The sequence below is a fragment of the Flavobacterium panici genome (assembly GCF_024499525.1).
Classification (GTDB): Bacteria; Bacteroidota; Bacteroidia; order Flavobacteriales; family Flavobacteriaceae; genus Flavobacterium; species Flavobacterium panici.
This window is the reverse complement of the sequence record NZ_CP100437.1, coordinates 3,863,989-3,979,331: the sequence shown is the minus strand read 5'-3', so window position 1 is coordinate 3,979,331 and position 115,343 is coordinate 3,863,989. Positions and strand designations below refer to the sequence as shown.

Below are 115,343 nucleotides of genomic sequence, written 5' to 3'. Positions count from 1 at the left end.
GTAAATGATATAAAACTGGATATTACCAAAAAAGAACTGGATTTACTCCTCTTTTTAATTGGCAACGAAAATAAGGTATTATCTAAATCGTCAATTGCAGAACATCTTTCTGGCGATATGGCAGACATGCTTGACAATCATGATTTTATATATGCACATATTAAAAACCTAAAAAAGAAACTCACACAGGCCGGCAGTGGCGATTATATCAAAACAGTATACGGTTTAGGTTATAAATGGGAAAATGAATAACAAAAAACTACTTCGCAAAACAACCAACAGCTTTCTTTTATATGCCGTTATCATATTATTGATAGCTGCACCGGTATTTTATTATATCTGTCAGTGGCTGTATGTTTATGAAACCGATGAAGTACTGCTTTTTCATAAAGGCGCTTTTGTAAACGAAAGCCACAACAATTACACTGCTAATGATATTGCCGCCTGGAACAAATACAATCCTAATATATCTATTGTTAAAGATATGGGTGTAACAAAAGATTCTATTGTAGGTAAAATGATCTTTGAAGCTTTAGCCAATGAAAAAGAACCGTTTAGAATATTGTATGCTCCGGTTGATATAAACGGAAAAAGATACACCTATATAGAAAAGCGAAATTTGGTTGAAATGGAAGGAATGGTTTTTAGTGTAGCCGTTATGTTTCTGTTTATCATCATCATTTTACTTACCGGAATAATCTGGATTTCAAAAAGATCAGCAAAAATAATCTGGAAACCTTTTTACAACACATTAAGTCAGATAGAAGATTTTGAAATTGATAAAAATAATCCGCCTCATTTTATTCCAACCGATATCGACGAATTTGCGCGATTAAATAAAAGTCTCGAAAGTTTAATCGAAAAAAATACGGCCATTTATAAAAGCCAGCGCGAATTTGTAGAAAATGCAGCGCATGAACTTCAAACGCCTTTAGCATTATTCCAAACCAAAATAGACATTCTGCAGCAATTAGAATTAAACGAAGAACAATCGACTTTAGTTGGTTCTTTAAATAAAGATGTATCAAGACTTAACAGACTGAATAAAAACCTTTTATTACTTTCTAAAATTGATAATGATAGTTATCTCGAAAAAAATACCATTAGTTTAAATGAGTATTTTGAGAAACATCTGGACTTTTTTACAGAACAGGCCAAAGCTAAAAACCTGACCATTCAAACTGAATTTAAAGATACTTTAAGCGTTCAGGGAAATGCAACATTAGCAGAAGTGTTATTAAATAATTTATTCCTAAATGCAATTCGTCATAATAAAAAAAATGGCATAATAAATATTCTAATAGAAAACAATACCCTTCGGTTTACAAACACAGGTCAGGAAACAGCCTTAGCAGCAGAAAATATTTTCAATCGTTTTTCTAAAGTAAACCCTTCTTCACAGGGAAACGGACTCGGATTGGCGATCATTAAAAAGATATGCGAAATCAATCACTGGGAAATTCAATATTATTTTAATGAGAATCTGCATATTTTCGAGGTGAAATTTTAAAAATTCAAACTTCCTACAGAATCGGTTATGAGCTTTGTACTATTCTTTTTTTAAATAGTACAAATGAAATCAAAAACAATATTACTGTTATCTTTTCTATTGATAATAGTACTGCAGTTATCCGCCCAAAAAAAATCGGTAACCATTTCCGGAATTGTAAAAGACAATAATTCTAAAATTGCAATACCTTATGCTAATGTGGTTTTAAAATCTTCAAAAGATTCTAAAATTTTCTTTGGCACCGTCAGCGGCGAAGACGGACGTTTTACTATTGCAGCTGTAAATTCAGGAAACTACATTTTAGAAGTAAGCGTTGTTGGTTTTAAAACCAAATCACAAACTTTATTTGTGGGCAGTCTTTCTGATTATTTAGATCTTGGAAACATTGAAATTCAAGAAGATATCAATACTTTATCAGAAGTTGTTGTGAGTTCAAAAACACAGCAAAATCCCGTAACATTAGATAAAAAAGTTTTTGCTGTTGCCGATAATATTACGCAAAGCGGAGGTTCTGTTTTACAATCCATGCAGAATTTACCCGGAGTTACCGTTCAAAACGGAAAAGTACAATTAAGAGGAAATGATAAAGTCACCATTTTAATTGATGGTAAACAAACTGCTTTAACAGGATTTGGAAATCAATCTGGGCTGGATAACATTCCCGCTTCTGCTATCGAAAAAATTGAAATTATAAACAATCCATCTTCTAAATATGATGCCAACGGAAATGCCGGAATCATCAATATTATTTACAAAAAAAACAAACAAGACGGCTTAAACGGAAAAATAGGAATTAGTTCGGGATACGGAGCTTTATGGGAGCGTCAGGCGAATTTGCCAACGATAAGACCTCAATATAAAGTGACGCCTAAAATTAATCCGAGCCTTTCGCTAAACTACAGAAAAGATAAAATAAATGCTTATTTACAAGCCGATTATCTCTATACAGAAACACTTAACAAAAATGAATTTGTTACCAGAACTTATGACGATGGCAGCATAATTAATCAACAGACAAAGCGAAATCGGGATACACATTTTACTACGCTTAAAACCGGAATTGACTGGAATTATAATGACCGAAATACTTTTTCTTTTTCTGGTCTTTATGGTCGTGAAAAAATTATGGATCACGGAGACGAACCCTTTTTTAATCAGGATAATTCAGAGCGTTTGCGTTTGTGGCAATTTTTAGAAGATGAGCTTAAAACAACCGTTATGGTAAGCGGTTCTTATCAGCATAAATTCAAACAGGCTGGGCGTAAATTAAATGCAGGAATTAATTATACGTATCATCAGGAAGATGAAAAATATTTCTTTGATAATATTCTGCCAGCATCTAGAGGACAAGATGCTTTTAAACTGCTTTCGGATGAAAAAGTAATCGACCTTAATTTAGATTATGTACAGCCATTAAAATACGGACGTTTTGAAACCGGAATTAAATTTAGAAACAGAGAGATTCCTACCAATATGCAGTTTTTTCCGGGAGAAAATTCTCCAATTGATGCAAATGCCGGAGGCTGGGCCACTTACAAAGAAATCATTCCAGCTGTTTATGGAAGTTACATTTATGAAAGTGAAAGAATTGAAGCAGAACTGGGGCTTCGTTACGAATATGTTGATCTTAAGTACGATGTAAATCCAAATCATCCTACTTATAAAAGCAACGGGTATAATTATACAGAACCTTTCCCAAGTGTTAAACTGGCTTATAAAATTGATGATAAAAACAAATTCACCGCTTTTTATAACCGCCGTGTAGACAGACCTAATGAAGTCGATATTCGAATTTTTCCAAAATATGATGATGCCGAAATTATTAAAGTAGGAAACCCAGCCCTGCGCCCTCAATATACAAGCGCGTTTGAAGTAGGTTATAAAACCGATTTTAACAAAGGGTATTTTTTAACCTCTTTGTACTACCGCGTTATCAATGGAACTATTACCCGAATCGCGACTACAGTTCCCGGCAGTTCTTTGATTTATAACGTATTTCAAAATGCATTGGAGAGTTCCTCTTTTGGTGCCGAGATTGTTTACGCAAAAGAAATCAATTCGTGGTATTCTTTTAATATCAATGGAAACATATATAAAAATACAATCGATGCCTTTACGGTCACCAATTTATATCCAGTTCCGTCAACTTATACGGGCAGTCTTCAGGAAATAACTTCGGGAAATGTAAAATGGAACAATACCTTTTTATTCAATAAAACACTTTCCGGGCAGGTTTCTATGGTATATCTCGCACCTGATATAATTCCGCAGGGAAAAATGGATTCGCGATTTTCTACAGATTTGGGTGTAAAAAAGATAGTGCAGAAAGGAAAAGGCGAAATATTTTTAAATTCCACAGATATCTTCAATACGCTGGTAATCAAAAAAGAAATTCAAGGCGAAGGATTCCGCTACACGAGCAAGGATTATTATGAAACACAAGTCGTTCGTTTTGGATACAGTTACAAGTTTTAACGGTATCCAAAATGAAATTCAAAATTAATTCAGAATTGCAATATAAAATTTGCACACGAATGTTAAATAATAATTATGAATAAATTATCTTCAAAGTTCGGCAGATATTCACTGTTGATGCATTTTATTTTTTGGTTTTTAATACTATCTCAATTTTTAAGAATTTCCTTTTTCCTTTGGCAGCATAGTGAAGTTTCGTGGAATATTATCGATGTTTTAAGAACCTTGCTAACAGGTCTTTTCTTTGATTTTGGTACTGTTGCATTCATTTCCATTTGCAGTGTATTGTATTATACTGTAATGCCAAATAAATGGGTTGGTTCTTTTTTAGATAAAATCTTAATTTACTTTTTTACATCCTTAACCGTTTTTATTCTTGTTTTTACTTTTTTTGCCGAATTGACATTTTGGGATGAATTTAAAACAAGATTTAATTTCATATCCGTTGATTATCTTATATATACGCATGAAGTTGTAGCTAACATTCAACAGTCGTATCCCCTGCCCGTTTTAATTGGCGGCGTATTACTGCTCACTTTTGTATTTCTGTTTATTTTTTATAAAATAGGTGCTTTTACAACTACGTTTACGTCTAAAGCAAATTTAAAAACGAGACTTTCAGTTCTGTTATCTACCATTGTCGTTGCTTTATTTTTTGGTTTCTTTATTACCAATAATCAGGCAGAATGGTCTCAAAACAGATACAATTCAGAAATATCAAAATCCGGTATTTATTCTTTTTTTGCAGCTTTTAGAAACAACCAAATGAAATATGTTGATTTCTATACTTCCATTCCTAATGATAAAGCTTTTGGACTTATTAAAAAGAAATTAGCCGATCCTAATTCCATTTATACCAGAAACGATTATTCTATTCATAGAAAAATTACAGACAGCATTCCATCTCTTGAAAATAAAAATGTTGTCTTTGTTTTGGTAGAAAGTCTGAGCGGAAGTTTTTTGAAAGAATTTGGAAATAAAGAAAATATCACTCCTTTTCTGGACAGTCTTGCCCAAAAGAGCATTTTCTTTGAAAATTTATATGCCACAGGAACCAGAACCGTGAGAGGAATGGAAGCCGTGACTTTGTGTATTCCGCCTACGCCGGGTCAAAGTATTGTAAAAAGACCTGATAATCAGAATTTGTATACGGTTTGCAGCGTTTTCAAATCCAGAAAATACGATTGTAATTTTTTCTACGGCGGCGACGGATATTTTGATAATATGAATGCGTATTTTGGAGGAAACGGTTTTAATATTTATGATCGCGGACGCGGAAGTGTATTAAGCGATGAGATCAAAACGGTTCGTAATAACATCAACGACAATGAAGTAACTTTTGAAAATGCGTGGGGAATTTGCGATGAAGACATTTTTAATAAAATGCTAAAAGTAGCCGATTCACAATACAAAACCGGAAAGCCATTTTTTAATTTTGTAATGACAACATCTAATCATAGGCCTTTTACTTATCCTTCGGGAAAAATTGATATTCCTTCTGGAACAAGTCGTGAAGGTGCTGTAAAATATACTGATTTTGCACTGAAAGAATTATTCAGAAAAGCCCAGACAAAACCTTGGTTTAAAAATACTGTTTTTGTAATAATTGCAGATCATTGTGCGAGCAGTGCCGGAAAAGATGAAATTGATGTAGCAAACTATCATATTCCTGCCTTCATTGTTAATTTACCCGAAAATCAAAATCAGAAAATAGCGCAGCAATGTTCTCAAATTGATTTATGGCCTACGCTTTTTTCATTATTTCATTGGAATTATGAATCTGATTTTTTTGGAAAAAATGTTTTGGATTCTCAATTTGAACAACGCGCCTTAATGGGAACCTATCGAAAATTAGTTTTAATGAAAAAAGATAAAGTAATGATTTTATCAGATCAGAAAAAGCAGGCGTTTTATTCCTGGAATAAAGAAGACAATAGTTTGAAATCACTTCCAATAGATCAGTCTTTTTTAGAAGAAACCATTTCGTGGTACCAAACCGCCGATTTCCTATTTACAAATAAACTTTTACAATAATGATTTACATTCATTTTATAATCAACCCAATTTCCGGAAGCGGCAAACATAATTTGTCTGCTTCTTATATCTTAAGCCAGTTTCCTAAAGATAAATATAAAATTGAGGTTGATTATACAAATCAAAAAAAGCATGCAATAGAACTCACAAAAACTGCCATTGCACAAAATCCAGATTATATAATTGCATGCGGCGGAGACGGAACGATAAATGAAGTAGCTTCTTCACTTATAGGAACTTCCATAAAATTAGGAATTGTTCCTGTAGGTTCAGGAAACGGATTAGCTTCTAATTTGAATATTCCAAGAGATTTTGATAAAGCAATTGCTATCATTAAAAAAGGTCATGCGACTGCAATGGATGTGGGACAAGTAAATGATAAATACTTTTTTAGTAATATGGGTATTGGCATCGATGCGCTTATTATTAAAAAATACGAACGAGCAGGAAAAAGAACACTTCCGGCTTATATTAAAGCGGCAATGTCTTCGAGTTTAGAATTTAAAACTCAAAAAACGATTGTGCATTTTGACAATCAAATGCTTGAAATAAATCCGCTGATGTTGTTTATATCCAATTCTAACGAAATGGGTTACAATATGAGCCTTACTCCAAAAGCAAGTCTTCAGGATGGATTATTGGATATGATTGTAATTCCGAAATTGTCTTTTTTAGAAAAAATAATGCTGGGATTTAATGTACTTCGAAATTCAATCGAAAAATTCAAAAAAGCACAGCACTTTTTAGTAAAAGAAATTCAAATTGAAATGCCGTCAAAAATCTTTATCGATTCTCAAATTGACGGAGAACAGCATAATTTAAAAACAAATAAATTAAACATAAAAATACTGCCCGGAGCACTCAACGTTTTAGTAGATTTATAAAAATATAATTCCATAGAAAGAACTTTTTTTAATTCTCTCTATGGAATATTTTTTTGTTTTAAAGTCTGATTTAAAATTGTCTCACAAAGCTGCAGCCCAATTCTTTTCCGTTATAAAAAGGCATAATCATCGATGTAGTTTTGTTTTCTTTTGAAGATTTAAAAACTTTATTCTGCAAATACGGATACATCCAGTATGCCGCTTTTGTACTTAAAATTCCAATTCCTGCACCTGCCACAACATCTGTAAGCCAGTGTCTATCATTGTACATTCTAAAAAGTCCCGTTCCTGTCGCGACCGCATATCCTGCAATACCATACCAAATCGATTGGTCTTTGTATTCCTGATACATAAATTCGGCTCCGGCAAAAGCAGTGGCAGTATGTCCTGAAGGAAAAGAATTGTTAGACGATCCGTCCGGTCTTTCTACTTTAGTAATATTTTTTAAAGCAAATACCGAAGCGCTCATCATTAAATAAGAACTTGCTAAAATAATAGAACGGTCTTTCAAATTATTTTTTCCTTTTATGCCCAAAGCGTTTAAGCCGTATACAGAAGCCGCTGGCGCCCATTGCGAGAAATCATCAATAGAGATTTTGTGATCAATATCTTCATTTACTTCTTCCTTAATTTGTGCATTATAAGTTTTAAGCTGGTCGCTTTCTAAGCCAATAAAACCATAACCAATAAGAACGCTTGGAATGATCAATTGTTTGTAGTTAAACTTTAAATTGTGTACAGTGTCTTGCACTGCAATTGTATCACTTACTGTGTTTTGGGCACAAATAGAAGTCATACCAAAAATAAATAAGAGGAACGATTTTCCCATTTTAAATAAAAATTAGAAATTAATAATTACGCTTGGTGATTAAAATAAACGTAGTTTTTCCTCATAGAAAACAATTAAATTATTAGGCAAAGTTGAAAACCAATTTTGAAGAAATTCTGTATTTTGAAAGTAATGGAGAAAATATTTAGAGAAAACAAAAAACGACCAGATATAAAACATATCTGATCGTTTTTAAAGAGGAAGAATTTGAACTGTAAAAGTTTAAACCTTTACATAAAATTCTAATTTATTACTTAATAATCAACTTTTTAGAAACATTAAAAGCATTAGAATTAATGGTAACCACATAAATTCCAGAAGCTAAATGATGATTGATTTTTGCAGAAGAATTGATTTTGTTTACCAAAACTTTTCTTCCGTTAATATCTGTAACCGTTACAGTTGCCGAATCACCTGATTCTAATTCTGGTAAAACAACATTAAATTCATTATTAATCGACGGATTTGGATAAATATTAACTACAGCATTTTCAACTTTTATTGCTGCTTCAACATTAGCTTTTTTTAATGTCGAAGTCGATTGAAACTGCCATTGTGCACTTTCCCAATTGTTTTGACCTCCGTTATATTGGGCAGAACCATTTAGGTTTTCAATATGAATCATAGCGCCTGTCTGCCATCTGTTTTTAATTCTCACGTAAGTTCCGTCTACATTTTCGCTTGACCATTGTGCACTCCACCAGCCAGTTGATCCTGCCGTACATTGCACCGCTCCGGTTAAGTTTTCAATGTTCATTATATCGCCAGTACCTACATTTTTTAAGATATAAAAAGTGGCGTCAACTGCAACTTTTTCCCATTTGTAATTGTTATTGGCAACAGTTGCTCCGTATCCAACATTGGCTCCGGCATCATATAAATAATTTCCAGTCCATCTGTTTTTAATCGTGAAATAATTTCCTGTTGCAGCATTAACCGTAATTGCTGCTGTACTTGTTTTATTTCCGTCTATAGTGGTTACTGTAATCGTAGCGGTTCCTGCTGCAACTGCTGAAACTAAACCTGAACCATTTACAGTTGCAACGCCCGTATTATTAGAACTATACGTTACGTTTTTATTTGTAGCATTTGATGGCAAAACTGTTGGCGTTAATTGCTGTGTTCCGCCTACAGATAATGTTGCAGATGTTGGGCTCAAACTCACACTTGTAACCGCAATATTTGATGAATTTACAGTAATTACAGCTGTAGCCGTTTTATTTCCATCTTGTGTTGTCACCGTAATAGTTGCCGTTCCCGAAGCAACTGCCGTAACTAAACCTGAACTATTTACAGTTGCAACGCCCGTATTATTAGAACTATACGTTACGTTTTTGTTTGTAGCATTTGCCGGAGCAACAGTTGGAGTTAATTGCTGTGTTGCGCCAACGCCTAAAGTAGCTGTTGTTGGCGAAATGGTAACGCCCGTAACCGGAACATTTATAGTAGAACAATTACTGCTTTGTGTCCATGAAAAAGAACCAATGGCACTAATTTCTTCATTTGCAGCAGCATTTCCACCTCTGTTAGAATAATTCATATTGCAATACGTACCATTTCCGCTAGGCGAACCTGCAATAAGTACGAAGTAACCTCTTCCCCAGTTTCTGTTCAATGCATTATTGTTTGGATATTCTTTACCCGTTCCGTTAACCGTTATGTCTTTAAACGAAAGATTATAAATTCCATCACCTGATCTTTTACTGATAGAAATCGCATCATTTCTTGAATCATTAATATCGATATTATAAAGCTGTACATTTTTAACCTGAGATCCGGCATTTGTAGCGCTAAAAATATCTACAGCCGCTACAGGATTATTGTACGTATCATTAAAAGTTCCGCAGGTTGATACCGTAATATCGTGAATTTCGTGCATTCCGTCATTGTTAAATGGAGCTCCCGGAAAATTATTACTCACTCTGATACCTGCTTCAAGGTTATCTTTGATAATCAAATTGTAGCCTTTGTTATTTTTTCCTCCGTAAATAGCAAGACCGCAAGCACGCCAGCAGTTTTCGGAAGTATTATATCGAAACGTATTATTGATACATTCCAATCCGTCAGCAGACCAAATCGCCTGATCATCATCACCATTGTTTCTGAAATTACAATGCTCTACAACTGAGTTTGCAGTTCCTTTACAAAGATTAATTCCATCCGCATAATTGTTTCTAAAACGACAATGTGATAATGTAAATCCATCTGCAATTGCAGGTCCTCCGGTATTGTATTGTGCAATCCAGGCGCCACATTCAAAATGTTCTGTCCAAATATTTTTTACGATTGAACCGCTTGTAAAGACTCCATTTATCCCTTTATAAGAGTTACTTCTTGAAGCCGAGTTTGTCGTCAAATAAAGATCGGTAAATGAAATATTACTGGCATTGGCACGCAATCCACCGTTTAAACTGCTTGTGTTGGTAAAATTAATTTGAGTATACCACATTCCGGCACCAATTAAGGAAGTGTTTGCGGAACCAAAATACAATTCGCGGTTTACATTATAAACACCAGTTGGAACAAAGATTTTTTTACCGCCGTTTGCGTCGATAAAAGTTTGAAGATCACTTCCGTTTCCGCTATACGTTACAGCGCCTGACGGAGCTGTTACCGCTGTTGGAATTGGTTCCATCTCTGCAAAATCCAAATGAATGTTACCTGATTCTCTCACAATTTTTAAAGTTCCCGAAACAGCAATTTTAGCAGGAAGTTTATAACGAACTTCATCAAAACGCATTCTTGGGTTTTGATTCGTGATTCCGTTATTATTCGGATTTCCGTTACTCCACAAATATTCCCAAGACCAGGTAGAAGTCAAAGTAAGCGTTGTAAGCTTTGTGTTTCCGTTATAAATACCTACAGTACCCGATTGTCCGTCAGGAACGCTGTAACGAATTACAAGTCCGTCGGCAGCTTCTGTAAGTGTCCATTGCACTGTAGCATTTGTAGCAGACAAGTTCACACATTGCTGATCTGAAGCTTCTGATTGAAGATCAGATTGTACATATGATTTTGAAGTAACAGAAGCGCCATTTGACAATTGGCCTAAATTAGCTTCGTATCTTTTATACGGCGCATCATAATAGCCTCTCTGCGCATAAGAAGTTGAAGTTAAGAGAACGAAAAAAATCCATAGTATAATATGGCAGTCTCTTTTAAAAAAAATAGCATGTAATTTGTTTCTCATAAGTTTTGGTTTTTAAATAGTTAGTGCCTTAAGATAAGGGCATAACGAAACTATACTTAAAAAAGAAATTAAAGAAAAGGTTGACAAAAAATCAAGACTTATATAACGATTTCGTTTGCATAAAAACCTAACAATCAATTATATATAATTTTTAAGAAAATAAAAAATCAAGAATAAATATAGATGCAAACTTGATAATTTAAGGCTCTGAAAATGAGAATATAAAAAAATTAGGTCTCATTTATAATGACATTCGCTTTTTATAATTATTTTTTTTCCAATTTGTAAATTCAATGAAATTGGCCTACTTTCATTTAATCAAAATTCATCTTAAAACTTTAGATAACTAAATGATCGAGAAACCTTTACATATAGAAACTCCGCAGCTTATTATTCGACATTTAACATTATCTGACTTATCAGACTTTATTATTTATCGTTCCAATCCAAAAGTTACAAAATATCAGGGTTTTGATGTTATGACATTGGAACAGGCAGAAGATTTTATTACAGATAATTCGAGTAAGTATTTTGGTAAAGCCGGAGAATGGGTTCAATACGGAATTGAAAATCGCACAACAGGAAAACTTATTGGTGACTGCGCCATAAAACTTGACGAATATGATCCAAGAATTGCCGAAATAGGAATCACGGTTTCACATCTGGAACAAAAAAAGGGTTACGCTAAAGAAGTTCTTTTGGGGATTTTATCATTTTTGTTTGATGAAATAAAAATACATCGCGTAGTCGAAATCGTTGATGCAGAAAATATTGCTTCAATTAATCTGCTAAAAAGTATTGGTTTTAGACAAGAAGGACATTTTATTGAAAATATATTTTTTAAAGGAAAATGGGGAAGCGAATTTCAATATGCAATGCTAAAAAAAGAATGGGACGATAAAAAGTAGTTCTTCAATGGTTTGAACAACAAACTATTACTAACGTCTTTTTTCGTATTTTTGTAAAAACTCAATATTCCATGAAACGTTCCGGTACAGCAGATCTTCCATTACATTATGGGCAAGTTCCTTTATGGCTATCTGAACGTATGGCTAAACTTGGCTTTGCAATTGTAGAAACAATTGCTATGGAATTTTCAACTTCCGAAGTTATAAGTAAACTCAGCAATCCTTTTTGGTTTCAAAGTTTTGGAGCTGTTATGGGAATGGACTGGCATTCGTCCGGAATTACAACTTCTGTTCTTGGAGCACTAAAAAAATCGGTAAATCCACATTCAAAAGAACTCGGAATTTATATTTGTGGCGGCAAAGGAAAACATTCGCTTTTAACACCACAGGAACTTTTATTTGTAGGCGAAAAAACAGGACTTGACGGAAGCAATCTCGCCAATTGCAGCAAACTTACGGCTAAAGTAGACAACACGGCTATTCAGGACGGATTTCAATTGTACCAGCATAATTTTATTGTCGATAATAAAGGACAATGGGCGGTTATTCAGCAGGGAATGAATCCTGATTCTAAAACAGCCAGAAGATACCATTGGCATTCACAGGATTTAAAATCATTTATAAATGAACCTCATACTTTTATTTATGGCGAAAATCAAGGTACTATTTTAAATCTTACGGCTCAGGCGGCCGAAAAATCAAGAGAAGGTATTTTAGAATTATCGAAAGAATCTCCGGCAAGAATCATGAAGGAAATGCAATATCTTTCTATGCCCGCGCATCATGATGTTAGAATGGAAGATGTGAATATGAAAAGACTTGGGGCAATGTTGTGGACAACTCACGAAAACAGACCCGAAGATTTTCAGGAATTATTGCTTTTAAAAGGCATGGGACCAAGAGCTTTGCAGTCGTTAGCTTTGGTTAGTGAAATTATTTACGGCACTCCTACCCGATTTGAAGATCCTGCACGTTTTTCATTTGCCCACGGCGGAAAAGACGGACATCCGTTTCCTGTTCCTGTAAAAATATACGATGAAACAATTGATACTTTACAAAGAGCCATCAATCGGGCTAAAATTGGGAACAGTGATAAAATAGACGCGATAAAAAAACTATCTGAAATCTCCAGAAAAGCCGAAGAAAGCTTTACGCCCAATGCTAATTTTGATGCTTTGATTCAAAAAGAACGTGATGAATCTTATAAATATGGCGGAAGAACTATTTTTGGCGATGCAAAACCTCCAAAAAATAAACCTTACAATCCCAATAATCAATTGGAATTATTTTAAAATATCTGATTCAAAAACAGCATAAAAAAAACTCCAAAATCAAATGACTTTGGAGTTTTTTAAGTTTTTTCAAACTTGTATGTTTATTACATTTCGTTCAAGTCGTTGAATTCGTGTAAAGACTTTAATGTGTTTTCGTAGAATAAAATTGCTGCGATAAGGTTTCCTTTATCAGAGTAAGGCATCATTTTTCTTTGAAATTCTACTGTAGTATCTAAGAAAGTAGAAGTACCAATTGCTTGGTTATCTAAGATTTTTTTGTGGTCTCCATCGTCTGGAATACCTAAATCTGCCATAGTAACTCCTGGTTTTGTAACCAAAGCGATGTAAGGAAGAGTTTTCACTAAAACTTTAATACGCTCGATGTACAATTCTAAAAGTTCACCTTTTTGCATACCGCTTAATTCTTTTTGATCGTGGTATTTACGAATTAAGGCTGTTGTACTGATAATACTTCTTGGGGCATTTTTTGCTTGTGCCATGATAGCGCCAGTCGTCAAGAAGAAAAGGGCACATAATAGTATAATTTTGCTCTTCATTTTGTAGATGTAAATTAGTTGTTGGTTGTGACAAAAATATATAAATTAACTTAAATCACAACTTATTTCATTTCTTTTTTTTAGAAAACTTTAACAATGAGTGTAATATCATTCAATTTCGTCATCATAAGTAAGAGTATCTTTAGGAATTTCGGCGATTTGATGACTGTTTCTTATATCGTCTGGTGACTTTATAATTCTAAATCTTCCCGGATATTTTATCCAAATACTCTTTTTATTGCCGTAATAATCCATAAATTCTTCGCAAACAAACACGGCATGTGCGTTTGACCAAGCCACAACACCGCAAAATTCATTTCCGGATTGTCGCTTTAATTTTTGAATTTGTTTGCCTTTTTCAAACCCCAGATATTTATAAATAGTTGGTGTATAAACTTCACCATCTTCTAAATCTTCCAGTGCTTTATCAAAAGTGGCATCTTTATCAATAATCTGTTTGTATTTTGCCATTACTGCATAAGCCAGTATTGCATAGTCTGTTATGGCTTCGGCCTCACAATTATCTTTAATCAAAACAAAACCGGCAGAAAATCTCGCTTTATCGAGTTCAGTACTTTTTAGAGTAAAGGAAGCATTATTTTTTAGTGTAATTTTTTGCTCGTTTTCGTTTATTTTCTGAGTTACAAAAAGATTGTCTAACCCGTAAATATTTAAAGCGGCCTTGATTAAAGCAATCGATGAGCAGTTGGTTCGTTCTCCTTGTTTAAAGCTTTCCCATATTTGATCTGAGCTCAATTGAGAGTAACAATTTGAATAACCGAATATTAAAAATAAAAATATTGAGGTAACGGATTTCATTGTCTTTGGCTTTTATAATTGTTTCCAAAAAACTAATTTTTGGAAATTATAGATTTGCAAATCTATAAAAATCAAACCATAGTTTTTTTTACTTCGCAAAATTTATTAACAAATATAAACTGCTCTCTGGTTGAATACTTAGCAAAGCATTGTCATTATTGTTAGTAAACAATTATTATGAAGTCAAAATAAAAACGTCTCAAACAGGAATTTGAGACGTTTTAAAATTATTTTTTTTCTTCGTTGTTCAACTTATCGTCAAAATCAGGTTCTTTACCTTTAAATTTATGAGTATCAACATCATACTTCTCGTCGTTTGTTAAAACTTCATCATGATCTTTATATTGATGTTTTCTCATGTCACTTCGATTATCAGAACCACTCTTTGGAGTGTTATTCGGATTTGGATTTTTTGCGTTCATAACTCTAAGTTTTAAATTTTATTAAAATTACTTAAACTCAAAATCAAACACTTATATAATCATTTTTAAAAGTTACAGGATCTTACTTTTTACCAAACAAGCTAAATCTTAATGTTTCTTCGGATCATATAACATTGCCGTACATAAACAGTTTTTTCTTTCTTTACTGCTTAATATCGGACAATTGACACAGGATTTACAGTTTTCCCAAAAAATTTCATCGGTAGTTAATTCTGAATAAGTAACGGGCTCAAAACCAAGTTCGTGATTCATTTTCATTACTGCCAAACCTGTGGTAAGGCTAAATATACTGGCTTCGGGATATTTTTGACGGCTTAATTCAAAAATTTTTCTTTTAATGTTTTTGGCAAGTCCGGTATGTCTGAATTCCGGAGCTACTATTAAACCTGAATTTGAAACAAACCGGCCATTATCCCACGAAGAAATAAAAGAAAAACCGGCCCATCTTCCGTCTAATGCAAAAGCAATAACCGCTTCACCTTTTTCAATTTTTTCCTTAAGAAGTTCCGGTGACCGTCCGGAAATACCACTTCCGCGCGCTAAAGCAGATGATAATGTCATGTCGCAAATTTCCTGAACCCAAAAAATATGGTCAGCATTAGCAGTTTCAACCCAAAATTCAATTGAATCTTCAGGGTTTTGATTGTGGGAAAATAAGTTGGTTTTATCTAAAATGGAGGCAGACAGAAAATCTTTGTCTGAAAAATCTACGGGCGGTTCTTGGGTTTTCATATTTGATTTATCGCATTTTAATTTAGTAATAAAGCGTAATTCTATAATTCAAACACGTCTTCCAAATTAGAGACCAATTGTAGTATTACAATTCAAAATCAAATATTATTATCTGTTTATAAGCATCTTACATTAAAAACACAAAATAGTGCCGTTTATAAAATACTTCTCAAAATGATACGTTTTTATCATTTTGATTTAATAGTATCCATAAACATCATAATCTAATTTTCTTCCTGATACAGACAGATTTAAGAATAAGCTGGCAAGTTTTATTTAATATTATTCTATTTTTGCATTTTACTTTTCATTAGAATGAGCAATCCCCAACAACCTCTACCCCACAACGAAACAGAACGTTTAGCAGCATTAAAACGTTATAATATATTGGACTCACTTCCTGACCATATCTTTGACGATGCTACCAAACTGGTCTCTTATATATGTGCCGTGCCTATTGCGCATATATCATTTATAGATGAGAGCAGACAATGGTTTAAATCTGAAATTGGAATTGGAGTATCAGAAGTTCCTCGTGAAATTAGTTTTTGCCGTTATACTATTTTAGATTCCGAAATGGTTGAAATTGGCGATACCCATTTAAACGAACGATTTAAAGACGATCCTAATGTAGTCGATGGTTTTAAAGTTAGGTTCTATGCCGGAATCCCGCTTACAACTCCAGATGGATATAATATTGGAACTATTTGCGCGATCGATCATATTTCGAAAGAACTGAATGAAAATCAAAAAAATGCACTTTCGATTGTAGCAAAGCATATTATCAATCAACTCGAATTAAGAACTAAAAATATTGAACTTGCTGCGCAGAAAAAAATTGCACAGCGCGCCGTTTTAGCAAAAGACAGTTTTCTGGCCAATATGAGCCACGAAATCAGAACGCCTTTAAATGCTATTATTGGTTTTACGGATCTTCTGGCTCAAACAAGGCTTGATGCCATTCAGCGCGATTATATTAATAGTGTCCAAATTGCAGAAGAAAACCTGCTTTTAATCGTGAATGATATTTTGGATTTATCCAAAATCGAATCGGGAAACCTGACTATCGATGCACATCCTTTCAACTTAAAAAATACCCTTAAACATATCTATGATTTATTAAAGGTAAAAGTTCCTGCCAATGTCGAATTTAATCTTTTCCTGGATGCTGATATGCCGGAAATGGTCATTGGCGATCAGGGAAGACTGAATCAAATACTGGTAAATCTTGCCGGAAACTCCCTTAAATTTACTGAAGAAGGCGAAGTTACCGTTTCTGTAAAAAAGACTGCTGAAACTGCTGATAATTACTCGCTTAGATTCTCTGTTAAAGATACCGGAATTGGAATAGCTGAAAAAAAGCTTAAAACTATTTTTGAACGTTTTACGCAAGCAGAAGAAAGCACGACACGAAAATTTGGCGGTACTGGACTTGGACTCAATATTGTAAAGCAATTAATTGAATTACAGCATTCTGAGATTCAGGTAAAAAGTAAACTGGGTCACGGTTCAGAATTTTTCTTCACTCTTACTTATAAAAAAGCTGATGATGTTGAAGAAATAAAAACAACTTTACCGGAACATAATCAGGATAAATATAAAATACTGCTTTGTGAGGATAATGTTTTAAACCAAAAATTGGTAAAAAGCGTTATTTACAACTTTGGTTATGAAGTGGATATTGCCGAAAATGGTGAAGCAGGAATCCAATTATTATCAAAAAACAAATATGATTTAATTCTAATGGATCTTCAGATGCCTGTTAAAGACGGGTATCAAACTACGCAGTACATTAGAAATGAAATGAAGCTAAATGTTCCTATTATAGCCATGACAGCGCACTCTTTGGTTGGCGAACAAGAACGCTGTTATCAGGAAGGAATGAACGGTTATGTGCCAAAACCGTTTAAACAGGCTGTACTTTTAGATGCAATAAAAACCGTAATGAACAAAGATATTCCGCTTACTCAAAAACGAAATATCGATTTGTCTTTTATAGATGAAGTTTCCTGCGGAGATCCTGATTTTCGACAAGACATGATTCATTTATTTTTAGAAAAAATCCCGAATGAAGTAACGCAATTGGAAGAAGCCATTCATAAAAATGATGTTGATACTGCCAAAAAAATTTCGCATACTATGAAATCCAGTTTGGATATTTTTTTGCTGAAGGATCTTAGCAATTATGTCTCTATTATTGAAAAAGAAGCCAATCTGGGAGAATTTAGTATCGAAACGGTTGGCAAAATAAATACCCTGCGCAGTGAAATTACCGAAATCATTGCGATTTTAAAGGATATTAAATAGCTGTAAAAAAATTAAAGATTAAAAATTAAAAGCTGTCATTCATAGATTAAATATTGAGTGGCAGCTTTTAATTTTTAATTGCCTATTTTATCGCATCCATCATTAATTTATCAAATGTTCTTGATCTACATCAATCCATTTCATATCAAATGTCAATGCTTTAAAATAAGATTTGTTTGAAATTTGCATAATAAAAGTGCATTACCCACAATACAAATTTTTAAAATCTTCTAAACATGGAAAATAAATCAGGACTTGCCTCCTTCTCTCTTTACAATATTGCCTTTACGGTTTCAAATATCGATCAGTCCATTAAATGGTATTCAGATATATTTAATTTCAAATTAGTCAGCCGTACTACATTTGCCATTCCGTCCGGATCTGCAGAAGCCGCTATTCTAAAAGCTGGCGGAATGCGTATCGAACTTTTGAATATTCCGAATCCCGAAAGAATCGAAGCTTTATTTGCCGATGCTCCGCTCCACTTAATTCCACTTGGCAATAAATCAATTGTTTTGCAAGTTGAAGATTTAGCTATTGCTACAAAAGAACTCGAAGAAAAAGGAGTCAATTTTGTATGGAAAGAACAATATCTGGCTGGAGACAAAATGTTATGTACTATGATTACAGATGTTGACGGAAATAAAATAAACATTTTCCAGACTAATACTCTTATCGGAAACTAACAATCATAACATCATCATTAAAGGCCGGAATTAGAGATTAATTCCGGCCTTTTTATTTCATTTAACCCTTTTATAAATACTATATCTTTGTAATATGTTTAGTGTATTTAAAAAATATATCGAGAGTAAAGCTGTTCTGTCTGATGACGAATGGGCGTTTATAGAATCTGTCAGCAATGTTAAAAAGTTCCGTAAACATCAGCTGGTTTTAAAAGAAGGCGATGTTTGGAATTTTCACGCTTTTATTTGCGACGGCTGCGTCAGACGTTATTCTGTAGACGCTGATAACGTCGAACATACAATTCAGTTTTCAATCGAAAATTGGTGGACAGGCGATCGTGAAAGTTTATTAAATGAAACACCTTCCAAACTAAATATCGAAGCCATCGAAAACACAACAGTTCTTTTAATACATAAAGACGACTTCGATAAAATCTGTGAAAAAATTCCAACCTTTAGTTCTATCATAAGCAGCATACTTCAAAAGAGTATGAATACCACGCAAAAAAGAATTCAGGCCGATATCAGTTATACCGCCGAAGAAAAATACCTTCATTTTCTTGAATTTTATCCACAGCTCGCCAATCGTGTTCCGAGGCATATGTTGGCCTCTTACTTAGGCGTTACCCCCGAAACCTTAAGCAGAATAAGGAAATTAGCTTATAAAAAATAAAACAATACGTCCCGTTCTTCCATTCTCTTGATAAATGTCAAGATTTTTTGTAATAAACATCAATGACTTAAAGAGTGTTCCTGGCGCAACTTTGTACTATAAATATTTCACTAATTAAAATATATACAAAATGTCAAAAACAATCTTTATTACAGGAACAAGTACAGGATTTGGTAAATTAACTGCAATCACACTTTCAAATGCTGGTCATACCGTTATTGCAGGTATGCGCGGAACAAACGGTAAAAACGAAGCCGTTGCAAAAGAATTGGCAGCTTTGCCAAATGTTGAAGTAGTTGATATTGATGTTACAAACGACGAGTCGGTAACAAAAGCATTCGAACAAACTTTAGCTAAACATGGCACAATCGATGTACTTATTAACAATGCCGGAGTTGCCGGATATGGTGTCTGGGAATCATGGACTTTAGACCAGATCAGAAACATGTTTGAAGTTAACTTCTACGGAGTTATTCGTACCTATCAAGCCGTTTTACCAAGTATGCGTAAAGCTAAAAATGGTTTGATTATCAACCTTACTTCTGGCGCAAGCGGACACACTTTACCTTTTATGGGACCTTATTTAGCTTCTAAATTTGGTGTAGAAAGTATTACAGAAGGAATTCAGGATGAGTTAAGCGAATTCGGAATTGAAAACGTAAGTATTCAGCCGGGCGTTTATCCAACAGAAATGAACAACGGTCAAAAATCAGGTCTTCAGGCTGATAAAGCAGATATTATTGCCGAATACGGTGAAGAAACTGCCGCTAAATTCAACACTCTTGGTGGTGCTTTTTATGGAAAAATGGCACAATACGATATGAATCCTCAAACTATTGCCAACGGTATTTTGTCTCTTGTAAACATGGAAAAAGGTACGCGCCCTTTGCGTTTACCACTTGACGCTATTGCACAAGGAACAGATCAGGAATTTATTACTGCAAGAGCTGAGATTAAAGCGAAATGGCTTTCTGCTTACAGCAACTAATTCAATTAAAATAAGGCTTTGCAAAACTCGTAAAGCCTTATTCACTCTTCAAAATAAACTACTATGAAATCTATTATAGAAGCACTGAACTGGCGTTATGCAACAAAAAAAATGACAGGCCAGAAAGTTCCTGACGAAATTGTGGAACGCATAATTGAGGCCGCTCATCTTGCACCTTCGGGAATTGGTTTACAGCCTTATGAAATCATCACGATCAGCAATCCTGAACTTAAACAGCAAATTCTGCCTATCGCCATGAATCAGCCGCAAGCCGTTGAATCTTCACATTTATTGGTATTTGCAGCCTGGGATAATTATACGCCGGAAAGAATTAATGGTGTTTTTAAACATCTTAACGAACAACGAAATCAGGAAGAAACCGTAACCGAACGTCAAAAGAATTTTGCCATCAGCCACTTTGGGAATTTCACTAAAGAAGAAAATTTCCATCACGCCGCAAAACAGGCACATATTGCACTTGGACTTTCTGTAGCTGCAGCCGCACTCGAAAAAATTGATGCAACACCAATGGAAGGTTTTAATCCTGCACAATTAGATCAATTATTAGGATTGCCCGAAAAAGGATTAAGAAGTTCCATGCTTTTGGCTTTAGGCTACAGAGACGAAACCAACGATTATAATTTAAAAGCAAAAAAGGTTAGAAAACCAATTTCAGAGTTTCTAACAGAAATAAAATGATAAAACAAATGAAAACAATTTATAAAACAATCTATATGTTAACGCTAACCACTATATTTTCGCAAAACACATCTGCTCAAACTCCTGTAGTTAAAGGCATTGAACACATTGGAATTACGGTTCCTGACATGAAAACGGCTTTACCTTTTTTTAAAGATATTTTAGGCTTTACGCCTGTAACAGAAATTGGCCCTTTTGAACTTAATGACGCGTGGAGAGAAAAATACAAAATTCACTCTGATGCTCAGGTTGAAAAAATCGTATCGCTGAGAGCCGGTGACGGAGCTAATATTGAATTATTTGAATACAAATCGCCAAAAGGAAATAAAGAAGTGCCTTACGGAGATGATCTTGGCTGGAATCATACTGCTTTTTATACTGATGATATTAATAACAGCGTAAAATATCTTAAATCAAAAGGGATAACCATTTTGAGTGATCCTAATGTAAGTACTGCGGGACCCACTGCTGGCGAATTTTGGGTTTATTTTTTAGCACCTTGGGGAGCGCAGTTTGAACTGGTTTCGTATCCTAACGGGAAAGCGTATGAAAAAGAAAATCCGCAGACTAAATTATGGTCGCCAAAATTGGCCGGAGAATCTTTTGCTATCACAAGTACAACCAAAATTACGCCGACAAATGAAGTAGAAAAATTACTTCAATTGCATTTGGCAACTTGGGGCGAAAAAAATGTAGAAAAAAGAACCAAAAACTTCAAACTGATTTATACCGAAGATGTGAATATTGTAGATCCGTTTTTTATTTTAAACGGAACTGCTAACTTGAATCCGTTTATTGATGATCTTCAGAAAAAACATCCGGGATTTAAATTCTCTTTGGCAAAACCAATTGAAACTCATAATAATATTGCACGCCTTTTTTGGCAGTTTGGTCCTGAAAGCAAACCCGATACCATTACTGGTCAGGATGTTTTTGCAATAGAAAACAACAAAATTAAATCGCTTTACATTTTTATCGACGGATTAAAAAAATAAATATCTAAGTCTTTTTAACTTGAAAATCCCGCTTTATGGCGGGATTTTTTTATTATATATCAAAAAATCGATAATTTTACTCAAACTCATTTTTATGTATCAGGATTTTCTCGATTATTTAAAAACAAAACTTCAAATTTCTGAAACTGAATTTGAATTAATACAGGAAACTCTTATTCATAAAAATATTAAAAGAAGAAAATTTCTGCTGCAGGAAGGTGAAATTTGGCGTTATTATGCTTTTGTTTTAAAAGGACTTTTACGCACGTATAGTGTAGACGATCGCGGAGTTGAACATATTATTGATTTTTCTTTGGAAAATTCATGGACGGGCGATATGGAAAGTTATTCTTCCGAAATTCCTTCAAATCTAAATATTGATGCTCTCGAAGATTCTGAAGTAATATTAATTTCGAAAGTAAATTTTGAAAAACTTTTAAACGAAATTCCTGATTTTGCAAAATTCATGAAAAAGCTGTTTGAGATTAGTTTTATAGAATCTCAAAATCGGGTTTTGTCGAATATCAGTTTAACATCGGAACAAAAATATACCAATTTCCTCGATAAATTTCAGGATGTACATCCCAGATTTCCACAGCACATGATTGCTTCTTATTTGGGAATTTCTGCAGAAACACTTAGTAGAATTAGAAATCAAAACACCAAAAAAATATAATCCTGTTGTGTGTAATTTTTTAAACACATAGGAACATAGTTTTTCTGTGTGTTTAAAAGGCGTTTCACTTGCATTAATTCACATATTTGTACGCGTAGAGCTTTGTCAAAGTTTAAAACTTTGACAAAGCTGCGTCATCGAAAAACACACAAAGCTATGTGTTAAAATCTAGATTTTTTTAATCTTCTTAATAAATCATTTTAAATCTATGTTTCTATGTGTTTAATAAAATTTTTATACCTAAAACACAATTGATATAAATATTATAATAACAAAACCAATTGTCCTAAATGATAATTTTGATGATTGGTTCGGCTGATTAAAACATTAAGTTTATTTCTAGTTGGGTCTTTCTTAAAATCATCTTCACTGACAGAAGCATGTTTTTCTAACCATTGTTCTGGTGACATATTTTCGATATGTTCTAACATAACTGCATTTATCTTTTCCCAATTCTGTTTTAAAACTTCAAAATCAGGAAAAATTTTACCGGATTTATCGGGAGCAGAAACAAAAATCGAATCCAGTTCAGGATATCTTTTTTTATCAAAACCCAATAACTCAATCATGGTATCGGTTGTAGAAATAAGATGCCCCAAAAGATATATTCCACGGTTTCTTTCGGGAGAAATTTCTTTGTAGATTTCTTCTTCAGAAAGTTTGATAATTAAATTGTGTAATCTTCTGTTAGATAAAAGCCACGCTTCTATATAAAGTTTGGTAGTTAACAAGAGCGCTTCATCGCTTTTAAAATGTGACATAATACAATGGTTTAATTATTATAAATGTTACAAAGTTCTTGTTTCTAACTTTGGAAAACATTGATATATAATATCAAACAAATTGACTTTAATCAAGGTTTTATATAAAATAAAAAAGGGTAGAAAACACCAGTTTTCTACCCTTTTCAATATTTAGTATTAACAATTAATAATTAACCATTAACAATTATAAACTCATTTCTTCAAAGTCTGCTTTCGTATGCGACTTAAAGTTTCAGGCGTTATTCCTAAATAGGAAGCGACCATGTGCTGTGGAACTCTCAAGGCAATATGAGCCTGTTTTTCCATAAAGTTTTTATACTTTTCTTCGGCAGAATGGCTGATATTGCTGTTAATTCGGTTTTGACTTGCTACAAAACTTCTTTCGATAATCAAGTTTACCAAATCCTGAAATTGAGGAATACTTTTGGTAAGCATTGCAAAATTATCTTTGCTGATTAACAATACTTCGCTGTCTTCAATCGCATCGATATTAAATCGCGAAGGCGTTCCGTTCAAAAGGCTTTCTCTGTCTCCTATCCACCAATTTTCAATAGCAAAATTAATAATGTGTTCGTTCGATTTATCATTTACACTATACGTTCGCAGACAGCCTTTTGTAATAAAAGCATTAAAACGCCAGATATCGCCTTCCTGCAGCAGATATTGATTTTTTCTCAATTTGCGTACAACGGTAACTTCCCGAATCATTTCTAATTCTTCATCACTTAATTGTATCTGATTCAGTAAATATTTGGCAAAAACTTCAAACATATCTTGGGTATAAAAACTTTAAAAAGCTATTTTTTCTAGCCTAACAAAGATACTACAATTGCTCGTTTTCTATTAAAATATATAATCTGTACTCAAGAAATTAGAGTCGTGATCTCTTACAATTGAGTTAAACAGTTTTTTATTGGCATCTGTAGCTTTAGTGGCAACAAGCGAACGAATTGAAAACGAACGCAATGCATCTGAAATGGATAAAGTTCCTTCTGCGCTGTCTTTTCTTCCGGTAAACGGGAAAACGTCCGGCCCGCGTTGTGACTGGCAGTTGATATTTACACGACTTACTAAATTCACAAACGGATCAATTAAACTTGCGACTTCTCTCGGATCTTCACTAAAAATACTCACTTGCATTCCGTGCGACGCATTGATTTGGTAATTAATTGGTTCATCGATAGAATCAAAAGGAACAACCGGAATAATTGGCCCAAATTGCTCTTCATGATACAATTTCATTTTATCGTTTACCGGATAAACTACAGATGGAAATACAAATGAATTATTGGTGTATCCTCCGTTTTCATTTATAATTTTTGCTCCATTTGCCAACGCATCATCCAGACAATTTTTAAGATAAGCTGGTTTATCAACTTCCGGAAGCGGTGTGATTTTTACATCTTTATCCCAAGGAAGTCCCGGTTTTAATGCTGCGACAGCTTCACTTAATTTTTGAACAAATTCATCGGCAACATCTTTCTGCACAAAAATTAATTTTAATGCCGTACAGCGTTGTCCGTTAAAAGATAAAGCGCCCAATAAACATTCATTTACAGCAACGTTTATGTCAGCGTGTTTCGTTACAATGGCAGCGTTTTTAGCATCAAGACTTAAAATAGAACGCAGTCTGTTGGCTTTTGGATGTAATTTCTTTAATCCATTTGCTACATTACTTGATCCAATGAAAGCCAATACATTTACTTTTCCGCTTTCCATTAATGGAGAAATAATTTCTGCGCCTCGTCCGTAAAGTGTATTGACCGTTCCCGGAGGAAATGCTTCTTTAAAGGCATTCAATAAAGGATAATGTGCTAAAACACCATGTTTTGGTAATTTAAACAAAATGGTATTTCCCATTATAAGTGCAGGAATCAGCGTGGTAAAAATTTCATTTAAAGGATAATTAAACGGTCCCATGCTCAAAACAACACCAAGAGAAGATCGTCTCACTTGTGCCAAAACTCCTTCTGCTTCTTCAAATCTTGATGATTGTCTGTCTAAATCTTTTAAGGCGTCAATTGTGGCATTGATATATTCTACGGTTCGGTCAAATTCTTTGGTTGAATCCGGAAGACTTTTTCCAATTTCCCACATTAATAATTTGATCACCAGTTCACGCTGCTGAATCATTAAATACACAAATTTCTGCATGCATTTAATTCTGTCTTCAACGCTCATTGTTGGCCAAACGCCTTGTCCGTCGTCGTAAGCTGCAACCGCTGCGTCAAGTGATTCTAATGCTTCTTTGGCAGAAGTATGCGGAATTGTTCCAACAAGTTTACGTTTAAGTCCGTCTGCTCCATTCACAAAAACGGGAGAAAAAACTTCTGTAACGTCTCCGTTCCATGGAACTAATTTTCCATTTAAGAGATATTCTCTTTGATGGATTTCTGAAATCTGATATTCTTGGGGGATTAGATTTTCTGCTGTAAAAAGCCTGTCAATAGCCGTTAGGGATGCTTTTAAATTTTCCATATACAAATGTTTAATTGGGAATTAATTTAATAAAATTCGTTTTTGGTTTTTAATTTATTTCCTTAACAAATTAAGGAATGTTAAGCAGAACTATGTTAAAATTCTGTTATCACTTTCAATTGATAAACAATCAATATACCTTTTTTGTAAAACCAAAGAATTCAACACCTTACAGCTATAGAAAAAATCTTATTTATTTTATTTCGCTAATTTGTTATTGAAAATTATTGATATTTAAAAAATAGAACCGCGATTGTACTTCAATAAAAATTGAATTTGTGTATATACTAATTTCGGTCTAAATTTGCCCATTCTAAATTTGGTACAAAAATTTAGTTTTAAACAAACGAATATGTGGACTACTTGCCCGGAATGCCAAGGTCGTGGTAAAAAAAGTCGAAGGCTTAGTAAAAAAGTACGGCTTAATTACCAAATAGCATTCGAAGAATTTGAAAAAACACAAGGCAATGGAACTCCTCCTGTTCGTCCTAAGGCTAACTTATACAAATGCCTTAACTGCAACGGATCTGGATTAATTGAATCTAACTTTTTTCCCGAACCGGATACAGAAAATTTCCCAAACGTTGCTATTATTGGTGCCGGAATTGGCGGAACTGCACTTGCTGTTGCCTGTTTACACCGCGGAATTCCTTTTACTATTTACGAACGCGATAACAACTTCGCAGCCCGTTCTCAGGGTTACGGACTTACTTTACAGCAAGCTAGTAAAGCGATCGAAGGTTTAGGTATTTTTTCCTTAAAAGACGGCATAGTTTCTACACGACATTTGGTTCATACTCCCGAAGGAAAAGTGGTTGGCGAATGGGGAATTAGAAAATGGCTGCAGACTGATGGTAAAGTAGCTGCAAAACGTTCTAATGTGCATATCGCCAGACAATCGCTTCGCTTAGAACTTCTCGAACAGCTTGGCGGAGATCATGTTGTACAATGGGGACATCAATTAGTTGATTTTAAAGAATGTGAGGATGAAAGTCTCTACATAAACTTTCTGGTAAATGGTGAAATAAAAAGCACAAAAGCCGATCTTATTGTGGGTGCCGATGGTATTCGCAGTTCGGTTCGAAAGCTTTTAATTGGCGATGATATTACACCTTTACGTTATTTAGATTGTATAGTAATATTGGGTATTTGCCCTTTAAGTGCACTTGAAGGTGTTCATAGTTCTTTGTTGGATTCAGCAACTGTATTTCAAACCGCAAATGGCAATGAACGAATTTATATCATGCCATATACTTCTGATTCTGTGATGTGGCAATTGAGTTTTCCAATGTCTGAAGAAGAAGCAAAATCTTTAAGTGCACAAGGTCCTTTAGCTTTAAAAGAAGAAGCTTGCCGAAGAACACAATGGCACAATCCAATTCCGCAGATTTTAGAGGCAACTTTAGCCACTCAGATTTCGGGATATCCTGTTTATGACCGTCAATTATTGGGTTCTGAATTATTAAACAAAGGAGGTTCATCAACATTGATTGGAGATGCAGCACACCCAATGAGTCCGTTTAAAGGACAAGGTGCAAATCAAGCTTTGCTGGATGCATTATCACTTGCCAGAGCAATTGCAAAAAGATGTAAACCTTTATCGCAATGGAGAAAATCCGGAATCAGGAAAAGTGTATTAACAGAGTTTGAAGCAGAAATGTTAGAACGCAGTGCGGCCAAAGTAAGAGATTCTGCCGATGCTGCCCAATTTTTACATTCTGATATTGTGCTGCATGAAGGTGATGAACCGAGAGGGCGATGTTTGAAGAAAAAAGAAACGTGACAAATTATAACTTACTGTATCATAATTAAATCCTACATTTTTTTGTTATATTTGAGAGTCTTTTTCTGTTAATTCAGTCGTTTCATTATTTCTAAAAAACAGCTAATCGTATGGATACAGGTATTCTCTATCAAACTGAAGCGTGGGTCATTGCGCTATTGCTTTTTGTATTAATGCTTATTTCAAGTTTTATTGGAAAAGTAGCCGGAAATCATATTCGGAAGAAAAACCCTGAAGAAGAAAAAACGACAGAAACATCTTCACTTATTGCCTTGCTTTTTTTCTTACTGGCGTTTACATTTAGCATGAGCAGCGATCGTTACGATTCCCGAAGAAAAATTGTGGTTGAAGAATCCAATATCATTGGTACCGCTATATTGAGGAGTGATTTATATCCTGATTCAACCCGGGCATTGTTCCGAAAAGATTTTAAGGATTACGTAGAAACAAGAATTTCGTACTATAAAGTTGGGCCCAATGTAAAAGGAATTTTAAAGGCCGATAGTTTATCTCAGGTTATTTCTTCGAAGTTATGGAAACGTGCAACTCATCTTTCTAAAGATCCGGCTAATCTTGCCGCAACACAGCAAATGATTCCTGCACTTAACGACTTGATTGATGTTACTACTTCCCGCCTATCTGGAGAAAAAGCAAAAGTTCCCGAAAGTATTTTAGTGATGCTATTTTTTCTGTCTATGATAATTGCATTCTACAGTGGCTATTCTGAAGGGCTTAAAGGCAAAATTGACTGGTTAGTTCAAATTGGTTTTTGTCTTTTGGTTTCGCTAGTAATTTTATTTACACTCGATTTAGACAGACCACGCAGAGGTTTTGTAAATCTTGATGTTCCAAATCAAACTATAATTGATTTGAGGAAAAATTTTGAGTAATTATTCTAACAATTATCATCATTTTTTTGTCTTTTTCTGGTTACTTGGCAAGATAATTTTATATATCTTGCCATGACAAATCATGTGTTTTTCGACGCCTTTAGTTTAATTTGACCGGATATAGATTAAAAATGAATACGAATACAATTACCGCATCAAACCTGCAAACGAAACAACATTTTGAAATTCTCGACGGACTAAGAGGCATTGCTGCCATTGCGGTTGTGATTTTTCATTTTATGGAATGGGTTTTTACAGATCCTGCCCAAAATTTTATCGGACATGGATTTTTAGCGGTTGATTTTTTCTTCTGTCTTTCCGGATTTGTAATTGGTTATGCTTATGATGATCGTATAGCAAAAATGGGGCTTCGTAAGTTTTTTATTTCGAGAATTATTAGGCTTCATCCACTTGTAATTATAGGTTCTGTGTTAGGTTTACTGGCGTTTTTGTTTGATCCTTTTGGTGGTCATCCAGAATTGTACAGTACAGGTAAAATTGTTCTAACTTTTATCTGTTCTTTATTTCTTATTCCGCTGCCTGTTATTGCTGATCGTGGTTTTAATTTGTTCAGCTTTAATGCTCCGGCCTGGTCGCTCTTTTGGGAATATATTGCGAATATTGTGTATGCTTTTGTACTATGTCGCATTAGCCGATTTTACCTTCAAATTCTAACAATTCTGGCTGCTTTGGCTATTTGTTATGTAGCTTATAATTCAGATAATTTACTGGGAGGCTGGAGCGGTCCGACATTTTGGGACGGCTGTGCCCGAATCTCTTATTCTTTTTTAGCGGGTTTGCTTATTTATCGCTGTAACTGGGTTATTAAAAACAAACTCGGATTTATCAGTCTTACTATATTTTTGCTTATGGCTTTTTTAATGCCTTCTTCAGAATGGAACTGGCTGTCTGAACCTTTGGTAGTTTTGTTTTATTTTCCTTTGTTAATTGCTTTGGGCGCGGGTGCAGAACTAACACCAAACCTTAAAAAAATCTGCGTATTTTCCGGAAAGATTTCTTATCCGTTATACATGACGCATTATGCCGCTTTGTGGATGTTTGGTAATTATTATACTTCGCATAAACCAGATACTTTACAGCTGACTATTATTACTATTTTGGGAACGATTTTGTTGGTTGCATTTGCTTATTTAGTAATGGTTTTTTATGATATTCCGCTTCGAAAATATTTGAGTGAGAAATGGAATGGAAAAGCGGTTAAATAAGTTATTTAAAATATTAAAACTCAATTCAAATACTTAAATATGTATAAAAATACGCTTATTTTTTTCTTATCTGTTTTACTTTTTTATGCCTGCAATAAAGTTGAAAAAAAGCTAATCAAAAAAACTGCAATTGTAAGCGATACTTTATCCAAAAAAGATACTTTAACCGTTGCACACCCGCCGGCAGAAGTATATTTTGATCCTGTTAATACTGTGATCAAAGAAGAATTTAAAGATTCTTTGTCTGCAAAATTCTCAGATTTGTCAACTGATGATAAATTTATTATTACTGTTCCAAAGGGAAATATAAATGAGACAACATCAGTATTTCAAATTTTTAACAGCATTGGTGAATTGATATATGAAAAATCTTTTAAAACAAGATACATAGCAAATGGTTATCATTTGATATATATTAAAAATGATGAAGAAATGGAAAAGTACATTTTAACTACAGCTAAAGAAATGGTTGATCCAGATTCTCTTACCGATATATCTGATAAAAATGAAATAGAAAAAGATGATATTTTTGGTCAGCCAAAAGGTGAGTTTATGAACTATGATACCTTTATAGAATGCCAAAATGATAAAAGACCTTTATTCTCCATTTCGCTTTCAGAAGAAGATACGACTTATATAGGTTATTCTAAAAAACTGAAAAAAGCAGTTGATATTATAGGCTGTTGTTAATTGTCTTTATACAAAAATTTGAAATCTATTTAAAATATCCAATGCAAAAAACAACTTTTATACTTTTTATAATTTCATTTTCTCTGTTCCTTTCTTGTCAGGAAAAAAAGAAAGAACACAAGAATATCCCGTTAAAAGAAATAGCAGAAGATAACTCAAAATTAGAATCAGAAATTAAAGAAGATAGCATTTATCCCGTTTATGATCTGGCAGATAATACAACAGCGATTGTTATTACCATGTTTGAATCTGACACCATATCCAAATACGAGAAAATTTACAGACAAATAAATGAAACAGATTCATTAGAAGCCGCTTTTTATGATCCTAAAGCTGTAAAAAATAAAAAAATTGAATTTTATGATACTTTAGGAATTGTAAAGCTTATAAAAAGTAAAAACTTAGAAAAGGAGATTAAAAAAATCATCGAACCAAAATATTATGTTTACGGAACTAAAGGTTTTGCAGAAATGAAGGTTGATGAAGTAATCTGTAGAATTGATGATTGCAGAGAAAATTTCATTGGCCTGACCATCAAGAATTTTGATACTGCTAAAAACGGCAAACCACTTTTATGTTCTAAAAAACCATTAAATCTAAATTACGGAAAAGGCTATTTTCCCATTCAAAGAAAAATTCAAAAAATGGATGACAGCATCGTTTATAGATACAGCGATGAAGACAAGACCAAAGTAAAAGTGTTTGCTAATATTGGTCCTGCCTATTTTGTTTATAATGATGATTTTTTATGGGGAAAAACTTCTGCTAAATCGAAAACCAAATTTCCCGAAAGAAGAATTCTTATCCAGCAAAAAAATGATAAGTTTAAAACAATTTATGTTGAAGGATTAGATTTGCATGGATATCGCTGTGACTAAAGCTATGGCAGAGATACATATTGTTTATATTCTATTTTATTATCGCTGTTTTTATAAAAAACATAAGTGTCTTCACCTCCTTGATAAAACAGGTTTATTTTTAATGTATCCTGCTCAACCCATGTGTAGGTAACGTCTGCATCCGGAGCTTTCCATTCCTTATTTTTCTGTGGTAATTTTTTCAATAAATTCTTTTGTTCGTAATCTGGTGACTCCTTATAAAATATTTCATAAGCGCCGTCAAATGTAGTTTCATTGCATACACAGGTTTTATTTAAAGGATCATCATATCTCGACATACCGTTGTCGTTTTCTTTGCATTTAAAAAGAAGTTCTGTAAGTTTTTCAGTCTCCTCAACCTGAATAATACTGTCAGTATCTTTATTCTTTTTTAAAAGATCTTCTGAATTGCTGCTATTCTCTTTTTTTACGTCTAAAGATTTATGCTCATCATTTTGATGTTTACAGCTTATTAATAACAGTGCAGTTATTAATAGAAATAGTGTTTTTTTAATCATTTTTATTTTCAGTTTTATCTTCTAAAGTTACTTTTCCAAAATTTATTATTTCCATCTCATACATAAAAGGCATATGAGAACCTGCTATCCATTCTCCATTTTTAAAAATAAAAGATAAATGTCTTCTAATAGAGCTTTCAGGAGTAAAAATTTGAAGATTATCTTTTTCATTAGGTTCATAATCGAAATCGAAACAATTTTTACTGTTAAGATCAACAAGCATTCTTTCATTTGTCAAATCTTCTGTTAAAGCTTTCTCCGGCATATACCCCATTCCATCCATTGTAGTTTTACTCCAGCCCAAACATTTTTCTAACGTCCAGGTAAAATCTACACGTCTTTTTTGTCTGTTTTTTCGGGAATTCTTGTGGTGAATAATGGTATCCATTCCATTGGGAACGCAGGTACAAAGTTTGATTTCTTTTCCGCTTTGGCACATATTTTTTGATATTAATTTATCTTTTTAAATGTTTTATCCTCTAAACCTAAATCTGATTTGAGTATTAATTCCTTAGGATTTTTAATTTCAAAAATTAACTCTCTGAAAATATCAATTTCTGTTATCTCCCATTTTTTATTCCCTTTTTCCAAAGCTTCTTTGGTTGATTTAATTGTAGGCAGAACAGGGTTTTCTAAAATATCCGAAGCAGTTGCCCGAACATTTATTTGCAATGAATTCTCTCCAGCAGGTTCAACTTGTACATTTGCAACAAAAAAACCAGGCCCATAACCTTCCCTCGCTTGATCAAATAAATCTGTATTACCGTAAAATAATCCAATTAATGTTTTCTCAACAATTTCTCCTTTTTCATTTGTTTCTTCCCATGCATAACCTTCAAAATCAGCAATACTTTTAATATCTGCTGTTTTCATAACCAAAAGAAGGTTTTCTTTTGGATTATCCGGATTTTTAAATTCATATTCTCCTATAAAATCACTTAACTGATTATTACTGACAGATTGAACTTTATCTATAATTACTTTTGGAGTTATTTCTTTTGTTTCTTTTATTTCTTTCTTTGCCTCTTTACAGGCACATAATGAAAGAATCAGAAAGCAAATCATTATTCTAACTTTTATCATTCTTTATCCATTTTTATCCAGTCATTAATAGTTCCTTCTCCGCCAATTCCTTTTATAAAAAAATTATCGTTTTCTCTTTTTATTAAATAGGTAGGATCTAATTTTAAACAGCGATCGTCTTCTCTATCATAATACAATTCTAAAATAGTACCATTCTGTATTCCTTTATACTCGCCTTCGCAAACAAAATCTCCTCTAAAAGCTTCATACTTTAAATCAATTTTATTTTTTATAATGGTAAAATAATAAGTCGTATGACCTTGTCCATCATTAGTATATTCTCCGTCGGCTTCGGCTTTAAATTTACCTTGAAATTCTTCTGCAATTGGTTTAATATCTTTTAATTTATGAGGTAATAATAATTCTGTAAAAAGCTCTATTCCTTCTTTTTGAATATCACTGGTAAAAAGTCTTTTCAAAAAAATCCATTTATTATTTTCATAAACATAAAAATAAGTATAGGCATCTTTTTTTGATTGAAGAAATCCGTCTTTGCTGCGGGTTAATGCTTCTTTAGGCGAAAATTCAACAACAAAGTAATAATCGTTTAAGCTCTTTTTTATAATATCATTTGCCTGTTTTTTCATTAGTTTTGGGTCTTCTTCAGCAGGATTTTCAGGTCTAAAGTGAGCAAAAAAACCATCTGAATTATCAGTATCCCAATAATAACGGATTAACCTTGACTTTCCGACATAGTTGAAATTAAACTGTCCTAAATTTTCATCATAAAAATGATAGGCAGGATAAGGTGGTGAAATACCTGGAAAGTCTAAACCATCAATTTTATATTTTTCATCCAAAAAATTGACAGGAGCTATTGTATAATCTTTATATACCGTTGCAGAAATTTTAACCTCATCGTTTTTTTGAGTTTTTACAGCTGTTTTATTACGAACTTCTTTTGTTTCGTTTTTACAACTATTCAATAAAAATAAAAGAGCAAATAACTTTATACAATATTTCATATTTAAAAATAAACTTTTTGAATTAATCACCTATTGAAGCAAACGCTGCAATTTCTTTTAAATCTATATAATACTCTCCTGCTATATCAGAACCTTCAAATTCTTCTATATAGATTTTTACAAAATATCTTTTTTTGCCCTCTTTTTTTACAATTTTAAACTCTCTCAAATAATTAAAAAGTATTGCATGATCATTGTAGACAACAAGCTCAAAATTATTTAAGCTATATAATTGAATATTTACATTTTTCTCTAAATTCAGTTCGCCTTGATCAATCAAAATTGCTTGTTTCTTGTAGTCGAAATTATCAGAAGTTTTTACAAAATTATCATTGCCAATTTTTGCAAATAAAAGATCTGTATTAAATAAATTCATAGCATAATTAAACTCCTCAGTTTCATAGTACTCTGATAATTTGCTGGAATTTTTAGAAACTTCGTAGGTTGATTTCTTATTATAACATTCTAGATAAGATTTATTTTGCTCTGTAAAAAAAGTACCTATCAAAAAATTGTTTCTGTCAATTGTAATGTATGAATAAAAATTTGGCCCGTCAGCATTATAATCTTCCTGGGTCATTTCTATGTCATGACTTTTATACGTTTCATAACTAGGTTTATAATAGGATACTTCTTTTATAAATCGTATTTTATTGTCTTTTTCAAAATAATGAACTGTATCGTATTTCGTTGGAAAATTAAGGGTTTTGGCTTCTTTTAATCCCATTAAACAATAGCAGTCTTTTGTAAAATAACTGTTATCATTTTCTTTTCTAGAAAGTAATTCTAATGCTGAAGAAGCTACATATAATTCTTGATTTTTATAGAGAATTTTAGAAACTCCTTTTTTACTGTCAAAAGAAATAACTTCAATTTTTGCAGCATAATTTAAATGATCTGTTTTTTGAGATAAATCATTATTAGCAAATAAATCTGTTCCTTCAAAATTTGCAACAATTCCCAGAGAAGTTTTAATGTGTTTTGCCTCGCTTTCTTTTTTACACGAAATAACAGCAATTGAAACAAGAAACAGGCAGAGTATTTTTTTTATCACGTTTTGTTTTTCAGTAAATCTAGCAAATTTTATTTACCAATTAAAAGACATTTCATAGGATATTTTTTAATTCTGAAATAATTTTTATCTTGCCAATAACCTAAAACCCGATAACTAAATTGAGCACCATTAAAACCAAAATAGCTATAATTCTTTTGTCTTCTATTATTCTGCATTCTTGCAAGAAAGAAGAAAAAATTTAGAATCAAAAAGTAAACGAGGAAAACACATTACCAAAGATTAAAGAAGATAACGACGAAACAGTAAGAACGGTAACTTTATTCTCTTTTAACAATGAGGATAATACTGAAGTAATTAAAATATCTGGCAGCGATGCTGGCGACGAGGATGATTTTTATCTTGGCGGCGCAAAAAATATAATAATAGCTTCAAAGTATAAAAAAAATCTTGAGTTGCTTAAAAGTGACACTTTGGTAATAAGTGACTATAATCATATCGTAATCGACCCAAAACATACTTTAAGAAAAAAAATTCAAGGTATAGATTATTTTCTATTTGCGATAAAAGAATCTCCTTTAGGCAACGGTGATCCTGGAATATACCTAAGTTTTATTATGCTAAATATAAATAATCTAAAGTTTTATACCTTAAAATATGATGGAGAATATAGTTTAAGATCTGGAGAGTTTGTTGATGGTGAATTTACAAAAGATAAAACTCTGGAATCCAAAACTGCAGTATACAACGAATTATATCAATTTGGTGCTAAAAGTAAATGGATTTATAAGCCAACTGAACAAGAAAAAGACATCAATTATTATAAGAATTTTGAACAAAAATGGGATGAAGACAATTATCCTGAAGGAAAAGAAAGTTCTTACCCAACTATTGTAAAAAGTACTTATTATAGTGAAAATTTATTTGAATTTAATGGAGAATACGATAAAGATCGAGTAATTGAAAATGACGATTTTAAGATTGTTTCTTATTTTCGAAACAACATTATAGGTTATGATAAAAACAAAAAATTATATTTTCCAATTGCTGTAGAATCTTGTCATGTAGGATGTGATAAGGAAATAAAATTTATATCTGAAAATGAGATTAAAATTTCACACGAAACGGATTCTGAACGACCTGATTTTATTAATTTAAGCAAAATTGAATTCACAAACGAAGAGCTTTAATATTATTTCAAGTGCTGTTTATTAATTGAAATAGTATCACAAAAAAACATCTGACACTAAATTGCTTTAATGCCAGATGTTCGCGTACAAATCAACCTAATTAAAATCTTTATTTTACCACATAGGAAACTTTATCGGCTTCGCAAAGCCTGAAATAACCAAAGGCATAATTATTAGCATCGGTAGTGTTTACAATATTTCCGCGGATATTTCCGGGAGGAATTGAAAACGGGCTTCCACCATATATTTCTAAAAGTAAATTCATATAGTTGTAAAAGTTTTTAGAAATGCCACGATTTGTAATATCAACCGTATTTCCTGCTTTCATATCTTCATGATTGAACCTGTTACTTATTTCATTTCCGTTAAAGAAATCATCATCTGTAAGGTCATATTCCGGATAAATCAGGAAACTGCTTTTAAAATCTGAAAGATAATAATTCACCTGATCGGCAGGATCTTTATAATAAAAAGTCAGTTCTATAACATCCTCTCCTCCAAAATCAGGAACAACTGCCTGCTCTACTCTATCAATTGGCGTTACAGATGTCAGCTTTTCAGTAGCGGTAAGACTCTGACCTTCTGCTTGTACGTAAAGCGTATAATCTGCATTTAAAACAGGAACAAAATTGGTACACTTATAAACACCCGGTTCTGTTTCATTAAAAGTAAAAACAGTTCCGGTACTATTTTCAACTCTTACCTGCGCTCCCGAAACTTTTGGTGTTGTGTTATTATAATACGGAGCTGTTTTACTGATTTTTATAGTTTGTTCATTACCAGCTGTTCCTTTAAACCATAAAATCTCAGCATCGACTACTATTCTTGTCTGTCCGGTTTCTAAATCAAGATTGACTACATCTTCACAAGATGATAAAAACAGCACGCAAAACAAGCTGAATAAAACTAGTGCTTTACTTTTAAAATTATATTTATTAATCCTTTGCATACTCATTAAAATTTAAAATTATAAGAAATTCCAGGTACGACTCCAAAAATTGAAAGTCTTCTGGTTTCATTCGCTCCCGTGTCTTCATTTGTTGCAAACGTCATAGAAGCTGCATTTTTTCTGTTGTAAACATTATAAAGACTGAATACCCAATAGCTCTGCCATCCTTTCTTTTTATCCGGTTTAGGCGTGTAAGTTGCAGCCAAATCTAAATGGTGAAAAAGCGGCAGTCTGTTTTCATTACGAAGTGAAAAGTTTGGAATATTGATTCCGCCAAATTCATAATAACCATTTGCATATGTTACCGGCTGACCAGACTGCAAAGTGAAATTAGCATTAAATGACCATTTTGGATTGTATTCATAACTTCCTACAATGTTCAAATTATGCAGTTTATCATATCCAGATAAATACCAGTCACCATTTGCAATTCCAGGTTCATCAGGAGTTCTTCCCGGTGTTTTTTGTTCTGCTCTTGATAAAGTGTAGGAAACCCATCCTGTAAAATTTCCGGTATTTTTTCTAAATGATAATTCCATACCATACGATCTGGCTTTACCATTTAAGATAACCTGCTCGATATTGTTATTAGCCAATATATCGGCACCATCAATGTAATCGATACGATTTTGTATCTTTTTATAAAATAATTCTCCTTCAAAAGAATAATCGCCGTCTTTAAAATTCCTGAAATATCCGGCCGCATATTGATCCAGTAATTGCGGTTTTGTAAACGGTCCGCTTGGCGTCCAGATACTGGTAGGTAATGGCGATTGTGTATTAGATAAAATATGAATGTACTGCGCCATTCTGTTGTAACTTGCTTTTACAGAAGCATCATCACTAAAAGCATATGATAATGCCACACGCGGTTCAAGGTTATCAAAACTGCTTATTTTATCTCCTTTTCCATAAGATATACTTCCTGTTGGAGTACCTTCTTCATAAATATGATACAACGGATTAAATACTACTGCTTTTCCATCTGCATAAGTATTAATAGTTTCATCACCTAAACGATAAAACAAACTGTAACGAAGTCCGTAACGAAGGTTTAATTTTGGAGTAATCTGATTCTCAAAATCCACATAAGCAGATGTTTCTAACGAATATTTCTTATCCAGCTGTTTGTAATTAAAGTCTGAATCTAAACTTGTAGGCTGAACTGTTCCCGGATTAAAATTATAATACTGACCGTCGATTCCGTAGTTTAATTTAAACTTATCAGTTACAATATGATTAAAACCATATTTAAGTCCGTACGTTCGAATGTTATTGTTCCAGTCAAAATCTTCCTGCTGTAAACCAAGGTTAAATTTATAATCGCTGTAAAAAACAGCTAAATTAGTATTCAGGTTTTCAGAAAATTTATGTTTCCAGCTTAAAATTCCCATTGTGTTTCCGTAAGTACTGGAAAAACGATCGTTTATATCAAAAACATCATTTCCAAAATATCCAGAAAAAGCAAGTGTATTATTAGCGCCCAATCTATAATTGAACTTCGCATTGATATCATAAAACATAGCCGAATTATTATTATCTGCCAGTTTTAAAAATAAATGTGCATAAGAGGCACGACCTGCAATAAGAAACGAACCCACATCTTTTTGTATTGGTCCCTGCACTAAAAGTCGGCTTGAGATTAAACCAATTCCTCCGTTAACTTTGTAATTTTCAAAATCTCCGGTTTGCTGCGTTACGTCCAAAACAGAAGAAACACGTCCGCCAAATTTAGACGGAATTCCACCTTTATATAAATCTAATCCGTTTACAACATCAGCATTAAAAATAGAGAAAAATCCAAACATATGTGAATCTCCGTAAACTGGCGCACCATCCAGCAGAATTAAATTTTGATCTGCTGCACCACCACGAACGTTAAAACCAGAAGAAGCTTCTCCTGCGTTTGTAACTCCAGGCAGTGTTAACAATGATTTTAAAGGATCAGGCTCACCCATTGCAACAGGAATTCGTTTAATTTCTGCCATCGAAAGTTTGTTGACACTCATTTGAGTATTCCTTACATCAACAGCTTTACTATTGGTTACAATTACCTGCTCTAGCTGCTGACTGTCAGATTCCATGTTGAATTTTATTCTTTCATCACCATCAACTGCAATCTGTCTTTCTTTGTTTTTCAAGCCTACATAACTTACAACAAGATTGTAAATACCTTTGTCCACATCTATGCTAAAGGTTCCATTAATATCTGTTGTAACACCCGTAGAAAGTTCTATGATGAAAACATTCGCTCCTATTACGGGCTCTTTGTTTTCATCAAGAACCTGTCCTGTCAGTTTATTTTTTTTTTTAGCCGTTTTTACAGCTTTTTGTTTTACAAAAATATTACTGCCTACAATCGAAAATTGAATCGATGTGTTTTTATTTAATTCATTAACAAGCTGTTTGATATCGATATTAGTATACACGTTTTTTTGCGTAAAATATCTTTGGCTGGTATTAATTTGATCTGTAAAGGCAAATTTAAAATCAGATTGATTTTCAATTTGTTTAAAGAATTCCTTTAATGTTACCGTTTGATCTACAGTTACCGTGACGTTTTGGGAAAAAACTCCCCAACTGAATAAAAAAAAGCACGCTGAAATTATATGCTTCATGAAATTTTGTATTTTTGAATTATTAAATGGAATAGTTTTATACTATCCTGACTATAGGAAGGATGTTTTTAGTTTCGCGGCTAGTGCATCCTTTTCTTTTCTATTGAAAAGTAACTTGTTTTAATTTTTCATTTACTTCATAGTTTAGGTTATACATTTCTGATATTAATTGGATAATCGTATTTAAATCTTCTTTTTTATTGATGCGCACCGTAATTCGCTGGTTCTCGTATTCCTGCGGCATAATTACTTTATATCCGTAATTTGTTTCGATATAAGTGCTTACATCTGTTAGCTTTTGATTATCAAAATCTATAAATCGGTTGAATTCTGTAACCGATGTAGTTTGGTTTCCGTATGTGAATTTTTCGCCCGGTTTTAGTATCCATTTTTCATTGCGGTCTTTTACATTCATCTGAACACTTCCTTCATAAAGTTCAACCGTTACTCCTTTTTGAGTGTATCCTTTTACTGTAAAAGAAGTTCCTAAAACTGTAGTGGTTGTTTCGTTACAAAATACCTGAAATGGATGTTTTTTATCCTTGGTTACTTTAAAATAAACTTCTCCCGAAACTTCCACTTTTCTGTTTGCTGCAAAATTACTGGCGTAAGCAATTTTAGAATTCGGACTCAATTCTACTCTTGAACTATCTGGTAAAACAGCCGTTTTTATTATCGAAGTTGTATTTTCAATTACATTTTCGGTAAGTTGAATTTCATTGTTTACAGGATTACTGCCATTAAAGTAAAGTCCGGTTCCTATAAGAACAAAAATCAAAACAGCCGCCGCTGCCGCAAAATAACGCCAGGAATTATTCTTTTTCTTTTTTGGAGAAAATGCCTTTGCCTGGAATTGTTCCCAAGACATCTCTTTTTCATGATTAGAATGTGAAACAGGGATTTCGTCCCATATTTTTTTCAATTCCTCTTCTATTTTCTTTTCGTCCATGTCTTTAGTGCGTTAAAGTTTTTGACAATAAAATCCTTGTTTATTAAAAACACCATACACCATTTCTTTAATCTCTCTGTTCGTTTCGATTTTTAGAATATGATTACTATCATCTACCACAAAATCCATTGAACAATCAGAAATAATAAAACGAAGAAGCACTACAATAAAGCTTGCATCTTCCTTGGTTTTAACATCAGTTTTATAAGATTCAATATGCATTTTTTGTTTCTGTTTATTAGTATAACAAACGAGAACAAAAAAGTTCCTAATGGTTTTCGATTTTTTTTCGAATAAATTTACTGGCGAGGTAAATATGATTGGCAATTGTTTTTTCAGAAAGGTCTGTTATTGCCGCAATCTCCTTATAGCTAAGGTTTTCCAGTTTGTGTAAAGTAAATATTTTTTGCTGCTGCTCCGGAAGTAAATTTATAAAAGCATACAGTTTTTCTTTTCTTTCTTCAAAAATCACATCATCATAATCTTCATTTTCGATTTCAAAATTTGAAGTATCGAGCTGAATTATTTTATTTTCCCTGTTAACGTGATTGATGATAATGTTTTTGCAGATAACAAAGAGCTGTTTGTCAAACAAAACATCTTCGTTAAGTAATTCTCTTTTATTATAAAGTCTTAAAAAAGTTTCCTGTACAAAATCCTGCGGAGTAAGAACCGTAAAATTAAAACGTCTGGCAATACCAATAAGTTTATCGTAGTAATTTAGGTAAGCTTCTTTGAAGGAAGCCTCATTACCTTTTTTTAAACTTAATATAAACTTTTTATTGTCCATAACGTAAATATGATCCTTAGTCTTAACTCCATGTTCAAAATAATATTGTACACGAATTTTTTCTGCAAAGACTGTATTCCTTATTTTATTACTGCAAAGAACAGAAATTTATTCTAAAATTATTTAACAGAAAAAATATAGTTTTAAACAAGAGGTTATGAAATTGGATATTTTCTGTTAAATTATACTTAAACAAGCGCAAACCGTATTTCAATCCGGTATTTCAATTATTTTTAAACCGTAATGAAATTCGGTATTTTAGTATTTTAATTATTTTAAACTGGATTGAAATCCAACCCTACAATATGATCCGTTCCTTCGGAACTCATATAGATGCGGTTAAATTTTCAACGGATTAAAATCCGTTTTTACGATATAATTCTTCGCAATTTTAATAAAGAACCGGAGGTTCGATTTATATTGTAGGGCCGGATTTCAATCCGGTTTACGCATGATATTATAAATCCGAGTGTCAGGCTGAGCGAAGTCGAAGCCCCGCCTTGCTAAAACCTAAAACCCGACAGGTTTTAAAAACCTGTCGGGTTTATTTTGAAATTAATAATTTAGTGATTTAGTGATAAATATTTACCTCATAAAAGGATAATCCGTATAACCTCTTGCTGTGCCGCCGCCAAATAAAGTATGAGTATCTGAAATTTCATTTAGCCTGAAGTTTTCTTTTACTTTGGCAGGATAATCGGGATTGGTTAAAAATTTTCTGCCAAAGCCCACTAAATCGACCAAATTTTCCTCAAGTAATTGCTCTGCTTCTTCGGGAGTTTTATTTCCTGTCGCAATAATGGTCTTTTTAAATGTATCTCTGAGCTCGATTCTAAAATCAAGCGGAATTTGGGGCGCATCATCCCAGTCGGCTTCGCAAAGATGAATATAAGCAACATCGAGTTTGTTCAATTCGGCAGTCGCAATCATTATGGTTTGCAGAATTTCGGGATCGTTCATATCTTTAAAACTGATAAAAGGAGATAATCTTATTCCTGTTTTTTCTTTTCCAATAGCATTTGCTACTTCTTTTGAAATTTCAATCAGTAACCGAATTCTGTTTTCCTTTGTTCCGCCATATTCATCGGTTCTTTTATTGCTGTTGCTTCGCAAAAACTGATCGATCAAATAACCATTTGCACCGTGAATTTCAACTCCGTCAAAACCGGCTTCAATGGCATTTTTAGCTCCTTGCACAAATTCCTGAATTACAGTATCGATATCGGCTTTATCCATTGCTCTGGGTTCTTCTACCGGAACAAAAGTCGCATCTCCGTTTACAGCGCCATCAAATACATAAACGCTGGTATTTTGAGCTATTAATGCCGAAGGCGCAATAGGTTGTAATCCGTTGACTTTTGAACTGCTTACTCTGCCAACATGCCATAACTGAAGAAATATTTTACTTCCGTTTTGATGTATGGCATTTGTTATTAATTTCCAGCCTTCTATTTGCTGTTTACTGTAAATTCCGGGCGTGTTTGCATAGCCTTTTCCTTGTAATGAAACCTGAGTGGCTTCTGTAATTATGATACCGGCTGTACTTCGCTGTGCGTAATATTCGGCCATTAAAGCATTTGGAATGTCTCCTGGCTGTGAAGCTCTTGAACGCGTCATGGGAGCCATTAAAAAACGGTTTGCTAATTGATTTCCGCTTAATTCATACGGTTCAAATAATTTATGATAATTCATAGCTTTTCATGATTTTTAATTTTACAACCTATATTCGTAAACTGGATTGAAATCCAGCCCTACAATATGATCCGTTCCTTCGGAACTCATATGGATGGCGGTTAAATTTTTAACGGATTTCAATCCGGTTTACGCATAATTTATACAACCCGATTTTCAATTTGGTTTATTTTAGATTTGTAAGCCGGATTTCAATACGACATTACAAATCATCCTGTTCATTTTAATTACAATTTTTTTTAACCTAAAAATTCAGCTGCATGGTAATTCCGGCGAAAAAAATATCTTTTCCCGTTCCCGAAGCTTTTATATAATCTCCCGCATTAAACCAAGTGGATTCAAAACGAAAATAAAGATACGGATTCGGCTGCCAAATCACCTCAGTTTCAAGCTGGTTTCCAATTTTCTTGCTTGTCGTTGTATCTCCCGGATAAATCAAAAAAGTATTTGGCCCATAAATTCCGTCGTTGCTGCTGTATCTCCAAAACATATCATAATCGATAACCCAGTCAATATTTTTACTCAGTTCTAAACTTATTCCGGGGTGAAAATCCAGAAGATTTGACGGCCCAATTATAGAGGCTAAACCGAAGTAACCGCCACGCGGAAACAACGGATTAAAAGTCTGCAATTGATTATCTCCCATTTGTTTATCACCGCTTATAGCTTCGGCCTTAAAACTCAGTTCAGGATGAAACTTTATTTCATTAAAACGATATCCCAAATTGATCGAAGCTGTCCATGCGCTGATATCTTTTGAAGCAAAATCACCAAACTGGTACAAAGCTTCTCCATCGTAACGCCAATTTTCGGTTTTTCCCCAAATTCTCGTTCCTACAGAATGTCGTTCTTCTTTTCCTGCGCCGTCATTAAATGTGGCTTTTGTTCTTTCATATCCAAAATAATAAACATCGATATTTTTGATAACGGGAACTTTATTAATTACAAAATAACTGCCCCAAAACTGTCTTTCCGGAGTAGAATTATCATCAAAAATTCCGTCGTGCGCCACAACAAAATGACTGTAGAAAAAATCAGCCGAAACATTATCTTTTGAAGTTATCAATTTTACAGCATCAAAAGACTGGCGGTTATTTGGCCCGTCTCTCATAGCAACCAAACGCTGTGATCCGTATGTGAGTTCCTGCCTTCCCGCTCTTAAAATAAGCTTGTGATTTTTTTCGTTTATGAAATTAAAATCGGCGAAAGCCTGATGCACTTCAAGCGGATTTTGATCAACTGGGCTTGGGTCAATTCTGCTGTCGGCTAAACTGCTTTGCGTCTGTATAAAAGCCCTTAAAAATTTTCTGGCATGAAAATCTGCATGAAACAAATAGCGTGATAAAATATACCCATCACTGTCTTGCGGGCCATCTCCCCAATTTTCATTTTCGGCATAGAAATATTGATATCTAATGCTTCCGCCAAAACTGATATAATTTTCCTTAGATGTTGAAAGCGGTAAAAACTTCATTGTTTTATACCAATTATCAGTTGTGGTATCGCTTTTTAGGAAACTATAATTTTCATCATATCGAAGCGATTTAAAATCAGGATACTGTTGTCCAAAACAGGACAATGAAATCAACAAAATCACTAATAAAATTGTATTTTTCATTGTCCTTATTTTAAAACATTTACAAGTTGTAAACAGCATTATTTTGGGCTGTTTTGTTTGATATCCTTATACGCATTCGGAATATTGAAATTGAAATGAAGCCAGTTAAAAAGTTCATAACCTTTGTCAAACTCTTTCATTTTAACAGCGGTTTTAGTTTCTTCTAAAGTCAGGCCTTTTTTAACCGCGTTTTCAACATTTGTTTTTAATGCTTCAACATAATCAATCGTGTATTTTATTCCGGCTTTATTGGTAATTCGACCGTGTCCCGGAACTACAATATCTTTGTCGCCAATCATGTTGTAAATCTTGTTCAGGTTGTTTACGGGTTCCAGAAAATAACCGTCAAACAGCCACGGAATTGTCGGACTTTCGGCAATAAAAGGATTTCCTGCCCAAAGTACATTTCCCGCTGGTGATTTTAAATACACAAAAAGATCTGCCGGAGATTGCGCCGTTCCCACATTTATAATCTCAACAATATTTCCTTTTCCCATATCAATCTTTAGGTTTTGATTGATGGCGATTGTAATATCTGCCGGACGATAAACACTTTCTTCAATTCCTCTGCCTTTACCAAAAAGCATAATCATAAATTGTTTGATATTCTCGTAATTTTTAGAAAGGTTTTCTTTGCAGAATTCGTTCTGAATGATAATGGTTTCTTTTGGAAGCAGATAATTCCCAAAACAATGATCGCCATGATCGCTGGTATTTACGGCATACACAATAGGTTTATCAGTAACGGATCTTATAAGTTTATACAATTGATCGTACAATCTTTTGCTCAGCAAAGTTTCAATTACCAAAACTCCTTTTTCACCCACAATAAAACCTGCCGATGTTGCTTGTGCAATACCTTTTGTTGTTTCGGCTTCAACCGTTTCCGGCGCTACTGAATAAACATTTTCGGCAATTTTATGAAGTTTTAGAGTTACCGTATTCGCATCCCAAATAGGAACATGATCCGGCATAGGGAATTGTGCGTAAGCTGCTGTATTACTTAGAATAAGCAATACTAGGATTGCAAATCTTAAAATGATTTTTTTAGTTTTCATTAGAAATGGTTTATAGAAAATAGCTTAGAATTTTCAATTATTGAATTGAAATTATTTTGCAGTAAAAAAGGCTAAAAGATCTTTTTGAACCTGCGCGGTATTTTCCTGAACCAGCCAGTGTCCTGAACCTGCAATTTTAGATTCGGTTACGTTTTCTGCCACCAGTTTAGAATGGTCTTTTAAAAATGCTGCTGCAAAATATTCACCGCCCATTGCCAGTAAAGGCATTTTTAGTTTTGTTTTGGCAAAAACCAAATTGTCTTTTCCGTCCTGAGGGAAATTTCCAAACCATTTAAAACTTGATTTTGCACCATCTTTTACAGCATAAGCCCTAACAAATTCTGCAGTTTCTTCTGGAGTAAAAGGATCTTTTACGTGTCCAACCATTGGCCAGAAATTAGTCAAAAACTCTTTTTCTTTTCCTTTTACAATATCTCCAGAAGCCGGCCATGCAAAAAATCCAAACCACCATGCAGAAGCAGAAACCTGTGACCAAACTGGTTCAATTCCCGGAAGTAAAGCATCCATTAAGGCCAGTTTTTTCACTTCAGAACCGTATTGCGCCGCATAAGCATACGCTACCATAAGTCCGATATCGTGACCTGCCAGATTGATATTATTATAACCTAGTTTTTTTACTAATTCATGAATATCTGTTGCCATTGTTTTTTTGTCGTAACCGCCTTCTGGTTTGTCAGACTCACCTACTCCTCTTAAATCTGGCGCGATTACAGTAAAATGTTTCGAAAGTTCTGGTAAAAGACGGTTCCACATATACCAGTTTTGTCCAAAACCGTGAACAAGTACAAGCGGCTCCCCTTTTCCGCCTATAACGTAGTGAATGTTGACACCATTTACTAAAGCAGTTTGGTGTTTAAAATTAGCCGGTGGATTGGCGGGTTTTACCGCAGCGGTATCTTCTGCTATTGTAGTTTCTTCGGCTGCTTTTGCCGGTTCTTCTTTTTTATTACAAGAGGTTAGAGAAAATAAACTGATGATTAAAAGGCCTGTAAACATTTTTAAAGACCCAAAATTTTGGTTAAAAATTGGTTTCATAATTTTTTTAAAATTAATTGTTGGTAATTTTTTTAGATTTTCGATTATCGAATACCAACCGGGAAACCAAAATGATGCCTTTAAACGAAAAGCTTTATTCTAAAGACTTTACAAATATTACTAAATGCAATTAATAACCATATATCGCTATCAGAGGTAAAAGTGGCGATATAACACTAATTTAGATTTTAGATTTTAGATTTTTGAATTTAGATTTAGATTTAGCTTTGCTTAAAATAATTTTAAACTTAAGAAGCATAAAAAAACCGCTTTTCAGCGGTTTTAATTTTAATCTTATAAAGATTTGTCTGCTTTTATAAAAGTGATTTATTTTTTAGGAGCATTGGCATCACTTGGCTGTGGGTCACTTGGTTCGTTTCCTTCGTTAGCTCGCGTTGTTCCTTTAGTTCCTGTATTTAATGATGTACTGTCCCCTGCTTTTATAGCATCAGAATCTGTTCTCATGGCAGTTCCTGAAGAAGAACTCGTTTTACAAGAAACTGATAGTGCTATTAAAGCAATACATACCAGTAGTTTGGAGTTTAATATCGTTTTCATAATTATTTTTTTTAAGTTTATAATAAAGCTTATCAAATTTAATTATTAGGTATTTTATTATGTTTCAATATTTTAACTATTTGTTACACAATTAAATATGGGCAATTTAAATAATTCTTATTCTATTGGCGAAGCCAAAATGATATTTCTTTCGTCTAAAAGCGGCACAATCTGCCCTAAAACTAAATCCTGAAAATGTGGTGTGTTTCGGTGTTCTGTTACAGCATCTTCGCTTGTATATCCTTCAAACAATACAATTGTATTTAAATCCGTAATGCTTTGGTGAATGTTGTAAAACAGGTTACCGCTTTCCTGAATGCTTTTTTCCTGAACAGTTTTTAGTAACTGCAAAACGTTTTCTATTTGACCTTCTTTAACTTTCCATGTTGCGAAAACATGAATTGGATTTTGATTTTTCATTTTTGTTTTCTTTTGATGAGATAATTGATTTTAAAATCATATTGACCTCTGCCTGATTTTGGAAGAGGTCAATAGAATCAGCATATTATTTTTTAGGAGCTTCTAAAATAGCAATCATTTTTTCTGCTACTCCTTTTGCAGATGCAGGGTTTTGACCTGTAACTAAATTTCCGTCGGCAATGCTGTGGGCTGACCAAACGGCCGCTGCGTGAAATTTTGCTCCTTGTTTTGTCAACGCAGATTCTAATAAAAATGGCACATCGGCAATCGCGTACCCTTTTTCTTCTTCATCTGTAAATGAGGTAATGTTTTTACCGTTTACTAAATACGATCCGTCGCTTAATTTTACGTTTAGTAAAGATACGGGACCGTGACAGACAGCGCCAACTACTCCATTGCGTTCGTAAGTTTCTTTAATTACTTTTTTAAGAAGTGCATTTTCGGGCATATCAACCATTGGAGCTAATCCGCCGGGAACAAAAACGGCATCATAACTACTGACATCAACATTCGATAATTTTACTGCTTTTTGCATGGTTTCCCATCCTTTTCCAGTTAAAAAAGCAAGATTGTCTGGATCACCTGCTAAATTAAGGGCATCTAAATACGGAGTGTCTCCGGTTAAACTTGCAAAATCAATTTGATAATCTGCTCGGTCAAATTCAGCATATGGATGTGCTACTTCAGGAAGAAAACTTCCTGTTCTTCTGTTGTTTGGACCAATTACATTTGCATTTGATACAATAATTAAAATTCTCTTTTTCATTTTCGTTTCTTTTTTGTGGTTTGTTTTTTCTTCCGATACTTTGTTTTCTTTTTTAGTTTGTGCACTAGCTGCAAAAAAGGAAAGTGCCATTGTCAAAATCATAATTTTTTTCATCTGTATTATTTTTTAATTGGTTATGAATTATTTACAAGACAAATTTATATCGGCATGCCTCCTGAATGCGAGGAGGCAAGTCACAAAAAAAGTGTGACGAAAATCACACTTTGAGAGGTTTTAATGATGCTATTTATTGCCGGAGTAAAGCCTGCTAAGGGTTTCACGGCTTACACCCAGATATTCTGCAATATATTTTTTGGGAATCTTCTGCATTAAGTTTGGATAAAGATTGGCAAATTCTTTATATCGCTGCTCCGGTTTGTTAGAAAGTAAGGAGATTATTCGCTGCTGAAGCGCAATATATCCCTTGGTTAGTTTTACCCTGAAAAAGTGTTCCATTTTGTGCAATGCAATCGAAAGTTTTTCTCTTCCTTCGAGCGTTAAACACAAAACTTCTCCCGCTTCCATACATACAACATACATGTTTGCGGGCTTTTGGTTGAAATAGGAAATATAATCAGACATCCACCAGTTTTCGGTTGCAAACTGTACGATATGTTCTTTCCCGTCATCATCAAGATAAAAAACCCTGAAAATTCCGCTTACAATAATGTATTCGTACTTTGCTTCATCGCCCTGACTAATCAAATATTGATTTTTTAAAACCTTTCGTATGGTGAAAAATGGTTTTATCGATTCAAATTCTTCATCAGTAACCGGGATAATTTCTTCAATATGCTTTCGTAGTTTTTCCATAATTCAGTTTTGCAAATCAAAGATAAAAGATTTATTGCTTTTCGTTATTACTGCTTTACAACCTTCAATGATAATTAAGTAATTGTTTGCTAAAATCGTATAATAAAATAGGATGACTATGTGAGTACTTTTGAAATAGCGTGAAACTTAAATCAAGGTTTCGCTGCTGACTTAATTTTAAAAACATTCTATATGACAGCAGATAATAATAGATATTACGATCAGGATGATAGTAATTTCACAAACGACAATCAGAGCTATGTTGATCAATATCAGCAAGAACACATTGGGGATCAAAATAATTTTGAACACGCTTATTCTTTAAACGAAGATCAGAATTATCTGGATAATGAATTTTCGAATGCACTTGAAAGAGATGACGATGAAGATTTAGAACAAGATATTGACGAAAGTGAATTAGAAGAAGATGATTTTGATGAAGAAGATGATCTTGATGAAAATGATCTTGACGATGATTTAGTAGAAGATTATGATGAAAATGACCGCGAGCCGGAAACTTTTGCCGACGATGGGTATAAAATTGATTAATCTGAACCTTATAAAATTTTAAAGTGCTTTATTCAAAAGATAAAGCACTTTTTTTTTACCTGCAACAAACACAAAAACAGGTATTTATACCTAGAAAAAGAAAAAATAATTGCTTAAATTTGAGAGAACAATTACGTATAAGCAGGTTTAACTAAATATCGGCACAATATGAAAACAAACCCAAATCAATCTGTAAAACACTTAAATAGTAATGATTTCGCTTATTCTGCAAAAATTTCAACTCCAAACGGAGAAAAAGATATCCAATCTTTTCAAATTGGAGATTCAATTTTAGCTTTTTCGGCAAAATTAGAATCGGGTACCGTTAAACTGACTGCTTCTCAGGCAAAAGTTTCGTTTAGCAATGGTATCGAATGCAGCAAACAAACTCGCATGATTTATCTGGATTTAATGGACTTTCAAGGTTCATCTAAAAATATTACCTGCAGCGCAGATCAGCTTTTTTTATTGAGTAACGGTAAATATGCTCCTGCTTCGCAATTGCAGCCGGGACAAGAACTTGTCGATAAAGAAGGGAATCCCATTAATATAAAATCAGTTAAAGCAGGTTCATTTCGCGGCGGCATTCATAGTATTTCAACAAATGCGGCAGTTGGTGATATTCCTAATGGTCATTTATTTGTGGCAAATGATATAATAATGGGAGATTTTTCACTTCAATTGTATTTTGATTATCTTCCTGACGATTTGAAACAATAAAAATATGCCTTGGAATATTCTTGAAAATTTATGGAACCGCACTATAAATACATCCGCTGTTATAACGGATAAACAATGGGATCTGGAAATTAAAACTTTGTTCCAGTTAGGTATCAGTATGGAAGATACGGTTCAGTTTTTATATTTTGAAAAACCTGATTTTGAAACTTTTAAAACCTGGATTAATAATCAAAAGAAAAACGGAAACACTGTCGCAGCTACTGTAAACAATGTGCTTTCAGAACAAGATCTTGAGTTTTGGGATAAAAATGGTTATGTAATTGTAAAAAATGCTGTTTCGCAAAAAGACTGCGAAGATACCGTTAACGCCATTTGGGATTATTTAGAAATGGATCCTGATAAAAGCGAAAGCTGGTACAAAAGACATAAAGATCAAAAAGGTTTAATGCTTAATTTTTCTGATCACGAAACTTTAAATAAAAACCGTTTTTCTCCAAGAATAAAAAAGGCTTACGAACAGCTTTATAACTCCACCAAAATTTACAAAACAATTGACAAAGTCAGTTTTAACCCGCCTGAAACTAACGAGTTTACTTTTTTAGGAAGTCCGCTTCATTGGGATATTAGTTTAAAACAGCCCATTACTTTTGGTTTTCAGGGATTGCTCTATCTTACAGATTGCGGAATTGATGACGGTGCTTTTCATTGCGTTCCGGGATTTCATAATAAAATCAATGACTGGCTCAATGATCTTGAACCAAAAGAAAATCCAAGAAACAAAGCCATCGAAACCTTACAACCAGAACCTATTACTGGCAATGCAGGCGATTTTATAATCTGGAACAATACTTTACCGCATTGTGCATCACCAAATAAAGGTTTAAGTCCAAGAATGGTACAATACCTTACCTATCTGCCAGATGATTATGATGCATCCGGAGAATGGATTTGATTTTTTATATAAGTGAATCTTCCGGATTGCACGGAAAATAAATTTTTATATCTGTCCCTACTCCTAATTTTCCCGTTGCATAAATATTGCCGCCAACTGTCTGCATAATTTTTTTGCATAAAGCCAAACCTACGCCAGAGCCGCCGTATTCATCCTGATTATGCAGTCTTGTAAAAACTTTAAAAATTGTTTCGGCATACTGCTGTTCAAAACCAATTCCGTTATCAGAAAAATTAACCCAATGGCAGTAAATTTTATTAGAATGCCCCACCAATTCCGCCTCTTTTGAAGCCGTGATTTTAATTACCGGCGTTCTTTCCTGCGAAGCGTATTTTAATGAATTTTGAATAATATTAGAAAATAACTGACGCATTAAAAACCCAATGGCGTGAACTTCGGGAAGGTTTTCACTTTCTATAACTGCATTCTTCTCAGCGATATTTTCTTTCATTTCTGCTAAAGTTATCTCCAAAATCTGATTCAGATCAACTTCTTGCAGCGCATCTCTGGTATATTTTATTCGCGTAAACTTTAGGATATCTTCTAATAAAACCCGCATTCTTGCCGCAGATTTTGATACTCTTACTAAGGAACTGGAAATGGATTCTAACGGAATAACATCTAATTCTGTCAGCATTTTTGAAGTAATTAACTGAATTTTACGCAGCGGTTCCTGCAAATCGTGTGTACTAATCCAGTTGATATTTTCAAGTTCAGCATTGGTTTCGCGCAAAATTTCACTTTGCGTACGGTATTTTTCTTCCTCTTCACTAAGCATTATCATCATCAAATGGTTGTGAAGCGTATGTGCATACTGGGTTGCGGCATTAATTTCGTACTGTTTCCAGATGTTGCTTTGGTTTTTAATAATTTGTTTCCAGATATTAAATGAATTTCTGGGATGCAGGCCGTTGCTGTCTTTTACAATAGCTTTTTCGGGATCGCCTCCCCAATTAATTTCTGAAATTGTTTCGGGCCTGTACCAGATTATATGGTTGGCACTGTCGAGAGAATGATAAATAATACCAGCAAAATCAGAGCATTCTTCCATTTCCGGAAAATGGTCCCTTAACTTATTTGTGCTAAATGTTTTGTCTGTTGTTTTTTCATTAATCGATTCAATTAAGCTTATAATCTGTTCATTTGATGGCGTTAAACCGTTTTTGTAAATTTTATCTTTTACCAAAACAGAAACTCCAGACGCATTACAAATATTCAATAATTGCGGTAACTTGATAATCGTTTCTAATGAATCCTCTGTAAGCGGAAGTTCTAAACCGGATAATAATTCGAGTGCCAAAGATGTTTTTCTGGCATTTACATTTTCATCATTTGACTGTCGTATATCGATTTGAGAAGTAATAAACTGCCCCTGAAGTTTTGCTGCGAGCCTGATTTCCGGCGAAATATTCTTTTTAGAATAATGATGGCAGGCTATTAAGCCCCAAAGTTTGTCCTGATGAATAAGTGAAATCGTTAGTGTCGCGCCAACGCCCATATTTTTTAAATATTGAACATGAATTGGAGACGTGCTTCTAAGTATCGAAAGGCTTAAATCCAGATTCTTATCTTCCCTGCTATCATCAATCGTAAAAATAGGAACGGGTTTATAATCAATATCAACAATTAACCTGAGCTGGTTTTTTATATACAATTCTCTCGCCTGAGGCGGAATATCGGTATGCGGATAATGTAAACCTAAAAAAGGTTCAAGGTCTTCCCTGCAGTTTTCGGCAATTACTTCACCATTATACTGTTCATCAAAACGATAAATCATAACACGGTCATAACCGGTAATTTCGCGCGTTCCCTGCGCAACAAGTGCACACAGGTCTTTAAGAGAACTTGTATTGTTCATTTGGGTTACAAACTGAATAGTCTGCGTATAAACATCTGCCAGTTTTTCTCTATCGGGAAATTTTGGCTCTGCCTCCAGAACATAAATATCAAAACTCTTGTGAATGCTTAGCTGAAATTGCTTTTCGAGCAAATTTATTTCAAGTGGAAATACATTCTGAATTTTATCTTCATTTAAATATTCTAAAATCTGCTCCTGCGATTTTGAACCAAAAACTGCTGTTAAATTCTTTCCTAATACTTCGGTATGCTGTATATCAATAAATTCAGCAATATTAGCGGTACAAAAATCTATTTTCCAATTGGCATTCAGGCCAATTAAAAAACCATGTGGCTGTATACTTCCCGGAATATGGATTGGTTCGTGCTCACAGTTGGTTAGTGTAACAATATTGCGATTAACTATATCTTTAATCTTCATTTTCTTTATGCCTTCTCAAAGTGATTGTAAATACTATCAAAAGCATATATAGCTCCTTTTATGATATCGTCTGCGCAATTATAATCTTGTTCATATTCAGCAAGTACATTTAGAAAATTTTTCCAGTAGCTGCCTGTTTTGTCTCCGTAACCTTTAAAATACGATACACCCAGATCGTTAGAAAGCTGCGGGTTAAGTACAATGTTTTTTAGTATAAATCTTCCGCCTAAACTTGAACCTTCAATAACATACAAAACGCCCAGTGCAAAAGGAACTGTCATTTCTGTACGATCAAAAACCTTTGCCAATCCTGTTTTTTGGTGATGAAGGAAAAGAAAATCTTCTTCGATAAGATGTGTTTTTTGTCTTTGTTCCAAATCTTCAACAATACCAGAAAGTAAGGGATATATTGTGTCTTCCGTGTTTTTATGAACGTCATGCATTAAACTCAAATAGTGAATATAATCTTCGATTTTCATCTCTGGAGACAAAATAGAAGCTGACACCGGAAGGCTTTCTAATTTTTTATGAGAAGTAGCGGTTTGTGTTTTTATATCCGTCAGAAATTCTGAAGAAAGCAAAGAAGCGGGGTTTGTGTTCATTGTAGGTAATGTTATGCTGTTAGGAGATTTTTTTTATTTCTCACTAAAAACAAATTTATAAAAAAACATTGCCAATTTTTTAAAAAATCTATTACAATTTCTTTTTAATTGCGTTATTTCTCTTTCAAATATTAAAATTTAAAAATTTCTTTAAGTTCTATTATTTTCTTTCCTGTTGGAAGTATTTTTGGAGCCTTTACTAATTTTTGCGCCAAAAGCTGTGTTTCAAGCGGTTTAAATTTGGTAAGAACACCTATTGAATTGAGAAAATTGAAAAGTTTAACCGAAATTTTTTCACCCAGTCGGTCAGTATCTTCACGTACCAAAGGTCCCGGTCTAAAAATAATATACTGCTCAAAATTTAGTTCGGCGATATAATCTTCCAGCTTTCCTTTCATTTTAGAATAAAAAACACTGCTTGTGGCAGAAGCTCCGTACGAAGAAACCAGTACAAAAGACTTTACTTCATTTTGTTTGGCAGCCAGCGCAAATGCGGCCGGAATATCAAAATCTATCTTCCATTGTTTTTCTTTTGAACCTGCAGCTTTTAAAGTTGTTCCGAGGCAGGAAAACAAAACACCTCCGTTTATCAAATCTTTAAAAGATTCAATATCATCAAAATTGACAATGTGTTCTGTTAATTTAGGATGTTCTTTTCCCGAAGGTTTTCTAACAAAAGTTACGACAGAAGAATAGTCATTATCCTTTAGCAGCTCGTCTACCAAATATTTACCGGTTGAGCCCGTAGCTCCAATTACCAATGCTTTCATAAATTCAGGTTTAATTGACTGGTTATAGCAGTGTGTTAAAGATACTTAAAACCAATGAATTTAAAATGACGTTTTAAACAAAGTAAATTGGCGTTTTAAACAAAATCGAAAGTTTTGCTTCTCTATAATTTTGCTTCATAACAATTAAACATTTATAAAAATGAAAACAAATAATTATCAGGGAGCTTTACAAAACCTTTTACAATCAGGATTTAATGCAAAGTCGACTGCTGCAGATGTAATTAAAGGAATTGACCTTACGGGAAAAATTGCCATTGTAACAGGCGGACACACGGGCATTGGTTTAGAAACTACCAAAACACTTGTAAATGCCGGAGCAACTGTAATTGTGGCTGCGAGAGATATTGCAAAAGCGCAGAAAAATCTAGACGGAATTGCTAATGTAGAATTGGAAGCTTTAGATTTTATGAATCCGGATGCTATAGATTCGTTTGCGGTAAAGTTCCTTTCTTCAGGAAGACCGCTTCATCTTCTTATTAATAATGCAGGAATTATGTGGGTTCCGTTACGCAGAGACGAGCGCGGTTACGAATCGCAATTGGTAACCAATTATTTGGGACAGTTTCAGCTTACGGCAAAATTATGGCCGGCACTTAAAAAGGCAAATAGCGCAAGAGTAATAAATGTTTCTTCATTCGGGCATCAAATGGCACCTTTTAATTTTGACGATCCTAATTTTCTTCACCGTGAATATCATACTTTACAAGGTTACGGACAATCAAAAACGGCGTGTAATTTATTTGCTTTAGAATTAGATAATCGTGCAAAAGACTTTAATGTAAGAGCGTATTCATTACATCCGGGAAGTGTTTTGGGAACTGATTTAGGAAGAGACGAACCTATTGAATTGTTCAAACAAATTGGAACGCATGATCAGGACGGAAATTTAAAACCAGAAGTTGCTGCTTTATTAAAAAACGTGCATCAAGGCGCTGCAACTACGGTTTGGTGCGCTGTAAGTCCTTTATTAAACAATATTGGCGGTGTTTATTGTGAAGATGCTGATATTGCCCGTTTAGATCTTGGAGATGTCGAACACAAATTTGATGATCCTTCAACCGTATTTGGCGTTCAGCCTTATGCTGTAGATCAGGATAATGCAAAAAGACTTTGGGATTTAAGCGAACGTTTGTTAGGAATGTCATTTGACGTTATTTAATCAGGATTTAGAAAATAATTTACCGTCAGGATTTTTATCTTTGATAATCGAAGAAAAAGCCTGGCGGTTAAAACAGTTGTAAAATGGAACATATATCAAAATATTTAACTCCTGAGATCAAACTTTCTTGTTATGAAGATAAGTTCTTCAAATCTGATTTGGTTTTTGATGATCATATGCTGATTTGGTTTATTTCCGGAGAAACCAAAATCATACAAACCGATGCCGTTTTTACTTTTAAAGCCGGAGATATTTTCCTTATTCCCAGAAATTTACTGGCAACTATTATCAATTATCCCAAAAATGGGCAGCCGCACAAAACGGTTGTCATGCATCTTTCGGTAAAACGTTTAAAAGAGTTTTATAAAAATATTGATTTAACTGCCAAAACAGGTTCTGAACAAAAGATTATTTCTTATAACAATCATCCGTTATTAGAAAGCTGTCTGGCTTCCTTAATGCCTTATTTTGATATTGAAGGGGATTTTCCTGAAGATATTGCTTCTTTAAAAATAACCGAAGCCATCACTATTTTAAGAACAATCGACAAACGAATTGACGCTGTTTTAGCAAGCTTTGATGAACCGGGAAAAATTGATTTGATCGATTTTATGCAGCGTAATTTTATGTTTAATATGCCAATGGAAAAATTGGGTTATTTAACAGGCCGCAGTTTATCTACATTTAATCGCGATTTTAAGAAATATTTTAATACAACGCCTCAAAAGTGGCTTACCAAAAAAAGACTCGAATTAGCGCATTATCATATGGCAGAAAACAAAAAAAAGCCAACCGAAATATATTACGAAGTGGGTTTTGAAAATCTCTCCCATTTCTCTTTTGCGTTCAAAAAACAATTTGGTTATTCGCCAACAGCATTAGCCAGTATAGAATAAACTATTTTCTGGGTTTTATTCTAACCGAATCTTTATCAATATTTTGCTTTTTTGAAGAGCTGGTATAAGTAGCACCATCCTGAGCATCTTCGCCCGGTCCTATTCCCGTTCCGGTTCCGCCTTTTGCTGTACCTTCTTTTCCTAAATCTTTATTGGTCGTCGAACTTGCAGCGCCTGTAATTGGCTTGCCCGTACTTTTATTCGTTCCGGTTTCATTTGTGCCTGTACTATCTACAGGCTTTTTTGTACTGTCTGTTACAGTGGTGGTTTCAATTTCATCGCTGTAACCATCCTGATTATTTTTACATGAAAATAAAACTGTAATCAGAATAAAGAGTAAGGCTATATTTGATTTAAAAAATGATTTCATAATTATAATTTTAGTTTGTAAACTTTAAATTTATTTTATGCACGGAAGCTGTAATACATTAGCATTCAAAGGCTGCTCTATTTTTCTTTCGAGTTTTTCACTATTCACCGTTATATAAATTTCCATAGAACCTGTTCCAACTTTCAGCGCAAGAATATGTCCGCCATAAGCATCAAATTTATCATCTGTGGCAACTCCGTGAATGTGCAGAGATGGTTTTCCTTCATTCCATGCAATTGAGCCCGTTAAACTTCCCATTTCGACCTTATTGAATGTTTTAGGATTAAATTTCTTTTGATTAAAATCGTAAAATCCAAAAGTAACTTCCTGCGCAAAACCAATTCCGGTAAAGTTTGCCGAAGGAATCTGCTGTTCTTTAGCTAAGTTTTCAATCAAGCTGAGTACATTATCTCCTTCACGCAAAACCATCAAATAACCATAAGTCGTTTTAGTATAACGGCATTTTTTATTGTCATTTTTTTGCTGCGCCTGCACACTTACAGCCAAACATAAAAATGCTCCAAATACTATTTTTCTAAATGATAAATGCATCTCCTGAATATTAAATAATTACAATTTTAAAATTACCCAGATATGTAAACAAATCTTTACACTATTTCGATGCGATTATTACAAAACTTCTACATCTGGCTATTTAATTACTTTTTTGGGCAATAAATGGCTTAATCGATTGTTATAAATAGATATTTAGAAGTCAAAATTGCTTCTATACATTTCAAAATAAATTTAAGTATGAAAAGAATATTGTTTTTAATTATAATCGTTACTTCACTTCAAGCTTATTCTCAGGGAGAAGTTAAAGGGAAATATCAGCCTATTCAATCTAAAACTCCGGAAACTAAAGAAGTTATTCCGCCAACGGAAACGCCGCCGCCGGATGAACCTACTCTTGCAAAAGATCCGATTGTTTTAAAAATAAATCCAGAGGAACTTTTTAAGGATAACACGCTTTATAAAAGAGAGGCAAATGTTGAAGGTATTTTTTACAGAAGAAATGAATATTTAGGAGGTTTTGTAACCAAATCAACAACCTCAACCATTCGTTATCGTGATGCTGCTTTTGTTGACGGTGATAAAATTAGAGTATATCTTAATGATAAAGTTATAGAACCGGAAGTTAGTCTGGTAGGAGAATTTAAAGGATTTAAAATAAACCTGGTAAAAGGAATGAACAAAATTGATTTTGAAGCTTTAAACGAAGGTTCAGCATCACCAAACACAGCCGAATTTCAGGTTTATGACGACAACGGAAAAGTGATTGAAGCCAGCCAATGGAATGTTGGAACTGGATATAAAGCTGTTATTATTTTATATAAAGACTAAATTTGACTATTAATTCAAAAAAGCCTGTAGAGAAATCTACAGGCTTTTTACTTTTTACTATTCACTGATCACTTTTTCACTGATCACTAATTAACTGATCACTGACCACTAATTGCCCCCCTTTCTTCCATACATCAAAATCCTCTTAAACGAATAAATAGCCGGAAGCTTAGGAAAATTTACCGCTATTCTTTCCTTATACGTTTTAATAAAAAGTTCCTTTTGTTCGCCTTCAAGCCTTTCGATATAAGGAATTAATGCCGAACCTGAAATAAAATTATAAAGCGTTTCGTGATCGTCTGCGATAATGGGATAAACCTTTTGCAGAATCTCAATCTCTTTAAGATCGCCGTCGAAAAGTATTTGGGCGTATTCGTCAAGACTTAAAACAGGAGAATCTCTTTTATAGCCTTTTAAATACGATTTAAACGGTTCTTCATTAACAAGGTCAGAAAGGATTTTATTGAGTTTATTTTCTGGCTGAACGGGCATTTGTACGGCAAACTGTCCGTCTTTATTCAATAATTTCAATAAATTTGAAAACAAACTTTCATGATCGTTTGACCATTGTAAAGCTGCATTGCTAAAAATCAAATCCCATTTTTCTCCTGAATGTATGGTTTCTTCTGTAGTTGCTTTTTTAAAATGGAGATTATCAGTTTCTAAAGATTTTGACTTTTCCAGCATTTCTGCAGAAGAATCTACACCAAGAAAATGAGCTTCTTTAAATTTATCTGCCAAAATAGAAGTTTGTTCTCCCGTACCACATCCCAAATCAATAGCTTTCATTCCTTTTTGCGGTTGTATAACTTCTATTAAATCATAAAATGGTTTGTATCGAATATCTTTAAACTTGTTATAAACATCTGGATTCCAAGGCATATTTTGATTTTTTAAATTAAAAATAAGGGAACTGTAAACTCGCATTTTGCAAGAAATACTAAGATACTAATTTCAATTTTTGCAGATTAAAACCAACTCACAATAATCTCATAAAAAATAATCGTCTAAATCGATTCGAAATTATACCGATTGGTATATATTTGTATAACTAAATCATTTCAAGATGAGTAAAGCAGAAAAAACTAAGCAATTTATAATTGAAAAAACAGCTCCAATCTTTAATACTAAGGGTTACAGCGGTACATCTATAAATGATATGACAATGGCAACAGGTCTTACCAAAGGAAGTATTTACGGTAATTTCGAGAATAAAGATGAAGTTGCCATTGCTTCTTTTAAGTTTAATGTGAAAAAGCTTCACGATGTTTTAAGCCGGGAAATCGAAAAACAAAGAACTTTTAAAGAAAAATTGCTAGTTTATCCACGCGTTTATGCCAAATACCCAAGTCTGGATGTAACTCTTGGAGGCTGTCCTATTTTGAATACTGCTATTGACTCTGACGATACGCATCCGGTTCTTAAAAAATATGCCGAAAGAACGCTGTTGTATTGGAAAGAAAAACTAATGTACCTCATCGATCAGGGTATAAAAGCTGGAGAATTTAAGGCAAAATCAATTAATGTTGAAAATACAGCTTTAACCATAATTGCATTGATTGAAGGAGGCATGATGATAAGCAAATTAACAGGAAGTGACACTGATTTATCTGCTATAATGCTTTCGCTTAACAAAATTATCGACGACTTAGAATAAAGCAATAATCTACCGATTGCTTTTTTTATATACAAAAATATACCGATTGGTATAATTACTAATTTAAAATTTAAATAATGAAAACAAAAACAAGATTAGAAGTGTTGCAAGATCACATTGGCGGAGAATTTGTGCTTTCGCCTTCTCCATTTATGCTTTGGATGAAACCCATTGTTGTCGTGGCAGAACCCGGAACAGTAACTTTTAAATACCACATTAGAGAGGAAATGACGAACCCAATCAAATCTTTACACGGCGGAGTTACTGCGGCAATTGTAGATGATTGTATTGGTGCAACGTTATTTTCGCTTGACGAGGAACACTTTTACACCACAATTAACCTAACTATTGATTACTTCGCTCCTGCGCATTCCGGAGACAATATCCTGGCGAAAACATCCATAATAAAAAAAGGAAAACAATTCGTAAACGCGCAATGCGAGATTTGGAATGAAACCGAAACAAGACTGATTGCCAGAGGATATTCTAATCTTTTTAAAACCAATGTAGTCAAAAAAGTTCTTTGATATCGATTCACTTTTATAAGAATGGCGTGTAAAATGGAAATCATATAAAATATGTAGGAAATTATATAAAAATTTAAATTATATAGGGTTTAAATTTGAGTATAGTAAATTTCTTAAATATTTGATTTATCGTAACTAATAAGTAAGTATTTTTCTAGTTATCAAACTAGTTCGTGCAGCTTTTTTTTACAATTTAAATAATTTACAATCATACTTTACTTTCCGTTTTTTATAAAAGTGAATTCTTAATCATGCAGTAAGGAAAAAGCAGTTATTTGCTGCTGGCAGATATAATTAAGGGTTTAGCATTACTTGAAATATAGTTTTCGACAGTATCTAATTTTTAACTAAACTAAAAATTATGAAAAAATTTGCCTTATTAATTTATATCATTTCTATTCAAAGCTTTGGACAGATTTATGTTGGTGCAAGTACTCCCGTTTATGTAAAAAACCAGGTTCTTTACGTAGGACAGACGATAAACCTTGCCGCAAATTCAAATTTATATCTGCGTAATTTATCTCAGTTGGTTCAGGGTACAACAGGAACTTCGACTAATGTAGGAACCGGAATAATTTCTGTTTATCAGGAAGGAAGCGCAGACAATTTTGACTACAATTACTGGTGTTCTCCCGTAGGCGTAAACGTAGCTGCAACCGGAAACCGAAATTTTGGAATTACACTGCTAAACAGGCCGACAACCTCAACGGCTTCGACTGCCGCAACAATCCTTCCGTTAGCAAGTTATGACGGAATTGCAAATCCGCTTTCTATTGCGTCACGATGGATTTATAAATTGACCAATGCCAATAGTTATTCGCAATGGGTTCAGGTGGGAACTACCACTACACTAGCACCTGGTGAAGGTTTCACCATGAAAGGAACCAGCGGAACTGATGCTGTAGATCCGGAAGGAACAGGAGCAAATAATCCCGGCGGAACTGGCGCTCAGCGTTATGATTTTAGAGGAAAACCCAATGACGGAAATATTACCGTTACCGTTGGTGCAAACAATGCCTCAACCTTAACCGGAAATCCGTATCCTTCAGCCTTGCATTTAAATGCTTTTTTATTAGATCCGCTAAACAGTGCCTGTACAGGAATTGCTTATTTCTGGGAACAGGATAAAACCACAAATTCACATTTAATTAAGGCTTACAGAGGCGGATATGCCACTTATTCACCCGGAAGTTTAGGCTCAAACGGTATTTATGTTCCGGCTACTTTTAATAGTTATAATGGCGATGGTTCGTTAAATACGGTTGGTACTTCTTCTGGACTTATGCGTCAGCGTAAATACGCACCAATTGGACAGGGATTTGTAATTAAAGGCGCTGCAAACGGAACGGTAACCTTTAGAAATTCGTATCGAATATTTTATAAAGAAGGCGCAGGTTTATCGCAATTTGAAAAACCCGCAAAAGATAAAACTACCGCTAAAACCGAAGCAACAGCTAAAACTGAAAAAGCCGAAGAATCAAATGATATTCCGCACATCAGGATAAATGCTATTATCAACAACGAATTTACCAGACAGCTAGCACTTGCTTTTTTACCCGAAGCTACTGATGGTGTTGACAGAGGTCTTGACGCTGTAAGCATGGACAATTTTCCCAGCGATACTTTCTTTTTGATGGAAGGGAAAAATTATATCATAACAGGTACTAATTTCGACATTACCAAACAAATTCCTTTAACCGTAAAGGCCGAAGCCAGCACTACCCTTAAATTTTATATTCCCGAAGTTATCAACTTTGATCCTGCGCAAAATATATTTATATATGATGCTTCAGATGCATCGTATCATAATATTAAAACGGGGAATTATGAAGTTACCATTCCGGCGGGCGTATTCCCGGATCGTTTTAAAATTACTTTCACCAACAAAACACTGGGCACAGATGAAAATACTAAAAGTAATTTTTTCATTATGCAGGACAATTCAAGCCGTTTATTAAAAGCTTCAAATCCGGATTTTATTTCGTTTAAGTCATTTTATCTCTATGATATGGTGGGTAAAACGGTTCGGTATAAAGAGAACTTGGGCATTGAAGAAAACTATAGTTTCTCTACTTCCGGCTTAAGTTCCGGAGTATATATTGCGACCTTCATAACTGCTGATAATGAAAAAATATCCCAAAAAGTAATTATTTCGAATGCAGGAAATTAATAATGTTTTTTATTGCCTTTCAACTATCTAAAACCTGAAATTATGAAAAATACAGCCTCAAAAAACCACCAGACATTATTACTACTCGTTTTTTTCTTTTTATCCTTTATCGCAAATGCCCAGGTCGGAATTGGAACTACTACTCCTAATGCGAGTTCGGTATTAGATATTACCTCAACTACTCAGGGTATGCTGACTCCCAGAATGACAACTGCCCAAAGAACTGCCATAACAACACCTGCTGACGGATTAATTGTTTATGATACTGATTTAAAAGCTTTTTACTATTATTCTTCAGGTTCTGCCTCATGGTTAGTGGTGAGCAGCGGTATAAATCCCAGATTAAATTTTAAACGTATTCGCTCATCAGATAATTTAGCAACCGTTCTTGCCTCTGAGCTTACCGCAGGCGGAGGAGCGAAATATCTTTTAAACTCAAATACATTGTATGAAATAAATGGTACTGTTACCTTCAACTTTCCTATAGAATTAAATAATGCTTATGTACACGGTTTAGATTCTAATGATGATATTATACTTAGAACAACAGGAAATATTTTTGAAGGCGCAACAGGAGGAAATATAAAAAATGTTACGCTTAGAGCAGCAACAGGTAGTGTTTTTAACCTTAGCGGAGCGGCAACTCAAAATTTAGTTTTTAGGGACTGTATCGTTGCCAATTCAGCAAGTGTAGGAACAATATCTGGTTTTGGGCTTGTATTTTTGAGTATTGTCAATTTTACCGGAAATACGACCGGAATAACCTATAACAATATTAATCAGCTTTTACTAAGCAATATGGGTTGGTTTGGTAATAATGCCGGGACTTACGAAAAACTAACCGGAACTTTTACATTAGTAGAAAAACAAGGTGGTTTTAGTCAAGTTGACGGAACTGCCGTAGGATTTGATGTTTCTACTAGTGGACTTAGTATTACCGGAGATGCCATATTAGAATCTGTTGTTTTTACAGGCTCAAATACAACAGGATATGTAAAAGGCTATACTACAGGATCATATACAGGATATAATTTTAATAACAGCTGGAATGTTAGAGCTTCCGGAATTCCAACAGAAACAGATGCTAATGCTGTAGGCGATCTTTCTATGGATTATGCTGTTGGGAGTGGACTTGGAGTTAGTTTTACAAATAACCTCAACCCAAGTAATATAGTAAAAGTAGGCTCTGGAACTCCTTCCACCACTTATTCAAATTTATTTAGATTTTCAACTGATGCTGCAAATCGATTACGATATCAGGGAAAAAAGAAGAGAATCTTTCAAATTGGAGGATCTATTTCTTTCCAAGTGCCTGGAGCAGGAACCTACATTATCTATATCGCAAAAAATGGAACAGTTATAACTCAGTACAAAATTTACGGAAGAGGACAAATACTTAACGATATTGTAGTTCTTCCAATAAATGCGTCAGTAGAACTTCTCAATAATGATTATATTGAAGTTTTTGCACAACGTTATACAGGAGCTAATGGAGATATCGTCGTTCCCAATATGACACTTATAATTAAATAATTTACTCATTTGTATAAAAAATGTAGTCCCTACGGGACAATAATATCGGGTAATGCATTTTTTTTCTACCGATCTGAAACTCCTAACGGAGTTTTTTTTCTGCAGCAAATTTCCAAACATTTTCTACCGACCAAAAATTCCTAACGGAGTTTTTTAATTTTTAATATATTTCTACTAAAGTAAACTCCTGGCGAAGTTTTTTAAAGTCTAATACATTTTCGACTAACATAAACTCCGCTAGGAGTTTTATATCGGTAGAAAAAAATATCAATCCCTGCAAAATTGCCCCGTAGGAGCTACATATCAGAAACTCCTAGCGGAGTTTTTTAATTTTTAATGTATTTCTACTAACGTAAACTCCGCTAGGAGTTACTAGTCGGTAGAAAAAACCAATATCGACCCCGGCAAAATTGTCCCGTAGGGACAACATCTCATTAAACATATAAATCAAATATCAAAAAAAAGGCTGACTCAAAAATATGATCAGCCCTTTATATAATTCATAATTAACCATTAACAATTCACAATTCCTCAAAATCCCCAGGTTTCCAGCTTCCGTTAAAAGCGGCGGCTTCCGGGCCGTAAATTCTAAAATAGGCAAACCAGCCTCTGTTAGGAAGCGTTTTTATCCATTGTCCTTCTTTTCCCTCAGGAGCTTTTGGTCCAAAATACAAATCGATACTCTTTCCTCCTATTTTATCTTTCAATTCAAATAAAGAACGAAGAGCCGCTTTATTCTGATCTGTTATAACCTGACTTCTCGTAAGCGCATCATAAATAGTTACCGACCAAAAAAGCTTTGCAGGAACAGGCGTAGGAATCGTAAGCTTGTATGTTTTTCCGCCATCCACATATTTTCCTGTGCCGTCTTTAAGTCCAAGCCAGTATAACGACCCTGAACCTTCTTTTCTGCGAAACATTGAAGGAGAGGCTCCAATAGCCTGATAAAACCATGTTTCCCGACCATCTAGATCTACATAATTTTGGGTATTGAAGTCTCCATCTTCAAATCTTAAGCCAACCCATTCCCATTTTCTGTCATTCCATACTACTTTATCAGGGCGGCGGTCGGCAAATGATTGTACCCTCATTTGCGCATTCGCTATTTTCGCCGCTTTTTCGAGTATTCCTTTCAAACGCCCATCAGGTTTAAAAGGCTTTCCTTTTATAATACCCAATACAGCAAGTTCTCCGTAATAATTTCTATATCCATCATAAGCAGGTTCACGCTGAATTACATCGTTTAGCGATTCCCAGTATTTAATATTATTTTCCCACGCAACAGGTGTTGTATTTTGAGGTTTATCTGTAAGTTCAAGCCAGCTTGGATCTTTCCAGTCGGCTCCTTTGTTTAGCGGATATACTTTTACTGTTTTAATGCGTTCCATAGCCGCTTTTACATCACCGCCTACAGGAAGCGATCGTATCCCAACTGTAAGATTATTTGATGAAGATTTCCATACATAATAACCAGAACCCGGAACAGAGCCTTTATAAGCAGGCGGAAGTAATAAATGTTTCCCTCCATTTCCTGCATCAGGCCCCGGAATACCCATATCGGCAACCCATCGCTGGTTTACATCCATAGCAACCACAATAAGCGGTCCTTTAGGAACATCAATAATCATTGGCCCTTTTGACAAATCAATTGGAATTGGACCATACGGAGTATCAGAGTTTAATGTAAACCCAATTTGCCCTGGTTTAGTGTCTAATGTTCCAAATGAACTGTTTGGGATAATTTTAATCGTGTCGTTTCCTTTTACCAAACCTTCACCAGAAACTGTTGGATAGAAAAATTTATAAGCTTGTATTGCCCTGTTTAAATCAGCATCATCGTATGCTTTTTGTATTGTTTTTTCGGTTGGATATCCTCCAACAAATTCATAACCGTCTGAACTTGAATCTGACGAGTTATTGTCTAAAACTGAAGTATCAGATTCTTTTTTACAGCTGCTTAAAACAAGAAGAAGCAGACTAAAATATAGAAATAGCTTTTTCATAAAAAATGGTTTTATAGTTATTTCGCTTTCGCGGATTTTCCTGTTTTTGAGCCTTTGTTTTCACTCAGGTTATACGTTACTTTTTCAATTTTTCCGGTAAATTCAAAAGGGAGTTTATAATTAAAATCAACTGGAGAACCGGCATCCATTCCCACATCTAAACCTTCATTAAGAGATATTTGAATAGGTATTGTTCTTTCCAGATGTTCTTCTCCTACTTTTTTGCCATTAACAAGCAGTGTAACCGTTGCTCCTTTTCCTCTTTCTTCCCCTTTGCCTTCATATTTAAAATCAACAACCAGTTTTACTTTTCCTTTTGGCAATACTTCATTTCCTGTAACTGTAGGACGTTCTAAAGCAAGATTATTGTAAACAAAACTTGGTTTACCGTTTTGTACATAAAGTCCGTAACCGCCTACTAAACCTCCGTGTGTTACAATCATTCCTTCTGCTCCATTATCTGGAACATCAATATCGGCGGTAATTGACCATGATTTATTAAGGATTCTTGGAGCGGCTTCATTTGGTAAACCCACTTGTCCGGAATAATAAGTAAAAGTATTGGTGTCTCCGGCCAGCGTTGGTCTTCCCATTAATTCTCCGTTCAGTCTTTCAACGGCGCGCCAGTCCAGCGGCAGTACATTGTATTTAGCGGCTTCAACCCACCATAAATCCTGCATTTCTCTTAATTTCTGCGGATTTTTTGCTGCTAAATCATTGGCCTGACTAAAATCTTCATCGACTTTATAAAGCTCCCATTTTTGTTTATCGGGATCAAAGGCGCCACGATTTGGATTCCACGGTGCAAATGATAAGGCCGAAGCCATCCAGCCATTGTGATAAATACCTCTGTTTACAGCCAGTTCAAAATATTGGGTTGTATGTTTTTCTTTTGCTTTGGCATCATTAAAAGTATAAGCAAAACTAATTCCTTCAATAGGCTTTTGGGTAATACCATTTACAACTTCAGGTGGTGTAATACCAATGACATCATAAAGCGTTGGTACAACATCAATGGTATGTGTAAACTGGCTTCTTAAACCTCCTTTGTCTTTAATTTTGGCAGGCCATGAAATAATCATAGGGTTTCGTGTTCCTCCAAAATGACTTGCCACCTGTTTTGTCCATTGAAAAGGTGTATCCATTGCCCACGCCCATTCTGCCGTAAAATGATTAAAATGTTTTGGCCCGCCTAATTCGTCTATTACTTTAAGGTTATCCTGCCATTTTTCGGGAATTCCGTTAAAAAATAAATTTTCATTTACAGAACCTTCTATTCCGCCTTCGGCACTGGCGCCGTTATCTCCGGCAATGTAAATAATAATGGTATTATCTGCATCCGGCAATTGTTTTACAGCATCGACTACTCTTCCCATTTCATAATCGCAATGCGAGCCATACGCCGCAAATACTTCCATCATTCTGGCATACAAACGTTTTTGATCGGCATTGAGTGAACTCCATTCAGGCAGACTTTCTGGTCTTGGAGTAAGTTTTGCATCTGGCGGAATAACACCCAGTTTTTTCTGTCTTTCAAAAGTCTGCTCTCTGTAAGCATCCCAGCCCATATCAAATTTACCTTTGAACTTGTCTATCCAGTCCTGCGGAGCATGATGCGGTGAATGTGCCGCGCCTGGAGCAACGTATAAAAAATAAGGTTTATCAGGCGCGATCGATTTTACTTTTCGAACCCATGCAATAGCGTGATCTGCAAGGTCGACTGTCATGTGATAATTTGGATCTTTAGAAACCGGAACAAGATTTCGGTTTTCAAACAAAACCGGGTTCCAGTGATTCATATCTCCAGAATTAAATCCATAAAAATATTCGAAGCCTAATCCGTTTGCCCAGCGGTCAAATGGTCCAGCTTCACTGGTTTCCCAAGCGGGTGTATTGTGATTTTTACCAATCCATGCCGTCATGTAACCATTTTGACGTAAAACTTCGGCAATGGTTGCGGCATTTTTGGGTAGTATACAAACTGCGCCGTCATAACCCGTAGCTGCTTCTGTAATTCCGGAAAAAGAAACTGAGTGATGGTTTCGTCCTGTTATTAAGGCTGCACGTGTTGGACTGCAAAGCGCTGTAGTATGAAATTTATTGTAACGTATTCCTTCTGCTGCCAGTTTATCCATTGTTGGCGAAGGTACGCCGCCGCCAAAAGTACTAAACTGTCCAAATCCCGAATCATCTAATAAAATGAGCACCACGTTTGGTGCGCCTTTTGGAGCTTTTACAGGCTGAGGAAATTGCGGCGGATCTGAATCCAGATACGTTCTGCCCACATATCCTGAAAAATGAAAATCAGGTTGCGGCAAAACTTTTGGAGTTCCCGGTTTTTCATTTTCCTGGCTAAAAGTAACCTGTGTACCAATAATTACAAATAATAGAAGTATTGCTTTATTTTTTATGAAAATTAAAGCAGCATTTAAAATGTCGTTTGTTTTCATGATTTGTGGTTTTAAGGGACAACTAAGTTACAACTTACTAAGAGCCAAAATCTTACAAATAGGTTTCAAATTATAATTTGAAACCTATTTGCTCTGATTCCACAAAAAAAAACCATTCAAATTAATGAATGGTTTCAGTATATTTTATATAAACAATTTGTTAGAGCATCTTTTCTCTTTCCCAAAAACGATGTCTTCCTAAAGCTTTTATAAAAGAAGTGTTTAAAGCTTTGTCAGCAATAGTATTGCTAATTAAAACTCCTGCATCCTTCTCTTTTATATCGCTGTTTGTTTTTATTATTTGAATTCCTTCTGCTTCAGCTGCAATAAACTTACAGTGATTATAGGAATCATTTATAAATTCTTTCACTTCCTTGATTCTTGAAAGTTCTTTAATTCCTTTTCCTCCCGGAATAAAAACCCCGTCAAAAAGTACTGAAGCTGCAATTTTATAAGTTTGATCCACCGGAATGGCTGTTCCGTCTTCTGATGTAATTGTTCCTAAATGCGGTGCAATAATTACTGCTTTTGCACCTGCATTTTGAAGCGCCGTTTTCATGGCTTTTACTGATGATGCATTTACGCCTTCAGCACATAAAAAAGCAATCTGGCGGGTTGCAATAGTATTCGAAATAGTTGGATTTTTCAGCATACTTAAAGCATCAGAATTTTTAATGCTTTGTTTCACTTTTGTTGGTTCGTGATTGCCTTTATCATCGGCACCAACTCCATGATTGATGGGTTTTTCGATATTCTTTGGAACCGGAATTCCTAAGGATTTGGCAACTTTTGATGCCAGATTACCATCAACTTGATTTAGCAGCCCAAGCATTCTTTCTCTAATTGCAACAGTTTCAACTTTACCAAGTTCAAAAGACAATGCGTTTGCAATATGATCTTGTTCTACCGGAGTCTGGCTGTTATAAAAAAGTACGGCCTGACTAAAATGATCTGAAAAACTTTCGCTTCTTTCTCTTATTTTATGAGCATCAATTCGCTCATTAAAACTGGCAAAACCTCCTTCGTCAATTTTTGCCTGAAAAGGACATCCGCCGCCCAGGGAATTAGGATGGTAACTTACTTTACCAACTGCAATTTCCTGACGCATATGCCCGTCACGCTGATTGTTGTGCATAGGCGCAATGGTTCTGTTAATTGGTATTTCATGAAAATTAGGACTTCCTAACCTTGATAATTGTGTATCTGTATAAGAAAATAAACGGCCTTGTAATAACGGATCATTTGTAAAATCAATTCCAGGAACTATATGTCCCGGATGGAACGCAACCTGTTCTGTTTCTGCAAAAAAATTGTCTGGGTTTTTATCCAGCACCATTCTTCCAATAATGGTTACCGGAACCAATTCTTCAGGAACTAATTTTGTTGGGTCTAAAAGGTCAAAATCATATTTATGTTCATCGCTTTCCGGAATAATCTGAACGCCTAATTCCCATTCAGGGAAATTTCCGGTATCGATCGCTTCCCATAAATCCAGTTTATGAAAATCAGAATTTTTACCTGATATTTTTTGTGCTTCGTCCCAGGCAACAGCATGAGTTCCTAATTTTGGTTTCCAGTGAAATTTTACAAAATGAGATTCGTTTTGTGCATTCACAAATCTAAAGGTGTGAACTCCAAAACCTTCCATCATTCTTAAACTTCTCGGAATTGCCCTGTCGCTCATTACCCACATAACCATATGCATGGATTCTGGCATTAAGGAAATAAAATCCCAAAAAGTATCATGTGCAGACGCCGCCTGCGGAATTTCATTGTGCGGTTCGCCTTTAACAGCGTGAATTAAATCTGGAAATTTCATGGCATCCTGAATAAAGAATACCGGAACATTGTTTCCAACTAAATCAAAAATACCTTCCTGAGTATAAAATTTTACGGCAAATCCACGAACATCGCGTGCCAAATCTGTTGATCCTCTTGAACCGGCAACAGTTGAAAACCTAACAAAAACGGGAGTTTTAATACTTGTGTTGTTTAAAAATCCGGCTTTAGTATATTTTTCCATGGTTTTATAAAGTTCAAAATATCCATGAGCTCCAGAGCCTCTTGCGTGAACGATTCGTTCCGGAATGCGTTCGTGATCAAAATGAGTTATTTTTTCTCTAAGAATAAAATCTTCTAAAAGAGACGGCCCTCTTTCTCCTGCCTTTAAGGAATTGTTATTATCATTAATCTTAACTCCCTGGTTAGTGGTCAAAAACTGATTTTCTCCATTCGATCTATTCAAATCTAAATCTCTTTGTTTTCCATCAGAATTATCCTGATTTGTTTTCTTTGAATTTTTCATTTGTTTCTTGATTTAAAATGTATTGGTGACTTAATAATTGGTCTATTTCGATAGAAGAATATTTAGCAAAATAGCTAAACAAAGTTAGAAGGCTTTTCATGTTAAATATTATACAATTTGGTTTCAGGCTTATAACATTCATATTACAATATCCATGATATCAATTATTTAATCCTATAATTATATAATTACGAAATCTAATCGTATAACTAAAAAAAGCATTTCTAAAAGTAATTTTGAGTAAGTCACTTTAAAAACACCGTACATGATTTTTAATGTTATTATACAATTGGTTGTGGTTTCAATTATGGCAACATCAGCCATGACGTGGTTTAGTTATGCCATGTCAAAAAGCTTTAGAGAATTGTATAAAGAACCGGTGCTTTTGAGTTATGCTATCGACAAAATGAAAATAGAGCTCTCGCCGAAGTCAAAAAAAATCTGGGGCTGGTTATTACATTATATAATTGGTCTTTTGTTTGTTATAGGATATCATATTATTTGGGTAAAGGATATACTGCCAATTTCACCGTTAAGCGCTCTTATATTAGGAGTGATAAGCGGTGTAGTTGGCATAGTCAGCTGGATAATTATTTTTAAGATGACCCACCATCACCCCCCAATTGATTTTAAGGGTTATTACATTCAGCTGTTCTTTGCCCATATAATTTTTGCCATTGTCGCCACGGCGCTCTACTCTGTTACGTTAACACTTTTAATATTAGCAAACGCATATGTCACTGTCTAAATACAACGAAAAAAGAGATTTTAAACAAACCCGCGAACCAAAGGGTAAAATCGGAAAATCAGCAAGTGAATTGATTTTTGTCGTTCAAAAACATGCTGCATCACATTTGCATTATGATTTTAGATTAGAAATGGACGGAGTTCTTAAAAGCTGGGCTGTTCCAAAAGGTCCATCACTTGATCCGGAAATAAAACGCCTCGCCATGATGGTCGAAGATCATCCTTACAGTTATAAAGATTTTGAAGGTACTATTCCCGAAGGAAATTATGGTGCCGGAAATGTTATTGTCTGGGATAACGGAACGTATACTTCTGACGAAAAAACCGCCTCAGACGAAAAACAATTATTAGCCGATTTGAAAAAAGGACGTTTAAGTTTTATCTTAAAAGGAAAAAAACTTAAAGGGGAATTTTCATTGGTAAAACTTCACGGAAAACAGGAAAACGCCTGGCTGTTGATCAAGAAACAAGATAAATATGCTACAGATACTGATATTTTAGAAAAAAATAAATCGGTTATTTCTAAAAGAAGTTTAGAACAACTGGAGAAAAAATCTGAAAAAGTAAAGGCAAAACCAGAAGAAAAAGAAGAAAAGCAAACGATAAAAAAAAAGTTTAAAGCAAAACCTGCCGAAGTTTCTTTTGTAAAACCAATGCTTGCCACTACAGTCGAAAAACCTTTTGATGATGAAGAATGGGTTTTTGAAAATAAATATGACGGCTATCGTACTGTTGCCGTTATTAATCCGGATGAAGTAAATTTATTCAGCAGAAATCAAATTTCGTTCAATGTCAGTTTTAAACCCATTGCAGATGAATTGAAAAAAATAGATCACACCGTAATTCTGGATGGCGAAATCGTGGTTGAAAATGAATCCGGAAAAGCTGATTTTCAACTTCTTCAAAATTATCTTAAAACTGGAATCGGAAACCTAAAATATTATGTTTTTGATCTGCTTAATTTAGATGGAAATTCGGTAACAGACCTTTCTCTGCTTGACAGAAAAGAGCTTTTGAAAATTTTATTTAATAAATATGATTTTACAAATGTTTTTTATTCGGAACATACTATTGGGGATGGAATTAAACAATTTGAAAAAGCCCGAAAAAATAACAGCGAAGGTATTATTGCCAAAAAAGCTGACAGTAGCTATAATATAGCCACCAGAAGTAATAACTGGCTTAAAATTAAAATTTCTAATGAAGAAGAAGCCATCATCATTGGAATAACAGAACCTAAAAATTCCCGAAAATATTTTGGTGCCATTTTACTGGGCCAATATAATGACGGAGAATTAAAATATATTGGAAAATGCGGAACGGGTTTTTCAGAAGAAGTTCTAAAGGAGCTTTATACGAAGCTTAAACCGTTATTTCTGGATAAATCCCCGCTAAGTGAAAAAGTTCCAATAAGAGATAAAATTCAATGGGTTAAACCCAAAGTTGTCTGTCAGGTTAAATATTCAGAATGGACACAGGATAATAACCTGAGACATCCTGTTTATCTGGGATTAAGAATTGATAAAAAAGCCAATGAAGTTGTTTTCAGTGGCAAAAGCAAAACTAACCTCAAGCAAAATAAAATGGAAGATTTAAAAGAACACAAAACCGAAAATGATTACGATTTAAAAGTTGGAAAAGCCACTTTACATTTAACAAATCAAAACAAAATATATTTTCCTGCTGACGGTATTACAAAAGGCGAAATTATTCAATATTATAATGAAGTTTCATCGCTTATTCTGCCTTATTTAAAAGATCGTCCGGAATCTATGAACCGCTTTCCTAACGGAATTGATGCGCCAAGTTTTTATCAAAAAGATATTGATTTGGAGAAAACTCCAAAATGGCTGAAAACCAAAAAAATATTCTCAGAATCTAACGAAGAAAACATAGATTATCTTATTTGTAATGATAAAGAAACATTGCTTTATATGGCAAATTTGGGCTGTATAGAAATAAATCCGTGGAATTCGACCATAAAAAACATTCACAATCCCGACTGGCTTGTAATGGATCTTGATCCGGCAAAAGAAGACGATTTTCATATTGTTGTTGAAACTGCACAAGTTGTAAAACAAGTTATGGATGAATTAGAAACGGAATGTTTGTGCAAAACTTCGGGAGCGACAGGACTTCATATTTACATTCCGCTTGGTGCGCAGTATGATTATGATTCGATAAAAATTTTAGGAGAATTAATCGCCAAGGAAGTTCAGACAAGGCTTCCGGATATTACAACAATTGAGCGAAGCATCAAAAAACGAGATAATAAACTTTATATAGATTATCTGCAAAACCGCCGCGGACAAACTTTGGCCGCGCCTTATTCTGTTCGTCCTAAACCTGGTGCAACAGTTTCAACACCTTTAGAATGGAGTGAAGTTACTACAAAATTACATCCGTCGCAGTTTACGATTAAAAATGTATTACAGCGATTTGAGAAAAAAGGGGATTTATGGGAACCTGTTTTATCAAAAGGTGCCAATATCAAAAAGATAATCAAGAAATTAGAAGAGAAACAAGAAAGAGTCTAAGATGACTTTTTCTTGGTTTCTAAACTCGCTTTCAGCATCGACATTAAATCGTCGCTTTGTTTACTGTGCACCACTTTAAGTTTAGGCGCTTTGGCTGTTTTTCCTTTGGCTTTCTTTTTAATTATATCCAAAAGTTTGGCGGTATATTCATCTTTAAAACCCGTAATATCAAATTTCTCGGTAAGCTGATCAATTAGTTTTTCGGCCATATCCATTTCTTTGGTAGCTTTTTTAGAAACCGGAGGCAGTTTTAGTTCGTCTGTAGCCCTGATTTCCTGTTCAAACCGAATTCGGTTTAAAACAATGACATTCTTATAAGGTTTTAAAATCGCAAGACTTTCTTTGTTTCGCAAAACAAAACGCGTTACGCCTACTTTTCCTGAAGCTTCAAGCGCATCACGGAGCAATCCGTAAGCGTTCATTGCGCCTTTATCCGGTTCCAGATAATACGGCTGTTCGTAATAAATACTTTGAATTTCTTTTTCGAGAACAAAACTTTCTATAGCAATTGTTTTCGTTTTGATCGCATCTGCGGCTTCAAAATCAGAATCTTCTAAAATGACATATTTATCTTCAATTTTGTAGCCTTTTACAATATTTGCAAAATCAACTTCTTTACCCGTATCTTCATTAACACGTTTGAATTTAATATTGGCGTGGTCTTTTTTATCCAGCATGTCCATGTCAAGACTGCTCTCCTCAACCGCCGAAAACATTTTTATTGGAATATTAATCAATCCAAAACTCACTGAACCTGTCCATATCGATCTCATAACTCTTTCATTTAATTAGCTTTAAAATTAAATCACAAACACTGATATAGTTTTATAACATTCATCCAAAACTTTTATAAAATAACGACCAAAAAAAAACGATGCATAAAGCACCGTTTTTATAATTCACAATTAATAATTAACCATTCAAATAATTATTTTTTGTCGATTTTATAAAGCCTTCCCTGATCTGTTACCGCATACAAAGCACCATCTGCACCTTGTGTAATATCTCTAAAACGCTGTCCTTCACTTGCCAATAATCTTTCTTCACCAACTACTTTATTATCTCTAATAACAAGTCGCGCAATGTGAGTCGCGCTCAATGAACCAATGAAAAGATTATTTTCCCATTCCGGTACACGATTTCCAGAGTAGAAAGTCATACCGCTAGGCGAAATCACAGGATCCCAGTAATAAACCGGTTGTTCCATTCCGTCTTTCTGCTGAATAGCATCGCCAATAGGCTGTCCGCTGTATTCAATTCCGTACGTAATAGTTGGCCATCCATAATTTGTTCCGGCTTTCAAACGGTTGATTTCGTCACCGCCTCTTGGTCCGTGTTCGCTCTCCCAGATTTCTTTTGTAACCGGGTGCATAGCAAGTCCTTGTGGGTTTCTATGTCCGTATGTAAATATTTCAGGTAAAGCATTTGCACCGCCAAAAGTTGGATTTCCTGATGCAGGCTGTCCGTCTTTTGTAATTCTGACTACTTTACCAAGACTTGCTGTTAAAGATTGTGCCAAAGGTCTGGTTTGCAAAACAGAACGTTCACCCGTACTTACCACAAGATTTCCGGTTTGATCAAACAAAATACGTCCGCCATAATGTAAATCACTTGGATTTGCAGGACTTGAACGATAAATTACCGTTGCGTTTTCGATAGTTTTTTCGTCATTTGAAAGTTTACCTTTTGCAACAGCAGAAATATTTCCTCCTGCAACTGCTTCAGAAAATACCCAGTAAATCATTTTATTTGTTGCATAATCAGGATCAAGACATAAACCTAACAAACCTCCCTGATTCGCAGGATTTACGGCAGGTAAACCTGTAATTGGCGCACTGACCACTCCGGCAGTTGTAACAATTCGCAATGTTCCAGTAGTTTTTTGAGTTACCAAAAGTCGGCCGTCAGGAAGCACTTTCACACCCCACGGACTTGTAAGTGCCGATGTAATGATGTCGGCTTTATATTCTGTATTGGTAGTCATTCCGCTAATTCTGGTTTGTCCGGCAAAAGCAGGTTTATATTGAGTATTTGCAGGATTTGTTTCTACAGGGTTCGTTACGGTTCCGCCTCCATTTTCAGGATCATCATCGTTGTTGTTGCAGCTAAAGGCAAATAATGCACTCGAAAGAATCAAAATGTACTTTAAATTTTTCATCGTAGATATTTATTAAATTAATTTGGGTTATAACTTCAAATATCTAAAATAAAAATTCAAAAATTTTATATAATTTAAGATAAGACTTACAGAATTTATATTGAATTTCGATCCCGATTATCATTCCATAGGAATGTTTCATTGATAGAAAAAAATAATAATTGTCAGGGTTTACGTTCCGTAGGAACGTTTGATACGTTCGATTATTAAAAAATGATGCCATAATCAAACGTTCCTACGGAACGTAAAAAATAATAGCATAATTTTTTTTCTACCGACGAGATGTTCCTACGGAACATAAAATATCATACAAACAATTTTGTCATAACTACCAACTGTATTTCAATATCAATCTGGCATTAAATGGTGTTCCTGCCGTAAAATGAATTTCTTCAACAGGATCAGTTTCATTTGCTAATCTTGATTCGGTCAGGAATTGAGTTTCCTTCCATTTTGTATTAAAAATATTGTCGATGTTTACGCCTATCGAGATTTTTTTAATTTGATAATTTACAGAAAAATCCGTGATGCAATATCCTTTTGCCACAACCGAATTGTCTTCATTCGCCGGACGATCGCCCAAAAATCTTGTTCTTAAACTTCCCGAAAATCCTTTTAAATCTTTTACTGAAAATCCGTTCATTAAAGTATGAACCGGAGCAAGCGGTAAATAATCATTTCCTTTTGGTTCGTCTATTGCTCTTGCGTGTGTATACGTATAATCGGTGTTCCAAAATAACCAATTGGTTAACTGATATCTAAAACCGAAATCAAAACCTTTACGTTCTGTTTTTCCGCTTGGTTCAACGACCGCTTCGTCACCTACATACACAAATTCCTGTGCTAAATACAAATACCAAATTGCCGAGTTCACGATCATTCTTGGAAACGGTTTCCAGTTAATTCCTAAATCGGCTCCGTAGGTTTCAGGCAGGATTTTTTCGCCTTTCTGCGCTACAACAACGCGTGTATCGTTACTGTGAAATCCTTTTCCTAATTTTAAAAAGTATTGAAGTTTATCATTTTGGGTATAAAGGAAATTCATTTTTGGGCTTACAATTGCTTTTGTCTGCGTTTGATTCGTATAAGCTGCAGCTAGTTGATCTTCATATCCAAACTTAAAATAATCCAAACGCAAACCTCCATTTATTAACCATTTTCCAGATGTAAAATCTAAACTGCTATAAGTAAACAAATTCGTCTGGTTTACAGTTCCTAAACTCAAATATTCTAAAACCGTTTTTCGGTTTAAAGTATGCGATAACTCCACATCTTTATTATTATCGTTTCGTAATCCTGCGCCTAATTTAAAAAGCCATTTTTCGCTCAGTTTCTCATTATATTCTGACTGAAAACCAACAATTGTTCTGTTTTCTTTTTGTTTGATTTGGTCGCCATTTGCAGGATCATTCAGGAAAAAAGTAAAATTCGAATACAACTCAAAATCGTATTTACTCAAATATGCTGTGTTTTTAATATGCGTGTTTTCGTCGATTTTGGCGTCGTATTGCAGGTTGAAATTTGTTCTTCCGGTATTTCCGCCTTCATTTGGATCAATCGCTCCATAATGTGAAATGGTTCCGTCGTTTACCGCACGATCCGGAATTTGTCCGCTGGCGTCCCATTGACTTTTAAAATGCGAAACAGCAATTGCCAGTTTGTCGCCGTTATTCATTTTTGCAGCATATTTTCCAAACAAATTAATTCGGTTAAAGTTTTGCGGCGCATCAAAATAACCATCGGTCATCATATATTCTCCTGCAAAATAGGCCGACTGATTTTCTTTATTCAGTAAATTGAACAAAGCCACCGTACGAAAAGTATCAAACTGTCCGCCTTCAAAAGAAAGTGAACTATTTTGTAAAGCATTTTTGGTATTAAAACCAACATATCCTGCGGTTGTAAAATCGCCTTTATCTGCAAAATAAGATCCTTTATCAAAATCGATATTATCTACCGTTTCCGGAATCACAAAATGAAGATCGGCATAGCCTTGTCCGTGTGCGTGCGAAACCATATTAACCGGCATTCCGTCAACCGAAACATTAATATCCGTTCCGTGATCGCAGTCAAAACCTCTCAGGAAAATCTGTTCTGCCTTTCCCCCGCCCTCGTGCTGGCCAATAAAAAGTCCCGGAACTTTTCGCAATAAATCCTGCGAGTTAGATACGGGCTGAATTTCTAAATCAATTTTGGAGATTGTATTAAGATATTTCAGATTATTGGTAATCGTAACTTCTTCCAATAAAAAAGGTTTTTCTTCAAATTGAATCGATAGATTTTCATTTGATAAAAGCTTTATTTTCTGTGTAATAAATCCTTGTTTTGAAATTTGAAGGCTGTCGCCGATTTTAGTTTCTTCTAAAGTAAATTTTCCGTTTATATCCGTATGAGCGTGCGTTTTAGAAATTAAATTCCGAATCAAAACATCAGATAATGGTTTTCCGTTTGCACCATTTAAAGTTCCTGAAACTGCTTGTGATTTTGCCGAAAAAGTGAGGATAAAAACAGAGAAGAAAAATAGAAATCGCATGTAGTAAGTTTTGGTATTGGATCGCAAAAATACTATTCTAAGTTTTGGAATGCAATTAATTTTTTAACACATAGAGACATAGTTTTTCTTTGTGTATAAAGGCGTTTCACTTGTTTTTAATGCACATAGTTGTGCGTTTAAAGCTTTGTCAAAGTTTAAAACTTTGACAAAGCTGCGCCATCAAAATGCGTAAAGCTATGTGCAAAAAACCAGTTTTTTTTAATATCCTCTTTTCAAGAATTAAAAAATCTATGTTTCTATGTGTTTAAATAAAACTGCTGTAAACAAAAAAATCCCATTACAAAATGGGATTTTTTTACTTCCTAAAAATGCTTTAATACTTAATAGCAATTTTACCAATCGTTTTTCCTGATTCTAAAAGATGATGCGCTTTTTTAAGATTCTCTGCAGAAAGTCCTTTATAAGTTTCCTTTAAAGTTGTTTTTAAAACACCTTCGTCTAATAAATCGGCAATTTTATTTAAAATATGATGCTGTTCGATCATGTCTTCTGTTTGAAACATTGAACGTGTGTACATTAATTCCCATGAAAAGGAAACACTTTTACCTTTCAGTTTATTTAAAACAACAGGTTCTGCACTTCCGGTAATCGATGCAATATGTCCTTGTGGTTTAATCAGTTCTGCCATAATATCCCAATATGCATTCGTATCAACAAAATCTAAAATAAAATCTACATGCTGAAAACCAGCTTCTCTAACCGATGCAACCAAATCTTTATGATCAACCACAAAATCTGCTCCTTGCTGTTTGCACCATTTTATTGTTTCCGGACGTGAAGCTGTTGCAATAACCGTTAATCCTGCAATTTTCTTTGATAGCTGAATGGCGATAGAACCAACGCCGCCGGCACCTCCAATAATTAATATAGATTTTCCTTTGTCTTTCTCCGGATTGATTCTGATTCTGTCAAAAAGAATTTCCCAGGCTGTTAAACCTGTCAACGGAATCACGGCTGCTTCTGCATTCGTTAATGATGTTGGTTTATTACCTACAATTCTTTCGTCAACAATTTGAAATTCGGCGTTACTTCCTTGTTTCGTTAAATCTCCGGCGTAGTAAACGGGATCTCCAACTTCAAATAAAGTTACTTTTTCTCCAACTGCCTGCACAATTCCTACAGCATCCCAGCCAATAATTTTTGGGGTTTCCAGAACGGTGTCTTTTGCAGAGCTCTGGCGAATTTTAAAATCAACCGGATTTACGGAGATGGCATCAATTTTTACTAATAAATCGTGTGCTCCGGGTATTGGTTTTGCAGTTTCAAATTCTATAAAACTGTCTTTTTCTTCTATGGGTAATGATGATTTGAATCCTATTGCTTTCATCGTTTTTATTTTTAATTAAAATATACTAACAAAGATACGAGGGCTTTAACTCTTAAAAATTGTATATTTTTATAAAATATCGGTACAAATTTTTCAATGCCTTTTATTTGTTCTCTCGCAGATTTTGCAGATTAGCAGATATTTTTATTTATCAGCTCAATCTGCAAAATCTGCGGGAAACATATTTTTTAAAGCAAATCTCTTAAAAATAATAGAACTGATATGTTTTTATTTTATATTGGTAGAAATTCGGCATTTTTGTTTAAACACATAGAAACATAGATTTTTTTATTTCTTGAAAAAGAGGATATTAAAAAAAACTCGTTTTTTCACATATAGCTATGTGCATTGAAAGAAGTGAAACGCCTTTACACGCAAAGAAAAACTATGTTCCTATGTGTTTAAAAAACTTTAAATTTGCTAAATCAAACTTCTCAAAATGAATATCCGCAAAGCCAATATATCCGATTCTAAATACATTGCTCCTATTTTATTACTGGCAATGGAAGATATCATCTATAAATATATGGGCAAAAAGGATCATGACAGCGCACTCGAGTTGGTTTCTTATTTTACTGCAAGAGAAGGCAATCAATATTCGTATGAAAATTGTTTTGTAGCCGAGTCTGAAAATGAAATTATTGGTGCTGTCAGCGTTTATAATGGCGCCGATTTACGCAAATTGCGCGCTCCTATTATTGATTATGTACATCTCAATTTTAATCCTGATTTTTATCTGGAAGAAGAAACGCAGGCTGGTGAATATTATATTGATTCGGTGGGAATACACCCGAAATATCAGGGAAAAGGAATTGGTTCTAAAATACTTCAGTTTCTCATTGATGAATATGTACATAAAAATAAACTGACTTTAGGATTATTAGTTGATGAAGATAATCCGCTGGCAAAAAGTCTTTATTTAAAACTTGGGTTTAAGGTTGTGGGCAAAAAAACTTTGGTTGGAAAAAAACTGGATCATCTTCAAATAAGTCCGAATTAAAATTCGGCTCTGCCAAAGAAAATTAGTATTTTTAAACCAAAACAAGCCGAAATGAACCACCAAATATTTGAATCTAATTATAAAAAACTGGGATTTTTAATTCTGAATCCCGAAACTGTTGAGGAAATTAATGGTGACGATTACAAAGCATATATTAAGGTATTGTATTTACCGGAAGGTTACGAAATAACAATTGACTTTAAACAATACAAAACTTCAAGTCCTTCTCTGTTTTTTATAAACAGCAATCAATATTTACAGATTAATAAGGAAGGAAAAAAGCAAGGTTATTTTATGTATTATAATCGTGACTTTTATTGTGTGCAGATTCATGATGCCGAGGTTGCCTGCGATGGTTTGTTGTTCAATAATATTTTTGAAATGCCTATGACAACTTTACCTGAAAAAGAGGTTTTATTTGTGGAAGGCATTTACAGTCAGATTCAGCAGGAATTTGACGCTCCCGATTCTTCACAGGAAGAAATGATTCGCACGTATTTGAAACAGCTTATTATTAAAGCTACCCGAATCTGGAAAATACAGCAATTGGGAGTTTTGAACGATGAACCTTCAAAGGAAATGGATTTCTTTAGGGATTTCAGCCGTTTGGTCGAAATTCATTTCAGAACTAAACATACCGTTGCTGATTATGCTGATATTTTAGGTCTTGCGCCAAAAACACTTTCGAATAAATTCAATCGTTTAGAGCTTTCTCAGCCTAACGATATTATTAAAGACCGCATTATTCTGGAAGCTAAAAGGCTTTTGGGCTATTCTTCTTTAAGTGTAAAAGAGATTGCATATCAATTAGGATATGAAGATCCGGCTTATTTTAACCGACTTTTTACCAATAAAGTTGGCGACACTCCGTCTAATTTCAAGAAAAAATACCTTCAAGGGAAAAATGTACAATTAGAATAGACTTTTGTCTATTTTTAGAGCTGTATTACCGCCATATCTTTGTCCTATCAAATTATAAATAATTAAAAAGACAAATGATATGAAAACTATTAAAGTATTACAACAAGGTTTATTTATTGCAGCATTGTTAATCGTAAATACAATTGCTTCAGCACAAGAAAGACAATTTAAAGGGCAAAATGACCCTGAAATTTTTACAGAAGTCAGAGGCTTTTTAAATGCATTAAATTCTGGTAACGGAAAACCTTTGGAACAATTATCTGTTGCAGACGCTCGTAACGTATTGGTTGGTGCACAAAAATCAGTTGAAGTTGATTATTCTGGTATTGAAGAATCTGAAAGAGTAATTTCTCAAAACGGTTTAAAAGTTAAAATCCATATTACAAAACCTAAAGGTGCTAAAGCAAATGCTCCGGTATTTATCTTTATTCACGGCGGCGGATGGGTTTTAGGAGATTATCCAACACATAGAAGATTAGTTAGAGATTTGGTTGTAGAAAGCGGTGCAGTTGCAGTTTTCCCAGATTACACTCCTTCTCCGGAAGCTCAATATCCGGTTGCGATTAATGAAATTTATGCAACGACTCAATGGGTTGCCGAAAACGGAAAAGAAATTGGTGTAAACGGTAAAAATCTGGCTGTTGTGGGAAATAGCGTGGGTGGAAATATGACTGCTGCGATTACTTTAATGGCAAAAGATAAAAAAGGTCCTCATATTAAATTACAAGTTTTATTATGGCCGGTAACCGATGCTAATTTTGAAACTGAGTCTTACAATTTATATGCTAACGGACGTTTCTTAACTAAAAATATGATGAAATGGTTTTGGGATAATTACTTGCCAGATGCTTCAAAAAGAACAGAAAAATATGCTTCTCCATTGCAAGCAAGTTTAGCAGAATTGAAAGACTTACCTCCTGCTCTGGTTCAAACTGCTGAAAATGATGTTTTAAGAGATGAAGGTGAAGCGTATGCGAGAAAATTAAACGAGGCTGGAGTTCCTGTAACTTTAACAAGATACAACGGATTGATTCACGATTACGGACTTTTAAATCCTATTGCAAATGTTCCGGCGATTCAAACTGCAATTCAACAAGCTGCGGTTGTAATTAAAACAACATTGAAATAAGAATCCAGATATTTGAAAACAAAAAGGGATAGAATTAATTTTCTATCCCTTTTTTACTTTACTAATACTTAAAATAGAAAGTCTATTTTAAAAAGAAGTTACTGATGATTACGTTCCAAGTTAATTTACAGAACTTCTAAAAATAAAAACAAAAAATCCTGAGGCAAATGTAGAATTTCATTCAGCAGTAAAAATCATTAGAAATGATGATTTCTCATTAAAAAGCCTATAAAAAAAGTAATATCGATTGTGAATTCTCCTTTTTAAACAATTTGAAGCTTAGAATATCGTTATAAAAATGATTTGCCAGCTTTTTTTAGTTGGAAAAACATTCGTTTAATCCCCCAATTTGACAAATAAATAATACACAGAATGAAAAACATAACAATATTAGAAGCCGGTTTAGTTTTAAGAATAGTTTTAGGAATAACAATGTTATCAGCAGTTGCTGACCGATTTGGACTTTGGGGCGCGCCCGGTTCTAATGGTGTTGCATGGGGAAACTGGGAAAATTTTGTTCTTTATACGCAGACGCTTAATTCTTTTGCCAGTAAATCGACAGCCGAAGTATTGGGTGCAATTGCAACTGGTTTCGAAATTCTGTTTTCTGTCTTATTAATATTTGGTTTCAAAACCAGAATTGCTGCTTTAGGAACTGCTTTTTTAATGTTGGTTTTTGCATTTGCAATGGCAAATTCTATTTCGGTAAAAGCGCCTTTTGATTATTCTGTTTTGACAAGTGCAGCGGCGGCTTTATTGCTTTCTACAATTGGTAAAACTGCTTTTGCTGCTGATAATAAAATATAAAAAAACAAAAGAGGCTGTCTCAAAAGTCGAGATAACCTCTTTTTATTTTATAATTTTCTTTGTTCCGTAGGAACATTTCATTGGTAGAAAATTATATTGTTATTATTGTTTGCGTTCCGTAGGAACGTTTGATTTTGACATGGCTTTCTCATTTTTAATAATCTGAAATATCAAACATTCCTACGGAATGTAAATACCGATTGTTGCTATTTATTTCTACCAATGAAACATTCCTAACGGAATGATGACTGGGTATTAAAAAATCATAACTTGAGTTTTCATTAAAAGCAAGCAAAATAATTACAACAAAAGAACTGCCTTATTATTTTCTACAATTGGTAAAACTGCTTTTGCGGCTGATAATAAAATATAAATATTCAATTATTTTTTAAACACATAGAAACATAGATTTTTTATTCTTGGAAAAGGGAGATTAAAAAAACTCGTTTTTTCACACATAGCTTTTCCTATTTTCGATGAGTAACTTTGTCAAAGTTTAAAACTTTGACATAATAAAATATAAAAAAAATAAAGAAGCTGTCTCAAACGTCGAGACAGCCTCTTTTATTTTATAATTTTCTTTGTTCCGTAGGAACATTTCATAGGTAGAAAATTATATTGTTATTATTGTTTGCGTTCCGTAGGAACGTTTGATTTTGACATCGCTTTATCATTTTTAATAATCTGAAATATCAAACATTCCTACGGAATGTAAATACCGATTGTTGTAATTTTTCTACCAATGAAACATTCCTAACGGAATGATGACCGGGTATTAAAAAACGAAAACGGGATAGACTACTCTATCCCGTTTTGCCCCACAAAATATTTAAAAACAACAATAACCTACAAAAGTGCTTCTACATAGTTTGCGATTTGAGAATCGGTTTGGGAATTAAATGACGACTGCACCAATTGGACGGTTAAAAACAAGGTGTCGTCTTTTAATTCCATTTTAACGTCATCATTATTTTCAGAATTTGTTAAGTGAATGGTGCTCAGTTTTTCCTGCAGCGCTTCTTTTCCCATATCATCAGAACAGATTTTTTTTACGAAAGATTCTAAGTCGTCAAAAACAATATCCAGTCTTGATAAAGGATATTGATCATAAGCTGTAAAAGTATTCCAGTCAATATCTACTTTAATATCATAACCTGCTCTTTCTTTTAGCTTTGCTTCAAAAGCCGGAAGTTTTTCTACTTTAATCGATTCTGCTAAACGTTTTTCTGCTAATCCCATATTCAATTTAATTGATTAATTATTGGGGCAAATTTATCTTCCGCATTTTTATCTGACATCACTATTTATAGTGATTTTGATTTCTAATTTATGACTGATTTATCCGAATCAATTTTGCCTTTATTGGTTATAATTTCGGTTAACATTGCCGATTGATATCCCATCATTTTTGCCTTTCTGGCTTCTTTTAATGCTTTTTCGGGTTGTTTTAATTTATAATACATTTCACCGAGATTGCACACAAAAATGGGTTCTTTCGGGTTTATTTCAATTGCTTTTTCAAAGTACGGCAGCGATTCTTCATAGCGCAGTTCTATATCTAAAATGCATCCGTAATTATTGTAGATAAGAGCATTTACTGGAGGTTCGTGCTGTGTTTTTGTGAAATAATATTTTCTTTTCTTAAAGCTGGCTTCAAAACCTTTGGTATACCATAATATTCTGGTTTCAAGAAAATAAGCCGAAGCATATTGAGGATCTATAAGTAATATAGCATTGCATGTTTTTTGTGCTTCTTCATAATTTTTGGCAAAAACAAAATCCCAGCCTTCTTTTAAAAGTGCTCTTTTGGTTTCGTCTTCTTTTTTCTCTAGCTGTTCCTCGTCTATTTCTTTTTTTCGATATTCATCAATTTCAATTTCCCAGCCTGTAAAAACTAATTTTTTATTATTTCCAATTACTGTAAAAACTAAATCTTTTGCGGCAGCATCTTTAAAATCAAGAGCAAACAAAACCTGATTTTGGGATCCGGCTGCCAGAACTTCTTCAATTTTCTGATTCAATTTCTGAATATCAATATGTACTCGCATCCAGGTTCGTAAATAAGAACCTCTGTGTACAAAAATGAGTTTTCTGGGTAAATGTCTTAAAGCGGGTTCTGCAATAGCTTCTTTTTCTATTTTATAATATTTAAAATAATTATCGCTTATTTCCAGATAATTGCGTTTGTCTAATCCTTCAAATTCTAAATTCCAGACTACAAGTTTATCTTTTAATTCAAAACGTTCCTGAATGTCATTGGAGTTTTTTATTCTTTCAATTAATTGAGAAAAATGTTCTTCGTTATCATAAAATCTATGACAACGTCGGTTTGCTATAATTTTTTCTTGTTTTTGTTCTTCGCTTATTTCAGTTTCGTTATTGGCTTCGAAGTCCAGTAAAACCGTGTCGTCATTGTATAATTTAAAGCCTCCGTTTTGGTAAATATGAAGATAAATTCGCTTCGACTTTTTACCTCGAATGTTTTTAGGTTCATCTAGCGGATATTTCTCTTCTTCGAGTTCTAATTTATCCATAGGAAACGGAACATCTATTTTATAATACCGATCTTCAACAATAGAAAACCATGATATTTGAAATCGATCTGCATCAAATGGAATATGAATTAAGCTTGAGAAAGCTGATTGGTTTAAATGATAATATTTTGATTGTGTTTCCATTTCTGAAAGTTCTTCTTCAGAATAAAAACAAATATTATTCTCCAGTTTTACATCTGAAATCAAATGTTTTGAAGAATTGACAAATGCAACCGAATCGATATACATTAAAAGTTCGCGATCGTGATAAACGCTAAAAGTGGCTTTAAAATAAGTACTGGCCAGATTAACTTGTGCGTAATGATGTGAACCAAAATAATGTGTATAATAAACCAACGGCGCACCCAGCAAAACGGCAAGCCATATTGAAAAATACAAGCCATTAAAAGTTCCTGTTTTTTGACATGTGACTAAAGCATAAACGCCATAATCTACAAAAAGCAGCAATGCGGTTATCACAATAACGCCAAACACAAATTCTAAACTGATACTGGCACTGGATTTTCCGTAATAAAAAAAGTAAAAATAACCGCACCAGGCGATGGCAGCATTAAAAAACACCGCAAATCCAAGTCCGAGGAAGTACAATAGAAAATAACTTATAAGCGCGGCAACAAACAATAATCCGACAGGAAAGAAAATTTCTCCGCTAAAATAAACGGGATCAACTCTTTTATACGAACGGTAATTTTTCATGATTTATTCTTCAATTTTAAAACCGCAAATGTAAAAGTTCGTTATAGCGGAGGAGTCATTATAAATGATGATTTTTTTTAATTGTTAATTGTAAATGGTGAATTGTGAGTTTTCAGTCGCAGTTTTCAGTCGCAGTTTTCAGTCGCAGTTTTCAGTCGCAGTTTTCAGTCGCAGTTTTCAGTCGCAGTTTTCAGTCGCAGTTTTCAGTCGCTATAACTTTGTCAAAGTTTAAAACTTTGACAAAGTTCCTGAGCACCAAGACTGAAAACTGAGACTGCGACTGAAAACTAAAAAAACATTTTTAAGGTATATTTAAGGTCGTAAACTCATCCCGAACAAATATGTATTCGTAAATTAGCATCAAACAAAATTTATCTTAATGACAGTACTTACTTTTACCCTGATAATGCTGCTTGGTGCTTTTTTAGCTGGCTTTATTGGTTCATTATCAGGCTTGGGCGGTGGTATAATTATTATTCCGCTTCTAACTATTATTCTTGGTGTTGATATTCATTATGCAATTGGAGCCGCTTTAGTTTCGGTAATTGCGACTTCTTCAGGTTCTGCGGCGGCTTATGTTAAGGAAGGAATTACCAATATGCGCCTCGGCATTTTTCTGGAAATCGCTACCACAATCGGAGCCGTTTGTGGTGCTTTACTTTCTACCATTGCACCTACTTCATTTATCGCTGTTTTATTCGGACTTACTTTGATTTTTTCGGCTATAAATTCGCTTCGTAAAAAAGAAGAACATATTGTTTTAGAATCAAGTCCGCTGGCAAAAAGCTTGAAACTTGAGGGAACTTACCCAACGCACGACGGACAAGTGGTAAGCTACGGAACTAAAAATGTTATTGGCGGTTTCAGTATGATGGGAATTGCCGGAATGATGTCGGGTTTACTGGGGATTGGTTCTGGTGCTTTTAAAGTTATTGCCATGGATAATATTATGCGAATTCCGTTTAAAGTTTCTACCACAACCAGTAATTTTATGATGGGTGTTACGGCAATGGCGAGTTCTGTTATTTACATTCAAAAAGGATATATCGAGCCAGGAATTTGTATGCCGGTTGTTATTGGTGTTTTGTTTGGCGCAATGGCCGGAGCAAAAATTTTGGTTAGAACAAATCCTAAAAAACTTAGAATATTTTTTGCATGCTTGATTTTTGTATTGGCAGTTAATATGATTTATAATGGACTTAATGGAAAAATCTAAAGTTATGACGCACGAAAAATTTGGAGAAAAAGATTTTCAAACCATTATTGGAAACTTATTACGCTATGGCGTTTGGATTTCATTATCAGTAGCTTTTATTGGCGGAATCGTTTATTTGATGCACCACGGAAATGACATTGAAGATTATTCTGTTTTTAAAGAAAATGACCGAAATATATTTGAAGTAATTTCGTCGGTTGTAAATGGTGTAATTTCTGGAAGCGGTGAATTTTTGATCTTCTTCGGAATCATATTATTGTTTTTAACTCCCGTTTTCAGGGTTTTACTTTCTCTTTTCTCTTTTTTAATCGAGAAAGATTATTTATATGTAGTGATCACGCTGATTGTTATTCTGATTATTATAACTAGTATTTCATTTGGGTTTTCACATTAGAATTTTAGATTGTAGATTTTAGATTTTAGAGTTTGGATTTTAGAATTTGGATTTTAGATTGTGGAATTTGGAATTTGGGATTTAAAAATTGGAATTTGATATTGATATTAACATTGTCATTGAAATTTAGAAAAATTTATGGAAATAGGAATCGATAGTTTTGCTTCGGCAATGTACGGCGACAGCAACACTTTGAGTAGTGTTGACGCGATGGAACAACTGCTGCAGAGAATTGAATTTGCAGATCAGGCTGGATTGGATGTTTTTGGAATTGGAGAACATCATAAAAAAGAATTTCTGGATTCGGCAACAGCAGTAATTTTGAGTGCGGCTGCGGCTCGAACAAAAAATATTCGTTTGGCAAGTGCGGTGACGGTTCTAAGTGCCGCCGATCCTGTACGCGTTTATCAAAGTTTTGCGACATTGGATTTAATTTCAAAAGGCAGAGCCGAAATTGTTGTCGGGCGCGGATCTGCTATTGAAGCTTATCCGCTTTTTGGATATGACCTTAAGGATTATGATGCGCTTTTTAAGGAAAAACTCGAATTGCTTTTACAAGTTAGAGATAATGAATTTATAACGTGGTACGGAAAATTTCGTCCGGAACTAAATAATCTTCCGGTTTATCCGAGGGCTTTACAGGAAAAAATGCCGATTTGGCTTGGCGTTGGCGGAACTCCGGAATCTTTTGTAAGAGCCGGAAGTTTAGGTTTACCTTTAATGGTTGCTGTTATTGGCGGACAAACACATCGTTTTAGACCTTTGATTGATTTATATCGTGAAGCCGGAAAAACGGCTGGTTTTAAACCGCACGAATTAAAAGTTGGACTGCATTCGCCGGGTTATGTTTCGAATACAACCGAAAAAGCTATCGAAGAATATTATCCGGGTTATGCCGAATTGTGGACAAAATTAGGATATGAGAGAGGCTGGCCTCCCGTAACAAAAGGTAAATTTGATGGATTAATTGATGATCTTGGAGTTTTAATTGTGGGAAGTCCTGAAAGAGCTGCAGAGAAAATTTTACGCCACAGCGAAGCACTGGGCGGCGTTGAAAGATTTACGTTCCAAATGGACAACGCAGGATTAACGCATTCACAATTAATGAACGCGATAGAACTTATAGGAACAAAACTAATTCCTTTGATTAAGAAGGGTTAGATTTTGGACCACAGATTACACGAATTAAACGGATTTACGCTGGTTCTTTTTTATCTAACGTATGGAAAAAATAAAACTGCGTAAATCCGTTTAATCCGTCAAATCCGTGGGCAAATTTTCAAAAAAACTTTGAACCTTTGCCGCTCTGAACCTTTGAACCTATAAAAAAGAAAGCATCCGTTTTAGCGGATGCTTTCTTTTTTAATTGTAATTTTTCAACCAGAACAATTAAATATTTTTAGAATTTGTATGTTACGCCAAATCTGAAGTTTCTTGGTTGTTCTGTCTGCCAATAGTAAGCATTAATATTAGTTGAAGCATAATAAGAACCACTGTAAAGATATTTATCTAAAATATTAAATACATTCGCTGTAAATTTCATTTTTCCAATCTCATAAGATAAACCACCATCAAGTTTAAAATATTCTGGAAGTCTTTCGAGTCCGGCAGCCCAAGTATCTGTTTGTCTTCCTGCAAGGTATGTACCTCCAATAGACGCTCCAAATCCTTTTAACTTACCATTTACAAGAGTATAATTTAGCCATGCATTTGCAACATGTTTAGAGAAACCCGGTACAGTAGAACCTTGTATAATACTTGGAACATTAGAATCTGTAACTATAGATTCTGTAAAAGCATAATTTGCAATTAAATTAAGACCGTCAAAGATTTTTCCTCTAAGATCAACTTCTATACCTTGTGCTCTTTTTTCTCCTAATACAACTTTAAATACATCATTAGGTCCATTAGTAGGATCAGAAGTCAATTCGTTTTCTTTCAAAATTCTATAAGCAGCAACTGTAGTGCTCCATGATCCGTCAAACCAATCTTTTTTAATTCCAAACTCGATATTATTTCCAGTAAGAGGTTTAATTGGATCTCCATTTTGAATAATTCCTGACTGAGGTGTAAAAGCCTGATCGTACAATCCGTAAACCGATGTACTTGGTGTTATAGAATAACTAATACCAACACGAGGTGTAATGTGAGTATCTTCTTGAACATCACCCCAGTTTGTTTGATTAATCCATGTATATCTTGCTGCAAGAGTCAATCTCAATTTATTTTCAAAGAAACCTAATTCATCCTGAATGTAAGCTGCCGTATATTTTGAAATCATACCGCCAAAAGATCTCTCCTTAAGCGGCGTATCACGATCAAAAACAGGCAGTCCGTTTGCCGGGATTCCATAATTTGGTGCAAAAATATTAAACGGATTATCGAAAGTATCTAAATCATGTGATTGATAAAAATCTGCATAGTATTCTTTATTTCCTGCATCTATTCCTCCTAATACTTTATGAGAAACAGGTCCTGTATTGAATTTACCATTAACAAAAATCTGTCCTAAAAACATGTCGCTTTCCGCATCCCAAATACCAACATTTCGTATAATTTCACCATACCCAAGAGTTCCGTCAGGTATCTCATCATAATCTAAATCAACTGATCCAGGTCCCACACCGGTTGGCCATGAGCTGTATCCTTTTTGAAGATATTTAAAATATGATGTTTGTGCAGTAAGTTTCCAGTTGTCATCAAATTTATGTTCAAATGTAAAATATCCGCTGTGATCGTTCATTTTTGTATCTGGCAGACCCGGCTGTGTCATAGTAAAATTTCTTGGCAAAGTTGCATATCCTCCAGCATCAGCTCCAAAAATATAATAAGAACCAACCTCAGTCATATTAGCCATTTGGTAGTTGTACTCTAAAGTAACTTTTGTTTTATCATCAATTTGATACGAAAGTACCGGAGCAATTACATAACGGTCATTGTGTTCAAACGGTCTGTGAGAACCTTTCTTTTGAAAAGCACCATTAAAACGGTATAAAAACTTCCCTTCTTTATCAAATTTTCCATCAAGATCAATACTTGCTCTGTAAAAATCAAAACTTCCAGCCATAACAGTAGCTTCTCCTTTGGTAATTCCAGTTGGTTTTTTAGTCACAACATTATAAAGTCCGCTTGGATCACCACTCGAAAGCATAAATCCTGCTGGCCCTTTCACAAATTCGATATGATCCACAAAACTCATATCTTCTGTCAATGGTCCCCAAAAAGAAGTAACTACATTAAATCCGTTACGGAAAGCCTGTATTTGTGAACCACGCATTGTAATATTCGTATACATATCTCCCCAGTGTTCTAAGCGCACAGCACCACTCACATTACGGATCACTCCATCGCTCATACTGATAATCTGCTGGTCTTTTAAAGTTTGTCCGCTTACGATTTGAATATTCTGTGGGATTTCAAGTACCGGGGTCTGAAGACGTAATGATAATGAAGGTTTGTCTTGTTTGTATTTATTTTTTGTAATGACAACTTCATCAAGATCTTCCTGACTTTCAGAAAGTATAAAGTTTTTGGTAGTAGTTTGTTTTGCCGTTACTACGATTGTGTTTTCAACGGCATGAATTCCAACTGCACGAACACTAATCGTGTAAGAACCCGGCTTAACATTTTTAATTTCATATTGACCGTTGTCATTTGTAACTGCCGAATATCTTGTTCCTTTTAGAACTATTGAAACACCCGGCACTGGTTCGTTACCGCTTAAAGAAATCTTTCCGTTTACTTTTCCTAATTCCTGACTCATTGCATTTAGTGAAGTCAAAAGAACCATCAAAAAACAAACTTTCTTAATGATATTTATACTCATTTTAGTACTATTTTAAGTTTTGTTTGGCAAAAGTAAACGGTAATGGCGGGTTTTCCAAATTATTTTTAATTATTCTAAATAAATATAAAATATTAAGATCATTTAGTGATATTTTTACACTTATAACTTTATAAACTTCAGGAGAAAGCAAATAATTGAGGAAGTATACTTATCTTTAATCCGCAAAATAAATTTCCACAACAAAAAACATAAATCAATGAATACCACAAAAACAGTTAGAAAAGTTGCTATTGTAGGTTATAATCGAATTCCGTTTGCGAGAGCCAATACCGCTTATGCAAATGTTGGAAATCAGGAAATGATGACCGCAGCCTTAAACGGGCTTATTGATAAATATAATTTAAAGGGGCAATTGTTAGGCGAAGTTGCCGGAGGTGCCGTAATAAAACATTCTTATGACATGAATATGATCAGAGAATGTGTTATGAAAACGGCTCTCGATCCCGCTACCCCAGCCTGCGATTTGCAGCAAGCCTGTGATACCGGAATTGAAAGTGCAGTTTATATTGCCAATAAAATTGCGCTTGGACAAATAGAATCTGGAATTGCCGGAGGAGTCGATTCTATTAGTGATATGCCAATTGCCGTAAGTGAAAATTTGAGAAAAACGCTGCTTAAAGCCAGACAGGCAAAATCATTGGGTGAAAAAATCAAGGCGTTTTTAAAGCTTCGTCCAAAAGATTTTTCTCCGTTAGTTCCAAGAAATGAAGAAACACAAACCGGACTTTCGATGGGCGGACATACGGAGATTACGGCAAAATATTATAAAATTCCAAGAGAAGATCAGGACAATCTGGCTCTTAAAAGTCATTTGAATATGGCAAAAGCGTATGACGAAGGTTTTTTTACTGATATGATTACGCCTTTTAACGGACTTGACAGAGATAATAATTTAAGGAAAGACAGCAGTATAGAAAAACTGGCGAAACTAAATCCTGCTTTTGATAAATCAAACGGAACTTTAACTGCAGGAAATTCAACTCCTTTAACAGATGGTGCGTCCTGTATACTTTTAGCCAGCGAAGAATGGGCAAACGAACGCGGATTACCAATCCTGGCGTATATTACTTTTGCCGAAATTGCGGCGATTGAATATGTCAAAAATCAGCAAAATCTTTTATTGGCGCCTTTATTTGCAGCCAGCAGAATGCTTGAAAAGGCCGAATTAAATTTACAGGATTTTGATTATTATGAAATTCACGAAGCTTTTGCCGCTCAGGTTTTGGCAACTTTAAAAATTTGGGAAAGCCCGGAATTGAGTGCCGAATTAGGCTTGAAGAAAACACTTGGTGCAATTGACAGGGAAAAACTAAATGTAAAAGGAAGCAGTCTTGCAGCCGCGCATCCTTTTGCCGCAACCGGAGGAAGAATAATTGGCGTTATGGCAAAATTATTAAATGAAAAAGGTTCAGGAAGAGGATTTGTTTCAATCTGTGCCGCCGGAGGACAAGGCGTTACGATGATTATTGAAAAATAATAAATTCAATATTTATACTTTACAACAAACCCGGCAGGTTTTTAAAACCTGTCGGGTTTACTTATAAAATCAAAATGGATAATTCTACTTTTAATTAAAAAGCAAATTCTTCAACAGAAGATAAAGCTTTTGGTAAAGCATTTTCTGCAAAATCAGGAATTGCAGTTCCTTCCACACGGAAAGTTGTAACATCAGTCATTCCTAAAAAGCCTAATACAGTTCTAAGATACGACTCTGAGAAATCGTAACTTTTGTATGGCCCTTCAGAAAATATAGCCCCGGAAGCGATTGACAAGTATACTTTTTTATCGGTAACTAATCCTTTTGCTCCTTCCGGACTATAGCTAAAAGTTTTTCCTGCTCTTGCAACCTGATCGATCCATCCTTTTAAAACTGCCGGAATTCCGAAGTTGTATAAAGGCACACCAATCACGATTACATCCGATTCTAATAACGTTTTTATTGCTGCATCAGAATATTTCAATGCGTCTGTTTGTTCTGGCGTATGTGCTTCTGCAGGCGTATAAACAGCATTAATATGCGATCCTGTTAAATAAGGCAAAGGTGTTTGAGTAAGATCGAGAGTTTGTACTTCCGTTTCTGTTTGTGCTGCTAGTTTTTCGATAATAGCATTTGATAATTGATTACTAAACGAAGTGTCTCCGTTTGTACTGGTAATTATGCGTAGAATTTTTTGGCTCATGATTTAAATTATTTGTTTTACGATACAAACTTATCTACATTTGCTATCTCTTTTATAGTACTATCCCCGAGGATAGCGCTATCCTTGAAGATAGTAATGTGATATATATGGAAGCAGAAGTAAAAACAGCAGTAAGAACATTCAAAAAAGAAGATAAAGATTGTAAACCACAAGAATGCATGGCGGCATTATTGCCTGTAAGAGACGCTTTAGAAGTTTTAAGCGGAAGATGGAAATTACCTATTTTAATTGCTTTGTCTGACAGACCAAAACGTTTTAAAGAAATCTCAAAAGACATCAACGGAATCACAGACAAGATGCTTTCGAAAGAATTAAAAGATCTTGAAATAAATAAACTTGTTACCAGAACGGTTTATGATACTTTTCCGCCAACGGTTGAATATTCACGCACCCAGCACAGTCAATCTTTAGGAGATGTTATCATGGCCCTAAAAGACTGGGGAACTTTACACCGAAAAGAAATTATCGGAAAATAAAAGTTTTTTTGCCACAGATTAAAAGGATTAAAATGATTTTAAAATCTACTTAACCTGATCCCGATAATTATAAGGATTGTGTAAAAAAAACTTTGTGCCTTAGTGCCTTTGTGGCATTATCACTAAATCGATATCGTAAAGAAATTTTAGTAAACTAAATAATTATACAGAAAAAGTTTAAATTTGATTACCCAAATCACTAAAAATTCTGAATAATTATGAGAAAAAATCTACAATTTAACATTAAAAATAAATTGCTTAGTCATCTAATAATAGCTTTTGCTTTATTGATTTCTTCACAATCCTATTCGCAATACATCACGCAAAACCTTGCTCCTACTGCGGTTATCAAAGAAGGACTTTCGCTTGAACAATCTTCAGACGGAAGAATTTTTATAGCAGAACGCGGCGGGATTGTAAAAGTATTTCAAAACAATACGGTTACAAATGTATTTACCGTTCCTACCGTAACAGATAACGAACAAGGGTTACTTGGATTAACGCTTCATCCTAACTTTGCAACAAACGGTTATATTTATGTTTTTTATTCTATACAACCAGCAGGAGAAAAAGTCAGACATAAAATTGAAAGAATCAAAATTGACAATGCTAACCAAGTAGTAAGCAGACAGGAAATTTTACTTTTAGAACCTATTGGTAACGGATTTCACAATGGCGGAGATTTAAAATTCTTCCATGGATTTTTGTATGTAACCGTTGGAGACAGTCAGCAAAATACCAATTCTCAGGATTTAGACACTTATAAAGGAAAAATTCTTCGTATTACAGAAGACGGACTTCCTGCACCGGGAAATCCATTTTACGGAAGCGGTTCTGTACAAAGGCAAAGCATCTGGGTTTACGGATTTAGAAATCCGTGGAGATTGGTTCCTAATGCTGTTGCCGATAAATTATTTGTGTTAGATGTTGGAACTTCATGGGAAGAAATTAATGAAATCAGCAATCCAACAATTCGAAATTACGCCTGGGGACATCCGCAGGGAGGCGACGGAATGCAAACCGAAACTGATTTATTTACAAATCCGATATTTACCTACGCAACGGGAAGTATTGGTAATGCTTTAACAAATGGAGTTTTGTATAATCCAACAATCTCCCGTTATCCTAATTTACAGGGAAAATTCATTATCAAAGATTTTGTCCGAAATGCAATTCGCTGGTTTGATCCTAATGTTGCGAATCCCGTTTCTACAGAATTTTATTCGGCACCACAATTTCAGGTATTGGGTATGATGTTAGGAAATGATGGTTTCATTTATTACTGTGAATACGGAAATAATGGTTCCTTAATTAAATTAGACTATATAGCAACCGCTGCACCAACAATTGTAAATCATCCGGTTTCTCAAACTATAATGGAAACAGATCCGGTAACTTTTACAGTTTCGGCAAGCGGAACAGGTTTAACCTATCAATGGCAGTTTAATAATGTCGATATCAACGGAGCAACCGGAGCAACTTATACAATTCCGAATGTAACAAATGCAAATGCTGGTGATTACAAAGTTATTGTAACCAATACAGCTGGAAATGTAACCAGTAATCCGGCAACATTAACGGTAAAACCTTTCAGTAATAAACCAACGGTAACGATTGTTTCTCCGCTTCCATCATTAAAATGGAATGCTGAAGATGTTGTTCATTTTGAAGCTGCAGGAACAGATGTTGAGGACGGAACTTTACCTGCAAGCGCGTTTTCATGGAGTATTGATCTTTTTCACGAAGATATTCCGGGAGCCGGACACTCGCATCCTGGTGCAAGTCCGCAAGGTGTAAAATCTGGGGATTTCACCGCTTCAAATCAAGGAGAAAAAACACCAAATGTGTGGTACCGATTTACGGTAAAAGTAACCGACAGCGATGGTTTAGCCGCTACTACTTTTGTTGATATTAAACCTAATTTAGTTGATGTTACTGCGACAAGTTCGCCGGTTCCGCTTAACTTAGAATTCAATCAAAAACCAGTTACAGCACCTTCTACAAAACAAGTTGTGGCAAATGCAGCGGTACAAACTTTAAATGCACCAACGCCTCAGTATATTGAAAATACGCGTTACGATTTTGACCATTGGAGTCAGGGCGGAGCTGCAAATCAAACTTTTACTGCGCCAGCAACAGGAACGATTACATATACAGCATTTTATACAGCAACTGTACTTCAAAATGCTCCTTATCAGGGATTAGTTGCTCAGATTCCGGGAATTATTGAAGCAGAAAATTATGATGTTGGGCCAGGTGCTTTTCTGGATAAAAACGGCGGCGGAGATAATGTATACAGAGCTGGCGACGGCGTAGGAACTGAAGCGTGTAACGAAGGCGGATATAATCTTGCGTATGTAGCAAAAGACGAATGGCTGAAATATTCTGCAAGAGTAAGTACCAGCGGAAATTATACCATCAATTTAAGAATTTCAACACCTTATCTTAACCGAAAATTACATCTTGAAGTAGACGGTGTAAACGTTACCGGAATTTTAAATATCCCTAATACGGTAGGTTTCCAGGCATGGCAGACAGTTGCCGTTCCTAATATTCCTTTAACGCAGGGTAATCATGTTATTACTTTATATTTTGATGAAAATGATATTAACGTAAACAAAATGGAATTTGTATTGTCTGGAATTACCAGCCCGGTAGCCGATTATGAGTTTACACCACAAATGGGTTGCGAAAATGAGCCTGTTACTTTTACATCCGTTTCTATTGGTACAATTGATAACTATTTATGGAATTTTGGTGCTGACGCTCAGCCTGCAACAGCAACCGGAGCTGGCCCTCATACTGTAACTTATTCTACAGAAGGAGATAAAGAAGTTTCACTTACCGTAAGCAATTCAGAAGGAAGCAACACGAAAACAGTTACATATATGGTTCACGACTGTCACCTTGGTGTTGAAAATCCAAATGCAGAACCAAATGCAATTGTAGTTTATCCAAATCCATCAAAAGGAATATTCCATTTATCAAAAGAACTGGAATGGACTGTATTTTCTGCTGCAGGAAATAAAATTAAACAAGGAAAAGGAAATGTAATTTCAATTTCTGAACAAGCAACTGGAATTTATTTTATAAAAACTAATGCTTCCAGTAAAGCAATCCCAGTAAGTAAACAATAATTTTATTTTTTAAGTTTAGAAAATAAGCTAAAATAATAAACCCCAATAGATTTTAGGATCTATTGGGGTTTTCAATTTATTGGGATAAAACTTTGTAGCTTTTAAGGGTTAAACTTTATTTTTTTTTATAAACTCTCTCTTGTCCGTTATGATAAATTCTTTTTATCGCTGTTAAAGATTTTTTCTCGAAAACAATTTTTATACGATATTCATCTGTTCCATCAACCAGAAATAAATCTTTTTCAATTGGAGTCAATAAAAGAGTAACGATATTATTCCATCTGTAATATAAATTATCCCCTTCATAAACCAATTCAGATTTTCCATATTTGCCTTGATATGATTTTAAAACAGCATTATCAACATGTAATGGTTTTTGTCTGTTTTTAATAACCGGAATAAACCAGTTAAGATTATTTAATGAATCTTTATTTTTTAAGGCTAAATTTTTCAAAGCTAATAAATGAGACGTATTTATGGCTTCTTCGCTCTTACATAAAACATCCGGCATAACGCCTTTTCCTTCAAAATCCAGATTCGTAACCGGATCTTTGACTTCGCCAAAAGGTATATTTACAGAAAAACCATTTGATATTCCTACCCGGTTTATTGGGTGCGCTCCACCAGCCGTTTTTTCGCCCACAATCGTAACACGTTTTAAATTTTGAAGCGAATAACTCATCCATTCTGCAGCAGAAAATGTAACGGAACTTGTTAGAATATAGATATCTATATCGGCCAGACGTTTACCGGGAACAGACGGAAGCAGCCACATTTCTCTTTCAATTTTTTTTCTGTTTTTCTCGTAATAATAATATTTATAAAGCGGTAATTCTTTATTCGAATAAAAATAACTGCTAATAAACTGCCCCATTTCCATTGCCCCGCCATTATTTTTACGCAAATCAATAATCAGTGCATCTGTATTATTTAAAAACTGCATAACAGAAGCGGCTGTTTCACTCCCAATTGCAGGATCTTCAAAATAATCAAAAGCTAAATAACCAATATTTCCTTCTAAAATTCGTGCTTGCTGAAATCCGAAATTCCTGTTTTTTGCCTCAATTAATTCTGCTGCTTTAATTTTTTCCTGTGCCTTTTTATCTTCATTTTTTTGCAGAGGATCAGTCCATTCCGGATCATACATTACTCTAAAATGTAAATCTTTGCTAACCTCTAAAAGGTCCATAGTAAGTTTTGAGGCAAATTCATTTGGCGTTACACTGTTTTTATAAACTCCTGCATTAAAATTCTCTTTCAATTTTTTCTGAATACTTTCAATTGCATTCGGTCTAATGTAAAATTCTTCGAGTTCTTTACCCAGCGAATCGATAACTTGTTTTTTACTTAACTCCGTAAAATCAGGTTCTTTTTGTGCGTATACACCAATTGATAACAGCAGTAATATTACATTTATAAGTTGTTTCATCTTTATTATTTTTTACAATTTGAAATTATTTTATGCAGTAATTTGTCCAGTAATTCAATTTCGTCAAGTGATAATCCGTCAAGAGCAGTTTTTCGGTTTAGTTTAAAAACAGGCGTCAGTAAAACAATTGTTTCTCGGCCTTTTTCTGTAATTACAAGCTTTGATTTTCTTTTATCAACTTCATTTGCTTCTCTTATCAAATAATCTTTTTTGACCATTAATTCGATAATTCTTGTAATGGAAGCATTATCCTTAAAAATTAATCTGGCTATTTCAATTTGAGAAATTTTTTCGTTTTCATTTAAAATAATCAATACCAAACATTGATCAACCGTAATATCACTTACGACCTTCTCAATGTTTTTTTGGCAAACTTTCCTATATTCTTTTATAGCCTGTTCTATGGTATAAAGAACCGTTCCTGTTGGATTTTTCTGCTTCATTTTAAATAAGTTATATTTAAATTTATTTGATATATCAAATATATACAATTAATTGATATATCAAATAAAATATTTTATGCACTAAACCTTTCAGATTTCAATTCTCATGGAATAACAATTTTCTATTTATTTGAAACAAAAGAGTTTTCTTAAGAAGAATACATTTCATTTTTGCGGGTTATATTTGTAGTTAACTATCCCAATAAATACCACTCAAATTATGAGAAAAAGTCTAATGCTGTTTTTAATAGTAATTCCCTTCATTAGCAGTAAAACAAATGCCCAAAGCAAAAGCCAAAATTCAAAACCTAATATCGTTATTATAAATATGGATGATATGGGTTACGGAGATACTGAACCTTTCGGAATGACGGGAATTCCTACTCCACACTTTAACCAGGTCGCGCAGGAAGGAATGCGTTTGACTAACTTTAATGCAGCTCAGGCTATTTGTACGGCATCGAGGGCAGCATTGTTGACAGGATGTTATCCAAACCGAATTGGAATGTCGGGTGTACTGCTTCCGGGAGCAAAACATGCCCTTAATCCAAAAGAAGAAACGATAGCTTCACTTTTGAAAAAATCAGGCTATAAAACCGCTAATTACGGCAAATGGCATTTGGGAAATAACTTGCCATACTGGCCAACAAAATATGGTTTTGACGAGTTTTTCGGGATTCCGTATTCTCATGATGTATGGCCAATTGATTATGACGGATATTCATTAGTAACCGATCCTCAAGATCTGCGTTCTACCTTTCCTCCTCTTCCATTAATCAGCAATACCACTGTTATTGATACGATTAGAAACATAAAAGAAGCTTCTAAACTAACCACACTTTTTACCGAAAAAGCAGTCGGTTTTATCAAAAAAAACAAAAAACAGCCGTTCTTTTTATATCTCACACATCCGCTTCCGCACGCACCTTTAGCCGTTTCAGACAAATTTAAAGGCAAAAGCGAATTGGGACTTTTTGGAGATGTTATTATGGAAATTGACTGGTCTATTGGCGAAATATTAAAAACATTAGATCAAGAAGGATTGACTAAAAATACGGTGGTAATTGTAACCAGCGATAATGGTCCGTGGCTCTTTTTTGGTGACAATGCAGGATCATCTGGAGGTTTTAGAGAAGGAAAATCAACCACTTGGGAAGGCGGAACCAGAGTTCCATTTTTGATTCGCTGGCCCGGAAAAATAGAAGCCGGAACTGTAAACGGATCGCTTATGACGAATATGGATCTTCTACCAACAATTGCCGACATTACCAAATCTGCTTTACCCGAAAATAAAATCGACGGTCTGGATTTTCTTTCTTTACTGACAGGAAAAACGAATAAAGGTCCCAGAGATACTTTCTATTATTATTTTGGTGTAGGAAGCAATAATCTTGAAGCCATTCGTTACAAACACTGGAAATTGGTTTTCCCGCACAAAAGCACATCATACAATAAAAACCTGACTGGTAAAGGTGGTTTACGAGGAAAAGGCGCTGTAGTCGAAGTTCCGCTTGCGTTATATGATCTGGCGCACGATCCGGGTGAAGTTCGTGATGTTCAGGAATTATATCCTGAAATTGTAGCAGAGATTCAAAAAATAGCCGAAACCGCCAGAGAAGATCTTGGCGATGATTTGACTAATAAAGTCGGAAAGAACGTTAGGAAACCTGCGATTGTTGAATAAGTTTTTGTGAAATGTAAAAATATGCCACAAAGTCTCTAAGTCGCAAAGTTTTTTTTCTCATTTTATGTCATTTCGACGAAGGAGAAATCGCACTAGAAACTCGACAAAGATTGGCGATTCTCTTTGTAGATTCACAAGTGCGATTTCTCCTTCGTCGAAATGACAAACAGTACGTTTTATAATATAAAAATCAATTGCCTCCAGCTTTAGCTGGAGGTTTCTATTTAAATAGCAAAAAGGCTTTAGCCAAACTTACTAGTTCGGCTAAAGCCTTTTTCTTTGCCTATATTTTAACATCCAGCTAAAGCTGGACGCAATTGAATATCAAAAAATCTTTTTAATCCTTTTAATCTGTGGCATAAAAATAAAACTTCTCGCCTTAACGCCTTAGCGGCATAACCTAAACCACAAAATAAATTGGAATGAATCTTTAAATTGACACTTTAGCTTTTTTGCAGCTAAATTTTTACGGTAATTTTTTCAACAATTTTTGTTCGTAATATTCAAAAAAAATAGCAGTAAAAAAAGGGTTTTGTAATGTACAACTAAACATATTTTCTGTAGTTTTATGATCTGATACCCCCAAATCAATTAAGTAAAGAATGGCTTACAACAACAACGAATTACTTCGGTTTTTAGATGCTCAAAACAAATTGTATCTAACTGCTCTTGATGAAATTAAGAAAGGTAAAAAGGAATCTCCGTGGATGTGGTGCATTTTTCCGCAGATAAAAGGAATGGGTTCTACTGATACATCAAAATTCTACGAAATTAAAAATGCCGATGAAGCAATCGCTTTTCTTGAGCATCCAATTTTAGGAAAACACCTTATAGAAATAACAGAAGAATTAGTCAAAAAAGACGAACTCGAAGCTGTAGATATATTTGGTACGCCAGATGTTGAAAATTTGCAATCCTGTATGACGCTTTTTGCAAGTATTCAAAATACAGAACCGGTTTTTCAGGAAGTTTTGCATAAATACTTCGACGGATCTTCTGATTTTCATACACTGCAACTACTATACAGTAATTTGTAAAATCAATAAATTCAGGCGGTTTACTGGTATTTCATTAAAAATATAATGTTGCATTAGTGTATTTCTAAATTAAGATATTTATATTTGCAACACTGTTGCGTTTATTTGTTTCATAATGAAACGGTTAAATATCCAGCAGAAATACCACCGAATGAAAAAGAAAATCGTAGTTGTAAATTTACTGATGTCTTTTGCAGTATTGTTCGCCATGCTGTTTCAGACGGTTCACTCCTACGAGCATATTTTAAGACAGGCTTCTGAGAAACACTGTGAGCATAAAACTATTGCGGGGCAAAAACAAATAACGCACAGCCATTCGGTCGATGCCAATTGTCATATTTGCCATTTTGCCTTTAGTACCTTTATTCCGAATTCTTTTCAGGCCTTATCATTTCATAAAATAACGGTTGAAACCTCTTATAAATTCTTTTATTCGAAGGTTTATACAGCATTTTTTAAAGGCAGTCTCTTTGCACTGCGCGCGCCTCCCGCATTCATTTAATTTACTACACTTCATCTTTAAATAAAACAGCTTTTTACCTTCAATAAAATGGGTAAAAGGAAATACTGTTTTACAACTGTTTTGGTTCCTTTATTGGAACTCAAATCAGCAAATCAGCCTTTTAATTCTTGTAGTAAATCACCACTTCTCAAAATTAGACAATCACAATCAAGCCTTACCAATTAGGTAAAAGCCTGAGGTTTCTATATCTGCTTAAAATCAATTTACCAAATACATAAAAACTATGCTTACAGCAAAAAATCTCACCAAAAAATATGGTGATCATACCGCTTTGAATTCTTTAAACTTAACCATAAACGAAGGCGAAATCTTTGCGCTTTTAGGACAAAACGGCGCCGGAAAAACCACTACAATCAATCTTTTTTTAGGCTTTATCGAACCAACATCGGGAGAATTGGAAATCAATAACATTTCGGTTACTCAAAACAATCAGGAAACAAAAAAACACGTTGCTTACATTCCCGAAACTGTAATGCTGTATCCCAATTTAACGGGTTTAGAAAACTTAAAATTCTTTTCGTCACTGGCAGGATTCAAATATTCTGCGGGAGAATTAACTTATTTCCTTAATAAAGCCGGTTTACAGGCAGCAGCGCACGATCAAAACTTAGACGGATATTCTAAAGGAATGCGCCAAAAAGTGGGAATTGCAATTGCGATTGCCAAAAAAGCTAAAGTGCTTTTATTAGATGAACCTACGAGCGGTTTAGATCCCAAAGCTTCTAACGAATTTTCGCAGATTTTAAAAGAACTTTCTGCCGACGGAACGGCAATTTTAATGGCAACGCATGACATTTTCAGAGCCAGAGAAGTCGCTTCGCACATTGGCATTATGAAGCAGGGAACTTTAGTCACGGTAATCGAAGCCGATAAAATCTCAGCAAACGAACTCGAAGACTTGTATTTACAAACCGTTTAAAGGAAAAGATATTTCCAATCAAAGTATAAAATGAAACCTATAATTCTCTTTTTATTTTTAATAATTGCCACACATTCCATACAATCGCAGACTAATAAAAAAAACACAGACAGTATTGTTCAGGATTCTGTTAAAATGGCCAGAACCGAATTACAAACCGTTGAAATCGTGGGGCGTTCGACAAAAAAGTACACCAGCGATTATTCATTTGCCGCTACAAAAACTGCAGCTTTAAACAAAGATATTCCGCAGTCTATCTCAACCATAACCAAAGAACTTATTACAGATAAAGGTGCTTTTTATCTCGCCGATGCCGTAAAAATGGCAAGTGGTGTGATTCCGGCAAGTTATTACAATCAATACACGATTCGAGGCATCAGCCAAAATGAAGAAGGTCAGATTATCAATGGAATGCGAACTCGCCAGTATTATTTTTTACAGCCTTTAACGAGTAATATTGAGCGAGTTGAAGTGATTAAAGGTCCGTCGAGTGCTACATTTTCATCTGTAGATCCGGGCGGAAGCATCAATATGGTAACAAAAAAACCTTTGACAGTTGACCGAAAAGAAATCAGTATGAGCGTGGGCAGTTTCAGCACTTTACGCGGAACGCTTGATTTTACAGGCCCTTTAAACGAATCAAAAACACTTTTGTATCGTGTAAATGGTGCTTATCAACAGGCAAAATCGTTTCGTGATTTAGTGAATAATAAATCGTTTTTGATTTCGCCTTCCTTCAGTTATATCCCAAATGAAAAAACGGCCATTAATACCGAATTGATATTGAGCGATATGAATGGAAATCTTGACAGAGGACAGCCTATTTTTGGTGCTGTTGCCGGAAAAACAAGTTTAAATAAAACCCCAATCAGCTTAAATTTGGGATCATCAAGTGATTTTTTTAAGTCGAAAGAAATGATTTTGATGACCAATTTTGCCCATAAATTCAGTTCTAAAATTGGTTTTAATACATCATACATGAAACAAACCTGGACAGAAGATCTTCAGGAACACAGAACTACAAATGCATTTGCGGTCGATATCAACAATCAGCCTGTAACAAGTCTGGCGATGATGCAGTTTGTGCAGCGTCAGCAAAATTGGGATATCGACAATCTGAATGCTTTTTTAAACTTCGATTTCAAAACCGGAAAACTCAATCATAAATTATTAACGGGTTACGATTTAAGCAGCTGGAACAAAAATAAAGGCGGCGGGCAAAACGCAGCCAGAGGTTATTTATTAAAAGATGGTACGGTTGCAAGTTCTTTTGTTTTAGCGAATGCCTCAAATTATCAAACTATTACAGTTGACGGCGTTGTATTGCCAAAACCAAATGTCGAATATTTCAACTTAAACAATCCAATTTATAAAATTACAAGTCCGGAAGATTATACTCTGAATGTACGAACAGCTTTGCCATCAGCATTAACAACTACAAATGCGGTTTATATTCAGGATCAGATTCAATGGGAAAAATTCACTTTTTTATTGGGTTTGCGAAACGAATGGTTTGAGGATATTACGAACTACGAAACCAGCAACGAACTGAAAGTAAAAAAATCGGCTTTGCTGCCTAGAGTTGGAATTACTTATGCCGTAAATAGTGCGATAAATGTCTACACAACTTATCTTGAAGGCTATCAGCCGCAATCTAATACGGTTACTTTAATGCCGCAAACGGGTTCATTGCCAGCAGGAAGTTTGTTCGATCCGCTTAAAAGTGATTTGAAAGAAGTGGGAATAAAAACGACTTTTTTAGACAACTCAATGAGTTTTAATGCGGCGATTTATGAAATCAGACAACGCAATATTTTAATGAATGCCAATGATCCTGTAAATCCTGATTTATTGGTTACAAGAGGCGCAGAACGAAGCCGTGGTTTTGAGTGCGATTTAGCGGGTTATATTACGCCCGACTGGCAGATAAATGCTTCGTACAGTTATATCGATGCCGAAATTATCAAAGACAATAATCCAGCTTTAATTGGTGCCAGAAAACAAAACACGCCAAAAAACAGCGCGAATTTATGGACGAGATACAACTTTGCTTCAGATTCTGCTTTGCAGGATTTAGGAATTGGAATTGGAATGCAGTATCAAAGCTCAAAAGTGCCTTGGTTTACAAGAGATTTTACACTTCCTGATTTTACGATTTTTGACGCTGCTTTATTTTACAAACCAAGCAAAAGTAATGTGCAGATTACTGTTAATGCCGGCAATTTATTAAACAAAACGTATTGGCTTGGCGCGCAGAATTACTTACGATTATTTCCCGGAAGTCCACGAAACGTAAGCCTTACCGTAGCTTATAAATTTTAATTCGTTGAGTTGAAAAATATTTAAACACATAGAAACATAGATTTTTTACTAAAGAAGATAATTGAAAGAAACTAGTTTCTAACACAATAGCTATGTGAATTTATGCAAGTGAAACGCCTTTTTTAAGTCGCCTAAAAACTATGTTTCTATGTGTTTAAACAAATTACACTCAACAGGTAAATTTTAATTAATTATGAAATTATTACATAAAGAAATCCTCATAGCCAGACATTTTAAAAACTCAGTTTTTAAAAATTCGGCGATTTATATTATTACATTTTTTATTGGTGCGCTGCTTTTATTTGCTGCGTTTTCGGGTTGGGATAATTACAAAAGCCAAAACGAAACCAGCGAAAAATATCAGCATGAATCCCGCGAAGACTGGTTGAAAAATCCGGATAAAAATCCGCATAGAATGGCGCATTACGGGAATTTTGCTTTTAGAAAAAGTACTTCTTTAAGCGTTTTTGAATTCGGGATGGAACCGTTTTTCGGAAATGCTATTTTCCTCGAAGCGCACAAACAAAATACCGCCAATTTCTCTGAAGCCGGATTCTCAAACAGTATGCTTCGTTTTGGCGAAATCAGTATTGCGATGGTTTTGCAGATTTTACTGCCTTTATTGATCTTTTTTGTTGGTTTTAATTCAGTCGCTTACGAAAGGGAAAACGGAACTTTAAAAATTCTTTTAAGTCAGGGAATTAACTGGAAACAACTTTTGTTTGGTAAAATCCTTGGAATTGCAAGCGTTGTAATGCTGCTTTTTGTTCCAACAATAATTGTATTGGTTTTGATTTGGTTACTGCTTCAAAACTTTTCCATTTCGGCAGATGAAACAATTAAAATGCTATTGTTTATTGGGTTTCATTTTATTTATCTGATGTTCTTTTGTGTTGTTGCTGTTTTGGTTTCGGCGTCAAGCAAAACCTCAAAAAAAGCTTTGGTTTCTTTAATTGGAATCTGGCTAATTTTAACCATTATTCTGCCAAGAACAACACAGGCAATTGGAGCGTATTTATATGAAGCGCCTTCTAAAATCCGTTTTAACTCTGATATTGAAAAAGACATCCTGAAACAAGGCGACAGTCATAATCCAAATGACGTACATTATAAAGCTATAAAAGATTCTTTGTTACGTGTTTACAAAGTCGATTCGGTACAAAAACTTCCTTTCAACTATTCCGGATTTATTATGACCGAAGGCGAAAGAATCAGTTCAGATATTTATAATAAACATTTAGAAGATCTTCTAAAAATTTACGAAAAACAAAATAGTTTTTCTAAAGCTGTTTCATTCGTAAATCCATACATAGCCATGAAAAACTTATCAATGGGGTTATCCAATACAGATTACGATTCGTACATCGATTTTCAGCGGCAAGCCGAAAATTATCGCTACAATATGGCGCAGAAAATGAATGCGTTACAAATAAAATACATCAGCAACAAAAAACCCGGACCAAAGGACAAACCTTTAACAATTGACAAAAGACATTGGTCTATTATTGAAGAATTTCATTATGAACCAAAACCAGTTTGGGAAGTCTTAAAGGCCGAAATCACTGCTATCATCTCCATATTGCTATGGATAATCCTGCTGTTTGTTTTGATCAAAATTGCTGCTAAAAACCTAAAAGCCATTTAATATGTTAGTTCTCTTATTTAAAAATTTCATCCGCTCAAAAGGTACCAAAATTGGCTTACTTTTTTTATTAATCATTGGCTTTATAAGCCTTTTAATTGGCCGTCAGTTTCAGGAAAAACAGCAAAATAATATAGATGAAGCTGCCATTTACCAAAAAGAACATATTGCCAGAAACGCCGCTTTTCATAAAGACGAAATTGGACTCCTGCTGTATTACATCAAGTTTTCATTGGTCAATAACACTTTACCAATTAGCAGTTTAGCAATCGGGCAGCGTGATGTAAATCCATCCATACAAAGTGTGACGATTCGGGGTTTGGAAGCTCAGAAATACGATTCGGAACTCAATAATCCGAGTAACCTTTTATCCGGAAATATCGATTTTAGTTTTGTGCTTTTATATCTGTTTCCGCTTTTGATTATTGCTTTTTCGTATAATATTATTTCCGAAGAAAAAGAATCTGGAACCTGGAAAATTGTGGCAACACAGAGTCCGAATACCTTTTTATATATTTTAAAACTGTTTTATATTCGAATTTTGAGTTTAATTGGACTTTTGTCTTTTATACTTTTAATTGCGGTTTTTCTTTTGCAAATTCCTATTGATAAAGCGTTTATTTTATTCTACGGAATAGCAGTTTTGTATATTTTGTTTTGGTTTGCGGTTTGCTTTTTTATTGTTTCTCTTCAAAAGAATTCAAATTTCAATGCTGTTATTTTACTAACGATCTGGTTATTTCTGATTATCATTCTTCCTGCCGGAATCAACACCTATATTATCAATAAATACAAAGTTCCCGAAGCTTTAGAATTAACGCTTACGCAGCGAAATGCCTATCACGAAAAATGGGATATGGATAAACAGCAAACGCTGGATAAATTCTACAAACATTATCCGCAGTTTAAACATTATAATTTACCGGAAAGTGAATTCAGCTGGCTCTGGTATTACGCCATGCAGCAAATGGGCGATGATGAATCTGCCATACAATCCAAAGAATTAGAGTCAAAATTAGAGCAGCGAAATAATGCCAGCGAATTAATTGCACAGTTTATTCCAACGCTGCATACGCAGATTCAATTGAATGAAATCGCAAAATCAGACTTGAGAAACCAGCTTTTATTTCTAAAAGAAACAAATCAATTTCATGAAAAACTAAGACTGCATTTTTATCCGAAGATATTTGATAATGCAGCAGTTACTCAGCAAAAATGGGAGAATTTTAAAGTAGAAACGTTTAATGATAAATCAGAAACAAGTTATGTAAAAGCGTTTTTGCCATTACTGCTTTTCAATTTGCTGTTGATTGTTTTTGGATGGAGGAATTTTAAACGTTGAGTTTTTTTACGCAGAGTTTTTTTAACGCAAAGAGCGCAAAGGTTTACGCAAAGGGCGCTAAGATTAATAAAGAAAAAGTCTTTTTGCAAAGTTCACAAAGCTATATGTATACTCATAGCTTTGTGAACTTCGAGTTTGAAAAAATTCTCTTATACAAAATCTTTGTGCGCTTTGCGTAAACCTTTGCGCTTTTTGCGTTAAAAATCTACCCAGACCTTTGCGCTCTTTGCGTTAAAATTTTATGTTCCTAGTGGCAAAAAATAACAAAAAAAATATTTTCATTTTTTAAAGAAAGATATTAGTATTTTATTACTTTTAGCGAAAATTTAGAAATAAAACTGTTAAATATAAGTCCCAAATTATAATTAATGAAAAAACTACTTTTAATAAGTATATTAGTTCTTGCTGTTTTTTATGCCTTTAGAGAAATCGTTTATAAACCCTATATGTGGAAAAAAGCGATGAACACCCCAGAGCATCGATTGCAAATGGGAAGTTTCCTTTTTAGCAAGCAAACGGGTTCAAATGGAAGCCAGAGTTCACAATTCAATTATCTTATTTTTAAAGTAGTAGAAATAAACGGCGATTATGTTCGCCTTTCTCCTATTCGGCAATTATCTGAAAAAGGAAAACTTAAATCTTCTGACTTTTCTTTTACAAGGGACACTTACCGCAGTTTAAAACTGAATATTAAAAAGCTTACGATAACAGCAATTCCGCGCAACGATTTATATAAAGAAGGTCCAACTTATACCGTAAACAATTATTTGTTAAACAAATATCCTTCCTTAAAAAAATCCCGTTATTATTACGAAGAACTTTCAGAATCTGAAAAAAATATCCATTCGCCAGCTGAGTATTTTACGCTGGTTTATTCTAAAGAAAAAATTATAGAAAAAAGAAAACTGATTCCGTGGATTATCAATAACAGCGATAAACCCGAATTAGCGAAAAGCTTATCTCAAAAAGTAAGTTTGATTCTAAATTGATTTTTACCTCTTATTTCTAACGCAAAGTGCACTAAGTTTTTTCGCAAAGTTCACGAAGATTTTGAGAGAGTTTTATAAACTCAAAGTTCACAAAGCTAAACGTATAGCTTTGTGAACTTCAAAAAAACTTTTTCTTTCATTTAGCCTTTGCGGACTTTGCGAAAAAACTTAGCGTACTTTGCGTTAAATCTTTTTAAACAGCGAACTTTTTGCAGCAGTTGGCGATGATGAAGGTTTATTGATTTTGGTAAGACCAAATCGAAATTGGTATCCAACCCAAACACCTTCTGAAAGTAATAAAACAGAAATTGTTTTAAAGAACAACGAAAATATAATTGAATTGAAGTTTTAATACTCAAATGCAATAAATTTACCAAGTGTTTTAAATTTTATAAAATGCTAAAAAGTATATATATCACTGAGCTTAAAATGAAAAAACTATTTCAGCGAATCATCTTATTACTGCTTTTAACAAGCAATTTTACAAACGCGCAATCACAAGATTTAACTATACAAAAGTTAATCGACAATCAACTTATTAACCAAGAAGATGTTAGCGATTTTGAACTAAAACAACTCGACTTTAAGATGGAAAATAAAACTTCCTACTTATATGGATTGTTTCAGTATGAATTTAAAAAACTACATGGTCACTTTTATTTTGAAGTTATAACTGATATGGTTGCGATTGAAGATAAACAACTTACTAAAGAAGAACAAAAAAAAGAAAATATCGAACTTAGCGATTATCTTTTCAAACTAAAAAAATGCGATCTAATTAATGAAAAGCAATTTAGCTATTTTCAACAGCAAATAAATAATAATTCGTATAGTTATAAAATACAATTTTTAAAAAATATAACAAATAAGGCCTTAGAAGCAGATCACAAGGAAAGGCTTAAAAAATTTGCAAATTTTCTTAAAGAATACGAAATAGCAGATACAAAATATGAAAATCTTATTGCTGCGATAGATCAGGAAAAGATAAAAGAACATGCTGATTTACTTTTGTATTGTGAAAAATCTATAACTATTGACACAAAAGATGATATAAATGAACCAAAAGAGTATTTAGAAGCTATTTATAAAAAAACAGCTTCTTTAGCCCCAGAATTAAACTTTACTGATTTTGAGCTTAAAATAGTTCCTGATACCGATAAATTTTATGATTTTATTGTATCGTTAAAATCAGGTGGAAAAATTTACAAACAGAAAAGTTCTTATCGAGTTCGCAAATCGTCAAAAGATGATTTTTCAATAAATAAAATAAATTGTAAAGACTATTATCAAATTTTCAATAAAATTTTGAATGATCAGCATTCTCCGTATAGACTTCATGAAATTAAATTTAATGTAGATGAAACTTACCCGGAAGTTCTTGGTATAATGATGTTGACAAAAGAACAAGAAAAAGCACTGAAGATACACGAAACTTATATCATACCAAGTCAGGAAGATTACAAAAAGAAGTTTACAACTTCGCAAATCGACAAAGTAATAGAAGAGTATTCAAACATTGGGTTATTTTCAAATCTAAGTGCTGCTCAAATCAATCTGGGAAAAGAAAATGTTGCAGAGCAGGAAAACAATAATTATATCGAAATTCTTTCTGCTTTTCCAAACATCATATATTCAATTCCTAATAGCCTTCCAAATTTTAAAGATTCGTATGCTGAATTAACAAAAGAATACTCGAAGATTTCTCATAATCAATTTAATCCAACCAATATTTCAAACATTTTTGACAAAAAAACTAAAAAATCAACGTTAAAATTTAAAGTCGGAAATAAATCGTATACTAAAGTTCTTAGGATAAGCGATTATTTTATTGATTTATACTTTTTTGAATTTATAGAACTTGTTGCAGCTGAAAATAAACTCAATGGGAAATTTTACGATTTACATACCGGAGGAGAAGGCTCAAAAGTTATTTTTCTCACAAAAAAACAATATGATTATATCAGAGCAAATAAGCTTTTATTATTTTTAGATCAAGAACCAGAATATGACGAATAAATTTTATTAAAAATGATTTGTTCTTTTAAAAACTATATCGTAATATTGCTATATTAAAATTTAAAATAAAAATGGGAGCTACTAAAACAGAACATTTTACAGATAAACAAAACCAAATTGCTACCATAGCAAAAGCTTTGGGACATCCGGCAAGAATTGCTATTATTGAATATCTTTTGAAAGTAAATGAATGTATTTGCGGCGATATTGTAAACGAACTTCCCCTTGCCCAGCCTACTGTTTCGCAGCATTTAAAAGAATTAAAAAATGCCGGACTTATAAAAGGTAATATAGAAGGAAATGCTATTTGCTATTGCATTGATGAAAATACTTTTGATATTTTAAAAGCTTATTTCTCTAATATTATTGCTGTTACAAAAGAGCAGAAATGCTGTTAAACCTTTTTTTGTAAATCTATATCGCAATATTGCATTATAACTATAAAATAAAAAAACAATGAAACTATCAGACATTAAAAACATTCTTCCAAATTTGGAAAATGTTGTATTTCAATTAGAAAACGGAGCTTTTGTTCCTGAACATTTTCATGTAACTGAAGTTGGAACTACCAATAAAAAATTTATTGACTGCGGCGGCGTAATTCGCGATGAAAGTGCCGTTAACTTTCAGTTATGGAATGCAAATGATTTTGAACACAGATTGAAACCGAACAAACTTCTGAATATCATTAAACTATCAGAAGAAAAATTAAATATTCAAGATTTTGAAATTGAAGTTGAATATCAAAATGAAACCATCGGGAGATATGATTTAGAATTTAACGGAACTCATTTTATTCTAAAAAACAAAACTACGGCTTGTCTGGCACAAGAAGCATGCGGCGTTCCTGTATCAAAAGAAAAATTAGCTTTAACGGAACTCTACAAAAGCGAAGCCAATAGCTGTTCTCCAAATTCGGGCTGCTGCTAAATGAAACAGAAAATAATTAAATACAAGAAACCTATTATCATTACAACATCTGTAATTGTGCTGCAGCTTATTTTTGGCTTTGAGCCAAAATTCTGCATCATCAATATCATTTGGTTATTAGTTTAAATTATGACAAAAAACATTTTAGTACTCTGCACAGGAAACAGCTGCAGAAGTCAAATTGCCGAAGGTTATTTAAAATACTTTTTAGACGATAAAGCCAGCATTTACAGCGCCGGAATAGAAACGCACGGAGTTAATCCAAGAGCAATTATAACGATGAAAGAAGATGGAATTGACATTTCTAATCATACTTCAAATCATGTTGATGAATACCAAAATATAGATTTTGATTTTGTAATTACGGTTTGTGATAATGCAAAAGAGCGCTGCCCGTACTTTCCGTCAAAAGCTCACAAAATACATCAAAACTTTAATGATCCAGCCAAAGCAGCAGGAACTGAAGAAGAAATTTTACAGGAGTTTAGAACTGTAAGACAAACTATAAAAGAGTTTTGCGATCAGTTTGGAAAAGATAATTTTTAATATTAATCAAAATAACAAAGCTCGTTTCTATTATGAAATGGGCTTTTATAATCTTTTACAACTGCAATTCAGCATACATACCAATTTGCTTATAATACTTTTCGATTTC

At 34.1% G+C, this 115,343-nt stretch carries 101 protein-coding genes (1 of these 101 running past the window's edge); 55 read left to right on the top strand and 46 right to left on the bottom strand.

Going from position 1 to position 115,343, the window contains the following annotated elements; genetic code table 11:
- The 5 genes from NLJ00_RS16770 to NLJ00_RS16750 form a co-directional block, all read left to right on the top strand.
- Positions 1–252, top strand: the 3' end of a protein-coding gene (locus NLJ00_RS16770; protein WP_057119489.1) for a response regulator transcription factor. 426 nt of this gene lie to the left of the window's left edge; only the last 252 of its 678 coding nucleotides appear in the window; the start codon falls outside the window, past its left edge; its stop codon occupies positions 250–252.
- Positions 245–1,510, top strand: a complete 1,266-nt coding sequence (locus NLJ00_RS16765; RefSeq protein WP_256634647.1) for a sensor histidine kinase — start codon at positions 245–247, stop codon at positions 1,508–1,510. Before NLJ00_RS16770 ends, NLJ00_RS16765 begins: the two co-directional genes overlap by 8 nt.
- Positions 1,511–1,573: 63 nt before the next feature.
- Positions 1,574–3,985 (top strand): TonB-dependent receptor domain-containing protein, encoded by a 2,412-nt coding sequence (locus tag NLJ00_RS16760; protein WP_256634646.1) that lies wholly within the window; start codon positions 1,574–1,576, stop codon positions 3,983–3,985.
- Positions 3,986–4,060: 75 nt separating this feature from the next.
- Positions 4,061–6,019, top strand: coding sequence for an LTA synthase family protein (locus NLJ00_RS16755; RefSeq protein ID WP_256634645.1), 1,959 nt, complete (start codon positions 4,061–4,063; stop codon positions 6,017–6,019).
- The gene (locus NLJ00_RS16750) at positions 6,019–6,903 is read left to right on the top strand and encodes a diacylglycerol/lipid kinase family protein (RefSeq protein ID WP_256634644.1); all 885 of its coding nucleotides are present in this window, start codon (positions 6,019–6,021) and stop codon (positions 6,901–6,903) included. The genes NLJ00_RS16755 and NLJ00_RS16750 overlap by 1 nt, the downstream gene beginning before the upstream one ends.
- A 70-nt stretch (positions 6,904–6,973) precedes the next feature.
- Here the strand turns inward: NLJ00_RS16750 and NLJ00_RS16745 are convergent, their stop codons facing one another.
- Positions 6,974–7,732: a phosphatase PAP2 family protein gene (locus NLJ00_RS16745; protein ID WP_256634643.1), complete on the bottom strand. Its 759-nt coding sequence runs from the start codon at positions 7,730–7,732 to the stop codon at positions 6,974–6,976.
- Between the two features lie 250 nt (positions 7,733–7,982).
- On the bottom strand, positions 7,983–10,922 hold the full coding sequence (locus tag NLJ00_RS16740) for an Ig-like domain-containing protein (protein WP_256634642.1): 2,940 nt from the start codon (positions 10,920–10,922) through the stop codon (positions 7,983–7,985).
- 350 nt (positions 10,923–11,272) lie between these two features.
- Between NLJ00_RS16740 and NLJ00_RS16735 the strand changes: the two genes are divergently transcribed.
- Positions 11,273–11,830, top strand: coding sequence for a GNAT family N-acetyltransferase (locus tag NLJ00_RS16735; protein ID WP_256634641.1), 558 nt, complete (start codon positions 11,273–11,275; stop codon positions 11,828–11,830).
- A 71-nt stretch (positions 11,831–11,901) separates the two neighbouring features.
- Positions 11,902–13,122 (top strand): DUF763 domain-containing protein, encoded by a 1,221-nt coding sequence (locus NLJ00_RS16730; RefSeq protein ID WP_256634640.1) that lies wholly within the window; start codon positions 11,902–11,904, stop codon positions 13,120–13,122.
- A gap of 86 nt (positions 13,123–13,208) precedes the next feature.
- Here the strand turns inward: NLJ00_RS16730 and NLJ00_RS16725 are convergent, their stop codons facing one another.
- The 4 genes from NLJ00_RS16725 to NLJ00_RS16710 all read right to left on the bottom strand — a co-directional run bounded on the left by NLJ00_RS16725 (position 13,209) and on the right by NLJ00_RS16710 (position 15,655).
- Positions 13,209–13,661: a hypothetical protein gene (locus NLJ00_RS16725; protein ID WP_053470390.1), complete on the bottom strand. Its 453-nt coding sequence runs from the start codon at positions 13,659–13,661 to the stop codon at positions 13,209–13,211.
- A gap of 108 nt (positions 13,662–13,769) precedes the next feature.
- Positions 13,770–14,480: a hypothetical protein gene (locus NLJ00_RS16720; protein ID WP_256634639.1), complete on the bottom strand. Its 711-nt coding sequence runs from the start codon at positions 14,478–14,480 to the stop codon at positions 13,770–13,772.
- Positions 14,481–14,707: 227 nt separating this feature from the next.
- Entirely contained in the window at positions 14,708–14,902 is a 195-nt protein-coding gene (locus NLJ00_RS16715; RefSeq protein WP_053470389.1) for a hypothetical protein, read from the bottom strand.
- A gap of 108 nt (positions 14,903–15,010) precedes the next feature.
- Positions 15,011–15,655: a GNAT family N-acetyltransferase gene (locus tag NLJ00_RS16710; RefSeq protein WP_256634638.1), complete on the bottom strand. Its 645-nt coding sequence runs from the start codon at positions 15,653–15,655 to the stop codon at positions 15,011–15,013.
- 315 nt (positions 15,656–15,970) lie between these two features.
- On the opposite strand from NLJ00_RS16710, the gene NLJ00_RS16705 reads away from it, so the two are divergent.
- From NLJ00_RS16705 to NLJ00_RS16675, 7 genes are all read left to right on the top strand, one after another.
- Complete coding sequence (locus NLJ00_RS16705) at positions 15,971–17,962, top strand: response regulator (RefSeq protein WP_256634637.1); 1,992 nt, start codon at positions 15,971–15,973, stop codon at positions 17,960–17,962.
- A 236-nt stretch (positions 17,963–18,198) separates the two neighbouring features.
- Complete coding sequence (locus NLJ00_RS16700) at positions 18,199–18,648, top strand: VOC family protein (protein ID WP_256634636.1); 450 nt, start codon at positions 18,199–18,201, stop codon at positions 18,646–18,648.
- A gap of 94 nt (positions 18,649–18,742) precedes the next feature.
- Positions 18,743–19,321: a Crp/Fnr family transcriptional regulator gene (locus NLJ00_RS16695; RefSeq protein ID WP_256634635.1), complete on the top strand. Its 579-nt coding sequence runs from the start codon at positions 18,743–18,745 to the stop codon at positions 19,319–19,321.
- Between the two features lie 130 nt (positions 19,322–19,451).
- Positions 19,452–20,309, top strand: a complete 858-nt coding sequence (locus tag NLJ00_RS16690) for an SDR family oxidoreductase (protein WP_256634634.1) — start codon at positions 19,452–19,454, stop codon at positions 20,307–20,309.
- 63 nt (positions 20,310–20,372) lie between these two features.
- A complete protein-coding gene (locus tag NLJ00_RS16685; protein WP_256634633.1) occupies positions 20,373–21,008 on the top strand; it encodes an NAD(P)H-dependent oxidoreductase in 636 nt (211 codons plus the stop codon).
- A gap of 8 nt (positions 21,009–21,016) precedes the next feature.
- The gene (locus tag NLJ00_RS16680; RefSeq protein WP_256634632.1) at positions 21,017–22,003 is read left to right on the top strand and encodes a VOC family protein; all 987 of its coding nucleotides are present in this window, start codon (positions 21,017–21,019) and stop codon (positions 22,001–22,003) included.
- 94 nt (positions 22,004–22,097) lie between these two features.
- Entirely contained in the window at positions 22,098–22,679 is a 582-nt protein-coding gene (locus NLJ00_RS16675) for a Crp/Fnr family transcriptional regulator (protein ID WP_256634631.1), read from the top strand.
- A gap of 263 nt (positions 22,680–22,942) precedes the next feature.
- On the opposite strand, the gene NLJ00_RS16670 is transcribed toward NLJ00_RS16675, so the two are convergent.
- The 3 genes from NLJ00_RS16670 to NLJ00_RS16660 all read right to left on the bottom strand — a co-directional run bounded on the left by NLJ00_RS16670 (position 22,943) and on the right by NLJ00_RS16660 (position 25,921).
- Positions 22,943–23,440: a DinB family protein gene (locus NLJ00_RS16670; protein ID WP_256634630.1), complete on the bottom strand. Its 498-nt coding sequence runs from the start codon at positions 23,438–23,440 to the stop codon at positions 22,943–22,945.
- A gap of 195 nt (positions 23,441–23,635) precedes the next feature.
- On the bottom strand, positions 23,636–24,214 hold the full coding sequence (locus NLJ00_RS16665; RefSeq protein ID WP_256634629.1) for a Crp/Fnr family transcriptional regulator: 579 nt from the start codon (positions 24,212–24,214) through the stop codon (positions 23,636–23,638).
- 72 nt (positions 24,215–24,286) lie between these two features.
- Positions 24,287–25,921, bottom strand: coding sequence for an NADP-dependent glyceraldehyde-3-phosphate dehydrogenase (locus tag NLJ00_RS16660; protein WP_256634628.1), 1,635 nt, complete (start codon positions 25,919–25,921; stop codon positions 24,287–24,289).
- Positions 25,922–26,273: 352 nt separating this feature from the next.
- Between NLJ00_RS16660 and NLJ00_RS16655 the strand changes: the two genes are divergently transcribed.
- The 5 genes from NLJ00_RS16655 (at position 26,274) to NLJ00_RS16635 (ending at position 31,388) form a co-directional block, all read left to right on the top strand.
- Entirely contained in the window at positions 26,274–27,704 is a 1,431-nt protein-coding gene (locus NLJ00_RS16655) for an FAD-dependent oxidoreductase (RefSeq protein WP_256634627.1), read from the top strand.
- Between the two features lie 110 nt (positions 27,705–27,814).
- Positions 27,815–28,594 carry a bestrophin-like domain gene (locus tag NLJ00_RS16650; RefSeq protein ID WP_256634626.1) on the top strand — a complete coding sequence of 260 codons (780 nt, stop codon included), beginning with the start codon at positions 27,815–27,817 and terminating at the stop codon, positions 28,592–28,594.
- A gap of 131 nt (positions 28,595–28,725) precedes the next feature.
- Positions 28,726–29,820, top strand: a complete 1,095-nt coding sequence (locus NLJ00_RS16645) for an acyltransferase family protein (protein ID WP_256634625.1) — start codon at positions 28,726–28,728, stop codon at positions 29,818–29,820.
- A 39-nt stretch (positions 29,821–29,859) separates the two neighbouring features.
- A complete protein-coding gene (locus NLJ00_RS16640) occupies positions 29,860–30,510 on the top strand; it encodes a hypothetical protein (RefSeq protein ID WP_256634624.1) in 651 nt (216 codons plus the stop codon).
- Positions 30,511–30,551: 41 nt separating this feature from the next.
- Positions 30,552–31,388 carry a hypothetical protein gene (locus NLJ00_RS16635; protein WP_256634623.1) on the top strand — a complete coding sequence of 279 codons (837 nt, stop codon included), beginning with the start codon at positions 30,552–30,554 and terminating at the stop codon, positions 31,386–31,388.
- A 2-nt stretch (positions 31,389–31,390) separates the two neighbouring features.
- Here NLJ00_RS16635 and NLJ00_RS16630 read toward each other — a convergent pair whose 3' ends face one another.
- Genes NLJ00_RS16630 through NLJ00_RS16610 form a run of 5 tightly spaced genes read right to left on the bottom strand, consistent with a single transcriptional unit; the run spans position 31,391 to position 35,008 of the window.
- Positions 31,391–31,906, bottom strand: a complete 516-nt coding sequence (locus tag NLJ00_RS16630; RefSeq protein ID WP_256634622.1) for a hypothetical protein — start codon at positions 31,904–31,906, stop codon at positions 31,391–31,393.
- Positions 31,899–32,345: a hypothetical protein gene (locus tag NLJ00_RS16625; RefSeq protein ID WP_256634621.1), complete on the bottom strand. Its 447-nt coding sequence runs from the start codon at positions 32,343–32,345 to the stop codon at positions 31,899–31,901. Before NLJ00_RS16625 ends, NLJ00_RS16630 begins: the two co-directional genes overlap by 8 nt.
- A gap of 11 nt (positions 32,346–32,356) precedes the next feature.
- The gene (locus NLJ00_RS16620; protein ID WP_256634620.1) at positions 32,357–32,989 is read right to left on the bottom strand and encodes a hypothetical protein; all 633 of its coding nucleotides are present in this window, start codon (positions 32,987–32,989) and stop codon (positions 32,357–32,359) included.
- Positions 32,986–33,954 carry a hypothetical protein gene (locus NLJ00_RS16615; protein ID WP_256634619.1) on the bottom strand — a complete coding sequence of 323 codons (969 nt, stop codon included), beginning with the start codon at positions 33,952–33,954 and terminating at the stop codon, positions 32,986–32,988. Before NLJ00_RS16615 ends, NLJ00_RS16620 begins: the two co-directional genes overlap by 4 nt.
- Before the next feature lie 22 nt (positions 33,955–33,976).
- Entirely contained in the window at positions 33,977–35,008 is a 1,032-nt protein-coding gene (locus tag NLJ00_RS16610) for a hypothetical protein (RefSeq protein WP_256634618.1), read from the bottom strand.
- A 413-nt stretch (positions 35,009–35,421) separates the two neighbouring features.
- Between NLJ00_RS16610 and NLJ00_RS16605 the strand changes: the two genes are divergently transcribed.
- On the top strand, positions 35,422–36,156 hold the full coding sequence (locus NLJ00_RS16605; protein ID WP_256634617.1) for a hypothetical protein: 735 nt from the start codon (positions 35,422–35,424) through the stop codon (positions 36,154–36,156).
- 109 nt (positions 36,157–36,265) lie between these two features.
- Here the strand turns inward: NLJ00_RS16605 and NLJ00_RS16600 are convergent, their stop codons facing one another.
- The 13 genes from NLJ00_RS16600 to NLJ00_RS16540 all read right to left on the bottom strand — a co-directional run bounded on the left by NLJ00_RS16600 (position 36,266) and on the right by NLJ00_RS16540 (position 49,443).
- On the bottom strand, positions 36,266–37,105 hold the full coding sequence (locus NLJ00_RS16600; protein WP_256634616.1) for a DUF4249 domain-containing protein: 840 nt from the start codon (positions 37,103–37,105) through the stop codon (positions 36,266–36,268).
- Positions 37,106–37,110: 5 nt separating this feature from the next.
- The gene (locus tag NLJ00_RS16595; protein WP_256634615.1) at positions 37,111–39,723 is read right to left on the bottom strand and encodes a TonB-dependent receptor; all 2,613 of its coding nucleotides are present in this window, start codon (positions 39,721–39,723) and stop codon (positions 37,111–37,113) included.
- 100 nt (positions 39,724–39,823) lie between these two features.
- Entirely contained in the window at positions 39,824–40,672 is an 849-nt protein-coding gene (locus NLJ00_RS16590; RefSeq protein WP_256634614.1) for a FecR family protein, read from the bottom strand.
- Between the two features lie 12 nt (positions 40,673–40,684).
- On the bottom strand, positions 40,685–40,894 hold the full coding sequence (locus tag NLJ00_RS16585) for a hypothetical protein (RefSeq protein WP_053470363.1): 210 nt from the start codon (positions 40,892–40,894) through the stop codon (positions 40,685–40,687).
- A gap of 46 nt (positions 40,895–40,940) precedes the next feature.
- Entirely contained in the window at positions 40,941–41,462 is a 522-nt protein-coding gene (locus tag NLJ00_RS16580; protein WP_256634613.1) for an RNA polymerase sigma factor, read from the bottom strand.
- A gap of 585 nt (positions 41,463–42,047) precedes the next feature.
- Positions 42,048–43,154 (bottom strand): alkene reductase, encoded by a 1,107-nt coding sequence (locus tag NLJ00_RS16575; protein ID WP_256634612.1) that lies wholly within the window; start codon positions 43,152–43,154, stop codon positions 42,048–42,050.
- A 244-nt stretch (positions 43,155–43,398) separates the two neighbouring features.
- Positions 43,399–44,772 (bottom strand): alginate export family protein, encoded by a 1,374-nt coding sequence (locus NLJ00_RS16570; RefSeq protein WP_256634611.1) that lies wholly within the window; start codon positions 44,770–44,772, stop codon positions 43,399–43,401.
- 38 nt (positions 44,773–44,810) lie between these two features.
- The gene (locus NLJ00_RS16565; protein ID WP_256634610.1) at positions 44,811–45,830 is read right to left on the bottom strand and encodes an MBL fold metallo-hydrolase; all 1,020 of its coding nucleotides are present in this window, start codon (positions 45,828–45,830) and stop codon (positions 44,811–44,813) included.
- Positions 45,831–45,881: 51 nt separating this feature from the next.
- Complete coding sequence (locus tag NLJ00_RS16560) at positions 45,882–46,886, bottom strand: alpha/beta fold hydrolase (RefSeq protein ID WP_205720319.1); 1,005 nt, start codon at positions 46,884–46,886, stop codon at positions 45,882–45,884.
- Between the two features lie 327 nt (positions 46,887–47,213).
- Positions 47,214–47,444 (bottom strand): hypothetical protein, encoded by a 231-nt coding sequence (locus NLJ00_RS16555; RefSeq protein ID WP_123924577.1) that lies wholly within the window; start codon positions 47,442–47,444, stop codon positions 47,214–47,216.
- Positions 47,445–47,561: 117 nt separating this feature from the next.
- On the bottom strand, positions 47,562–47,864 hold the full coding sequence (locus NLJ00_RS16550) for a putative quinol monooxygenase (RefSeq protein ID WP_256634609.1): 303 nt from the start codon (positions 47,862–47,864) through the stop codon (positions 47,562–47,564).
- Positions 47,865–47,949: 85 nt separating this feature from the next.
- Entirely contained in the window at positions 47,950–48,744 is a 795-nt protein-coding gene (locus NLJ00_RS16545; RefSeq protein WP_256634608.1) for a type 1 glutamine amidotransferase domain-containing protein, read from the bottom strand.
- A 129-nt stretch (positions 48,745–48,873) separates the two neighbouring features.
- Positions 48,874–49,443: a Crp/Fnr family transcriptional regulator gene (locus tag NLJ00_RS16540; RefSeq protein WP_053470356.1), complete on the bottom strand. Its 570-nt coding sequence runs from the start codon at positions 49,441–49,443 to the stop codon at positions 48,874–48,876.
- Positions 49,444–49,635: 192 nt separating this feature from the next.
- Between NLJ00_RS16540 and NLJ00_RS16535 the strand changes: the two genes are divergently transcribed.
- From NLJ00_RS16535 to NLJ00_RS16525, 3 genes are all read left to right on the top strand, one after another.
- Entirely contained in the window at positions 49,636–49,992 is a 357-nt protein-coding gene (locus NLJ00_RS16535) for a hypothetical protein (RefSeq protein ID WP_256634607.1), read from the top strand.
- Between the two features lie 168 nt (positions 49,993–50,160).
- Positions 50,161–50,712, top strand: a complete 552-nt coding sequence (locus tag NLJ00_RS16530) for a hypothetical protein (protein ID WP_053470354.1) — start codon at positions 50,161–50,163, stop codon at positions 50,710–50,712.
- 4 nt (positions 50,713–50,716) lie between these two features.
- Positions 50,717–51,625, top strand: a complete 909-nt coding sequence (locus NLJ00_RS16525) for a phytanoyl-CoA dioxygenase family protein (RefSeq protein ID WP_256634606.1) — start codon at positions 50,717–50,719, stop codon at positions 51,623–51,625.
- Positions 51,626–51,629: 4 nt separating this feature from the next.
- Here NLJ00_RS16525 and NLJ00_RS16520 read toward each other — a convergent pair whose 3' ends face one another.
- The 3 genes from NLJ00_RS16520 to NLJ00_RS16510 form a co-directional block, all read right to left on the bottom strand.
- A complete protein-coding gene (locus NLJ00_RS16520) occupies positions 51,630–53,903 on the bottom strand; it encodes an ATP-binding protein (protein WP_256634605.1) in 2,274 nt (757 codons plus the stop codon).
- Positions 53,904–53,908: 5 nt separating this feature from the next.
- Entirely contained in the window at positions 53,909–54,505 is a 597-nt protein-coding gene (locus NLJ00_RS16515; protein ID WP_256634604.1) for a biliverdin-producing heme oxygenase, read from the bottom strand.
- Positions 54,506–54,636: 131 nt separating this feature from the next.
- Complete coding sequence (locus NLJ00_RS16510; protein WP_256634603.1) at positions 54,637–55,275, bottom strand: NAD(P)H-binding protein; 639 nt, start codon at positions 55,273–55,275, stop codon at positions 54,637–54,639.
- 160 nt (positions 55,276–55,435) lie between these two features.
- Between NLJ00_RS16510 and NLJ00_RS16505 the strand changes: the two genes are divergently transcribed.
- Positions 55,436–56,455 (top strand): SDR family NAD(P)-dependent oxidoreductase, encoded by a 1,020-nt coding sequence (locus NLJ00_RS16505; protein WP_256634602.1) that lies wholly within the window; start codon positions 55,436–55,438, stop codon positions 56,453–56,455.
- A gap of 83 nt (positions 56,456–56,538) precedes the next feature.
- Positions 56,539–57,351, top strand: a complete 813-nt coding sequence (locus NLJ00_RS16500; protein WP_256634601.1) for a helix-turn-helix domain-containing protein — start codon at positions 56,539–56,541, stop codon at positions 57,349–57,351.
- 1 nt (position 57,352) lies between these two features.
- Here NLJ00_RS16500 and NLJ00_RS16495 read toward each other — a convergent pair whose 3' ends face one another.
- Positions 57,353–57,721, bottom strand: coding sequence for a hypothetical protein (locus tag NLJ00_RS16495; protein ID WP_053470347.1), 369 nt, complete (start codon positions 57,719–57,721; stop codon positions 57,353–57,355).
- Between the two features lie 30 nt (positions 57,722–57,751).
- Positions 57,752–58,273: a PPC domain-containing DNA-binding protein gene (locus NLJ00_RS16490; RefSeq protein WP_256634600.1), complete on the bottom strand. Its 522-nt coding sequence runs from the start codon at positions 58,271–58,273 to the stop codon at positions 57,752–57,754.
- Between the two features lie 201 nt (positions 58,274–58,474).
- Here NLJ00_RS16490 and NLJ00_RS16485 point away from each other — a divergent pair, with 201 nt between their 5' ends.
- The gene (locus NLJ00_RS16485) at positions 58,475–59,065 is read left to right on the top strand and encodes a hypothetical protein (protein ID WP_053470345.1); all 591 of its coding nucleotides are present in this window, start codon (positions 58,475–58,477) and stop codon (positions 59,063–59,065) included.
- A 108-nt stretch (positions 59,066–59,173) separates the two neighbouring features.
- Here the strand turns inward: NLJ00_RS16485 and NLJ00_RS16480 are convergent, their stop codons facing one another.
- The gene (locus tag NLJ00_RS16480; RefSeq protein ID WP_256634599.1) at positions 59,174–59,947 is read right to left on the bottom strand and encodes a methyltransferase domain-containing protein; all 774 of its coding nucleotides are present in this window, start codon (positions 59,945–59,947) and stop codon (positions 59,174–59,176) included.
- Between the two features lie 184 nt (positions 59,948–60,131).
- On the opposite strand from NLJ00_RS16480, the gene NLJ00_RS16475 reads away from it, so the two are divergent.
- From NLJ00_RS16475 to NLJ00_RS16460, 4 genes are all read left to right on the top strand, one after another.
- Positions 60,132–60,722 (top strand): TetR/AcrR family transcriptional regulator, encoded by a 591-nt coding sequence (locus NLJ00_RS16475; RefSeq protein WP_256634598.1) that lies wholly within the window; start codon positions 60,132–60,134, stop codon positions 60,720–60,722.
- A gap of 77 nt (positions 60,723–60,799) precedes the next feature.
- A complete protein-coding gene (locus tag NLJ00_RS16470) occupies positions 60,800–61,249 on the top strand; it encodes a PaaI family thioesterase (protein WP_053470342.1) in 450 nt (149 codons plus the stop codon).
- 361 nt (positions 61,250–61,610) lie between these two features.
- Positions 61,611–63,419: a T9SS type A sorting domain-containing protein gene (locus NLJ00_RS16465; RefSeq protein ID WP_256634597.1), complete on the top strand. Its 1,809-nt coding sequence runs from the start codon at positions 61,611–61,613 to the stop codon at positions 63,417–63,419.
- A gap of 42 nt (positions 63,420–63,461) precedes the next feature.
- Positions 63,462–64,952 (top strand): hypothetical protein, encoded by a 1,491-nt coding sequence (locus NLJ00_RS16460; protein ID WP_256634596.1) that lies wholly within the window; start codon positions 63,462–63,464, stop codon positions 64,950–64,952.
- A gap of 521 nt (positions 64,953–65,473) precedes the next feature.
- Here the strand turns inward: NLJ00_RS16460 and NLJ00_RS16455 are convergent.
- The 3 genes from NLJ00_RS16455 to NLJ00_RS16445 form a co-directional block, all read right to left on the bottom strand.
- Positions 65,474–66,955, bottom strand: coding sequence for a DUF1254 domain-containing protein (locus NLJ00_RS16455; RefSeq protein WP_256634595.1), 1,482 nt, complete (start codon positions 66,953–66,955; stop codon positions 65,474–65,476).
- A gap of 17 nt (positions 66,956–66,972) precedes the next feature.
- Positions 66,973–69,405 (bottom strand): arylsulfatase, encoded by a 2,433-nt coding sequence (locus NLJ00_RS16450; RefSeq protein ID WP_256634594.1) that lies wholly within the window; start codon positions 69,403–69,405, stop codon positions 66,973–66,975.
- 160 nt (positions 69,406–69,565) lie between these two features.
- A complete protein-coding gene (locus NLJ00_RS16445) occupies positions 69,566–71,710 on the bottom strand; it encodes a catalase (RefSeq protein WP_053470337.1) in 2,145 nt (714 codons plus the stop codon).
- A 265-nt stretch (positions 71,711–71,975) separates the two neighbouring features.
- Between NLJ00_RS16445 and NLJ00_RS16440 the strand changes: the two genes are divergently transcribed.
- Positions 71,976–72,458 (top strand): hypothetical protein, encoded by a 483-nt coding sequence (locus tag NLJ00_RS16440; protein WP_180857884.1) that lies wholly within the window; start codon positions 71,976–71,978, stop codon positions 72,456–72,458.
- A complete protein-coding gene (ligD, locus tag NLJ00_RS16435; protein ID WP_256634593.1) occupies positions 72,445–74,994 on the top strand; it encodes a DNA ligase D in 2,550 nt (849 codons plus the stop codon). Before NLJ00_RS16440 ends, ligD begins: the two co-directional genes overlap by 14 nt.
- Here ligD and ku read toward each other — a convergent pair.
- From ku to NLJ00_RS16415, 4 genes are all read right to left on the bottom strand, one after another.
- Positions 74,991–75,767, bottom strand: a complete 777-nt coding sequence (gene ku / locus NLJ00_RS16430; RefSeq protein ID WP_053470334.1) for a non-homologous end joining protein Ku — start codon at positions 75,765–75,767, stop codon at positions 74,991–74,993. The two genes, ligD and ku, sit on opposite strands and share 4 nt — an antisense overlap.
- Before the next feature lie 155 nt (positions 75,768–75,922).
- The gene (locus NLJ00_RS16425; protein WP_256634592.1) at positions 75,923–77,152 is read right to left on the bottom strand and encodes a PQQ-dependent sugar dehydrogenase; all 1,230 of its coding nucleotides are present in this window, start codon (positions 77,150–77,152) and stop codon (positions 75,923–75,925) included.
- A gap of 328 nt (positions 77,153–77,480) precedes the next feature.
- Positions 77,481–79,685, bottom strand: coding sequence for a TonB-dependent receptor (locus NLJ00_RS16420; RefSeq protein ID WP_256634591.1), 2,205 nt, complete (start codon positions 79,683–79,685; stop codon positions 77,481–77,483).
- A 334-nt stretch (positions 79,686–80,019) separates the two neighbouring features.
- Complete coding sequence (locus NLJ00_RS16415) at positions 80,020–81,033, bottom strand: zinc-binding alcohol dehydrogenase family protein (RefSeq protein WP_256634590.1); 1,014 nt, start codon at positions 81,031–81,033, stop codon at positions 80,020–80,022.
- A 439-nt stretch (positions 81,034–81,472) separates the two neighbouring features.
- On the opposite strand from NLJ00_RS16415, the gene NLJ00_RS16410 reads away from it, so the two are divergent.
- The 4 genes from NLJ00_RS16410 to NLJ00_RS16395 all read left to right on the top strand — a co-directional run bounded on the left by NLJ00_RS16410 (position 81,473) and on the right by NLJ00_RS16395 (position 84,890).
- A complete protein-coding gene (locus tag NLJ00_RS16410) occupies positions 81,473–82,033 on the top strand; it encodes a GNAT family N-acetyltransferase (protein WP_256634589.1) in 561 nt (186 codons plus the stop codon).
- A gap of 51 nt (positions 82,034–82,084) precedes the next feature.
- Entirely contained in the window at positions 82,085–82,954 is an 870-nt protein-coding gene (locus NLJ00_RS16405) for a helix-turn-helix domain-containing protein (protein WP_256634588.1), read from the top strand.
- 79 nt (positions 82,955–83,033) lie between these two features.
- Positions 83,034–84,083 (top strand): alpha/beta hydrolase, encoded by a 1,050-nt coding sequence (locus NLJ00_RS16400; protein ID WP_256634587.1) that lies wholly within the window; start codon positions 83,034–83,036, stop codon positions 84,081–84,083.
- A 372-nt stretch (positions 84,084–84,455) separates the two neighbouring features.
- Entirely contained in the window at positions 84,456–84,890 is a 435-nt protein-coding gene (locus NLJ00_RS16395) for a DoxX family protein (RefSeq protein WP_256634586.1), read from the top strand.
- An 846-nt stretch (positions 84,891–85,736) separates the two neighbouring features.
- On the opposite strand, the gene NLJ00_RS16390 is transcribed toward NLJ00_RS16395, so the two are convergent.
- Complete coding sequence (locus NLJ00_RS16390) at positions 85,737–86,129, bottom strand: hypothetical protein (RefSeq protein WP_180857893.1); 393 nt, start codon at positions 86,127–86,129, stop codon at positions 85,737–85,739.
- Positions 86,130–86,212: 83 nt separating this feature from the next.
- Positions 86,213–88,141, bottom strand: a complete 1,929-nt coding sequence (locus NLJ00_RS16385) for a tetratricopeptide repeat protein (RefSeq protein WP_256634585.1) — start codon at positions 88,139–88,141, stop codon at positions 86,213–86,215.
- Positions 88,142–88,520: 379 nt separating this feature from the next.
- Between NLJ00_RS16385 and NLJ00_RS16380 the strand changes: the two genes are divergently transcribed.
- From NLJ00_RS16380 to NLJ00_RS16370, 3 genes are all read left to right on the top strand, one after another.
- Positions 88,521–89,357 (top strand): sulfite exporter TauE/SafE family protein, encoded by an 837-nt coding sequence (locus tag NLJ00_RS16380; protein WP_256634584.1) that lies wholly within the window; start codon positions 88,521–88,523, stop codon positions 89,355–89,357.
- Positions 89,344–89,751, top strand: coding sequence for a DUF1634 domain-containing protein (locus tag NLJ00_RS16375; protein WP_180857895.1), 408 nt, complete (start codon positions 89,344–89,346; stop codon positions 89,749–89,751). The genes NLJ00_RS16380 and NLJ00_RS16375 overlap by 14 nt, the downstream gene beginning before the upstream one ends.
- A 138-nt stretch (positions 89,752–89,889) precedes the next feature.
- Positions 89,890–90,912, top strand: a complete 1,023-nt coding sequence (locus NLJ00_RS16370) for an LLM class flavin-dependent oxidoreductase (protein ID WP_256634583.1) — start codon at positions 89,890–89,892, stop codon at positions 90,910–90,912.
- Between the two features lie 238 nt (positions 90,913–91,150).
- On the opposite strand, the gene NLJ00_RS16365 is transcribed toward NLJ00_RS16370, so the two are convergent.
- Entirely contained in the window at positions 91,151–93,577 is a 2,427-nt protein-coding gene (locus NLJ00_RS16365) for a TonB-dependent receptor (protein ID WP_256634582.1), read from the bottom strand.
- Positions 93,578–93,794: 217 nt separating this feature from the next.
- Here NLJ00_RS16365 and NLJ00_RS16360 point away from each other — a divergent pair, with 217 nt between their 5' ends.
- On the top strand, positions 93,795–95,075 hold the full coding sequence (locus NLJ00_RS16360; RefSeq protein WP_256634581.1) for an acetyl-CoA C-acetyltransferase: 1,281 nt from the start codon (positions 93,795–93,797) through the stop codon (positions 95,073–95,075).
- A 94-nt stretch (positions 95,076–95,169) separates the two neighbouring features.
- Here NLJ00_RS16360 and NLJ00_RS16355 read toward each other — a convergent pair whose 3' ends face one another.
- Positions 95,170–95,778: an FMN-dependent NADH-azoreductase gene (locus NLJ00_RS16355; protein ID WP_256634580.1), complete on the bottom strand. Its 609-nt coding sequence runs from the start codon at positions 95,776–95,778 to the stop codon at positions 95,170–95,172.
- A gap of 107 nt (positions 95,779–95,885) precedes the next feature.
- Here NLJ00_RS16355 and NLJ00_RS16350 point away from each other — a divergent pair, with 107 nt between their 5' ends.
- Complete coding sequence (locus NLJ00_RS16350; protein ID WP_082356351.1) at positions 95,886–96,275, top strand: winged helix-turn-helix transcriptional regulator; 390 nt, start codon at positions 95,886–95,888, stop codon at positions 96,273–96,275.
- A 218-nt stretch (positions 96,276–96,493) separates the two neighbouring features.
- The gene (locus NLJ00_RS16345) at positions 96,494–99,412 is read left to right on the top strand and encodes a PQQ-dependent sugar dehydrogenase (RefSeq protein ID WP_256634579.1); all 2,919 of its coding nucleotides are present in this window, start codon (positions 96,494–96,496) and stop codon (positions 99,410–99,412) included.
- Positions 99,413–99,527: 115 nt separating this feature from the next.
- On the opposite strand, the gene NLJ00_RS16340 is transcribed toward NLJ00_RS16345, so the two are convergent.
- On the bottom strand, positions 99,528–100,841 hold the full coding sequence (locus tag NLJ00_RS16340) for a S41 family peptidase (RefSeq protein WP_256634578.1): 1,314 nt from the start codon (positions 100,839–100,841) through the stop codon (positions 99,528–99,530).
- A 5-nt stretch (positions 100,842–100,846) separates the two neighbouring features.
- Positions 100,847–101,284, bottom strand: a complete 438-nt coding sequence (locus tag NLJ00_RS16335; RefSeq protein WP_256634577.1) for a MarR family winged helix-turn-helix transcriptional regulator — start codon at positions 101,282–101,284, stop codon at positions 100,847–100,849.
- A 220-nt stretch (positions 101,285–101,504) separates the two neighbouring features.
- Between NLJ00_RS16335 and NLJ00_RS16330 the strand changes: the two genes are divergently transcribed.
- The 13 genes from NLJ00_RS16330 (at position 101,505) to NLJ00_RS16270 (ending at position 115,234) form a co-directional block, all read left to right on the top strand.
- A complete protein-coding gene (locus NLJ00_RS16330; RefSeq protein ID WP_256634576.1) occupies positions 101,505–102,968 on the top strand; it encodes a sulfatase family protein in 1,464 nt (487 codons plus the stop codon).
- A gap of 602 nt (positions 102,969–103,570) precedes the next feature.
- A complete protein-coding gene (locus NLJ00_RS16325) occupies positions 103,571–104,005 on the top strand; it encodes a DUF1810 domain-containing protein (RefSeq protein WP_053470316.1) in 435 nt (144 codons plus the stop codon).
- 151 nt (positions 104,006–104,156) lie between these two features.
- On the top strand, positions 104,157–104,507 hold the full coding sequence (locus NLJ00_RS16320; protein ID WP_256634575.1) for a hypothetical protein: 351 nt from the start codon (positions 104,157–104,159) through the stop codon (positions 104,505–104,507).
- A 244-nt stretch (positions 104,508–104,751) separates the two neighbouring features.
- On the top strand, positions 104,752–105,447 hold the full coding sequence (locus NLJ00_RS16315; RefSeq protein ID WP_256634574.1) for an ABC transporter ATP-binding protein: 696 nt from the start codon (positions 104,752–104,754) through the stop codon (positions 105,445–105,447).
- Positions 105,448–105,477: 30 nt separating this feature from the next.
- Complete coding sequence (locus NLJ00_RS16310) at positions 105,478–107,769, top strand: TonB-dependent siderophore receptor (RefSeq protein WP_256634573.1); 2,292 nt, start codon at positions 105,478–105,480, stop codon at positions 107,767–107,769.
- Positions 107,770–107,962: 193 nt separating this feature from the next.
- Complete coding sequence (locus tag NLJ00_RS16305; protein ID WP_256634572.1) at positions 107,963–109,414, top strand: ABC transporter permease; 1,452 nt, start codon at positions 107,963–107,965, stop codon at positions 109,412–109,414.
- A 1-nt stretch (position 109,415) separates the two neighbouring features.
- Positions 109,416–110,753: a DUF3526 domain-containing protein gene (locus tag NLJ00_RS16300; RefSeq protein ID WP_256634571.1), complete on the top strand. Its 1,338-nt coding sequence runs from the start codon at positions 109,416–109,418 to the stop codon at positions 110,751–110,753.
- A 368-nt stretch (positions 110,754–111,121) separates the two neighbouring features.
- Positions 111,122–111,742, top strand: coding sequence for a hypothetical protein (locus tag NLJ00_RS16295; protein ID WP_256634570.1), 621 nt, complete (start codon positions 111,122–111,124; stop codon positions 111,740–111,742).
- Positions 111,743–112,171: 429 nt separating this feature from the next.
- Positions 112,172–113,758, top strand: coding sequence for a hypothetical protein (locus NLJ00_RS16290; protein WP_256634569.1), 1,587 nt, complete (start codon positions 112,172–112,174; stop codon positions 113,756–113,758).
- A 71-nt stretch (positions 113,759–113,829) separates the two neighbouring features.
- Positions 113,830–114,156, top strand: coding sequence for an ArsR/SmtB family transcription factor (locus NLJ00_RS16285; protein ID WP_053470308.1), 327 nt, complete (start codon positions 113,830–113,832; stop codon positions 114,154–114,156).
- A 58-nt stretch (positions 114,157–114,214) separates the two neighbouring features.
- Positions 114,215–114,688 (top strand): DUF6428 family protein, encoded by a 474-nt coding sequence (locus NLJ00_RS16280; RefSeq protein WP_256634568.1) that lies wholly within the window; start codon positions 114,215–114,217, stop codon positions 114,686–114,688.
- On the top strand, positions 114,689–114,814 hold the full coding sequence (locus NLJ00_RS16275) for a hypothetical protein (protein WP_256379778.1): 126 nt from the start codon (positions 114,689–114,691) through the stop codon (positions 114,812–114,814). It abuts the gene before it with no gap.
- 3 nt (positions 114,815–114,817) lie between these two features.
- The gene (locus NLJ00_RS16270; RefSeq protein WP_256634567.1) at positions 114,818–115,234 is read left to right on the top strand and encodes an arsenate reductase ArsC; all 417 of its coding nucleotides are present in this window, start codon (positions 114,818–114,820) and stop codon (positions 115,232–115,234) included.
- Positions 115,235–115,343: the final 109 nt, after the last annotated feature.

Bases quoted from the DNA above. Each gene is read 5' to 3' on its own strand.
- NLJ00_RS16530 (WP_053470354.1), top strand. From the start codon at position 50,161: ATGAAAACAAACCCAAATCAATCTGTAAAACACTTAAATAGTAATGAT.
- NLJ00_RS16280 (WP_256634568.1), top strand. From the start codon at position 114,215: ATGAAACTATCAGACATTAAAAACATTCTTCCAAATTTGGAAAATGTT.
- NLJ00_RS16525 (WP_256634606.1), top strand. From the start codon at position 50,717: ATGCCTTGGAATATTCTTGAAAATTTATGGAACCGCACTATAAATACA.
- NLJ00_RS16620 (WP_256634620.1), bottom strand. From the start codon at position 32,989: ATGATAAAAGTTAGAATAATGATTTGCTTTCTGATTCTTTCATTATGT.
- NLJ00_RS16700 (WP_256634636.1), top strand. From the start codon at position 18,199: ATGGAAAATAAATCAGGACTTGCCTCCTTCTCTCTTTACAATATTGCC.
- NLJ00_RS16355 (WP_256634580.1), bottom strand. From the start codon at position 95,778: ATGAGCCAAAAAATTCTACGCATAATTACCAGTACAAACGGAGACACT.
- NLJ00_RS16660 (WP_256634628.1), bottom strand. From the start codon at position 25,921: ATGGAAAATTTAAAAGCATCCCTAACGGCTATTGACAGGCTTTTTACA.
- NLJ00_RS16510 (WP_256634603.1), bottom strand. From the start codon at position 55,275: ATGAAAGCATTGGTAATTGGAGCTACGGGCTCAACCGGTAAATATTTG.
- ligD (WP_256634593.1), top strand. From the start codon at position 72,445: ATGTCACTGTCTAAATACAACGAAAAAAGAGATTTTAAACAAACCCGC.
- NLJ00_RS16640 (WP_256634624.1), top strand. From the start codon at position 29,860: ATGTATAAAAATACGCTTATTTTTTTCTTATCTGTTTTACTTTTTTAT.
- NLJ00_RS16275 (WP_256379778.1), top strand. From the start codon at position 114,689: ATGAAACAGAAAATAATTAAATACAAGAAACCTATTATCATTACAACA.
- NLJ00_RS16505 (WP_256634602.1), top strand. From the start codon at position 55,436: ATGAAAACAAATAATTATCAGGGAGCTTTACAAAACCTTTTACAATCA.
- NLJ00_RS16290 (WP_256634569.1), top strand. From the start codon at position 112,172: ATGAAAAAACTATTTCAGCGAATCATCTTATTACTGCTTTTAACAAGC.
- NLJ00_RS16460 (WP_256634596.1), top strand. From the start codon at position 63,462: ATGAAAAATACAGCCTCAAAAAACCACCAGACATTATTACTACTCGTT.
- NLJ00_RS16350 (WP_082356351.1), top strand. From the start codon at position 95,886: ATGGAAGCAGAAGTAAAAACAGCAGTAAGAACATTCAAAAAAGAAGAT.
- NLJ00_RS16285 (WP_053470308.1), top strand. From the start codon at position 113,830: ATGGGAGCTACTAAAACAGAACATTTTACAGATAAACAAAACCAAATT.
- NLJ00_RS16585 (WP_053470363.1), bottom strand. From the start codon at position 40,894: ATGCATATTGAATCTTATAAAACTGATGTTAAAACCAAGGAAGATGCA.
- NLJ00_RS16625 (WP_256634621.1), bottom strand. From the start codon at position 32,345: ATGTGCCAAAGCGGAAAAGAAATCAAACTTTGTACCTGCGTTCCCAAT.
- NLJ00_RS16635 (WP_256634623.1), top strand. From the start codon at position 30,552: ATGCAAAAAACAACTTTTATACTTTTTATAATTTCATTTTCTCTGTTC.
- NLJ00_RS16360 (WP_256634581.1), top strand. From the start codon at position 93,795: ATGAATACCACAAAAACAGTTAGAAAAGTTGCTATTGTAGGTTATAAT.
- NLJ00_RS16685 (WP_256634633.1), top strand. From the start codon at position 20,373: ATGAAATCTATTATAGAAGCACTGAACTGGCGTTATGCAACAAAAAAA.
- NLJ00_RS16515 (WP_256634604.1), bottom strand. From the start codon at position 54,505: ATGAACACAAACCCCGCTTCTTTGCTTTCTTCAGAATTTCTGACGGAT.
- NLJ00_RS16490 (WP_256634600.1), bottom strand. From the start codon at position 58,273: ATGCATTTATCATTTAGAAAAATAGTATTTGGAGCATTTTTATGTTTG.
- NLJ00_RS16690 (WP_256634634.1), top strand. From the start codon at position 19,452: ATGTCAAAAACAATCTTTATTACAGGAACAAGTACAGGATTTGGTAAA.
- NLJ00_RS16485 (WP_053470345.1), top strand. From the start codon at position 58,475: ATGAAAAGAATATTGTTTTTAATTATAATCGTTACTTCACTTCAAGCT.
- NLJ00_RS16335 (WP_256634577.1), bottom strand. From the start codon at position 101,284: ATGAAGCAGAAAAATCCAACAGGAACGGTTCTTTATACCATAGAACAG.
- NLJ00_RS16440 (WP_180857884.1), top strand. From the start codon at position 71,976: ATGATTTTTAATGTTATTATACAATTGGTTGTGGTTTCAATTATGGCA.
- NLJ00_RS16380 (WP_256634584.1), top strand. From the start codon at position 88,521: ATGACAGTACTTACTTTTACCCTGATAATGCTGCTTGGTGCTTTTTTA.
- NLJ00_RS16535 (WP_256634607.1), top strand. From the start codon at position 49,636: ATGACAGCAGATAATAATAGATATTACGATCAGGATGATAGTAATTTC.
- NLJ00_RS16665 (WP_256634629.1), bottom strand. From the start codon at position 24,214: ATGTTTGAAGTTTTTGCCAAATATTTACTGAATCAGATACAATTAAGT.
- ku (WP_053470334.1), bottom strand. From the start codon at position 75,767: ATGAGATCGATATGGACAGGTTCAGTGAGTTTTGGATTGATTAATATT.
- NLJ00_RS16570 (WP_256634611.1), bottom strand. From the start codon at position 44,772: ATGAAAAATACAATTTTATTAGTGATTTTGTTGATTTCATTGTCCTGT.
- NLJ00_RS16630 (WP_256634622.1), bottom strand. From the start codon at position 31,906: ATGATTAAAAAAACACTATTTCTATTAATAACTGCACTGTTATTAATA.
- NLJ00_RS16655 (WP_256634627.1), top strand. From the start codon at position 26,274: ATGTGGACTACTTGCCCGGAATGCCAAGGTCGTGGTAAAAAAAGTCGA.
- NLJ00_RS16480 (WP_256634599.1), bottom strand. From the start codon at position 59,947: ATGCCTTGGAATCCAGATGTTTATAACAAGTTTAAAGATATTCGATAC.
- NLJ00_RS16615 (WP_256634619.1), bottom strand. From the start codon at position 33,954: ATGAAATATTGTATAAAGTTATTTGCTCTTTTATTTTTATTGAATAGT.
- NLJ00_RS16420 (WP_256634591.1), bottom strand. From the start codon at position 79,685: ATGCGATTTCTATTTTTCTTCTCTGTTTTTATCCTCACTTTTTCGGCA.
- NLJ00_RS16745 (WP_256634643.1), bottom strand. From the start codon at position 7,732: ATGGGAAAATCGTTCCTCTTATTTATTTTTGGTATGACTTCTATTTGT.
- NLJ00_RS16735 (WP_256634641.1), top strand. From the start codon at position 11,273: ATGATCGAGAAACCTTTACATATAGAAACTCCGCAGCTTATTATTCGA.
- NLJ00_RS16295 (WP_256634570.1), top strand. From the start codon at position 111,122: ATGAAAAAACTACTTTTAATAAGTATATTAGTTCTTGCTGTTTTTTAT.
- NLJ00_RS16475 (WP_256634598.1), top strand. From the start codon at position 60,132: ATGAGTAAAGCAGAAAAAACTAAGCAATTTATAATTGAAAAAACAGCT.
- NLJ00_RS16720 (WP_256634639.1), bottom strand. From the start codon at position 14,480: ATGAAATCCGTTACCTCAATATTTTTATTTTTAATATTCGGTTATTCA.
- NLJ00_RS16325 (WP_053470316.1), top strand. From the start codon at position 103,571: ATGGCTTACAACAACAACGAATTACTTCGGTTTTTAGATGCTCAAAAC.
- NLJ00_RS16575 (WP_256634612.1), bottom strand. From the start codon at position 43,154: ATGAATTATCATAAATTATTTGAACCGTATGAATTAAGCGGAAATCAA.
- NLJ00_RS16300 (WP_256634571.1), top strand. From the start codon at position 109,416: ATGTTAGTTCTCTTATTTAAAAATTTCATCCGCTCAAAAGGTACCAAA.
- NLJ00_RS16740 (WP_256634642.1), bottom strand. From the start codon at position 10,922: ATGAGAAACAAATTACATGCTATTTTTTTTAAAAGAGACTGCCATATT.
- NLJ00_RS16545 (WP_256634608.1), bottom strand. From the start codon at position 48,744: ATGAAAAAAATTATGATTTTGACAATGGCACTTTCCTTTTTTGCAGCT.
- NLJ00_RS16320 (WP_256634575.1), top strand. From the start codon at position 104,157: ATGAAAAAGAAAATCGTAGTTGTAAATTTACTGATGTCTTTTGCAGTA.
- NLJ00_RS16600 (WP_256634616.1), bottom strand. From the start codon at position 37,105: ATGCAAAGGATTAATAAATATAATTTTAAAAGTAAAGCACTAGTTTTA.
- NLJ00_RS16580 (WP_256634613.1), bottom strand. From the start codon at position 41,462: ATGGACAATAAAAAGTTTATATTAAGTTTAAAAAAAGGTAATGAGGCT.
- NLJ00_RS16520 (WP_256634605.1), bottom strand. From the start codon at position 53,903: ATGAAGATTAAAGATATAGTTAATCGCAATATTGTTACACTAACCAAC.
- NLJ00_RS16540 (WP_053470356.1), bottom strand. From the start codon at position 49,443: ATGGAAAAACTACGAAAGCATATTGAAGAAATTATCCCGGTTACTGAT.
- NLJ00_RS16670 (WP_256634630.1), bottom strand. From the start codon at position 23,440: ATGTCACATTTTAAAAGCGATGAAGCGCTCTTGTTAACTACCAAACTT.
- NLJ00_RS16465 (WP_256634597.1), top strand. From the start codon at position 61,611: ATGAAAAAATTTGCCTTATTAATTTATATCATTTCTATTCAAAGCTTT.
- NLJ00_RS16450 (WP_256634594.1), bottom strand. From the start codon at position 69,405: ATGAAAACAAACGACATTTTAAATGCTGCTTTAATTTTCATAAAAAAT.
- NLJ00_RS16725 (WP_053470390.1), bottom strand. From the start codon at position 13,661: ATGAAGAGCAAAATTATACTATTATGTGCCCTTTTCTTCTTGACGACT.
- NLJ00_RS16395 (WP_256634586.1), top strand. From the start codon at position 84,456: ATGAAAAACATAACAATATTAGAAGCCGGTTTAGTTTTAAGAATAGTT.
- NLJ00_RS16710 (WP_256634638.1), bottom strand. From the start codon at position 15,655: ATGAAAACCCAAGAACCGCCCGTAGATTTTTCAGACAAAGATTTTCTG.
- NLJ00_RS16495 (WP_053470347.1), bottom strand. From the start codon at position 57,721: ATGAAATCATTTTTTAAATCAAATATAGCCTTACTCTTTATTCTGATT.
- NLJ00_RS16340 (WP_256634578.1), bottom strand. From the start codon at position 100,841: ATGAAACAACTTATAAATGTAATATTACTGCTGTTATCAATTGGTGTA.
- NLJ00_RS16390 (WP_180857893.1), bottom strand. From the start codon at position 86,129: ATGGGATTAGCAGAAAAACGTTTAGCAGAATCGATTAAAGTAGAAAAA.
- NLJ00_RS16410 (WP_256634589.1), top strand. From the start codon at position 81,473: ATGAATATCCGCAAAGCCAATATATCCGATTCTAAATACATTGCTCCT.
- NLJ00_RS16310 (WP_256634573.1), top strand. From the start codon at position 105,478: ATGAAACCTATAATTCTCTTTTTATTTTTAATAATTGCCACACATTCC.
- NLJ00_RS16500 (WP_256634601.1), top strand. From the start codon at position 56,539: ATGGAACATATATCAAAATATTTAACTCCTGAGATCAAACTTTCTTGT.
- NLJ00_RS16305 (WP_256634572.1), top strand. From the start codon at position 107,963: ATGAAATTATTACATAAAGAAATCCTCATAGCCAGACATTTTAAAAAC.
- NLJ00_RS16445 (WP_053470337.1), bottom strand. From the start codon at position 71,710: ATGAAAAATTCAAAGAAAACAAATCAGGATAATTCTGATGGAAAACAA.
- NLJ00_RS16375 (WP_180857895.1), top strand. From the start codon at position 89,344: ATGGAAAAATCTAAAGTTATGACGCACGAAAAATTTGGAGAAAAAGAT.
- NLJ00_RS16565 (WP_256634610.1), bottom strand. From the start codon at position 45,830: ATGAAAACTAAAAAAATCATTTTAAGATTTGCAATCCTAGTATTGCTT.
- NLJ00_RS16705 (WP_256634637.1), top strand. From the start codon at position 15,971: ATGAGCAATCCCCAACAACCTCTACCCCACAACGAAACAGAACGTTTA.
- NLJ00_RS16405 (WP_256634588.1), top strand. From the start codon at position 82,085: ATGAACCACCAAATATTTGAATCTAATTATAAAAAACTGGGATTTTTA.
- NLJ00_RS16560 (WP_205720319.1), bottom strand. From the start codon at position 46,886: ATGAAACCAATTTTTAACCAAAATTTTGGGTCTTTAAAAATGTTTACA.
- NLJ00_RS16370 (WP_256634583.1), top strand. From the start codon at position 89,890: ATGGAAATAGGAATCGATAGTTTTGCTTCGGCAATGTACGGCGACAGC.
- NLJ00_RS16650 (WP_256634626.1), top strand. From the start codon at position 27,815: ATGGATACAGGTATTCTCTATCAAACTGAAGCGTGGGTCATTGCGCTA.
- NLJ00_RS16385 (WP_256634585.1), bottom strand. From the start codon at position 88,141: ATGAAAAATTACCGTTCGTATAAAAGAGTTGATCCCGTTTATTTTAGC.
- NLJ00_RS16695 (WP_256634635.1), top strand. From the start codon at position 18,743: ATGTTTAGTGTATTTAAAAAATATATCGAGAGTAAAGCTGTTCTGTCT.
- NLJ00_RS16415 (WP_256634590.1), bottom strand. From the start codon at position 81,033: ATGAAAGCAATAGGATTCAAATCATCATTACCCATAGAAGAAAAAGAC.
- NLJ00_RS16760 (WP_256634646.1), top strand. From the start codon at position 1,574: ATGAAATCAAAAACAATATTACTGTTATCTTTTCTATTGATAATAGTA.
- NLJ00_RS16675 (WP_256634631.1), top strand. From the start codon at position 22,098: ATGTATCAGGATTTTCTCGATTATTTAAAAACAAAACTTCAAATTTCT.
- NLJ00_RS16755 (WP_256634645.1), top strand. From the start codon at position 4,061: ATGAATAAATTATCTTCAAAGTTCGGCAGATATTCACTGTTGATGCAT.
- NLJ00_RS16330 (WP_256634576.1), top strand. From the start codon at position 101,505: ATGAGAAAAAGTCTAATGCTGTTTTTAATAGTAATTCCCTTCATTAGC.
- NLJ00_RS16345 (WP_256634579.1), top strand. From the start codon at position 96,494: ATGAGAAAAAATCTACAATTTAACATTAAAAATAAATTGCTTAGTCAT.
- NLJ00_RS16730 (WP_256634640.1), top strand. From the start codon at position 11,902: ATGAAACGTTCCGGTACAGCAGATCTTCCATTACATTATGGGCAAGTT.
- NLJ00_RS16455 (WP_256634595.1), bottom strand. From the start codon at position 66,955: ATGAAAAAGCTATTTCTATATTTTAGTCTGCTTCTTCTTGTTTTAAGC.
- NLJ00_RS16365 (WP_256634582.1), bottom strand. From the start codon at position 93,577: ATGAGTATAAATATCATTAAGAAAGTTTGTTTTTTGATGGTTCTTTTG.
- NLJ00_RS16425 (WP_256634592.1), bottom strand. From the start codon at position 77,152: ATGAAAAATTTAAAGTACATTTTGATTCTTTCGAGTGCATTATTTGCC.
- NLJ00_RS16590 (WP_256634614.1), bottom strand. From the start codon at position 40,672: ATGGACGAAAAGAAAATAGAAGAGGAATTGAAAAAAATATGGGACGAA.
- NLJ00_RS16400 (WP_256634587.1), top strand. From the start codon at position 83,034: ATGAAAACTATTAAAGTATTACAACAAGGTTTATTTATTGCAGCATTG.
- NLJ00_RS16470 (WP_053470342.1), top strand. From the start codon at position 60,800: ATGAAAACAAAAACAAGATTAGAAGTGTTGCAAGATCACATTGGCGGA.
- NLJ00_RS16595 (WP_256634615.1), bottom strand. From the start codon at position 39,723: ATGAAGCATATAATTTCAGCGTGCTTTTTTTTATTCAGTTGGGGAGTT.
- NLJ00_RS16715 (WP_053470389.1), bottom strand. From the start codon at position 14,902: ATGAACGCAAAAAATCCAAATCCGAATAACACTCCAAAGAGTGGTTCT.
- NLJ00_RS16645 (WP_256634625.1), top strand. From the start codon at position 28,726: ATGAATACGAATACAATTACCGCATCAAACCTGCAAACGAAACAACAT.
- NLJ00_RS16750 (WP_256634644.1), top strand. From the start codon at position 6,019: ATGATTTACATTCATTTTATAATCAACCCAATTTCCGGAAGCGGCAAA.
- NLJ00_RS16680 (WP_256634632.1), top strand. From the start codon at position 21,017: ATGAAAACAATTTATAAAACAATCTATATGTTAACGCTAACCACTATA.
- NLJ00_RS16315 (WP_256634574.1), top strand. From the start codon at position 104,752: ATGCTTACAGCAAAAAATCTCACCAAAAAATATGGTGATCATACCGCT.
- NLJ00_RS16270 (WP_256634567.1), top strand. From the start codon at position 114,818: ATGACAAAAAACATTTTAGTACTCTGCACAGGAAACAGCTGCAGAAGT.
- NLJ00_RS16550 (WP_256634609.1), bottom strand. From the start codon at position 47,864: ATGAAAAATCAAAATCCAATTCATGTTTTCGCAACATGGAAAGTTAAA.
- NLJ00_RS16555 (WP_123924577.1), bottom strand. From the start codon at position 47,444: ATGAAAACGATATTAAACTCCAAACTACTGGTATGTATTGCTTTAATA.
- NLJ00_RS16765 (WP_256634647.1), top strand. From the start codon at position 245: ATGAATAACAAAAAACTACTTCGCAAAACAACCAACAGCTTTCTTTTA.